This window comes from Afifella aestuarii (assembly GCF_004023665.1).
Taxonomy (GTDB): domain Bacteria; phylum Pseudomonadota; class Alphaproteobacteria; order Rhizobiales; family Afifellaceae; genus Afifella; species Afifella aestuarii.
Genome location: NZ_SAUF01000002.1, coordinates 1,071,578 through 1,185,178, shown reverse-complemented (window position 1 = coordinate 1,185,178; position 113,601 = coordinate 1,071,578). Strand labels below are relative to the sequence as shown.

General features: G+C 63.6%; 102 protein-coding genes, 1 tRNA gene and 1 pseudogene (2 of these 104 only partly in view). 45 read left to right on the top strand and 59 right to left on the bottom strand.

Annotated elements, in window-relative coordinates:
* Positions 1-1,108: the 5' portion of a Ppx/GppA phosphatase family protein gene (locus EO094_RS13985; protein ID WP_128293128.1), read on the bottom strand. 209 nt of this gene lie to the left of the window's left edge; 1,108 of the gene's 1,317 nt are visible here — the first part of the coding sequence; the start codon lies at positions 1,106-1,108; the stop codon falls past the left edge of the window.
* Between the two features lie 341 nt (positions 1,109-1,449).
* Between EO094_RS13985 and EO094_RS13980 the strand changes: the two genes are divergently transcribed.
* Positions 1,450-1,523 (top strand) — tRNA-Gln (locus EO094_RS13980).
* Positions 1,524-1,571: 48 nt separating this feature from the next.
* Here EO094_RS13980 and EO094_RS18760 read toward each other — a convergent pair.
* Positions 1,572-1,759, bottom strand: a pseudogene (locus EO094_RS18760) (hypothetical protein); the annotation flags it as partial.
* A 436-nt stretch (positions 1,760-2,195) separates the two neighbouring features.
* The gene (locus tag EO094_RS13975) at positions 2,196-3,080 is read right to left on the bottom strand and encodes a helix-turn-helix transcriptional regulator (protein ID WP_128293126.1); all 885 of its coding nucleotides are present in this window, start codon (positions 3,078-3,080) and stop codon (positions 2,196-2,198) included.
* 101 nt (positions 3,081-3,181) lie between these two features.
* Between EO094_RS13975 and EO094_RS13970 the strand changes: the two genes are divergently transcribed.
* The 6 genes from EO094_RS13970 (at position 3,182) to EO094_RS13945 (ending at position 9,060) form a co-directional block, all read left to right on the top strand.
* On the top strand, positions 3,182-4,606 hold the full coding sequence (locus tag EO094_RS13970) for an aminotransferase (RefSeq protein ID WP_128293124.1): 1,425 nt from the start codon (positions 3,182-3,184) through the stop codon (positions 4,604-4,606).
* Positions 4,599-5,699, top strand: a complete 1,101-nt coding sequence (locus EO094_RS13965; RefSeq protein ID WP_128293122.1) for an ABC transporter ATP-binding protein — start codon at positions 4,599-4,601, stop codon at positions 5,697-5,699. The genes EO094_RS13970 and EO094_RS13965 overlap by 8 nt, the downstream gene beginning before the upstream one ends.
* Positions 5,700-5,797: 98 nt before the next feature.
* Complete coding sequence (locus EO094_RS13960; protein WP_246008537.1) at positions 5,798-6,601, top strand: ABC transporter permease; 804 nt, start codon at positions 5,798-5,800, stop codon at positions 6,599-6,601.
* Positions 6,602-6,612: 11 nt separating this feature from the next.
* On the top strand, positions 6,613-7,416 hold the full coding sequence (locus EO094_RS13955; RefSeq protein ID WP_128293118.1) for an ABC transporter permease: 804 nt from the start codon (positions 6,613-6,615) through the stop codon (positions 7,414-7,416).
* 28 nt (positions 7,417-7,444) lie between these two features.
* Complete coding sequence (locus EO094_RS13950) at positions 7,445-8,482, top strand: extracellular solute-binding protein (protein WP_246008513.1); 1,038 nt, start codon at positions 7,445-7,447, stop codon at positions 8,480-8,482.
* 50 nt (positions 8,483-8,532) lie between these two features.
* The gene (locus EO094_RS13945; protein ID WP_205649913.1) at positions 8,533-9,060 is read left to right on the top strand and encodes a transposase; all 528 of its coding nucleotides are present in this window, start codon (positions 8,533-8,535) and stop codon (positions 9,058-9,060) included.
* 385 nt (positions 9,061-9,445) lie between these two features.
* On the opposite strand, the gene EO094_RS13940 is transcribed toward EO094_RS13945, so the two are convergent.
* Entirely contained in the window at positions 9,446-10,630 is a 1,185-nt protein-coding gene (locus tag EO094_RS13940; protein WP_164879667.1) for an adenylosuccinate synthetase, read from the bottom strand.
* A 14-nt stretch (positions 10,631-10,644) separates the two neighbouring features.
* Entirely contained in the window at positions 10,645-11,535 is an 891-nt protein-coding gene (locus tag EO094_RS13935) for a hypothetical protein (RefSeq protein WP_128293114.1), read from the bottom strand.
* Positions 11,536-11,638: 103 nt separating this feature from the next.
* On the opposite strand from EO094_RS13935, the gene EO094_RS13930 reads away from it, so the two are divergent.
* Positions 11,639-12,307 carry an NUDIX hydrolase gene (locus EO094_RS13930; RefSeq protein ID WP_128293112.1) on the top strand — a complete coding sequence of 223 codons (669 nt, stop codon included), beginning with the start codon at positions 11,639-11,641 and terminating at the stop codon, positions 12,305-12,307.
* Positions 12,308-12,461: 154 nt separating this feature from the next.
* Here EO094_RS13930 and EO094_RS13925 read toward each other — a convergent pair whose 3' ends face one another.
* The 12 genes from EO094_RS13925 to EO094_RS18880 all read right to left on the bottom strand — a co-directional run bounded on the left by EO094_RS13925 (position 12,462) and on the right by EO094_RS18880 (position 26,658).
* Positions 12,462-13,202 (bottom strand): hypothetical protein, encoded by a 741-nt coding sequence (locus EO094_RS13925; RefSeq protein WP_128293110.1) that lies wholly within the window; start codon positions 13,200-13,202, stop codon positions 12,462-12,464.
* Positions 13,199-14,284, bottom strand: coding sequence for an RDD family protein (locus tag EO094_RS13920; RefSeq protein WP_164879666.1), 1,086 nt, complete (start codon positions 14,282-14,284; stop codon positions 13,199-13,201). Before EO094_RS13920 ends, EO094_RS13925 begins: the two co-directional genes overlap by 4 nt.
* Positions 14,284-15,342 carry a stage II sporulation protein M gene (locus EO094_RS13915; protein WP_128293105.1) on the bottom strand — a complete coding sequence of 353 codons (1,059 nt, stop codon included), beginning with the start codon at positions 15,340-15,342 and terminating at the stop codon, positions 14,284-14,286. Before EO094_RS13915 ends, EO094_RS13920 begins: the two co-directional genes overlap by 1 nt.
* Positions 15,339-16,661, bottom strand: a complete 1,323-nt coding sequence (locus tag EO094_RS13910) for a DUF58 domain-containing protein (RefSeq protein WP_128293102.1) — start codon at positions 16,659-16,661, stop codon at positions 15,339-15,341. The genes EO094_RS13915 and EO094_RS13910 overlap by 4 nt, the downstream gene beginning before the upstream one ends.
* The gene (locus EO094_RS13905; RefSeq protein WP_128293099.1) at positions 16,661-17,617 is read right to left on the bottom strand and encodes an AAA family ATPase; all 957 of its coding nucleotides are present in this window, start codon (positions 17,615-17,617) and stop codon (positions 16,661-16,663) included. Before EO094_RS13905 ends, EO094_RS13910 begins: the two co-directional genes overlap by 1 nt.
* On the bottom strand, positions 17,595-18,977 hold the full coding sequence (locus EO094_RS13900; RefSeq protein WP_128293097.1) for a hypothetical protein: 1,383 nt from the start codon (positions 18,975-18,977) through the stop codon (positions 17,595-17,597). Before EO094_RS13900 ends, EO094_RS13905 begins: the two co-directional genes overlap by 23 nt.
* 2 nt (positions 18,978-18,979) lie before the next feature.
* On the bottom strand, positions 18,980-19,642 hold the full coding sequence (locus tag EO094_RS13895) for a DUF4129 domain-containing protein (RefSeq protein ID WP_128293094.1): 663 nt from the start codon (positions 19,640-19,642) through the stop codon (positions 18,980-18,982).
* Positions 19,643-20,012: 370 nt separating this feature from the next.
* Entirely contained in the window at positions 20,013-20,207 is a 195-nt protein-coding gene (locus tag EO094_RS13890; RefSeq protein ID WP_128293092.1) for a hypothetical protein, read from the bottom strand.
* A gap of 561 nt (positions 20,208-20,768) precedes the next feature.
* A complete protein-coding gene (locus EO094_RS13885; RefSeq protein WP_128293089.1) occupies positions 20,769-21,593 on the bottom strand; it encodes a hypothetical protein in 825 nt (274 codons plus the stop codon).
* 712 nt (positions 21,594-22,305) lie between these two features.
* The gene (locus tag EO094_RS13880; protein ID WP_128293086.1) at positions 22,306-25,407 is read right to left on the bottom strand and encodes an efflux RND transporter permease subunit; all 3,102 of its coding nucleotides are present in this window, start codon (positions 25,405-25,407) and stop codon (positions 22,306-22,308) included.
* Positions 25,404-26,501, bottom strand: coding sequence for an efflux RND transporter periplasmic adaptor subunit (locus EO094_RS13875; protein ID WP_128293083.1), 1,098 nt, complete (start codon positions 26,499-26,501; stop codon positions 25,404-25,406). The genes EO094_RS13880 and EO094_RS13875 overlap by 4 nt, the downstream gene beginning before the upstream one ends.
* Before the next feature lie 31 nt (positions 26,502-26,532).
* Positions 26,533-26,658 carry a hypothetical protein gene (locus tag EO094_RS18880; RefSeq protein WP_281275251.1) on the bottom strand — a complete coding sequence of 42 codons (126 nt, stop codon included), beginning with the start codon at positions 26,656-26,658 and terminating at the stop codon, positions 26,533-26,535.
* Between the two features lie 245 nt (positions 26,659-26,903).
* Here EO094_RS18880 and EO094_RS13870 point away from each other — a divergent pair, with 245 nt between their 5' ends.
* Positions 26,904-27,536: a TetR/AcrR family transcriptional regulator gene (locus EO094_RS13870; RefSeq protein ID WP_246008512.1), complete on the top strand. Its 633-nt coding sequence runs from the start codon at positions 26,904-26,906 to the stop codon at positions 27,534-27,536.
* A gap of 257 nt (positions 27,537-27,793) precedes the next feature.
* Here the strand turns inward: EO094_RS13870 and EO094_RS13865 are convergent, their stop codons facing one another.
* The 3 genes from EO094_RS13865 to EO094_RS13855 all read right to left on the bottom strand — a co-directional run bounded on the left by EO094_RS13865 (position 27,794) and on the right by EO094_RS13855 (position 32,697).
* On the bottom strand, positions 27,794-29,149 hold the full coding sequence (locus EO094_RS13865) for a virulence factor family protein (RefSeq protein WP_128293078.1): 1,356 nt from the start codon (positions 29,147-29,149) through the stop codon (positions 27,794-27,796).
* Entirely contained in the window at positions 29,146-31,698 is a 2,553-nt protein-coding gene (mprF, locus tag EO094_RS13860; RefSeq protein WP_246008511.1) for a bifunctional lysylphosphatidylglycerol flippase/synthetase MprF, read from the bottom strand. Before mprF ends, EO094_RS13865 begins: the two co-directional genes overlap by 4 nt.
* Before the next feature lie 282 nt (positions 31,699-31,980).
* Positions 31,981-32,697, bottom strand: a complete 717-nt coding sequence (locus tag EO094_RS13855) for a DUF1003 domain-containing protein (RefSeq protein ID WP_128293073.1) — start codon at positions 32,695-32,697, stop codon at positions 31,981-31,983.
* Positions 32,698-32,899: 202 nt separating this feature from the next.
* Between EO094_RS13855 and EO094_RS18875 the strand changes: the two genes are divergently transcribed.
* Positions 32,900-33,022 carry a hypothetical protein gene (locus EO094_RS18875; protein ID WP_281275250.1) on the top strand — a complete coding sequence of 41 codons (123 nt, stop codon included), beginning with the start codon at positions 32,900-32,902 and terminating at the stop codon, positions 33,020-33,022.
* A gap of 141 nt (positions 33,023-33,163) precedes the next feature.
* Here EO094_RS18875 and EO094_RS13850 read toward each other — a convergent pair whose 3' ends face one another.
* On the bottom strand, positions 33,164-34,492 hold the full coding sequence (locus EO094_RS13850) for an NAD(P)/FAD-dependent oxidoreductase (RefSeq protein ID WP_128293070.1): 1,329 nt from the start codon (positions 34,490-34,492) through the stop codon (positions 33,164-33,166).
* A 111-nt stretch (positions 34,493-34,603) separates the two neighbouring features.
* Positions 34,604-35,347: a histidine utilization transcriptional repressor HutC gene (gene hutC / locus EO094_RS13845; protein ID WP_128293068.1), complete on the bottom strand. Its 744-nt coding sequence runs from the start codon at positions 35,345-35,347 to the stop codon at positions 34,604-34,606.
* A 285-nt stretch (positions 35,348-35,632) separates the two neighbouring features.
* Here hutC and EO094_RS13840 point away from each other — a divergent pair, with 285 nt between their 5' ends.
* From EO094_RS13840 to EO094_RS13820, 5 genes are all read left to right on the top strand, one after another.
* The gene (locus EO094_RS13840; protein ID WP_128293065.1) at positions 35,633-36,475 is read left to right on the top strand and encodes a transporter substrate-binding domain-containing protein; all 843 of its coding nucleotides are present in this window, start codon (positions 35,633-35,635) and stop codon (positions 36,473-36,475) included.
* A 195-nt stretch (positions 36,476-36,670) separates the two neighbouring features.
* Positions 36,671-37,393 carry an ABC transporter permease gene (locus tag EO094_RS13835; RefSeq protein ID WP_128293063.1) on the top strand — a complete coding sequence of 241 codons (723 nt, stop codon included), beginning with the start codon at positions 36,671-36,673 and terminating at the stop codon, positions 37,391-37,393.
* A 4-nt stretch (positions 37,394-37,397) separates the two neighbouring features.
* Positions 37,398-38,138: an ABC transporter permease gene (locus EO094_RS13830; protein ID WP_128293061.1), complete on the top strand. Its 741-nt coding sequence runs from the start codon at positions 37,398-37,400 to the stop codon at positions 38,136-38,138.
* Entirely contained in the window at positions 38,131-38,910 is a 780-nt protein-coding gene (locus EO094_RS13825; RefSeq protein WP_128293059.1) for an ABC transporter ATP-binding protein, read from the top strand. Before EO094_RS13830 ends, EO094_RS13825 begins: the two co-directional genes overlap by 8 nt.
* 17 nt (positions 38,911-38,927) lie before the next feature.
* A complete protein-coding gene (locus EO094_RS13820; protein WP_128293056.1) occupies positions 38,928-40,415 on the top strand; it encodes an HAL/PAL/TAL family ammonia-lyase in 1,488 nt (495 codons plus the stop codon).
* Between the two features lie 3 nt (positions 40,416-40,418).
* Here EO094_RS13820 and EO094_RS13815 read toward each other — a convergent pair whose 3' ends face one another.
* On the bottom strand, positions 40,419-40,853 hold the full coding sequence (locus EO094_RS13815) for a Fur family transcriptional regulator (protein ID WP_128293054.1): 435 nt from the start codon (positions 40,851-40,853) through the stop codon (positions 40,419-40,421).
* A 232-nt stretch (positions 40,854-41,085) separates the two neighbouring features.
* Here EO094_RS13815 and EO094_RS13810 point away from each other — a divergent pair, with 232 nt between their 5' ends.
* The 4 genes from EO094_RS13810 to EO094_RS13795 are packed head-to-tail and all read left to right on the top strand — an operon-like array spanning position 41,086 to position 44,631.
* Positions 41,086-41,955: a metal ABC transporter substrate-binding protein gene (locus tag EO094_RS13810; RefSeq protein ID WP_281275260.1), complete on the top strand. Its 870-nt coding sequence runs from the start codon at positions 41,086-41,088 to the stop codon at positions 41,953-41,955.
* Positions 41,952-42,860 carry a manganese/iron ABC transporter ATP-binding protein gene (locus tag EO094_RS13805; protein ID WP_425455887.1) on the top strand — a complete coding sequence of 303 codons (909 nt, stop codon included), beginning with the start codon at positions 41,952-41,954 and terminating at the stop codon, positions 42,858-42,860. Before EO094_RS13810 ends, EO094_RS13805 begins: the two co-directional genes overlap by 4 nt.
* Positions 42,857-43,765, top strand: coding sequence for a metal ABC transporter permease (locus EO094_RS13800; protein ID WP_128293050.1), 909 nt, complete (start codon positions 42,857-42,859; stop codon positions 43,763-43,765). Before EO094_RS13805 ends, EO094_RS13800 begins: the two co-directional genes overlap by 4 nt.
* A complete protein-coding gene (locus tag EO094_RS13795; protein WP_128293048.1) occupies positions 43,762-44,631 on the top strand; it encodes a metal ABC transporter permease in 870 nt (289 codons plus the stop codon). The genes EO094_RS13800 and EO094_RS13795 overlap by 4 nt, the downstream gene beginning before the upstream one ends.
* Positions 44,632-44,707: 76 nt before the next feature.
* On the opposite strand, the gene ilvD is transcribed toward EO094_RS13795, so the two are convergent.
* On the bottom strand, positions 44,708-46,543 hold the full coding sequence (ilvD, locus tag EO094_RS13790; RefSeq protein ID WP_128293045.1) for a dihydroxy-acid dehydratase: 1,836 nt from the start codon (positions 46,541-46,543) through the stop codon (positions 44,708-44,710).
* 360 nt (positions 46,544-46,903) lie between these two features.
* Between ilvD and EO094_RS13785 the strand changes: the two genes are divergently transcribed.
* The 7 genes from EO094_RS13785 to EO094_RS13755 are packed head-to-tail and all read left to right on the top strand — an operon-like array spanning position 46,904 to position 54,016.
* Entirely contained in the window at positions 46,904-47,602 is a 699-nt protein-coding gene (locus tag EO094_RS13785) for a GntR family transcriptional regulator (protein WP_128293043.1), read from the top strand.
* Positions 47,599-48,627, top strand: coding sequence for an amino acid ABC transporter substrate-binding protein (locus EO094_RS13780; protein ID WP_211098111.1), 1,029 nt, complete (start codon positions 47,599-47,601; stop codon positions 48,625-48,627). Before EO094_RS13785 ends, EO094_RS13780 begins: the two co-directional genes overlap by 4 nt.
* Before the next feature lie 43 nt (positions 48,628-48,670).
* A complete protein-coding gene (locus tag EO094_RS13775) occupies positions 48,671-49,855 on the top strand; it encodes an amino acid ABC transporter permease (RefSeq protein WP_128293041.1) in 1,185 nt (394 codons plus the stop codon).
* A 1-nt stretch (position 49,856) separates the two neighbouring features.
* Complete coding sequence (locus EO094_RS13770) at positions 49,857-50,981, top strand: amino acid ABC transporter permease (RefSeq protein ID WP_128293039.1); 1,125 nt, start codon at positions 49,857-49,859, stop codon at positions 50,979-50,981.
* A 2-nt stretch (positions 50,982-50,983) separates the two neighbouring features.
* Positions 50,984-51,736, top strand: a complete 753-nt coding sequence (locus EO094_RS13765) for an amino acid ABC transporter ATP-binding protein (RefSeq protein WP_128293037.1) — start codon at positions 50,984-50,986, stop codon at positions 51,734-51,736.
* A gap of 7 nt (positions 51,737-51,743) precedes the next feature.
* Positions 51,744-52,961, top strand: coding sequence for an aminotransferase class V-fold PLP-dependent enzyme (locus EO094_RS13760; protein ID WP_128293035.1), 1,218 nt, complete (start codon positions 51,744-51,746; stop codon positions 52,959-52,961).
* On the top strand, positions 52,958-54,016 hold the full coding sequence (locus EO094_RS13755) for a threonine aldolase family protein (RefSeq protein WP_128293033.1): 1,059 nt from the start codon (positions 52,958-52,960) through the stop codon (positions 54,014-54,016). Before EO094_RS13760 ends, EO094_RS13755 begins: the two co-directional genes overlap by 4 nt.
* Positions 54,017-54,086: 70 nt before the next feature.
* On the opposite strand, the gene EO094_RS13750 is transcribed toward EO094_RS13755, so the two are convergent.
* The 6 genes from EO094_RS13750 to EO094_RS13725 form a co-directional block, all read right to left on the bottom strand.
* A complete protein-coding gene (locus EO094_RS13750; protein WP_128293031.1) occupies positions 54,087-54,683 on the bottom strand; it encodes a hypothetical protein in 597 nt (198 codons plus the stop codon).
* Between the two features lie 403 nt (positions 54,684-55,086).
* Positions 55,087-56,289, bottom strand: a complete 1,203-nt coding sequence (locus EO094_RS13745; RefSeq protein ID WP_128293029.1) for a pyridoxal phosphate-dependent aminotransferase — start codon at positions 56,287-56,289, stop codon at positions 55,087-55,089.
* A gap of 45 nt (positions 56,290-56,334) precedes the next feature.
* Positions 56,335-57,831 carry a tripartite tricarboxylate transporter permease gene (locus EO094_RS13740; RefSeq protein WP_128293027.1) on the bottom strand — a complete coding sequence of 499 codons (1,497 nt, stop codon included), beginning with the start codon at positions 57,829-57,831 and terminating at the stop codon, positions 56,335-56,337.
* Between the two features lie 26 nt (positions 57,832-57,857).
* Positions 57,858-58,319: a tripartite tricarboxylate transporter TctB family protein gene (locus EO094_RS13735; protein WP_128293025.1), complete on the bottom strand. Its 462-nt coding sequence runs from the start codon at positions 58,317-58,319 to the stop codon at positions 57,858-57,860.
* A gap of 22 nt (positions 58,320-58,341) precedes the next feature.
* Positions 58,342-59,298, bottom strand: coding sequence for a tripartite tricarboxylate transporter substrate binding protein (locus EO094_RS13730; protein ID WP_164879665.1), 957 nt, complete (start codon positions 59,296-59,298; stop codon positions 58,342-58,344).
* 26 nt (positions 59,299-59,324) lie between these two features.
* Positions 59,325-59,999, bottom strand: a complete 675-nt coding sequence (locus tag EO094_RS13725; RefSeq protein ID WP_164879664.1) for an RraA family protein — start codon at positions 59,997-59,999, stop codon at positions 59,325-59,327.
* A 142-nt stretch (positions 60,000-60,141) separates the two neighbouring features.
* Between EO094_RS13725 and EO094_RS13720 the strand changes: the two genes are divergently transcribed.
* Positions 60,142-61,038: a LysR substrate-binding domain-containing protein gene (locus EO094_RS13720; protein ID WP_128293020.1), complete on the top strand. Its 897-nt coding sequence runs from the start codon at positions 60,142-60,144 to the stop codon at positions 61,036-61,038.
* 12 nt (positions 61,039-61,050) lie between these two features.
* Here the strand turns inward: EO094_RS13720 and EO094_RS13715 are convergent, their stop codons facing one another.
* Positions 61,051-61,911 carry an urea carboxylase-associated family protein gene (locus EO094_RS13715; protein WP_128293018.1) on the bottom strand — a complete coding sequence of 287 codons (861 nt, stop codon included), beginning with the start codon at positions 61,909-61,911 and terminating at the stop codon, positions 61,051-61,053.
* A 116-nt stretch (positions 61,912-62,027) separates the two neighbouring features.
* On the opposite strand from EO094_RS13715, the gene EO094_RS13710 reads away from it, so the two are divergent.
* Together EO094_RS13710 and folP are read left to right on the top strand one after the other, a co-directional pair.
* Positions 62,028-63,116, top strand: a complete 1,089-nt coding sequence (locus EO094_RS13710) for a DUF2793 domain-containing protein (protein WP_164879663.1) — start codon at positions 62,028-62,030, stop codon at positions 63,114-63,116.
* Positions 63,117-63,346: 230 nt separating this feature from the next.
* On the top strand, positions 63,347-64,129 hold the full coding sequence (gene folP / locus EO094_RS13705) for a dihydropteroate synthase (protein WP_425455897.1): 783 nt from the start codon (positions 63,347-63,349) through the stop codon (positions 64,127-64,129).
* Positions 64,130-64,137: 8 nt separating this feature from the next.
* Here folP and EO094_RS13700 read toward each other — a convergent pair whose 3' ends face one another.
* Entirely contained in the window at positions 64,138-65,310 is a 1,173-nt protein-coding gene (locus tag EO094_RS13700; protein WP_128293012.1) for an aminotransferase, read from the bottom strand.
* A gap of 279 nt (positions 65,311-65,589) precedes the next feature.
* Here EO094_RS13700 and EO094_RS18495 point away from each other — a divergent pair, with 279 nt between their 5' ends.
* The 3 genes from EO094_RS18495 to EO094_RS13685 all read left to right on the top strand — a co-directional run bounded on the left by EO094_RS18495 (position 65,590) and on the right by EO094_RS13685 (position 68,947).
* Positions 65,590-65,970 (top strand): PRC-barrel domain-containing protein, encoded by a 381-nt coding sequence (locus tag EO094_RS18495; RefSeq protein ID WP_164879662.1) that lies wholly within the window; start codon positions 65,590-65,592, stop codon positions 65,968-65,970.
* Positions 65,971-66,151: 181 nt separating this feature from the next.
* The gene (locus EO094_RS13690; protein WP_128293008.1) at positions 66,152-67,696 is read left to right on the top strand and encodes a GH3 family acyl-acid amido synthetase; all 1,545 of its coding nucleotides are present in this window, start codon (positions 66,152-66,154) and stop codon (positions 67,694-67,696) included.
* Positions 67,697-67,846: 150 nt separating this feature from the next.
* On the top strand, positions 67,847-68,947 hold the full coding sequence (locus EO094_RS13685; RefSeq protein WP_128293006.1) for a zinc-binding metallopeptidase family protein: 1,101 nt from the start codon (positions 67,847-67,849) through the stop codon (positions 68,945-68,947).
* Between the two features lie 76 nt (positions 68,948-69,023).
* Here the strand turns inward: EO094_RS13685 and EO094_RS13680 are convergent, their stop codons facing one another.
* The 11 genes from EO094_RS13680 to EO094_RS13630 all read right to left on the bottom strand — a co-directional run bounded on the left by EO094_RS13680 (position 69,024) and on the right by EO094_RS13630 (position 81,959).
* Positions 69,024-71,270 carry an aldehyde dehydrogenase family protein gene (locus tag EO094_RS13680; protein ID WP_128293004.1) on the bottom strand — a complete coding sequence of 749 codons (2,247 nt, stop codon included), beginning with the start codon at positions 71,268-71,270 and terminating at the stop codon, positions 69,024-69,026.
* A gap of 10 nt (positions 71,271-71,280) precedes the next feature.
* Entirely contained in the window at positions 71,281-72,207 is a 927-nt protein-coding gene (gene deoC, locus EO094_RS13675) for a deoxyribose-phosphate aldolase (RefSeq protein ID WP_246008535.1), read from the bottom strand.
* A gap of 226 nt (positions 72,208-72,433) precedes the next feature.
* Positions 72,434-73,462, bottom strand: a complete 1,029-nt coding sequence (locus tag EO094_RS13670) for an energy transducer TonB family protein (protein ID WP_128292999.1) — start codon at positions 73,460-73,462, stop codon at positions 72,434-72,436.
* Positions 73,459-73,860, bottom strand: coding sequence for an ExbD/TolR family protein (locus EO094_RS13665; RefSeq protein ID WP_128292997.1), 402 nt, complete (start codon positions 73,858-73,860; stop codon positions 73,459-73,461). The genes EO094_RS13670 and EO094_RS13665 overlap by 4 nt, the downstream gene beginning before the upstream one ends.
* Before the next feature lie 11 nt (positions 73,861-73,871).
* Positions 73,872-74,231, bottom strand: a complete 360-nt coding sequence (locus tag EO094_RS13660) for an ExbD/TolR family protein (protein WP_164879661.1) — start codon at positions 74,229-74,231, stop codon at positions 73,872-73,874.
* A gap of 25 nt (positions 74,232-74,256) precedes the next feature.
* Entirely contained in the window at positions 74,257-75,285 is a 1,029-nt protein-coding gene (locus tag EO094_RS13655; protein ID WP_128292993.1) for a MotA/TolQ/ExbB proton channel family protein, read from the bottom strand.
* Between the two features lie 5 nt (positions 75,286-75,290).
* Entirely contained in the window at positions 75,291-75,779 is a 489-nt protein-coding gene (locus tag EO094_RS13650) for a hypothetical protein (RefSeq protein ID WP_128292991.1), read from the bottom strand.
* Between the two features lie 277 nt (positions 75,780-76,056).
* A complete protein-coding gene (locus EO094_RS13645; RefSeq protein WP_128292989.1) occupies positions 76,057-79,293 on the bottom strand; it encodes an efflux RND transporter permease subunit in 3,237 nt (1,078 codons plus the stop codon).
* The gene (locus EO094_RS13640) at positions 79,290-80,369 is read right to left on the bottom strand and encodes an efflux RND transporter periplasmic adaptor subunit (RefSeq protein ID WP_128292987.1); all 1,080 of its coding nucleotides are present in this window, start codon (positions 80,367-80,369) and stop codon (positions 79,290-79,292) included. The genes EO094_RS13645 and EO094_RS13640 overlap by 4 nt, the downstream gene beginning before the upstream one ends.
* Before the next feature lie 64 nt (positions 80,370-80,433).
* Positions 80,434-80,637 (bottom strand): YgaP family membrane protein, encoded by a 204-nt coding sequence (locus tag EO094_RS13635; RefSeq protein WP_128292985.1) that lies wholly within the window; start codon positions 80,635-80,637, stop codon positions 80,434-80,436.
* A 29-nt stretch (positions 80,638-80,666) separates the two neighbouring features.
* Positions 80,667-81,959 carry an NAD(P)/FAD-dependent oxidoreductase gene (locus tag EO094_RS13630; protein WP_128292983.1) on the bottom strand — a complete coding sequence of 431 codons (1,293 nt, stop codon included), beginning with the start codon at positions 81,957-81,959 and terminating at the stop codon, positions 80,667-80,669.
* A 174-nt stretch (positions 81,960-82,133) separates the two neighbouring features.
* Here EO094_RS13630 and EO094_RS13625 point away from each other — a divergent pair, with 174 nt between their 5' ends.
* Positions 82,134-82,454 carry an ArsR/SmtB family transcription factor gene (locus EO094_RS13625; protein ID WP_246008510.1) on the top strand — a complete coding sequence of 107 codons (321 nt, stop codon included), beginning with the start codon at positions 82,134-82,136 and terminating at the stop codon, positions 82,452-82,454.
* A 122-nt stretch (positions 82,455-82,576) separates the two neighbouring features.
* Entirely contained in the window at positions 82,577-83,722 is a 1,146-nt protein-coding gene (locus tag EO094_RS13620) for an MFS transporter (protein ID WP_128292980.1), read from the top strand.
* 20 nt (positions 83,723-83,742) lie between these two features.
* On the opposite strand, the gene EO094_RS13615 is transcribed toward EO094_RS13620, so the two are convergent.
* The 4 genes from EO094_RS13615 to EO094_RS13600 form a co-directional block, all read right to left on the bottom strand.
* Positions 83,743-84,414 carry an SDR family oxidoreductase gene (locus EO094_RS13615; RefSeq protein WP_128292977.1) on the bottom strand — a complete coding sequence of 224 codons (672 nt, stop codon included), beginning with the start codon at positions 84,412-84,414 and terminating at the stop codon, positions 83,743-83,745.
* A 106-nt stretch (positions 84,415-84,520) separates the two neighbouring features.
* Positions 84,521-85,126, bottom strand: a complete 606-nt coding sequence (locus tag EO094_RS13610) for a DUF2087 domain-containing protein (protein ID WP_128292975.1) — start codon at positions 85,124-85,126, stop codon at positions 84,521-84,523.
* Between the two features lie 242 nt (positions 85,127-85,368).
* A complete protein-coding gene (locus EO094_RS13605; RefSeq protein WP_128292973.1) occupies positions 85,369-86,373 on the bottom strand; it encodes a 2-hydroxyacid dehydrogenase in 1,005 nt (334 codons plus the stop codon).
* A 146-nt stretch (positions 86,374-86,519) separates the two neighbouring features.
* Entirely contained in the window at positions 86,520-86,834 is a 315-nt protein-coding gene (locus EO094_RS13600) for a polyhydroxyalkanoic acid system family protein (protein WP_092809856.1), read from the bottom strand.
* 127 nt (positions 86,835-86,961) lie between these two features.
* Here EO094_RS13600 and EO094_RS13595 point away from each other — a divergent pair, with 127 nt between their 5' ends.
* A complete protein-coding gene (locus EO094_RS13595; RefSeq protein ID WP_246008509.1) occupies positions 86,962-88,224 on the top strand; it encodes an NAD(P)/FAD-dependent oxidoreductase in 1,263 nt (420 codons plus the stop codon).
* A 7-nt stretch (positions 88,225-88,231) separates the two neighbouring features.
* On the opposite strand, the gene EO094_RS13590 is transcribed toward EO094_RS13595, so the two are convergent.
* The 3 genes from EO094_RS13590 to EO094_RS13580 form a co-directional block, all read right to left on the bottom strand.
* On the bottom strand, positions 88,232-89,266 hold the full coding sequence (locus EO094_RS13590) for an aldose epimerase family protein (RefSeq protein ID WP_128292968.1): 1,035 nt from the start codon (positions 89,264-89,266) through the stop codon (positions 88,232-88,234).
* Between the two features lie 197 nt (positions 89,267-89,463).
* Entirely contained in the window at positions 89,464-89,862 is a 399-nt protein-coding gene (locus EO094_RS13585; protein WP_128292965.1) for a response regulator, read from the bottom strand.
* A 275-nt stretch (positions 89,863-90,137) separates the two neighbouring features.
* Complete coding sequence (locus EO094_RS13580; RefSeq protein ID WP_128292963.1) at positions 90,138-91,166, bottom strand: TRAP transporter substrate-binding protein; 1,029 nt, start codon at positions 91,164-91,166, stop codon at positions 90,138-90,140.
* 528 nt (positions 91,167-91,694) lie between these two features.
* Here EO094_RS13580 and EO094_RS13575 point away from each other — a divergent pair.
* The 3 genes from EO094_RS13575 to EO094_RS13565 are packed head-to-tail and all read left to right on the top strand — an operon-like array spanning position 91,695 to position 96,917.
* The gene (locus EO094_RS13575) at positions 91,695-92,279 is read left to right on the top strand and encodes a PadR family transcriptional regulator (RefSeq protein ID WP_128292961.1); all 585 of its coding nucleotides are present in this window, start codon (positions 91,695-91,697) and stop codon (positions 92,277-92,279) included.
* A 4-nt stretch (positions 92,280-92,283) separates the two neighbouring features.
* A complete protein-coding gene (locus EO094_RS13570) occupies positions 92,284-93,423 on the top strand; it encodes an efflux RND transporter periplasmic adaptor subunit (RefSeq protein ID WP_128292959.1) in 1,140 nt (379 codons plus the stop codon).
* Entirely contained in the window at positions 93,420-96,917 is a 3,498-nt protein-coding gene (locus EO094_RS13565) for an efflux RND transporter permease subunit (RefSeq protein ID WP_128292956.1), read from the top strand. Before EO094_RS13570 ends, EO094_RS13565 begins: the two co-directional genes overlap by 4 nt.
* Positions 96,918-97,055: 138 nt before the next feature.
* Here the strand turns inward: EO094_RS13565 and pssA are convergent, their stop codons facing one another.
* The 4 genes from pssA to EO094_RS13545 form a co-directional block, all read right to left on the bottom strand.
* Positions 97,056-97,844, bottom strand: a complete 789-nt coding sequence (gene pssA, locus EO094_RS13560; RefSeq protein WP_246008508.1) for a CDP-diacylglycerol--serine O-phosphatidyltransferase — start codon at positions 97,842-97,844, stop codon at positions 97,056-97,058.
* Positions 97,845-97,924: 80 nt separating this feature from the next.
* Positions 97,925-98,650 (bottom strand): phosphatidylserine decarboxylase, encoded by a 726-nt coding sequence (locus EO094_RS13555; RefSeq protein WP_128292951.1) that lies wholly within the window; start codon positions 98,648-98,650, stop codon positions 97,925-97,927.
* A 93-nt stretch (positions 98,651-98,743) separates the two neighbouring features.
* Positions 98,744-100,657, bottom strand: a complete 1,914-nt coding sequence (locus EO094_RS13550; RefSeq protein WP_128292949.1) for an ABCB family ABC transporter ATP-binding protein/permease — start codon at positions 100,655-100,657, stop codon at positions 98,744-98,746.
* Positions 100,658-100,816: 159 nt separating this feature from the next.
* Positions 100,817-102,196: a LysM peptidoglycan-binding domain-containing protein gene (locus tag EO094_RS13545; RefSeq protein WP_128292947.1), complete on the bottom strand. Its 1,380-nt coding sequence runs from the start codon at positions 102,194-102,196 to the stop codon at positions 100,817-100,819.
* A 253-nt stretch (positions 102,197-102,449) separates the two neighbouring features.
* Here EO094_RS13545 and EO094_RS13540 point away from each other — a divergent pair, with 253 nt between their 5' ends.
* Positions 102,450-103,061 (top strand): LOG family protein, encoded by a 612-nt coding sequence (locus tag EO094_RS13540; protein WP_128292945.1) that lies wholly within the window; start codon positions 102,450-102,452, stop codon positions 103,059-103,061.
* A 137-nt stretch (positions 103,062-103,198) separates the two neighbouring features.
* A complete protein-coding gene (locus EO094_RS13535) occupies positions 103,199-103,711 on the top strand; it encodes a CreA family protein (protein WP_128292943.1) in 513 nt (170 codons plus the stop codon).
* Between the two features lie 68 nt (positions 103,712-103,779).
* On the opposite strand, the gene EO094_RS18490 is transcribed toward EO094_RS13535, so the two are convergent.
* Both EO094_RS18490 and EO094_RS13530 read right to left on the bottom strand, forming a co-directional pair.
* Entirely contained in the window at positions 103,780-103,917 is a 138-nt protein-coding gene (locus tag EO094_RS18490) for a hypothetical protein (RefSeq protein ID WP_164879660.1), read from the bottom strand.
* A gap of 71 nt (positions 103,918-103,988) precedes the next feature.
* On the bottom strand, positions 103,989-104,672 hold the full coding sequence (locus EO094_RS13530) for a ceramidase domain-containing protein (protein ID WP_128292942.1): 684 nt from the start codon (positions 104,670-104,672) through the stop codon (positions 103,989-103,991).
* 246 nt (positions 104,673-104,918) lie between these two features.
* Here EO094_RS13530 and cysS point away from each other — a divergent pair, with 246 nt between their 5' ends.
* The 4 genes from cysS to cimA are packed head-to-tail and all read left to right on the top strand — an operon-like array spanning position 104,919 to position 109,492.
* Positions 104,919-106,400, top strand: coding sequence for a cysteine--tRNA ligase (gene cysS, locus EO094_RS13525; protein ID WP_246008507.1), 1,482 nt, complete (start codon positions 104,919-104,921; stop codon positions 106,398-106,400).
* On the top strand, positions 106,397-107,365 hold the full coding sequence (gene pip / locus EO094_RS13520; protein WP_128292939.1) for a prolyl aminopeptidase: 969 nt from the start codon (positions 106,397-106,399) through the stop codon (positions 107,363-107,365). The genes cysS and pip overlap by 4 nt, the downstream gene beginning before the upstream one ends.
* Before the next feature lie 31 nt (positions 107,366-107,396).
* Entirely contained in the window at positions 107,397-107,885 is a 489-nt protein-coding gene (locus EO094_RS13515) for a GFA family protein (RefSeq protein ID WP_128292937.1), read from the top strand.
* Complete coding sequence (gene cimA, locus EO094_RS13510) at positions 107,882-109,492, top strand: citramalate synthase (RefSeq protein WP_128292935.1); 1,611 nt, start codon at positions 107,882-107,884, stop codon at positions 109,490-109,492. The genes EO094_RS13515 and cimA overlap by 4 nt, the downstream gene beginning before the upstream one ends.
* A 51-nt stretch (positions 109,493-109,543) precedes the next feature.
* Here cimA and EO094_RS13505 read toward each other — a convergent pair whose 3' ends face one another.
* Positions 109,544-109,897, bottom strand: coding sequence for a hypothetical protein (locus EO094_RS13505; protein WP_128292933.1), 354 nt, complete (start codon positions 109,895-109,897; stop codon positions 109,544-109,546).
* Positions 109,894-110,922 carry a fumarylacetoacetate hydrolase family protein gene (locus EO094_RS13500; protein WP_128292931.1) on the bottom strand — a complete coding sequence of 343 codons (1,029 nt, stop codon included), beginning with the start codon at positions 110,920-110,922 and terminating at the stop codon, positions 109,894-109,896. The genes EO094_RS13505 and EO094_RS13500 overlap by 4 nt, the downstream gene beginning before the upstream one ends.
* A gap of 282 nt (positions 110,923-111,204) precedes the next feature.
* Here EO094_RS13500 and EO094_RS13495 point away from each other — a divergent pair, with 282 nt between their 5' ends.
* Positions 111,205-112,452: a DUF2865 domain-containing protein gene (locus EO094_RS13495; RefSeq protein ID WP_128292928.1), complete on the top strand. Its 1,248-nt coding sequence runs from the start codon at positions 111,205-111,207 to the stop codon at positions 112,450-112,452.
* On the opposite strand, the gene EO094_RS13490 is transcribed toward EO094_RS13495, so the two are convergent.
* Positions 112,352-113,601: the 3' portion of a glutamate--tRNA ligase gene (locus EO094_RS13490; RefSeq protein WP_128292926.1), read on the bottom strand. Its footprint extends 142 nt past the window's final position; the window shows 1,250 of its 1,392 coding nt (coding positions 143-1,392); its start codon lies off the right edge, out of view — the gene reads right to left on this strand; it ends in the stop codon at positions 112,352-112,354. The two genes, EO094_RS13495 and EO094_RS13490, sit on opposite strands and share 101 nt — an antisense overlap.

Here is a 113,601-nt window from a genome sequence, read left to right as displayed (position 1 = left end):
GCAGGCGCTCGCACGACCATTCAGAGCGAATCGCCTCGAAGATGGCGCAGCCGGCCAGCACAAGATCCGCACGTTCACGGCCGATGCAGGGATTGGCGATGCGCGCCGCATAATCCATGGCGCGCAGCCGCGTCATCATCGCTTCGATGTCGGCCGCTTCCATCCACAGACCATCGACGGAGCGCCGGTCATAGCGCGGCAGATCGAGATAGACGCCGGCCAGCGTCGTCACCGTGCCGGATGTGCCGAGGAGGTGAAAGCTGCGCTCGCGCAAGGCGCTCTGCAGGGCGGACCGGGCGCGGAAGCGGAAAAACTCCTTGCGCACATCGTCCACCATCGCCTGGAAGACGGCAGGCGTCACATCGACCCCGCCATAGCGCTCGGCGAGCGTCACCACGCCAACGGGTAAAGACGCCCAGGCGCGCACGAGACCCCGGCGGCGCCCGCGCCGCCGGTCGAGCCAGACGATCTCGGAAGAGCCGCCACCGATATCGAAAAGGACGGCCCCCTCTGTCGCGGGATCCAAAAGCGGGGCACAGCCCGCGGCCGCGAGATGCGCTTCCGTGCGCCGGTCGATCATCTCGAGCCGGAGACCGACCTCGCTTTGCACCCTTTCCAGAAAATCACGGCCGTTCGTCGCCTGACGGCAGGCTTCGGTGGCGATGAGGCGGGTTCGTGCGATCGGCCGTGTCTCGAGCTTCTGCCGGCAGACCTTCAGCGCTTCCACGGCGCGCGATTGCGCCTCCTCGGAAAGACAGCCGTTCTGGCCGACCCCCTCCCCGAGCCGGACGATGCGCGAAAACGAATCGACGACGCGAAAATGCTCGCCCCGCGGCTCGGCAATCAAAAGTCGGCAATTGTTCGTCCCGAGATCGAGCGCGGCATAATAAGGCCCCCGCTCGAAACTGCCATGGCGACCGCGCCATCTCGTGCCCGATCGACGGGAGCCGCTCTTGTGTTCGGCACCTTCGCGCTCCATCCGCCGATGGGAGGGCTGCGCAGCGCCTGCAGCGTCAACCGCCGCCTCGCGCAAGGATGCTGCGCGCGCCAGCGGCTCCGTCGGACCGGGCCGGAATGCGGGTCGCACCGCATTCGTGCCCTTGGTCATATGCTCTCCTCGCGCGGTCTCCTGGTTGAGACCACGCTTTCGTTGAGGAGAGAGTAACAGCGTCGCCGGCAAAGGGAAACGGTCAAGGCCGCACAGCGTGCGGGGCGGCGAAAATCTTTGACCTTCGATGGCCTCTTCGCGGGCGCTTTTTCCGGTTCCCCGGATCTTGCGAACGGGTGGCACTCTCCACGTTTGGAGCCAGCCGAACGACGTTGGCCAGGGTTGGCGCGACATTCTGGGTGCCCTGAAGCCTGTGCATGGCTTGTCGCGCCCGCAGAAAATCGCTGCAATGGCCTTGCCAAGCGCGAAAGCGGAATTTAGGTAGACGCCGTTCGGCCCGTTGGGGAATAGTTTAACGGTAGAACAGCGGACTCTGACTCCGTCGGTCCTGGTTCGAATCCAGGTTCCCCAGCCAATCACCCCTCAGTGATCGATATTCTTGCGCACTTCGGAGCCGCAAAGCCGAGACGCGCACCCAGCAAGTATCCGAGCCGCCTTCTTCGCCCGCCGGTCCCAGGGGAACCAGGGTTTCACCCGGCCGTACGGATCCGCAGTGGATCTTCTCGCCCTCGGGCCCCGCGAGGATGCCCACCTGTGCCACTCGGTGCGCGGGCGCTTCGTCGCGCGGTGCGGCGTCAGCGGTATGCGTGCAGTCATCGGCACTGTCGCATCTCCTTCGACTTGCTTCAGGACAAGCTCATCAGGCCAATTATTCTCACGCGCCCCAGTGCGGCCCGCGGTCAAGACGGGCAAGTTGAGCGGCCGGTGATACGGCGAGCGTGGGGGCTAGAGAGGGGTCGGGAAACGGCGGCCCTAAGCGATGAAAGAGGACCGCCAGCCAAGTCGCCATGCCGATGCCGTTTCCTCGAAATGACGCAGCTCTAGCTGCCTCCGCACGGGCGCGAACACGGCCGCGCGGCGTTCGACCGTTACCTGGAAACGAAATCGGTCTGCATCGCCTGCACGCAGCCCGGCTTGCGACCCGGCCCCTCCCGCCGCTCGGACCTGATCGGACACCCCGGCGAAACGCCACACCTGAAACCATTGCGCTTTCTGCTCAGATGTTTCCGTCCGAGCGAAAGAAGCTCTACGGACTGCGATCATCATCGCCAACGCGGCGGCGATAGGCTTTCAACGGATCCTCGCCTTCCTCGGCTAGCCCGCTTTCAAGTGCCGAAAGGAACAAGGAAAACAGCTGGGCCTGAGAGCTGATGCCCAGCTTCTTGTGCACCCGCTTGCGATAGACTTTGACTGTCTCCGGGCTGATCCCAATGATCCGCGCCATCGACTTGCTGGAATGGCCGCGCAACATGAGGTGGACGATCTGGTGCTCGCGTTTACTCAGGCTATCGCGCCCAAAATGGCGGGCCGAGGCCTGGATGGTCGCCAGACCGGCTTGCGCGACGGCCGGGTTCGGCTCCAGCGACTTCCAATGCTGGCGACAGAGAGATCGGGTGCAGGTGAAAATCGAAGTGAGATAGCTGGCGTCCGCCTGGCAAGCCTCGCTGTCGGCGAAGCGCCGTCCCAACGACAGCACCAGGCAGACCCCACCGTCCAACCAGATGAAGACACCGCTTTCATCGGTCAGGCGGGTCCGCGAATAATAGTCGATATAATACTCGCTCTCGAAAAAATCGTCCGGCACCTGGTCCGCCAGCCGGTAGACCCCGTCTTCGACCCCATCGCAAAACATCAAATACCAGGGATCGAGCAGATAGGCGAAGCTGAAATAAGGCTCCAGAGTGCGCGCCGCATCCGACTTGGAGAGATCGCTGAAGAGCTGCCTGGGCGGCAAATCAGGAAAGAAGGCCGAAACCACGAGACTGTCATACGAACTGCGGGTTTCGAGAAGCTCCGCGAGGCGCTCGGCGAAACTGTCGTCGCCGATCTCTTCAATGCAGCGACCGATCAGATCATACAAAATACCGGTCCCCGGATCATCCGGCGGCACAGCAGTTATTCCCCGAGTCATCGACGGCTCTTCATCCGCTCTTAGTACCCCTTCCGGGGTACTTTCCTTCGGCGGCCCCCTTTCTGCCTACTATCATTAAAAGACAGAGGGGCCTGACGGGTATGACAAATTACGATCAAGCTGCGGTCTGGCAAATGGACCGCGACCATTTCATTCATCCGTATTCGGATTTTTCCCGCTTTCAATCAGAAGGGAGCCAGATCGTCACACAGGCGCGCGGCGTCCATGTGTTCGACAGTACAGGCAAGAGCTATCTCGACGGCATTGCCGGTCTGTGGTGCGTAAACATCGGTCACGGACGCAAGGAAATGGCCGATACCATCTCCAGACAGGTCTTGGAGATGCAGTATTATAACCCGTTCGGCCATTCGACCAACGTTCCTGCCTCCGTCCTTGCCGCCAAACTCGCCGAGCTCACGCCGGGAACGCTCGATCACGTATTCTTCTCGTCCGGCGGCTCTACCGCGAACGACGCGGCCGTTCGGATCGTGCACTTCTATTTCAACCAGCTCGGCAAGCCGAGAAAGAAGAAGATCATCTCGCGGATCGACGGCTACCACGGCGCGACCTATGTGGCGGCCAGCCTGACCGGGATCCACGCCACGAAATATGGCTTCGATGCCGTAGCCGAAGACCTGATCCACCACGTCTCCGCCGCCGACATGTATTGCGGATCGCGCGGAATGGGCGAGGCGGCGTATTGCGACTATCTGGTACGGGAGTTCGAGGATCGGATCCTGCAGCTGGGCCCGGACAACGTGGCCGCCTTCATCGCCGAACCGATCATGGGAGCCGGCGGCGTGCTGGTGGCGCCCGACGGCTATCACCGGCGGATCTACGAGATATGCAAGAAATACGACATGCTCTACATCGCCGACGAGGTGGTGACCGGTTTCGGCCGTCTCGGCGAGTGGTTCGCATCGGAAACGCTCTATGGATACGTGCCCGACATTCTTGTCGTAGCCAAGGGGATCACGTCCGGCTACGTGCCGCTCGGAGCCACCATCCTGTCGGCGCACGTGCACGACGTGATCAGTCGGCCGCAGTGCGAGAACGGCCTGTTTTCGATGGGCTTCACCTATTCGGGCCACCCGGTGGCCTGCGCTGCTGCGTTGACGGCGATCGGGATCACTGAAAACGAGAACATCTTGAGCCATGTGCGCGAGGTGGGGCCTTATCTTCAAAACAGGGCCGCCGAACTCACGAAGCACCAGATCGTCGGGGATGTGCGCGGCAGCCACCTCATGCTCGGCGTCGAACTCGTTGCCGACTGGGAGAGCAAAACCGGGTTCGCGCCGGCTCAACGCGCTGGAGAGATCGTGTTTCAGGCCTGTCGCGACGCTGGGCTGATCGTGCGTCCGATCGGCAATCGTGTGGTTCTGTCGCCACCGCTGACGGTCACGAAAGAGGACTGCGACGTCATCGTCGACACGCTGAGCCAAGCGATCGAGAAGGTGACGCCCGCCCTGCTCCGGGAGGGTGAAGCGACGTCCACCGGCCAGGGCGGGATGGTGCGGCATGGGTGATGCCGGATCGAGCGTGGTCGCCGCCGCGTTTCGTCACATCACGAAGCGGTTCGGTGCGTTCACGGCCCTCGAAGACATCTCACTTGATATCTACGAGAACGAGTTTTTCACGCTTCTCGGCCCTTCCGGGTGCGGTAAGACCACGCTTCTGCGCTTGCTGGCGGGTTTCGAGCCGCCGACCAGCGGTCATATCGAGATCTTCGGGGGCGAGGTCGCCCATCTGCCGCCCAATCGCCGCCCGGTGAACACGGTCTTCCAGCACTATGCGCTCTTTCCGCACATGAGCGTGCGCGACAACGTCGCCTTTGCGCTCAAGATGCTGGGGACCCCGCGCGAGGAGTGTCGGCGTGTCCGCGACGAGGCCCTGCGGCTGGTCCATATGGAAGCCTTTGCGGACCGGATGCCGGAGCAGCTTTCGGGGGGACAGAAGCAGCGTGTCGCGCTCGCGCGAGCCCTTGCCCCCCGGCCGAAGGTCCTTCTCCTGGACGAACCGCTCTCGGCCTTGGACCTGAAGCTTCGGCAGGCGATGCGCTGGGAACTGAAGACACTCCAGCGCGAAACCGGCATCACGTTCGTGTTCGTCACGCACGATCAGGAAGAAGCTCTCGCCATGAGCGACCGGATCGCCGTTCTGTCCGACGGTGCCGTTCAGCAGCTCGGAGCCCCCTCGGAAATTTACGAGTATCCGAGGAATCGGTTCGTGGCCGATTTTATCGGAGAATCGAACCTCATTGAGGCGCGGGTCGCGTACGTGACCGAGGACAACGCCGACCTCATCATAGAAGGGGGAGCGGGAATCCGCATCCGGTGCGACGAGCGGTTGGCCGCGGGTGATAAGGTCACGCTTTCGGTTCGCCCGGAACGCATACTCTTCAATGCCGAACGAACGGCGGACACCAATGGTACGCTCTCCGCCCGGGTTTCTGAGCAGGTCTATCTCGGCAACGCCGTCGAATTCAGGCTGCAGCTCGGGGCCTCGGAGATCGTGGCACGCGCGCCCCGAGGCGGCGTCCGGGGCCAGCTCTCTTTCGAGACCGGCCAGGAGGTCGTGATCGGGTTCGAGGCGGATGCCGTCCGGGTTCTGAGGAGTTGATGGCCATGCGAGACACGACGGTCATCCCCCACCGCAACCTGCTCCTGATAGGACCGGCCCTCACGGTCGTCACCATCTTCCTCGTGGCACCCTTGTGCATGATGCTGGTGTACTCGCTGCTCCAGCCTGACACCTATGGCGGCGTGATCTGGTCGTTTTCGACAGACGCTTACGTCCAGGTCCTGTTCGAGCGCGACATCTTCGACGACACACTGGTCCCAACCGCCGACTATCTCATGATCTTCGGCCGCTCGGTCGCTCTCGCGGGATCCGGGACCATCCTGAGCTTTCTCATCGGTTTTCCGACCGCCTATTTCATTGTCACCCGGCCTGCCAATCAGCGGATGGTCTGGCTGTTCCTGATCACCGTGCCGTATTGGGTGAACCTTTTGATCCGGACGGTAGCGCTGCTGTTCGTTCTGCGCGACGACGGGCCCGTGAATGCGAGCCTGATGGGGGTCGGTCTTATCGACAGCCCGTTGCCGCTTGCGTTCAGTGACTTCGCTATCGGGCTTGGACTGATCTACTCGTACATGCCCTTCATGATACTGCCAATTTACGCCTCGCTGGAGAGGTTTGATTTCCGCCTCCTCGAGGCTGCCTACGACCTCTATGCCGGCTACCGGCAGGCGCTGTTTCGTGTCGTGTTGCCCGCTATCAAGCCGGGCATCATCGCCGGGAGCCTTTTGGTGTTCATTCCCAGCGTCGGCTCGTTTCTGGCTCCCGATATTCTCGGCGGGGGAAAGAAGATGATGATCGGGAATCTGATCGCGATGCAGTTTCAGGGGTCCCGGAACTGGCCCTTTGGCGCGGCGCTCTCGATGATCCTGCTGACGATCACGCTCATTCTGCTTTTCGTCTTCGCCCGCCGCGCCGGCAAGAGCCTGAGCGAAGCACATTGAGGCAGCGGATCATGTCCCCAAAGGCGAAGCGCAACATCAAACAATTTCCCGGGTTTGGGATCGCCGCGATCGTTTGCGTGGTGTTCCTGTATGGCCCGATCATCTATCTCGCCGCCTATTCCTTCAATGACGGGCGCTCGATCAGTGTCTGGGCCGGCTTCTCACTGCGCTGGTACGGAAAGGTCTTTGGCAACGTTGATATTCAGACGGCGACTACGAATTCGCTGATGATCGCGATATCGGCTGCGGCGATCGCGACCGTGCTGGCAATCGGAGCCGCCCTCGCTACCACGCGCAAGACACGCTTGAAACGTGGCAACGAGGCGTTCGCGCTTCTGAGTCTGCCGCTGATGGTCCCCGAGATCGTCACAGCGGTGGCGTCGCTGATCTTCTTCATCGCGATCGGCTTGAAGCTCGGTCTAATGACCGTGCTGCTCGCCCACATCGTCTTCTGCATACCGTTCGCCTACCTCCCGATCCGCGCCCGCCTTGAGTCGATGGACGACACGCTCGATGCGGCCGCTGCTGATCTCTACGCCAATCCCAGGCAAGCCTTTCTTCACGTCACCCTTCCGTTGATGTTGCCGGGGGTCGTGTCGGGCTACCTGCTCGCCTTCATCGTCTCGCTCGACGATTTCATCATCACCAGCATGGTCGCCGGCCCCGGAGCGACAACCCTTCCGCTCCAAATCTACTCAATGCTGCGCCTCGGTCTGACGCCGGAAGTCAACGCGGTTTCGACGTTGTTGGTCCTCGCCTCAACCGTCCTCGTTCTGACGTCCGTCCTTATCGGGCGGAGGTCCAATAAGACCTGAATGAAACCCGATCCAGAAAGGAACCAGGATGACTCGCTTTCGAACCATGATCCTATCGACAGCGGCCGTCGCGATCGCGTCGTTTCCTGTAGGCGCGCAGGCGGCCGGTGATCTGTATATCTATACGTGGGGCGAATACACACCGCCCGCGCTGGTGGAGAAATTTGAGCAACAGTACGACGTCGATGTGCACATCGACACGTACGACTCCAATGAGACAATGCTGGCCAAGCTGAAAGCCGGTGCGGCGGGATACGACGTCATCGTTCCCGGCGACTACATGGTTGCCATTTTGATCAAGGAAGATCTTCTGGCGAAGGTCGAGCCGAACAAAATGTCGAATTTCGACAATATCGAAGAGCGGTGGCGCGACGTCTATTGGGATCCGGGCAGGCAATATACCGTCCCGTGGGCTTGGGGCACTACCTCGTTCGTTGTCGACACGGATGTCATCAAGGGCGACCCCAACACCCTCGCCCAACTCTTCGATCCGGAAGACGCCGCGAAAGGCTCGATTAACATGCTGCGTGATGTCAACGACGTCATCAATGCGAGCCTGCGCTATCTTAATCTGCCGCGCTGCAACGCCAATCCGGACGACATGAAGAAGGTCCTCGACCTTCTCATGAAACAGAAGCAGTGGGTGAAGAGCTACAATTCGGAAACCAAGGAGCTTCTGGTCTCCGGTGAAGCCCTCGTCTCTATGAGTTGGAACGGCTATGCGATGCGGGCCCGCGATGAAAAGCCATCGCTGGTCTATGCCTATCCGAAGGAAGGCTACACGGGCTGGATGGACAATCTGGCGGTCCCGAAGACGGCGCCGAATATGGAGAACGCCAAGCTCTTCATGAACTTCATGATGGAGCCGGAAAACGCGGCGATGGTGTCAAACTACGCCCGCTACTCCAACGGCATCAAGGGCAGCAAGGCGTTCATGGATAAAGATCTGGCCGATGCGCCCGAGATTTCGCCGCCTGAGAGCGCGCCGGATCCGGAATTCGTTCCGCCATGCGATCCGGAAGTCGTGCAGCTGTACGACAGGGTATGGACGAAGCTTCTGCGATGAGGGCGTAACGCGCTCCCCGCCAAACAGCGAAAGCTAGACTGAGCAGTTTGATGGTCACCCATCATCAGCTTGTGCCGGCCTTTTTAGCCCTCTCCCGGGCAGTCTCCAATCAAGAAGGCGGAGGACGGCAAGCCGAAGCAGGTCGACACCGCAGTGCCGGCTTTCGGCTACAAGAACCACGCCAGCATCGACCGGCATCGCGGCTTCATCCCGGCCGGTCGGTGACGAATGCTGTGGCCTATGACGGTGCGCAGCTCGAGCGGGTCATCCGACGCAACACCGGCTCCAGGGTCTGGGCCGACACCGCTCACCGCCCAAAGAAGAACGAGGCCTGGCTGTGGAAGCACGGCCACGTCTCCGACATCCACCAGAATACGCCGAAGGGGCGGCAGATGAGCGAGCGCATGGCGCAGGCCAACGGCCGGCGATCGAAGGTCCGCTCGGCGATCGAGCACGTCTTCGCGCGTGTGAAGGGGCCAATGGCGCTGTTCGTGAGGACCATCGGAATCGTCAGGGCGAAAGCGAAGATCGGGATGGCCAACCTTGCCTACAACCTGATGCGGTTGGTCTGGCACTAGGGGAGAACTGCGCCCGCATGACGCGGGAAGGCGCCGAGGAGGGCGTCGCCAATCATGAAAAATCGGCCGAAATAAAGCTGACGATCGCCGTCTGCCCCGTTGCCGCTCCTCCCGAGACGGGCGCTGCCGCCATCGGAGACCGAAGACAAGATTCTTCGAGGTGTCCAGTCGCAGTGATGTTCAACGGCTGAATCCTCGACGAACCGGACCGGGTCATAGGAAATGGCTTCGCAGAAAGGGGCTGACGGGGCGCAGATTGGAGCGGCAACAAATGACTTCGTCATTGTTCCGCGCATACCGCGCTCCGCAAGAGATCATCAGCGGTTTGGCCGGGCAGTTGCGAGATAACCCGAATATTTGCTGCGGCTGCTGCAAATGCCGCGTTTCAGAAAGACGAAGTCCGAATTGCGTCGCGGTGCCATTCGTTTCGGGGCGAGGAAAAGCACACGGTTAGGGGAAGACCGGTCGCACGCCCCATGGCGCCGAGAAACGCAGCTTCTGTGCCTTCTCTCGGCTCTCCCTCGCTTAGCCAGACAAATCGCTTTTTCGCCTGATCCAGACAGGTCATCGCCAAAGACGCACGACACGGGACTGTGCTCCGGGCCAGGTCCAAGGCGATGCGATCAGCGAGTTTTGCGGGATCGATAAGCCCGTGGCGCATGGTCTCCTGCCAAGGATTTGGCTGGTTGGTCGGATCCTCCAGCGCATACCACTGTTTGATAGGCCTTTCGTCTTCCATTGGCCCGCGCCCGTGACGTGTGAGATAGCAGCGAGAGGCGAATATGGCATCAAGGCTCTCGATACCAGCTTCCGCCGCAATGGCACTGATATTGGCAAGTCCGGTTTTAGATCGGGTGACGAAGGGAAAGCCGGATGCGTTCTGATCGAGGAGCAGCCCTTGAGCAGCTTCAAAGATCACAGTGTCTTCCTCGCCGATCTGCGGATCGTCCCGCCGTCCCACGCGGCGCGCGAACTCGGTGCATTGTGCGACAAAGCAGTCCAGCAGATCCCGAGAGCTGGCGAAGGCAAGAGGGCCGAAGCCGGGGCGAAGGTCCATCTCTTCCAGCCGCTTCGGCAGCCATTCCTCCCGGATTGCGATCAGCCGATCCTTCAACCCTGGTCGATAAAGATCCGCGACCGTCAGGGCGTATGGGCCCGTCTCGCAGCGGCCGACAGTCTCGCCGAAACCGAGGCCGCAGCTGCCATGCCGGGCACCGTCACGCGCCAACTCAGCGGCTTGGTTGACCATCATGTCGAACGGAGTGGTGACGAAGCCCCGCGGATCGGCGGAGATCGCGGGCAAGTCTAGATGGCGGCTGAGAGCCGTCACTTCCTCGGCGAACAGGATCGGATGGGACACCATGTAGCGCGAGAGATGCGTGCGGGCGCCCCTGAAGGTGCCCGATCCGACATGATGGAAGACATGGCGTCTCCCTTTCGGTGTTTCGACTGTGTGTCCGGCTTGCGCACCGCCATTGCTCCGCACGACGAGCGCTTTTGGCCCCGAGGAAGCGGCCAGCCAGTCGACTGTCCGCCCCTTGCCTTCATCGCCATAGCTCGCGCCGATCACTGCCCAAGCGCGAGTCATCGCTGGCCTCCGGCCCATCCACCCCAGGGACGGCGACGAAGGGGAGCAGGAAGGAGCCCTGAGAGGCCGGCTTTATGGGTCGGCGCACGGATGCTCGCCGCCTCGATAGTCGATACGATCGTTTGCGCAAGCTGGGCAGGGTTCCTCAGATGGATGACCCGCTCGGGCAGAATGGCCTCCCACGAGCTGCGAACCTCCCGAATGTGGTTCGCGGCATATGAGCCATCGACGATGATGTGGAATACTTCGTAGCTCTCGCTCGCGAGCCTGACCGCCTCCCGGCCTGTCACACCTTGGCGCGCCTCCGCGCCGAACACGCGCGAAAGCTGCTCGCGGGTGGCCCCGTCATGCACCGGTTCGTCGCCGACCGTGAACAGGAAGCCCCGCTTGCCGCGCCTTTCCATAGCGTCATGCGCCGTTTTGAGCCCGGCGAAGATGTGGGCGAGGCAGTAGCTCTCGCCTCCATTGCCGCCGCCACCGCCCTCAAGCCACAACTGCCGGAGTTGCTCGACGATACGCAAATCCGCTTCAAACTGGGTAACCTGTAGCGGAGCCCGGTCACATTGCGCATCGCCGATGGCCATTGCCATCACATGCGGGTCGCTGACTGGCTTGCGGCCGATGAGTGAAGTGAAGGCCTCGTTCAGCCCCTTCACCACCAGCTCCTCGGCCAGAATGCCCATCGATCCGGTGACGTCGACACCGATGATGATGGGCGTCGCCTCTGGATTCTCGGCACTGTCGCGGGACTCCCTCACCTTGATCTGTGCCGGATCGTAAGCGTCCTTCATGCGCTTTGCCTCGAAAAGCTCCGAGCGGCTGCGACCGCTGACCGAACGAGCGGCGTAGACCGCCCAGTCCCGATCGCTCCAGTTTCCGTGCCCCATGGCCGGTTCCTTCCTTGGTTCTGAGAGGCTCCTGTGCTGCCTGCCAGCACCGCCTGATTAAATGCATTTTGCATATTACCTAATAAGATGCAAGATGCCGTTTATGGAAACCAAGTTTGAAGCGCCTATCCTGACGGTGGACGTCGTGCCCCTCACGGTCCATGAAGAGCGGCTCTGCGTGCTGAGGGCCAGGCGCGAGAAGGAGCCTTTCGCGGAATCCGATGCATTGATCGGCGGCTATGTGCATGTGGATGAGGACGACCATCTCGGCGCAACGACCCGGCGGGTCTTGATGCAGAAAGCGGGGCTGAACGAGCTGTACGTCGAGCAGCTATCCACCTTTTCCGGGTCCGGCCGCGATCCGCGCGGATGGTCGGTGAGCGTTGCCTATTTCTCGCTCTCGCCGATCGAAGCGCTTCGCCCCGCGCTCTCGCGCGAAGGGCTCACGCTGACGCCTGTCGAAGAGGCAGGTGGCATGCCGTTCGACCACGATCTCATCTTGTCGGCTGCTTTAAAGCGCCTGCGCGGCAAGGGCGCCTATTCCGACCTGCCAGCGCGTTTCCTGCCGCGGGAGTTTACGCTGTCGGAACTGCACGACATCTACCAGATCGCGCTCGGCCAGAGGCTCAATATCGATGCCTTTCGGCGCAAGGTCTTCGAACGAGACTTCATCGAGGAGACGGGCGGGAAACGGCGAATGCCTGGCGCCAACCGTCCCTCGGCGGTTTACCGCTTGAAGAAGGGAACTTCGGTCTTCGATCGTCGGATCTGACCGCCACAGCGTGTGCTCCCGCGGACGTTGCTGCGAGCGATGGGACGAGAAGGAAATATGCGCTTAATAGCGCTCGCGGGCGCTGCAACGCCCGCGCAGTTATCAATGACGTTGTCAACGGAGACCTATCGCCTCATCACCTCTCGCCGCCGCCTTACGCAAAGACTTCGGCGAGGTCGGTGAAGCCGACGCCTTCCTTGATCTCGCGCAGCCGCGCGTAAGTCATTGCCACTGCAATGGACACGATCGAGGTGGTGATGCCGCTGACGAGCCCCTGGGCGACGACCAGGAACACTCCGCCGAAGAGGCCGACGAAAATTGCCATGACAAAGGCAATCACATACGCGATGAGGTAGACGACCACGAGCAACAGCACGATGGGCCAGCGATAGTCCTTGGTCAAACTGGCTGAACGACCGACCGCTCCGAAGCCGGCACCTTCGATCATGATGGCGGGCACGAAGACGGCAGTAACGCCGAGCACCCATACGCCGGGGACGATCAGCAAGACGAGGCCGATGGCAATCAGAATGTAGACGAAGATCGCCATGACGATCAGCGGCAGAAGGCGCTTGAGGGCACTCATCACATAGGTGCCGAGACGGATCGGCCGTCCGCTCTTGGCGTCGTAGGCCGCCAGCACCAGCATGCCGGTCATCACTTGATAGATGATCAAAGGCGGAACTGCACCTAAGAGGATGACGCCGAAGTTCTCCTCGGCCCCCGGCCCCGCGCTCGCCATCAGGAAAAAGAACGGCACCTGGCCCAGAACGCCGACGACACCGCCGATGACGGCGAAAACGACGAAGCGCTTTCCAAATATGGAGAAGGTTTCCCCTAGGCGCGCGCCGACGCCGAAGCTTGGCTTGTCGGTGGGAGTGTCGGTTATCGTCATGTCAGCCCCTTGGTTGATGAATGTTGTACCTGGTTCGTGGGTTCGTTGGTGCGTCCCGGTCCTTCAGCGCCATTCGACGCCGCAGGCGATGCCGTGGAACGGATCGGCCCCGGGGCTGGCGCGAGGACGGCGGACGCGGTCGGTTCGCCGTGATGGAACTTGTTAGCGCGCGCTTCCCCGAAGAGCTTCTTCTTTTCGAGATACCCCCGCTGGGCGACGTAGAAGCTGCGTAGGAACGCTTCCTCATCCTTCGGCTCCACGCTTTCATCATAGCCGATCTTGGCACGGATCCGCTGGCCGACGGCAGTGAGCCCATTGAGCCGCTCCTTGCCGGGAGATGGCGCTGCGGTCGCTCTCGCCTGAGGCCTGAGCAGCTTTTCCAGCACCTGCAGCTCATACGCGCCGTAAACGTCGAGTTGGGCGCTCGTAAAGACGAAACGTTCCAGGGTTGCCTGATCGGCCTTGGTGGCCACGTCTTCGAGCAGCACCGGACGCGGATCGACGATGACCGCGGTGCCGGCGGCAAGATCGCCGAGCCGCTGGTTGGCGCGGTTGACGATCGGCACTGCGAAGACCGCCGCAAGCCAGGTGAACATCAAAATCACCAACCAGCTCGGCATAGTCTGGAACGTGAGAAGAAAGCTGATCGGCAGGAAGACCTCCACCTCCTTCGTCAGGTTGCGCATGACGACCTGATGGGTGGAAAGCCCGGCTCCATCCCGCGAGACCACCCGAATGCCGACCAGTCGTTTGCCCGGTGTGCGGCCGTTCATGAACAGCTCGCACAGCATGTAGAAGGGCGCGCCCAACAACAGCACGATCAATCCGCCGATGGCACTTTCGCCTGCCATTCCCGGCCGCGAGAGGACCGAAATGACGAGAAAGAGCACGATCGTGGCGAGGGTGGTGATAATGAAGTCGATGAGCTGGGCGCCGCAACGCGCCGCGATGGTGGCGACCGCAAGGTTGAGCGGCGCGCCTTCGGGCGGGATCAACGAGAGAACCTTGCCCTGTTTCACCTCGCCGGCGCGGACCATGCGTTCGCGAGCCTTCCTTTCGCGCCGGTTCTTCGGCCAACCCATCAGCTGGCCTCCCCGATCCGGTCCGCTGGCACCATTTGATCGATCGCGCCGACCGGACCGCGCTTGCGACCACAGAGGCTGAACCAGGCGAGCCAGCAGACGCCCAGCCCCCATCCGATGACGATACGCGCCCAGAGGCTGGTGACGAGAGTGCGGCCGAAGGATTCCAGCACGCCGGCGACGACCAGCATCAAGGCGGCAACCAGGGCGAGCTTGGCAGCGTCCCTGCCCGCTTTGCGCAGGGCCGCTGCACGGCTGCGCTGTCCGGGAAACAGCACGGCAAGCCCCAGCGATAATCCTCCCCCCGTGGCGATCGCGACGGCGGAAAGCTCAGTGACGCCGTGAATAGACAACCAGCCGACAAAATCGAGCGCGAGCCCCTTTTGAGCATGGATCGCCGTGAAAGCCCCAAGGACAGCACCGTTGTAGAGAGCAAGGAGAAGGCTTGGCACACAGACGACGACGCCGAGCGCGAAGGAAAAAAGGGCGACCTGGGTATTGTGCGAGAAGAGGTAGCTGGCGAAGGCGCCGAGCCCACCTAGCTCCGCACCCTCCTTGTCGTAAAGAAGCCTCTTAAGCGCCTCGGCGCTGGCTCTTGGTCCGCGTCCGCCGGCAAGACTCTCCGGCACGAAAGCGTAGAACCAGGTGGGGTCGCTCATCGCGAGCAGATATGCAGCGACGGCGCCGATGGTCATGACGACATAGGCAATGAGAATAACCATCGCCGAGCGACGGACGGCCTGGGGCGCGCTGCGGGTGAAGAAGCGCGTAAACAGCCCGCGGAGCGTTTCGCGCGGCGCGTAGATCAGCAAATAGGCACGGGCGCAGAGGCTTTCGAGATAATCGACCACGCTGGCATCGAGAGAAATTTCCCGGGCGACGGAAAGGGACGCGATCGCCTGGCGATAGAGCGGCACGAGATCGCGCGCATCATCGAAATCAAGCTTCGATAGTCCACGCTTCTCGGCAGCAGCCACAATCGCAGCAAGGCGTTGCCACCCGGCTTCGCGCTCAGCCCTGAACCTGCTGGAGCGGATAACGTCGGCGCTTGTCGTCATATCAGCTCCCGCTCCCTGATTCTCAGGTAGGTGGAGATGAGCCGCGCGCTCACCTCACCCGGCCGCGCATCGATGACGAAGACGCCGAGCCGGGATAGGCGATCTAAAACGGCGCGGCGCTCGCGTTCCAATCCGGCGGCGGCCACCACGCTCGCCACGGCGCCCAGATCGCTCGCGGCGTGACGTGTCATGTCCGACAGGAGCGGGTCGCGAAGGGAAACGAAGACGACGACGTGATGCCGGTTCAGCACCGCCACGTTCTCGACCAGGAGTTCGGCGGTCGTCGTGTCGACGAAGTCGGAGAACACGATTACCAGGCTGCGCCGGTTCAACTTCTGGCCGAGATGGGTCATAGCCAGGGTATGATTGGTTTCCACCGAGCGATATTCGAGCTCTGCAACCCGGGTTCTGAGATGGGAGAAGGCTTTCATGCCGCCGCCGGGTGGAACATAGATGCGGGGGCGCGCGTCGAAGGCGTAGAGCCCGACGAGGTCACCACCCTTCACAGCAGCCCAGGCGAGCGCCATGGCGGAGTCGATCATGTGATCGATCTTGGCAAGCCCGGCGATCTCCTCGCGCATGAGATGGCCGTTATCCATGGCAAGCACGATGTTGTGGTTGCGTTCGGCCCGCATCTCACGGGCAACAAGATTGCGGTGACGAGCTGACCGCTTGTAGTCGATGGCACGACTGTCCATGCCTGATACGAAGTCGCGCAGCTGATGAAACTCCGAACCTTCCCCGCGATTGAGGGCCGCGCGAGCGCCGAAGGTTTCGGTCGCGATCTGCAAGTCGATGTCTCCGGAAGTCACGCGCCTGAGATTGGGTGTGACGACGAGCCGGGTAGCGACAGGATAGAAAGCGATATGGTCGAGAAGCTTCAGCCTACCCAGGCGTAACACCGCAACCTCGCCGGGCCGGTAGTCACCGCGCCGCACGCCCCTGACCGTGATCGTGGCGCTGGCGTCTTGCGAAGCATCCGAGACACCAAATTCCGCCGGGCCCTCGATGCCAGACGGCCAAGCGAGGCGAAAGCGCACCGGACCGCCCGCTGCAGGAACGCGGCTCACCCTCTCCCGTGCTACCAGAGCGAAACGCAGTTTCGTCGTCTCGCCGACGAAAAACTCTCGGGTCTCCGGCGCCTCGACGGTAAAGCGTTTGGCGCCGGGCGTCGTCGTCGCGTCGATAACGAGCGCAGCCATCAGGGCGCCCCAGGCGACGATGATGGTCGCCGGCGGCACCTGCGCGAATGCGAGGATCGCGAGGGACGCGGCAACCAGCAGCCCGGCGACAATCAGGAGACGGCGCGAAGGACGCATCAGCGCGGCGCGGGGATTTGCTCGAGCACCGAAGACAGCACCGCGGCCGGACTGCGGCCCTCAATCTCGGCGGTGGGCGAAAGCACGATCCTGTGACGCATCGTCGAAACAAAGAGCAGCTTGACGTCGTCGGGGATAGCGTAGTCCCGACCGTCGAGGGCCGCCTTGGCGCGCACCGCGCCGCAAAGGGCATCGGCGGCGCGGGTTGAGACACCGTGGGCGATCTCGGCCTCGCTGCGCGTGGCGCGGGCCAGCGCCAGGACGTAGCGCAGGATCTCGTCGTCTAGCCGGATCTCATCGATCAACTTCTGACCGGCGCGGATCTCCTCAAGCCCCGCCACGGGCATGATCGCCGCCTTGCGCGCGTCATGCTCAAGCGCCTGGCCGGCATGGCGCTTGAGGATCGACAATTCAGCCGCCTCGTCGGGAAAATCAATCACCAGCTTAAACAGGAAACGGTCGAGTTGAGCCTCGGGCAACGGATAGGTGCCTTGCTGCTCCAGTGGATTTTGGGTAGCGACAGTGAAGAAGACATCACCAACCGGATAGTCGACGCCGTCGATGGTGACATTGCGTTCGTTCATCACCTGTAGCAGTGCGGCCTGAGTCTTGGGGGGTGCGCGGTTGATCTCGTCAGTCAGCAGGATGTCGGTGAAGATCGGCCCCTTGACCAAGTTGAAGCGGCTGGCGTTGAAGTCGAAGATGTTGGAGCCAATGACATCGCCGGGCATAAGATCCGGAGTGAACTGGATGCGGTTGAAGTCAAGGTGAAGCGCAGCCGCCAGACTCTGGGCCAGAAGCGTCTTCGCCGTTCCCGGCGGTCCTTCCAAAAGGCAATGTCCTCTGGCGAAAAGCGAGACGAGAAGCAGCTCGACGACCTCGTCCTGCCCTTGAACCGCCTTTCCGATCTCGGTGGCCACCCTGTCGCGCAGGCTACGCAGTTCGTCCAAATTCATGCTGTGTCTCCTGAATAATGGCGTCGAAGGCGGCGAGCGCCTCGAACCGGGCACGCTGTTCCGCCTGCTGGTCGGTGACCGCCCCGTAGGCCGTTGCGAGCCGCTCGCCAAGTTCGGCCGAGCGGTTGCGGATCAGTGGAAGCAATGCCTCGAAATTGCGCTCGCCGGGGCGTGACTCATTGGTGCTCGCCGCGGTGGAGCGCTCGGGGCGGCGCCGATGGCTGCCGAGAAGCTCCGAGGCGAGCGCCTCCAGCCGGTCTTTGACATAGGTTTCGATGAGCGCCGCCTCGGCTCCTGACAGCATGAGGATGCGCCGTGAGGCGGCGATGGTGCGCTGCTTGGAAGCCGAGCGGGCTTCGTCAAGATGATCTTCGACCGGGCGCCCGAAGCGCCGACTGCCCCGCCAAAGGGCGAGGCCGGAGGCAAGCACGACGCCGACCCAGAACAGCGAGAACGGATAACGGAAAAAACGCTCAAGGTCGGCGATCGTGCGCTCGTGGGTGTCCTTGCCGGCAATCTCTTCGTCGCCCGGCTGCGTTTCATCAGCCTCATTGTCGATATAGACAGGGAGCTCACCCGCGAGCTGCCGCACGACGGCCAGCGCGATCGCAGCGTTTTCGCCGTTCCCAAGGCCGTGATTGTCGAGAAGATCGGGATCGGAGAGAACGTAGAGAACCGTGCCGTCGCCGAAGATCCCCTCGCCACAATCCCCGAGAAGCGTACCAACATCCTTGATGGTGAGGAGCGGCACGCAGAGCTCGTCGAGATCTGGCCCGAGCACCTGCGGTGCGTAGAGAGCGACCTCATTGTTAGAAACATCCCCGAAAGCTGAGGCCTCCATGCCCTGCGACTTGAAGTTCACCGCTTGTGGCCGCGTGACTGCCTTCCCATAAAAGGCGATACGGTCTGCTGGAATGAGGAGATCGGGGTGGGCTCTCCCGCGAGAGACGATACCACTGCGCCATTTCGGCAGGACGGCCAAAACCGGCCCGTCATAGAGCTTGCCCTCGAAAGCCCGAAGAGACATGGGACGTGGCGCCAGGCTGCCGCGGACATCCTCAAGGCCATCGGTCTGCGCGGTCGCCTCGTCTTGAAGGTCGTTGTCATAGATCGGTACGATGCGAAACGCTTGGCGCGGCCCGTCTTCGGTCTGATCAAGATAAGGCAGAGTTTCTACGCCATTCGCCTGCAGCCATACGTCTAGCCCGTCAAAGCCAATGGCGCTTTTTCCGAGAGTGAAGCCGCTGGTAAAATAGATGATCGCACCGGCGGCGATCATCACGGCCAGTAAGATCGCCGTCGTCGCCACGTTGCCGCTTGCGTGCGTCGCACCGCTGTCAGCCTGGCTTTGTGTCCTCATGCTCACCCGCCGGCCCGCCTGAGGAAGGGGGTCGCAAGTTCGAGACAGGCTTCGTAATCGCTCCGAGAGAGGTCGCGGCCACCGAACAGCACCAACTCGGCGCGCTGGGCAAGGGTTTCGAGCGTCTGGCGATGCTCAAAGCTGCCAGGAAGAAGGCGAACCAGTTCTCGGGTTGTCAAACTGCGCTTCATGACGATGGCGTTCTCTTCGGCAGCGAGAACAAGGAAGCGCTGAAGAATCAACCGCAAACCGACGCGAGGGTCGCCCTCCGCCTTGAGCCTTTCGAGAAGGTCGCGATCGATTTCCGGATCTGCCGCGGCAGCTGGCGTGGGCGGGGCAAGCCTGCGGTCGCTCGGGCCCGCCAAATCTCTGAGGTGACCGCGATTGCGCCAAATGAAAAACACGGCAGCAGCAAGGATGAGAAACAAAATAGCGAACGCCATGCCCCTGACGGCGGGAATGCTCTGCACATCGCCGGTCGCCTCGCCGCGAGACTCCGCAGTTGACGTCTCGGCGTCCAGCGCGGATTCAAACGGCATGTAGACAACGCTCGTCTGGAGCCCGTTGCCCGCAACAGCCTCGACGTAGGTGGTGCCGGATTCGCCCTTTGGCGGCGTGAGACGTGCGACGGTTGCCGCGTCCCCGGTTCCCGTTCCGGTGTCCAATCGCTCTTGCGGGCTCTGAGCATTCGCAATGCCGCCTGCGGCTAGAAAAAAAGAGAGGCAGAGCCCTGCAACCGATCTACGGCGCCAACTCGGCAAGCCGGCTATCGTGCCGGCCGACCAAGGGCGAAACGAAAGACACCATTCTTCGGGGAGAGACAAAATCTAAGCCTTGCGGACAAAAATAGATCGAAAGCTTTATAGGATTGAAGCTTCGTTATGCCACCCCTAGGCGACACGCCGCAATCTGCGCTCACGCCCCACACCCAGCGTCGTTTGCGTCCGAAATTCGCAGACACGGTTTCATCCGCTGACGGGGGAAACTCTATGAGCGCACAGGTGACGCCGGGCTGACCTGCATCGATGCGGGATTTCACGCCCAGCCCCGCGCAAGCGGTGATTGCGCTATCGCCTGGCCAGGCTCTTCGGCGGAGGAATCGAAGACGGAGCGCGCATCGCTCGCTGGGACGGAAGGTGCCTCGAAGATCGAGGAGCCGCGCCTACTACGCTGCGACAAGGCCGGCGATTCGGCATCAACCGCCTGCGTAACGAGCTGACACACGTTCACGGCCTTCGCGTGGCATCCACGACATCAAAGCACTCAGTCAGTAGCAGCGAAACAATTTCGGATAAACGAAGCGGGAAAACAACCAGACAACAGCAACGGTGCAAAACCACCCAAACCTATACACGCCGAAATACAACGTCGCCCAACCGATCACCGTTACAGCGATAAAAACGATTATCAACATATACATTTCAATTGTTATTTTTAAGGGCTTAAATTTCATTTTCAGTTCTTTGACACGTTTCGATGCACACAGACAATGCCCGCCGCACGCCCAGCCAATACCGCACATACAGAAAGCACCAATACTGTCGCCGCTCTGATCATTGAATGTCTTGTAAATTCACGCGCTTCCGTCATCAGCCGTTCCCCTTCGAAGAGAGCGGAAAACCTTTCGGGCAATCACCGGCAGAAATGATCCTTTTTGTCAGCACACAGCACAAAGCCGGCAGCTGGGCAGAGACAGTCACGGAGCAACAGCGCGGCAGGTTTCCGCATCAGTGCTTCTCTGCTTATTCAGCTCACGGCTTCAGGGCACTGACCGAAGGAACGGCGTTGCGCTCAGTCCTCTGGTTCAACACGGATATCCCAGCTTTCGGGCCACACGCCGAGCCGACCGTGCATCACCTCAGCGAGGCGCTTGACTGAGAAAGCCGGATCGCACGGCGTCCGCTCGACGCTGTAGGTGATTGCACTACCCTCGGCCTCGACCTCGAAACTCAGGCCATCCCGCTCCGAGGCAACCGAGGCGGCCGCGGTCTGGCCCGGATTGTACCCATTCCACATGTTGACGTCGTGCGAGGCATCCATGAACCGCTGCGCGAAATCGAGCTCATTCCGAGGCAGATCTTCTGCGTAAGTCAGCACGAAATTGAAAAAATAATATCCTGACCAGTCATATTCCTGGTCCGCCGCCCAATCTTGCGGCCAACTGCTCTCAAGATAGTCGTCATCCGGCGGAAATTCCGCGAGACGCGCCGTCATGAATGCGCCCGCCTCCACATTGGCAGTTTCGAGAGCGGTCAGAAGCTTGTTGACCGACATCGCTTCCGGGTTGTCGACGAAGAAGACGACTTCATCAATGGTCGTGGATCGCTGTGACTCGTAGTCCTGCCCGAAATCGAGAAGATTGAGAACGATGGCACGATCGGCATCGGCGATCGCAGCGGCCTCTCTTACGACGATGTCGATGGCATTCCCTGCCGCCTCCACATATGTCGCGATCGTCTCGACACGGCTGATCACGTCATTCAGATAACGCGACGTGATTTTCTTCGGAAAATCGCCGATGAGTTCGCGCGGTGTGAACCTGGCATTCAAAACCACACGGCAGAGCGTATCGCCGGTTTTCGCGGCGAACGATATGGGAAAGTTATAGGTTCTCATGGATGACACTTTTCTGAGCCGTATTTAACCTAGAGGGCCGTTGGCGATTTCGCGCCGTCGCATTCAGGTGCCGTCGCATTCAGGTGCCGTCCCGCCACACGCCCCCTCGCGCCAACCCCATACTTTCGCTCGATCGCATCGGCTAAATCGCCGGTTTCTCTCGCTCTCTTCCGCGACACGCGACACGCGACACGCGACAGCTGAATTTTCTTCTTACCCGGTTCCGGTTTCAATAATTTTTGACAAGCCTGGCTGCGAACCAAGCGTAAAATCGCACACATTTCCCGAAAGACCGGATCCCGCCGCATTGTCTGCGCGACACCATTCCCGCAGTCATTGTTACAGGCATTACACGCCCGAACCATGCTCCCCACCCCCCCAGTTAACATATATAGAACACTACAAATTATACATCAATTCTATACATATTCATACTTCATTTGATATTTCGATAAGGTTTTCTTTTCGAAACGGCAGAAGTCCCTCCTCGAAAAACCGCAATGTCGGCCATGTAAATCCTGCTGACTTACTGACAAAAACGGGACAAACGGTGCTGTTCGCGGGTCTGGACCTGCCGGTGGTCGACAGAAAAGCATGCCGCGACCTGCGAGGAACAACGCACGCTGGCACGCTGTCGCACCACCGCTCTCATTGCTTATCTCTCCGGACATACGCTCAGAGCGGCCAATGCTCGCGCCGTTGGCGCGATGGTTTATCGACCCGCGGCGGCGACGACGGCTTCATGAGATAGGGGCGCGGCATTGGTAAAGCGCCGGCGCAGCCACGAGGAGAGATCGTCGACGAAGGAGTAGATCACCGGAATGACGATCAGGCTGAGGGCGGTCGAGACGAGAAGTCCGCCGATGACGACGAGCCCCATCGGCCGGCGAAAGCTCGGATCGCCCCCCGACAGACCCAGCACGACGGGGCACATGCCGCCGATCATCGCGATCGTCGTCATGACCACCGGGCGCGCCCGCTTGTGACAGGCGTCGAGCAGGGCTTCGCCCCTCTGCCAGCCTTTCTGCTGGGCGGCCGCTGCGTATTCGACGATCAGGATCGAGTTCTTGGTGACGATCCCGATCAGCATCAAAAGGCCGATCGCCGTCGCCATCGAGAAGCTGGTGCCAGTCAGGACCAGCGGCAGGAGCGCACCGCCAAGCGATAGCGGCATCGCCATCAGGATCGTGAACGGCTGCAGGAAATCGTGGAAGAGCAGCGCGAGCACAGAATAGATGCACACCAGGCCGATCACCAGCGCGACCAGGAAGCCGGCGAACATGGAATCCATGCGCTCAACCTCGCCTTCATCGATCATCTTGACGCCCGCCGGCAGGGACTGGATGGCCGGCAGCGCCTGAACCTCCTCCATCACGGCACCGATGCTCCTGCCGTTCAGCTCGACGCTGACCGTGACGTTTCGCTCGCGGTCGATGCGCGAGATGCTGGTCGGACCCGTACCGAGCCTGACGTCGGCGACGGACCCGAGCGTCACGCTTCCGCCATTGCCGTCGACGCGCAACTGACGAATGTCCTCGAGATTGCTGCCCGGACCGGTGTCGAGTTTCAGCCGGATGGGAAGCTGGCGTTCCGGCAGATTGAGCTTGGGCTGAGAGAAAGCGTAGTCGCCATAGGTGGCGATGCGCACCACGTCGGCGACGGCCTCGGGCGTGACACCAACGGCGCTGGCATAGGCGCTGTCGGGAACGATCTGCACCTCCGGCGCCTCAAGGGCGGCGGTCGAGGTGACTGCGCCCAGTCCGTGCAGACCGCGCATCTGGTCCTCGAGAGCCTTTGCCGCCTGGAGCAGCGTCGCGTCGTCATTGCTGGCGAGAACGACGTCGAGGGTGCTGCCGTCGCCGCCGGCCCCCACTTGAACCCGCGCGCCCGGCACACGGTCCAACGCGGCGCGGATGTCGTTCTCGATCTGCGTCTGAGACCGATCGCGCTCGTCGAGCGGCGTCAGATCGACGGTCAGCAGGGCCCCGGTCACGTCCGCGGTGATGGCAAGATCGGGGCCGCCGCTGTTGCTGCCGGAGGCGCCCACCACGGCAAAGACAGACCGAACCTGTCCGACCTTGGCGATGGCGGCGGCCGCCTGTCGCACGACCGCATCCGTCTCCTCCAGGCTGCTGCCCGGCTGGACGTTGAGGGTCACCGTCGTCTGGGCGATGTCGGCCGGCGGCACGAAGGCCGTCTCCAGGAGCGGAACCAGCGACAGCGACCCGGCGATGAAAAGGATGACCGCCAGGATTGTCAGCTTGCGCCAGGCGAGGCACGAGCGGGCCAGACGCATGTAAGAGCGCATCAGCCAGCCATCCGCGTGCGCACTCGTCGTGCCAGGGGACTTAAGAAGGGACGCGGCCATCATCGGCGTGAGAAGCCGGGCCACCAGGAGCGAGGCGAGGACCGCCGCCGCCGCCGTGATGCCGAACTGCCGGAAGACGAGACCAGGGATGTCGCCCATGAACGCCGTCGGCAGGAAGACGGCGACGAGGGTCAGGGTCGTGGCGATGACGGCCACGCCGATCTCCTGCGTCGCCTCAATGGTCGCAGCGCGCGGCGTGCCGCCATGGGAGATGTGACGTTCGATGTTCTCGACCTCGACGATGGCGTCATCCACCAGGATCCCCACAACCAGCGACAGGGCAAGCAGCGAGACGACGTTCAGCGTGAAGCCGAACCATTCCATGATCATGAAGGTCGGGATCATGGCCAGCGGCAGCGCGGCGGCCGAGACAACGGTCGCGCGCCAGCTCCTCAAGAACAGCCACACGATGACGATGGCGATCAGGATGCCCTCGGCGAGCATATGCATCGAGGCCTCGTAGTCATCGCTCGTCGCTTTGACCGTGTTGGACGCCTCGACGATCGAAACTTCCGGGTGGGTGGCCGCGAAGTCGGCGATCACCGATCGGATCCCATTGGCGACGGCGACATCCGAATAGCCGTTCGATCTCTTGATCTGGACCCCGATGACGCGCTCGCCGTTGAGATAGGCGAGCGAGGTCCGATCGGCGTGCGCATCCGAGATCGTCGCGATCTGGTCGAGCCGGACCGAGGCTCCGCTGGCGGCGGGCACGGAAACCGAGGACAGACGGTCGATCGTGTCGGCGGCGCCGAGAACCCGGATCGACTGGCGCGAGGACGTGGTCTGGACACGGCCGCCGGACTGGTCGAGCTGGACCGAGCGCAGAAGGCCCGCGACGTCCGTCACTGACAGGCCGAGAGCGGCGAGTTTGCCAGGATCGACCTCGACGACGATCTCGCGATCGATGCCGCCGACGCGCGCGACATCGCCGACCCCCTCGACCGACCGCAGCGCCTTGGTCATATCGTTGTCGACGAACCAGGATAGCTCGGCCTCGTCCAGTTTTCCGGATGTCACGGCATAGGTGATCAGCACCGAGTTCTGGATCGACAGCTTGGTGACGCTGGGCGCGCTCATTTCCGATGGCAGATCCGCACGCACGCTGTCGACGGCATTGCGGACCTCGTTGAGGGCTTCGTTGGGGTCCTTGGCGATCTCGAACTCGGCCGTGATGCCGACGGAGCCATCATTGACCGTCGTCGTGATGTGATTGAGACGGCTCAGAGATGCGACGCTATCCTCGATTTTGCGCGCCACCTCCGTTTCGAGCTGCGCGGGTGCGGCGCCTTCGAGATTGGCGGAGATCTGGATGAGGGGCAGGTCGAGATCGGGGAAGGACTGAACGCCCAGCTTTGAGAAGGAGAACAGTCCGCCGATCAAAAGCAGGACGAAGAGAAGGACGACGGGAACGGGGTTGCGGACAGCCCAGGCGGAGATGTTCATTTCCGCGTCTCGTTCTCGGCAACGACCGTGACGGGAGCACCGTCGAACAGGAAGCCGCCGCCGTTCTCGACCAGTCGCGCGTGCTCATCGAGCCCCGAAACCACTTCGACGCGGCCATCGCGGCGGCGGCCGATCGTCACCTGGCGTCGCTCGACGATGTTCCCGGTGAGGCGATAGACGTAGCTGGCCCCGCCCTCCATGGTCACCGCCGTCGACGGTACGGTCGTCACCGCCTGACTGTCGATGTCGATCGAGCCGCTGGCAAATGCGCCGGGGGCAAGATCGCAGCCCGTCGGCAAGTCGACGTAGATCATCACGCGTCCGGTGGCGCGGTCTGCCGTCGGAGCCATGGTTCTCACCGACCCCGGACACAGCGCGTGTCTCTGATCGAAGATCTGCGCCTGCTGGCCCTTCACGATGTGCCTCAGATCCTTGGCTGCGACCTCGGCCTGCCATTCGGTCCGGTTCTGGCGAATGACGCGGAAGAGTTCGGTACCGGCCGTCGGCACGGCGCCGAGCGTGGCGGATTTTTGCGAGACGACGCCATCGTCGATCGCGCGAATAGTCGTCTGCCGGAGTTTGAGCCTTGTACCGTCCAGGATCGCCTTCTGGGCTTTCAGATTAGCCGAGGCCACCTTTTCGGCGCTCAGCGCATCTTCAACGTCCTTCTGCGACATCGTTCCCTTGGCATTCTCCGAGAGGCGCCGCGCGCGGTCGGCATCGGTCGTCGCCTTTTCGACGTTCGCCTCGGCGCTTGCGACGACGGCAACCTGGCGGCGCAGGTCGGCTTCCACGGCGTCGTGCGACAGACGTGCGAGGACTTGGCCCTTCTTCACCACATCGCCGACGTCGACGAGAATTTGCTCGATCCGGAGCTCGCCGATTTCGGTGGAGATCGACGCCTCATCCCAGGCAGCAATCCAGCCGCTGGCGGCGATGGTGGAGGTCCAGCGCTCCTGCCGCGGTTCGATCGCCTGGACGGCCAGGACCGGCTTCGAAACCGCCGGACCGTCCTCGGCGGCGACGTTGGGGGGAGCGAACGGCACTCCCGCCAGGCAGAGCGTCGCAAGGAACAGAGATCGTCTTTGGCTCATCGGAGCCTCCTTCCGCGGATCATCCGCAGGATTAGCGCTGCTCGGCAGGGGCCGCTGTCGGCATCAGCCGGACGAGGCTGAGGCAGACGAAGACGACGGCTGCGACGAGGGCGAGATTGACGAGCATCGCGCGACCCTGACCGGCGAGGGAGGCCACGCGGCGCGACCTGGTTGGAACCCTCTAAGGACCTTTCACGTCCCCACTCGACAATTCTGATACGGTGTTTAGTTGCTATACGCTGTATATCAGCGATTTGGTGTAGTCAATGCGGTCTCGATGCGCGACAACGAGATGCCATGAGTAACCAGAAAGAATCAGGCGCCCCGGATCCATTTTTGGTTTGGGAGAGGCCGGAACCCAAGAAGCGGCCGGCACCGGCCCCGCTCAGCCGGGATCGTATCGTGCGCGCGGCGATCACACTGGCGGATGCGGAAGGCCTTGCTGCCGTCTCGCTGCGCAAGGTTGCAGCGCTGCTCCGTTCCAGTCCGATGCGGCTTTATGGGTATATCGACACCAAAGAGGAGCTGCTCGACCTGATGGTGGACGCCGCCTACGGTGAGATGATCGCGGAAGGTCCGTTCCAGGGAGGCTGGCAGGATTGCCTACGAACGATGGCGCAGCGCACGCGCGAAGCCGTCCATCGGCACGCCTGGCTGACCGAGCTTCTGAGCGGACGTCCGCTCCAGGGCCCGAATGCCATGACCTATAGCGAGGCGGCACTCGCCGCGCTCAGTGACCAGCCTGGGTTCGAGGACATTGCCGTCACGCTCCAGACGCTGAAGACCGTCACTGCCTATGTCGTGGGCGCCCTGCAGGACGAGGCCAGCGAACACCATGCCGTCCAGGTGAGCGGCATGACAAAGGAAGAATGGCAGCTTGCCACCTATCCTTATCTTGAGCGCATGCTGGCCACCGGCCGCTTTCCGAACATCGCCCGGATCGTGAAGGAGGTCGAGCACCCCTCCCCCGCGGAGGAGTTTGAGCGCGGGCTCCAGATCATTCTCGATGGCGTCGCCGCGCGGATGAACTCCTGAGGCACGCGGGATCATTCTGGCCTTGCGTGACCTGGCTTCCGGGTTTCTGCGCTATGTTGGGGATGGTCGCGATCGACGAAATATCCGCCACGACGTGACGAGCGCGCCAAAGCCGCCAATCCGTTTTCGGCCATTCTGTGCCTAGGATAGGAGAACGTCGCCTCATCCGCACCGGAGATTGTTTGCCTCAGAGAGGCAGAGCGTGAGGAGAAAACGGCATCTTCCAGGCCCTCGGCGTGGGATCTGGGGCGTGTCGGCTACTTGCCCTTGAGCCGCGACTTCAGTCCAGAAAGAATTGTCGCGGCGAGCGCATCGTAGTCGCCGTCGAAATGGTGTCCGCCCGTCGTCTCGATGATTTCGATGTGTGAATCCGCAAGTGCCGGGCAGACGGTGGCGCGGCTGTCATCGGCGCCATAGACACATTGAAGCTTTGCGGGGTCGATCCGCTCGATCTGAGGCAAAGTCGGATGCGCGGAGGCGGAGGCCACGCCGAGCCATCCCGAAACCGAGATTTCGAAATCTGCGGACGGCGCGGCGCCGAGAAGCGATATCTGCGCGACCTTGGCCTGGTGCGACGCATCGAGAGCGTTGTAGACCTCCGGCATCATATCGGCCCCGAAGGAATAGCCGACGAGCGCGACGTGGCCGACACCCCATTTCGCGGTGTAGACATCGATCAGGCCCGCAAGGTCATGCGCGACCTCCTCGGGCGTTTTCTCCGACCAGAAATAGCGCAAGGAATCGACCCCGACCGTTGGCAACCCTTTCGTCTGGAAGATGCCGGCTATCGTTTTGTCGAGATCCCGCCAGCCACCATCGCCGGAATAGACGATGGCCATCGCATCGACGGTGGGGGCGGCCGGAAGCTCGACGATCGGCATGTCTAGATCACCCTCCTGCGGCTGCGACGCGCGGTCGAGAAGCTCGTCCAGTTTCTCTCCGAACGCAGCCTCCGCCCCCTCTCCATCGGTGACCGAAACCGCGAAATGCGCAGAGATGAGGTTCGCGATATGGGCTCTCGCCTCCTGCGTTGCGGATGAGGAGAAATAGACATCGACCGGATCGGGCAGAGGCCCCGGAGACAGGCCATAGACGGTCTCGCCGGCCACGGTCTCGCGCGGCGCGCCGGAGCAGAGCGGCTTCTTCAAGGAGATTCCGGGCGTCGGATCGAGCGCGAGCGTATGACCCACCGTCGCCTCAGGCGTCTGGGCCGCGATCGCGACCGCCAGGCCGCCGCCGGCGCCCTCTCCGGCGATGATCGGCGCGTGATAGTCCGATGTGCCTGCCTGTCTCTGCAGCGTGTGGCTCAAGTCTTCGATATCGGAAACGAGATAGGCGCAGTCGTCGTCTTCGGCCTCGAGAGCCGCGAGATAACGCGGCAGATCAACGCCGACGACGATCGCGCGATGATCGGCGAGCGAGAGAGCCCTCGCATCGTCGGCCTCGCTCCAGCCGTCGCGATCGGAGATGAGGAAGACGATCCCGCTCACGGGCGCTCCGCGATTGAGGATCCGGGCGATTGCCGGCTGCCCGGAATCGAGGATGGCAGCCGACGCGTCAAAACTCGCCGACCCGCAGAGCACGGCCAGAACCGCGCAAAACAGATGCTTCATTTGGAAACCACCCCGCGCAAACCGCCGCCGATGAGAACCGTGACGTCGGTCAGGGCAATCAGAGGATTGATGCCGCCGGACACGGCCATGTATCTCGGCTCCCAGTGCGGGTCGAACTTGTCCTTGAAGCCGTGCAGCCCCTTGAAATGATAGAACCGCTCGCCGTGCTCGAAGACCGCCCGTCCGACCCGGTTCCAGAGCGTCGCAGCGCTTCCCGAACGAAACCCGGAGAGCGGTGCCATGCCGAGATCGAACCATTCATATCCCTCTTCCTTGAAGAGAAGGATGAGCTTCAAGAACAGGAAATCCATCGTCCCGTTGGGCGCATCCGGTGCGACGCGCATGAGATCGATCGATGCCTCAAACCGCACCTGCGTGGTGAGAAGCGTCGCAAACGCGATGATCCGCCCCTGATGCCTGAGGCATGCCACCGGTTGCGCGGCGACATAGGCCTCATCGAAAGCCCCGAGCGAAAACGCCTTTTCACGGACGTTGTGATACGACAGCCAGACGTCTGAAACCGCCTTGAGTTCGCCGAGGATTTCCGGAACGCGCTCAGACGGATAGACCTCGAACTCAAAGCCCGCACGCTCCCCCTTGCGCAACGCATTGCGAAAGTTCGAGCGTCGCCCTCCTTGAAGATCGAAATCGGCAAGCTTCACCTTTGCACTCTCGCCGAGCTTGAAAGCTGCAAGACCCGCATCCGCGTAAAGGCTCAGATCGCGCGGACCGACTTCATAGAACACGGCACGGCCGCCATGCTGCCGCGCGGTCTCGACGAACTTCCAGACGAGGCCAGGCCAGGACGCTCTCGCACCGATGGGGTCGAAAAGCGCGACCCACGAGCGTCCCTGGCGCGCGAACATGATGAAGGCGTCTCCGCCTTCGGAAAACATCAGGCTCTTGTCGCCCATGCGCACCAGATTGGCATCCGGGCGATCCTGTTGCACGGCGATCGCAACGGCGTGTTCCAGCTGCTCGGCGGTCGCCTTTTCGCGAATGCCGGGCCATGGCCTGACGAGAGACCATACGGCAAGTGTCGCGAGTGCGAGCACGATGCCGACGAGCGCGCGAAGGCTGCGCGGCGCATCGGCCGTCACTTCGAACTGCCACCAGAGCTCGTGCGTGTAGGCCACTTCCTTGTAGGCGAACATCATCACGGCGAAGGAGGAAACGAGGATCGTTGCCACGGCCACCAGCCAGCGCAGACTGAAGGTCTCATGCATCAGCGAGGACGGACGCGAAAACTCGGCTCGGGCCGTGAGGAGAGCGACGAGGAGCAGAGACAGAACGACGGTCTCGCCAACGGCAAGAGCCTTCAGCGGTGCGAATGCCAAAGCGAGAAGAGTTGCGACGACGCTTACCCACCAGGCACCGTCGAGCCGGAAAACCAGCCCCCGAGCGGTGATCAGCAAGAGCGTGCCGAGAATGCTCGAGAGGAAATGCGCGCCTTCGATGATGGGGAGCGGAACGAAGGCGTTCAGAAGGCCGAGACGTTGCGGAGCGGCAGGCGTCAGGCCGGACAGGACGAGCATGCCACCCGACAGAAAGCTGAGAGCGCCGAGAACGGGTGGGATGAGTTGGGCAGCGCCCGCCAAAGTCGCGCCCGCGACGGCCCGCCGCGCCTCCAGGCCGATGATCGTAAGAGCCGCAGCGGCAAGAGGCAGCGCGTAATAGATCAGGCGGTAGAGAACCAGGGCGGCGAGCACCCGGTCGACGGGCAAGGTGGCCGAGAGAGCGGCGATCATCACCGTCTCGAAGACGCCGATGCCGGCCGGCACGTGGCTGAGCACGCCGAGCGCGACGGCGATGGCATAGACCGGGACGAAGCCTGCAAAGCCGATCGAATCTTGCGGAAGCAGCACCCACAGAACGGCGGCGGATGCGCTGATATCGAGGAGCGTGATGGCGAGCTGGCGCAGGATCAAGCCGGCCCGGGGCAGCACCACGCGCAGCGAGCGAAACTGCAATGTCCGCGCTCGCCGCAGGGAAACGATGACGGGCGAGAATGCGAGAAGCAGCAATCCGCCTCCCGCAAGATGAAGGAGTGAAACCGGCACCCGGAGAGCCGCAGCAACGGGGTCGCCCGCGAAGATGAGGCCGAGACCGGCCGTTGCCACGAGACCAAGACCGAAGCCCGCCGTGATGAACGCCACGACGCGCGCGATCTCCTCCGGCTTCAGGCCGAGCGGGGTGTAGAAGCGGTAGCGCACCGCACCGCCGGAGAGCGGCCCGAAACCCGCCGTATTGCCGACGGCATAGGCGCAGAAGGACGCAAGGGCCACGCGTGGATAAGGCAGACGTCTGCCGGCATAATCCAGCCCAGAGACATCGTAAAAGCTCAATGCCAGAAAACTCAGCGCCGTCAGCGCGCCCGCCGCAGCGAGCCGCCACCAGGACACCTCAGACAGAGCCTCAACGACTGCAGAATACGTAACATCCTGGGCGAGACGGCTGACGGCGAGAGCCATGAAGGCGAGCAGCACCACAAGCAGGATGGGTGCCAGAAAGCGACGCCAGCGCCGACGCGGTTCTCTCTGTCCTTCCAAGCCATTCGGGTCAGAACTGTCCCCACCGTCAGGCGCCACAACCCGGCGAGATCCCGCAGCCTCCATCCCCATCAGCCTCCGACCCCACAGGACGTGCCAGCGGGACGTTGCCCGCGATCCAAGATGGTGGCTCTCGCTATATCTCTCATTTGCCTCTGCTGCGTCTACTGGAACCGGAGGGAGGACTCATATTCGGAAGAAACGCCCGCCTTGCCGATCCGCGCGGCATGGCGGCCGCAGCTTCGCGCAAAGGAAAGGCAAGGGGAAAGCCAGCCTCGGACATCACGAGGTGATGCGATCGATGATCTTCTCCTGCAGGCGTTCAAGCCTCTCCAGCCGCGAAGATTGTTGCGAGAGCTGGTGATCGATCTTCTCATGGAGCTGTCGCACCTCCAGCTCGGCTTTCAAGTTGACCTGATAATCGTTCTGCGCCCGCATCCGGTCGCGCGCCTCCTGGCGGCGCTGGCTCATCATGATGATCGGCGCCTGGATCGCGGCCAGTGTCGACAGCACCAGATTGAGAAGAATGAACGGATAGGCATCGAACGGCTTGAAAAGCCATCCGGTGACATTGAGCATCATCCAGAGGCCGCAGACGAGCGAAAACGAGAGGATGAAAGTCCAAGAGCCGCCGAAGGCCGCCACACGGTCAGCCATCCGGTCACCGAAGGTCGCCCTCTCGTCGAAGGTGATATCCGGCGCGGCGGTGACGATGTCGCCGGTTTTGAGACTGTCGAGAACCTCCTGCTCCAAGGGGCCGAGGTCGCCATTGGCGTCGCTCAGGAGCTCCCTCAGGGAACGCCTTCGATAGGTCTCGAGGTCCTCGGGGCAGATCCAGGACCCCTCCGACCATTGCGGATGGTCCCTTCCGATCAGGGCCGAGATGGCCGGACGCACCGCAGCCCACGGAACCGCCCTCTCCTGCCGCAAGCTCTTGCCGCAGACGACGCATGTGGGGCTTTTCGCGCCGCTTTGAGGAGGGGCATCTGCGCGTTCCATCGGGCTTCACACGACGAGATCCGGGGGGCCGGAATTTAACTCCCCCGCCGCGGGCTGACCAGCGCTGATAGGTCGTCGACAAGCACGTCTATCCGCTTCCAACAAGGCCTTGAGTTTGTGCCCGCATGCTGAAAACCACGCTCACAGGACGGCTGTGCGCATCCAGAAGGCGAGACGTCAATCCGCGTTTGCCGACGGCATGATGAGGGTCGGTGCTGACGGCTCGATGTACGGTGAACGCTATCCGGCAGGTGGCGGCAACACCGCCGAGATCCTTGCCTTCGGACGCATCGCCGGCCGCAACGCCGCGGGCGAAGACGTCTGAACCCTCCAAAACTCAGAATACGGCGGCCTTCGATGAAGGCCGCCGCATCATCGGACCAGACAGGCTGCATGCAGTCCTAAGGGCGCTGCATGAGAAGATCCCAGGGCGGAGGCCCGGCCGTCACGGGCCTACGCAGGCCAGCTACAGATTGGTCATCGGCCGCGGGCGGCTGCCATCGCTGAAGCGCGACAGGCGGAAGGCATAGGGATCGGCGATCGGCTTTTCGCCGGTCACGAGATCGGCGACGAGATGCCCCGCCCCCGGACCGATGCCGAAACCGTGGCCCGAAAATCCCGTGGCGACGATGAGACCCGAGCAGCTTTCGACCGGTGAGATCACCGGCACGACGTCCGGCGTCGTATCGATGAAGCCTGCCCAGGTCTGCACGAGGCGCGCATCGTTGAAGACGGGGAAACGCCGTTTCGCTTCCTCAAAACACTTGCGCACATAGCCAAAATCCGGCTTCGGATCGAGGACGCGGCAAGCCTCATAAGGCGACGGCTGATCGTAAGGCACCGGCTTGCGCTCGCGCCATTCGCTGAAGAAGCGCTCGTCGAGACGCAGGCCGACATGGCGCCAGTCCATCGTGAGAACCGGCAGGAAATCGAAGAAGAAGCGGAAACTGTCGGGCGTCAGCGGCGCCGCATTGGAAAGCCCGTTCGCCAGTGTATAGCCGCCATCAGCGCGCTTCCTGAGGCCCAGAACATCGTCCCAGATGGAGACCTCCGGGCCGCCCTCGACCGGCGAGGTGCGGGCGACGCTCGCGCGCACCTTGAGCTGCGGCAGGACGATATCGAGATCGCTCAGGATGCGCCGGCTCCAGGCCCCGCCCGCGACGACGACGTTCTTAGTCGCAATGCGGCCGCGCTCCGTGACGACGCCGGCGACCTCACCTCCCGCCGTCTCGATCCCGCGCGCGGCGCAATCGGTGAAGATGCGGGCGCCGCGGGCCCGGGCGCCGAGCGCAATTGCGGGCGCCGCCTTCTGGGGCTCCGCACGCCCGTCACCCGGACACAGAAGGATGGCCTTCGGCAGATCGCGATCGCCCGGCAGGTGTTTCTCCATCTCGCTGCCGGAAAGAAGGTCCGTCGCGATGCCGGAAGCGGCCGCCTTTTCAGCCCAGACGCGATAGGCCTCCACGTCCTTATCGTTGCGGGCGCCATAGAGGATGCCGCATTGGGTGAAGCCGGTGTCGCCGCCGATGCGCTGATCGAGCCCCTGCCACAGGCCGAGCGCCTCCCGGATCAGATCGAATTCGCGCGGATCGCGATAGAGCTGGCGCACCCAGCCCCAGTTGCGGCTCGATTGTTCGCCGGCGATGTGGCCTTTTTCAACCAGCACCACATCCATGCCGCGCTCGGCCATGAACAGGGCCGAACTGACACCGATGATGCCGCCGCCGATGACGACGGCATCGGCCTTTTCAGGAAATTTCTGATCGGAGACGACCAGATCGACCTGCGGTCCCATGAAACACTCCTCTAGCGAGATGATGCCCTGAGGCGCCGCGTTGCTCCCGCTGTGCGGGCGGAAGCCCGATCAGGTGGGCGGAGGACGGCGTTCTTTGGGCAGACGGAAACTTCAAACGGCATTGGCCTGGTGGCGGCTCTTGATCTTGTAGCGGCCACCTGGGACGACGAGCCGGACTGAGGTGACGATCTTGTCGCCAGAAAAGGTCCGGCGGCGGATGGAAAGACAGGGGTCGGTGCGGCCGATCGCGAGAAGCCGCGCTTCCCAGGCCGCCGGCAGGACGGCCTCGACGGTATGCTCCGCCTCCGTCCAGGCAATGACAGCGTTCAGATAGTCGTTGGGCGTGCGGGCGGTGAAATCCTGCATGAGATAGTCCGGCGCCAGCCTCGGATTGACCAGCCGGTCTTCGAGCTGGACCGGGATTCCATCCTCGCGATGGACGACCAGGCTGTGAAACACCGAGATGCCAGGCTCGACTGCGAGATCCTCGGCAATCTCCCGGCTCGCCTCCAGCGTCTCGAGCAGAACGACCTGGGCGGCATAGCTGTGGCCGCGTTCGGCAATCTCGTCGGCGATGTTGCGCACGGCGAAGACGGAGGTCTGGCCCTTGCCCTCCGAGACGAAGGTGCCAAGCCCCTTCACCCGCGTCAGCACCCCCTCGCCCGCGAGCTCGCGCAACGCCCGGTTCACGGTCATGCGGCTCAGGCCAAGCTTGGCCGAGAGCTCGTTTTCCGACGGCACGCGGTGACGCGGCGGCCAGTCGCCCGCGGCGATCCGCTCGACAATCATGCGCTTTACCGCGGCATAACGGGGCGTCTCAGCGCCAGCACCGGTCTTGCCGGCATCGATGCCCATTTCTTAGGCCCTTTTCGCGTGTGCACAATTTGATGTCGGATTTCGGCTTGCGAGCGTTGCGATTTTGGATACAGTCACTTGTATGTACAAGCTAGAGCGCTGCCGGCCGCGATGGCAAACGAAAAGCACGGCAAGGACGAATAGGCCGGTTTCCCGGCCATTTCCGTCCCTCGCCCGGCCCGCGAAGACGCCATCTTCGCGGCTTCGAGCCACGGCCCATGCAGCTCTCCAGGGTGTGCGTCAGCAAAGGGAGGGGCGGCTACGCTCCGCACAGAGGAGAACGGGATGAGTTTCAAGACAATTGCGCTGGCCGGTGCACTTGCAGCGGTCATTCTGGCGCCTGCCGCCGCTTCGGCGAAGGACTGGAAGAAGGTCACCGTGGCGCTCGAGGGCGGCTATGCGCCGTGGAACCTCACCGATGCGAGCGGCCAGATCGTCGGCTTCGAGCCCGACCTCCTCAAGGTGCTGTGCGAGCATGCGGACCTTGAATGCACGATGATCTCGCAGGATTGGGACGGCATGATCACCGCCCTCAATGCCGGCAAGTTCGACGTCATCATGGACGCTTTGTCGATCACGCCGGAACGTCAGAAGGTCATCGACTTCACCGTGCCCTACGCGGCGACGCCGGCCGTCTTCGCAGCACCGAAGGACAGCGAACTCGCCGACCTTCCTGGGACCGGCACGGTCATCAAGCTGGAAGACGTGCACGACCAGGCCGACGCAATCGCGCCCCTGCGCGAAGCGATGAAGGGCAAGACGATCGGCATCCAGAGCTCCACCGTCTACGCCAATTTCGTCTATGAGAATTTCGGCGACGTGGCGACGATCAAGGAATACAAGACCGCGGCCGAGCGCGACCTCGACCTGTCGGTCGGCCGCATCGATGCCGGCTTTGAGGACGCCACCTATCTGCTCGGCACTTTCGAGGCTTCCGAGAACAACAATCTCGCCTTCACCGGTCCGGAGATCGGCGGCCAGATCTGGGGCGAAGGCGAAGGCCTCGGTCTGCGCAAGTCGGATACCGATCTCAAGGCGAAGTTCGACGAAGCCATCAAGGCGGCGGTCGCCGACGGCACGGTCAAGACGCTCAGCGAAAAGTGGCTGAAGGTCGACGTCACGCCCTAATCCAATCGGCGCCGGCCCCGCGCGCCTGAGGGTGAGGATGCGGCAAAAGCCTCCTCACTCGGGCACGCTCTCCCTGGCCGGCATGCGGTTCGCGGCAGGCGGACGGCCACAAGCTCGCCCGCCCGCCATCCCACCCGACGGCACCTCGCGCCGACCGGCGATGCGCACCGCCGCAGCAGCAACAAGAGAGACGCGATGTCCTGGATCGACCTGATCGGATTCGGACCCAACGGCCGCGGCGGCCTGCTTTTATGGGCGACTTTGATGACGTTGTCGGTGACGGCCGCCTCGCTCGTCATCGGCGCCGTATTCGGGGCGGCCGTGGCGGCCGCCAAGCTCTCATCATCACGGCCCGCACGCATCATCGGCGACGCCTATACGACGATCCTTCGCGGCGCGCCCGAACTCCTTGTCATCTATCTCGTCTATTTCGGCGGCTCGCAGGCGGTGAGCGCCATCGGCCGTCTCTTCCAATATGAGGGCTTCCTCGGCCTGCCCTCGTTCCTCGCCGGTGCGCTCGCAGTCGGCATGATCTCCGGCGCCTATCAGGCGGAGGTCTATCGCGGGGCCTTTCACGCCATCGCAAAGGGCGAGATCGAGGCCGCGCGCTCCATCGGCATGGGCCGGGCGCTGCGCTTTCGCCGTATCATCGTCCCGCAGATCCTGCGCTTCTCACTGCCGGGCCTCGGCAATGTCTGGCAGCTGAGCCTCAAGGATTCGGCGCTGATTTCCGTCACGGGCCTTGCCGAACTGATGCGCACCTCGCAGCTCGCCGCGGGCTCCACGCGCCAGTATTTCCTCTTCTTCATCGTCGGCGGCATCCTCTATCTGGTGCTCACCACGATCTCCGGCCAGCTTTTCGCCGCCGCCGAGCGACGCGTCGCCGTCAGCTTCTCGCACGGCCTCGGGCGGAGCTGAGCCGATGGATTTCGAGTTCCTCGCCTCCACCTTCGTGACGCTGGTCAAGGCGGTGCCGACGACTTTGGAGCTCTTCGGCGCCTCCGTCGTCCTCGGGGCCTTGCTTGCAATCGTCCTCGTCGTCATGCGCACGGTCGGAGGTCCGATCCTGTCGGCCTTCTCCCGCGTCTATGTCTTCATCTTCCGCGGCTCGCCGCTGCTCATCCAGATGTTCCTCATCTATTATGGGCTCGGCCAGTTCGCGGTCATTCGCGACAGTTTTGCATGGCCGGTGCTGCGCGAGCCTTATTGGTGCGCGGTTCTGGCGCTTGCCTTCTGCACGGCCGGCTATCAGGCGGAAATCATCCGGGGCGGGCTGCAGGCGGTGCCGCCGCGTGAGATCGAGGCTGCGCGTTCGGTCGGCATGTCGGGTTTCCTGCTCGTGCGCCGGATCATCGCCCCGATCACCTTGCGCGCCATGCTCCCCGCCTATTCGACGGAAATCATCCTGATGGTGAAGTCGACGGCTCTCGCCTCGCTCGTCACCGTCTGGGAAGTCACCGGCACGGCGCAGCGGCTCATTTCGCAGACCTATCGCACCATGGAAGTCTTCCTGGTCGCGACGCTCATCTATCTCGTCATCAATTTCATCATCGTCCGCCTGATCGCCCTTTTGGAGCACCGGTTGTCGCCGCATCTCCGCGAGCGGCCGCGCATCTCCGGCGAAGGCCGCACGGTGACATCGCTGGAGACCTCCCATGACTGAAGCCCCGGTCCCGGCCATCTCGGTCAAGAACATCCACAAATCCTTCGCCAACCTCGAAGTCTTGAAAGGCATCTCGCTCGAAGCGCAGGACGGCGACGTCATTTCAATTCTCGGCGCCTCGGGGTCGGGCAAGAGCACTTTTCTCAGATGCATCAACCTTCTCGAGACACCGGATGAAGGTGAGATCACGGTCGCCGGCGAGACGATCAACATGCGTCGCGACCGCCAGGGCCGGCTGATGCCGAAGGATCGGCGCCAGGTCGACCGAATTCGCGCCGAGCTCGCCATGGTGTTTCAGAGCTTCAATCTCTGGTCCCACATGACGGTTTTGCAGAACCTGATCGAGGGTCCGGTGCATGTGCAGAAGCGGCCGAAAGCGGAGGCGATCGCGGAGGCGGAAGCGCTGCTTGAAAAAGTCGGCCTCGCGGAACGCCGCGATTACTATCCCGCGCATCTTTCCGGCGGCCAGCAGCAGCGCGCCGCGATCGCCCGTGCACTCGCCATGCGACCCAAGGCGCTTCTCTTCGACGAGCCGACCTCAGCGCTCGATCCGGAGCTCGTGGGCGAAGTCCTGAAGGTGATGCGCAGCCTCGCCGATGAAGGCCGCACCATGCTCGTCGTCACCCACGAAATGTCGTTCGCGCGCAACGTGTCCGACAAGGTGATCTTCCTGCATCAGGGCCAGGTGGAGGCCGAAGGACGGCCGGAAGAGATCTTCACCGAATCCTCCTCGGAACGCTTCAATCAGTTCATCACCGGCTTCAGAGGTTGAAGCCCCGGAGAGCCAGAATGCCCCGCGTGTCGCTCGATCGCTCCCTCACCTGGCAGGAGGTTGCCGAGGTCGCAGAGGGGGCACCTCTCGATCTCACACAAGCCGCGCTCTCGCGCATCGATGATGCCGCCGCCATCGTGCAGGCGATCGTCGAGCGCGGCATCCGCGCCTATGGCGTCAACACGGGCGTCGGCGCACTCTGCGATGTCGTGGTGGAGCGGCCGCTGCAACAACAGCTCTCGCACAACATTCTGATGAGCCACGCAACCGGCGTCGGTGCGCCGCTTCCGGTCGTCGAGACGCGCGCCATCATGGCTGCGGCGATCAACAATTACGCACACGGCCATTCCGGCGTCCGCCGCGAGATCCCGCAAGCTCTTGCGGCCCTCTTGAATGCCGGGCTCACACCCCTCGTGCCAGCGCGCGGTTCCGTCGGCTATTTGAGCCATATGGCGCATATCGCGCTCGTGCTCGTCGGAACCGGCTCGGTGCGGGACGGCGACCGCACCGTCTCCGCGGCCGAGGCACTGGCCAAGGCGGGCCTTGAACCGCTCCAACTTCAGGCGAAGGAGGGGCTGTCGCTCGTCAACGGCACGCCCTGCGCCACGGGTCTGGCCTGTCTCGCGCTCGCGCGTGCGAACCGCCTTCTCTCCTGGGCGGATGCGATCGCCGTCATGACGATGGAAAATCTTGGCACCAACCCGGCCGCTTTCGCGCCCGAGGCGCTGACGCTGCGCCACTCCGACGGCCTGCAAGAGGTCGGAGCCCGACTGCGGGCGTACCTTGAGGGAAGCGACATCGTCGCCGCCACCATCGGCAAACGCACGCAGGATGCCCTGTCACTGCGCGCCGTGCCGCATGTGCATGGGGCTGCCTGCGACCTTTTCGAGGACGCAGCCGCCGTCATCGACCGCGAGCTCGCCTCCGTCACCGACAATCCGCTCGTCACCGGCACCCCCGAGGCACCGCAAGTGCATTCGCAGGCCCATGCCGTCGGCGCGGGACTAGGGCTTGCCCTCGACGGCCTGGCAACGGCCATCGCCGAAGTGGCGGCGATGTCGGAGCGGCGTCTCGATCGGCTTCTCAATCCGATTGTGAGCGGGCTTCCGGCCTTTCTCGCGGCAGAAGGCGGCGCAGCATCCGGCTTCATGATCGCGCAATATGCGGCCGTCTCGCTCGTCAACGAAAACCGCCGCCTCGCCGCGCCGGCAAGTCTCGACGGCGGCATCACTTCGGCGTTGCAGGAAGATCACCTTTCGCATCCGACGCCGGCCGCACTGAAAGCGCTTGCGATCGTAGAGAACGCCACCCGCCTCCTTGCGATCGAATGGCTTGCTGCCGGCCAGGCCTACGCCTTTCAGACCGAGGCACGTGCGCCCGCGACCGATCGGCTTTTCGCCCAACTGCGTGGCTTGATTGCCTTCTATGCCGACGACCGACCGCTCTCGCAGGATATGGAGACGGCATTCCAGTTTCTCTCGTCGGAACAACCCGCTACGCGCTAAGCCTCAGCCGCGGCGCCGGCCAATCTTGCGCACATAAAGCTCCAGCCGGTGCGAGACGATCTCGTAACCGAGCGAGCGGGCGATCTCTTCCTGCAGGGCCTCGATCTTATCGGATCGGAACTCCACCACCTCGCCCGTGTCCGTATCGATCAGGTGGTCGTGATGGGTGCCGCCAGCCGGCTCGAACCGCGATGGCCCGCCCTCGAAGACATGACGCTGAATGGCACCGCGATCTTCCAGGATTTTCATTGTCCGGTAGACGGTCGAGAGCGAGACACTCGCATCGATCTCTGAGGCGCGCCGGAAGATTTCCATCGCGTCCGGGTGCTTTTCGCCCTCTTCCAGGATCTTCAGGATCGTCTTGCGCGCACGCGTGATCCGGATTCCCGCATCGCGCAGCTCTTTCTCGTAATCGCGGCGGTTCTTGGCTTCACCCATTGTCCCCCTCTAGCGCCTGATCGGACGGCTGCAAAGGCCGCATAGACCGCAAAACGCCCGCTTCCCCGCGTCTTTCACCCTGAAGCACGCAGAGGCGAAAGTCTTACATTTCTGCAAATGGTTTGCACTTGCATTCGCAACTATGCCCTGTCATTTGAAAGAGGCACCGGCGGAAAAGCCGCGTTGACCGATGGAGAACGCTTTGACGACGAAGCTTCGTTTGCTTGCTGCGCTGACAGCGCTGCCTTTCTTTTGGGTCGGCAGCCAAAACGTGGCGGCAGCGGAAAAGCTGAAGGCCGTCACCACCTTCACGATCATCGCCGACATGGCGCAGAACGTCGCTGGCGATGCAGCGGAGGTTCAATCGATCACCAAGCCCGGTGCGGAGATCCACAATTATCAGCCGACGCCGCGCGATCTTCTGCGCGGGCGCGATGCCGACCTCGTTCTGCGCAACGGACTCAATCTAGAACTCTGGTTTGAACGCTTCCTCGCCAATCTCGGCGATGTGACCAACGTCGTCGTCTCCGATGGCGTGGAGCCGATGAGCATTTCGCAGGGGCCCTATAACGGCAAGCCAAACCCGCATGCCTGGATGTCGCCGACGAGCGCCCTCGTCTATGTCGACAATATCCGCGACGCCTTCGTGGCCGCAGATCCGGACAATGCCGCGACCTACGAAGCGAATGCCGCGGCCTACAAAGAGAAGATCCAGGCGGTGATCGCGCCCATCCAGGCAGAGCTTGAAAAAATCCCGGACGACAAACGGTGGCTCGTCACCAGCGAGGGCGCGTTCAGCTATCTCGCGCGCGATTTCAATCTCAAAGAGCTCTATCTGTGGCCGATCAACGCCGATCAGCAGGGCACGCCGCAGCAGGTGCGCGCCGTCATCGACGCCATCAATGAGCACGACATCGCCTGCATCTTCAGCGAAAGCACCGTCTCCGCCAAGCCGGCCGAGCAGGTCGCGCGCGAGACCGGCGCCACCTATGGCGGCGTGCTCTATGTCGATTCCTTGAGCGACGAGAACGGGCCGGTGCCGACGTATCTCGACCTTCTGCGCGTCACCTCCGACACGATCGCAAAGTGCCTCGTGCCATGATGATGTCGTCCGACCCGCTCACCCCGCGCCCAGATCCCGCGCCCGCACCGGACGGTCCTTCGGGCATCGCTGTCCGCCATGCCACCGTCACCTATCGCAACGGCCACACCGCCTTGCGCGATGCGAGCTTCGAGATCCCGACCGGGACGATCACCGCCCTCGTCGGCGTCAATGGCAGCGGAAAATCCACCCTCTTCAAGGCGATCATGGGCTTCGTGCCGGTCGCCGGCGGCTCGATTTCCGTGCTTGGCGGCAGCGTCGAGGCGGCGCTGAAAAAGAACCTCGTCGCCTATGTGCCGCAGAGCGAAGAGGTGGACTGGAATTTTCCCGTTCTCGTCGAAGACGTCGTCATGATGGGTCGCTACGGACGCATGAATTTTCTGCGCCGGCCGAAGCGCGCCGATCACGACGCGGTTGCGTCCGCGCTTGCGCGCGTCGGCATGAGCGATTTCCGCAAGCGCCAGATCGGCGAACTTTCAGGCGGCCAGCGCAAACGGGTTTTTCTCGCCCGCGCGCTCGCCCAGGATGGGCGCGTCATCCTCCTCGACGAGCCGTTTACCGGCGTCGACGTGAAAACCGAGGATGCAATTATAGCGCTCTTGCGCGATCTGCGCGCGGAGGGACGGGTGATGCTCGTCTCCACCCATGATCTCGGTTCGGTGCCGGAATTCTGCGATCGGGCCGTCCTCGTCAAAGGCACAGTGCTCGCCTCCGGGCCGACGGACGAGATCTTCACGCGCGCCAATCTGGAACGCACCTTCGGCGGCGTCCTGCGCCATTTCGATCTCGCCGCCACCGATCAGGGCCGGCCTATCGGCATGATCTCCGACGACGAAAAACCCTTCCTCGTCTATGGCGAGCGCGACGAGGCCTCGCCGCCGAAGAAGGATGCGGAGCGGCCATGAGCCAGCTTCTGGAACCCTTCGCCTATCAGTACATGGTCAACGCCATGTGGGTGAGCGCTCTCGTCGGCGCCACCTGCGCCTTCCTCTCCGCCTATCTCATGTTGAAGGGCTGGTCGCTCATCGGCGACGCGCTCTCCCATTCCATCGTTCCGGGCGTCGCCGGCGCCTATATGCTCGGCCTGCCCTTCTCCTTCGGCGCCTTTCTCTCCGGCGGGCTCGCGGCCGGCGCCATGCTCTTCCTCAACCACCGCACCAAGCTGCGCGAAGACGCCATCATCGGCCTCATCTTCACGTCCTTCTTCGGGCTCGGCCTCTTCATGGTGTCGCTGTCGCCGGCTTCCGTCGACATCCAGACGATCGTGCTCGGCAACATTCTGGCGATCACCCCCGCCGACACGACGCAACTCGTCATCATCGCCGCCGTCTCGCTCACCATCCTCATCGCCAAGTGGAAAGATCTGATGGTGGTGTTCTTCGACGAGAACCATGCCCGCTCGATCGGCATCAATCCGGTGCTGATGCGGCTCCTCTTCTTCACGCTGCTGAGCGCCTCCACCGTCGCCGCGCTGCAGACGGTCGGCGCCTTTCTTGTCATCGCCATGGTGGTGACGCCGGGCGCCACGGCCTATCTTCTGACCGACCGCTTCCCCCGCCTCATCGCTCTCAGCGTCGCCATCGGGGCCACGACGAGCTTCGTCGGCGCCTATGCGAGCTATTTTCTGAACGGCGCCACCGGCGGCATCATCATCGTTCTGCAGACGCTGATCTTCCTTATCGCCTTCGTCGTGGCGCCCAAGCACGGGCTTCTCGCTGCAAAGCGCCGCGCCCGCGAGGCGCTCCGGGAAGATGCCGAGACGCGCGAGCCGCACACAATGGTCGAACTGCAGCCGGGAGACCCGGCATGAACGCGCTCGATTTCGCCCTTCTGCCCTTCGCCCTGCCCTTCATGCGCGAGGCGATGCTGATTGCGGTCCTCGTCGCCGTTCCCTCAGCGCTGTTGTCGTGTTTTCTGGTGCTCAAGGGCTGGTCGCTGATGGGGGACGCCATCTCGCATGCCATCTTTCCGGGGGTCGTGCTCGCCTATCTCGCCGGTATGCCGCTCGTCGTCGGCGCCTTCGCCGCCGGCATGACCTGCGCCATCGCCACCGGCTATCTCAGCCAGAATTCCCGCATCAAGCAGGACACGATCATGGGCATCGTGTTTTCCGGCATGTTCGGCTTCGGCCTCGTCCTCTACACCAAGATCCAGAGCGAGGTGCATCTCGACCATATTCTGTTCGGCAACATTTTGGGCGTACTGCCCTTCGATCTGTGGCAGAGCGCGGCGATCGCTCTCCTCACCGTCGCCATCATCGCCGCCAAATGGCGCGACCTTCTCCTGCACGCCTTCGATCCGCAGCATGCCCGCGCCATCGGGCTCCCCGTCGGGCTCATGCATTACGGGCTTCTCGCCATCCTCTCCTTGACGATCGTCGGCGCGCTCAAGGCAACAGGCATCATTCTGACGATCGCGCTTTTGATCGCGCCGGGCGCCATAGCCTTCCTCGTCACGCGCCGCTTCGGGCCGATGATGCTGGTGGCTGTGTCCCTGTCAGTCGCCTGCGCGTTTCTCGGCGTCTATGCGAGCTTCTTCATCGACAGCGCGCCGGCGCCGACGATCGTTCTCCTGCTCGCCGCCTGTTTCGTCGTGGTTTTTCTGGCGACGACCCTGTCCGGCCGGTCGCGCGACGAAGCGTCGAGAGCCACGATCAAGCCGGAGAAACTTGGCTGAGCTCTGCCGAGCGCAATAAATTCCGGCGACTTTCGCGCCTCACAGGAGACGCAAAAGCCGCCGGAAATTTCTCAGATCATTCGGGAATGCGCCGCACGGCGCCCTTGTCGGCACTCGTCGTCAACGCTGCATAGGCCTTGAGCGCCGTCGTCACCTGGCGCTTGCGCGGCTTTGCCGGCTTCCAGCCCGCCTTGTCCTGCTCGGCGCGCCGGCTTGCGAGCTCCGCATCGTCCACCATCAGATTGATGGTGCGGTTCGGAATGTCGATCTCGATGATGTCGCCATCGCGCACGAGGCCGATCGCGCCGCCCTCGGCCGCTTCCGGCGAGGCATGGCCGATCGACAGGCCTGAGGTGCCGCCGGAGAAACGCCCGTCGGTAACGAGCGCGCAGGCTTTGCCGAGGCCTTTCGACTTCAGATAGCTCGTCGGATAGAGCATCTCCTGCATGCCAGGCCCGCCGCGCGGTCCCTCGTAGCGGATCACCACGACATCGCCGGCGGCAACCTTGTTCGACAGAATCGCATGCACGCTCTCGTCCTGGCTTTCGAAGACCCGCGCCGGGCCCGAGAACTTCAGGATCGATTCGTCGACACCAGCCGTCTTCACGATGCAGCCGTTGAGCGCGATGTTGCCCTTCAGAACGGCAAGGCCGCCATCCTTTGAAAAGGGATGCTCGGCATCGCGGATGACGCCCGCCTCGCGATCGAGGTCGAGCTCCTTCCAGCGATTGTCCTGACTGAAGGCTTCCTGGCTCGGCACGCCGCCGGGCGCGGCACGGTAGAATTCCGTGACTGTCTCGGAGGCTGCACGCCGCACGTCCCAGCGTTCGATCGCATCGCCGAGCGTCTCCGCATGAACAGTCGCCACGTCGCGGTTGATCAGCCCCGCCCGGTCAAGCTCGCTCAGGATCGCCATGATGCCGCCAGCGCGGTGGACGTCTTCGACATGCACGTCGTTCTTGGCGGGCGCCACCTTGCACAGGACCGGGACATGCCGCGACAGGCGGTCGATGTCGTCCATGGTGAAGTCGACCTCGCCTTCCTGGGCGGCCGCCAGGATGTGCAGGACTGTGTTGGTGGAACCGCCCATGGCGATGTCGAGCGCCATGGCGTTCTCGAACGACGCCTTGGTGGCAATGTTGCGCGGCAGGACGCTCTCGTCGTCCTGCTCGTAGCAGCGCTGCGCGAGGTCGACGATCAGATGCCCCGCCTCGACGAAGAGCCGGCGGCGATCTGCATGGGTCGCAAGCGTCGTGCCGTTGCCAGGCAGCGACAGGCCAAGGGCTTCCGTCAGGCAGTTCATGGAATTCGCCGTGAACATACCCGAGCACGACCCGCAGGTCGGGCAGGCGGAGCGCTCGATGACCTGCACGTCCTCTTCGCTGACGCGGTCGTCGGCCGCCGCCACCATCGCATCGATCAGATCGAGCGATTGTGACTTGCCGTCGAGCACCACCTTGCCGGCTTCCATCGGGCCGCCGGAGACGAAGACGGTCGGGATGTTGAGGCGCATCGACGCCATCAGCATGCCGGGGGTGATCTTGTCGCAATTGGAGATGCACACCATCGCATCGGCGCAATGCGCATTGACCATATATTCCACGGCATCGGCAATGAGCTCGCGCGACGGCAGCGAATAGAGCATGCCGTCATGGCCCATGGCGATGCCATCATCGACGGCGATGGTGTTGAATTCCTTGGCAACGCCCCCCGCCGCCTCGATCTCGCGGGCCACGAGCTGGCCGAGATCTTTGAGGTGCACATGGCCCGGTACGAACTGCGTGAAGGAATTCACGACGGCAATAATCGGCTTGCCGAAATCGTTGTCCTTCATGCCGGTGGCGCGCCAGAGGCCGCGCGCGCCGGCCATGTTTCTTCCATGGGTGGTTGTGCGTGAGCGATAAGAGGGCATTGGTTTTTGGTATTCCTTCTGGCCTTGTGAGGCCGGTGGCACGACAACATTGGGCAAGGCCGATCGGCCCGTCGCGCCACGGCACGGATCCGCGAAAGGCGGACCGGTCCAGCTAATAAGCGTCCCCGCCCGGCTCGGCAACGCCCTGAGCACAAAAGGATAAACTCGGGGCAGCTTAGAGGATTGCGGCCCCGCCCGGTCGCTCGTGCCGCATCCGCATGAACAGGCAACCCTGCCCGTCATCTTCGTGCACCTCGCCGCGCAGCGAATTCCACAAGCTCGCACGCATTCAGGCCAGAATTGCGCCGCGCCGAATTTTTAGGCTTGAAACTGGTATACCAGTCAGCCAGTCTGAAGCTCATGGCAGTTTCCTTCGAGTTCGAGCGTGACCGCGCCTATAGCCGCCTCGTCGATTTGATCTTCGGGGGCAGCTTCGAGGCGGATCACCCTTTGTCGGAGCGCAAGCTCGCCCAGCAGCTCGGGATCGGCCGTATGCCGGTGCGTGACGCGTTGCGCCAGCTCGAGCAGGAAGGCGTCGTGGAGGTGAAGCCGGCGCGCGGAACCTTCATCCGCAAACTGTCGGCGGCCGATATCAGCGACATCTACGAACTGCGCGAGGCGCTCGAATGTCTCGCCACACGCCGGGCGGCCGAGCGCGGGCCGAGCCTCGCTTTGACCGCATGCGGAGAAAAGATGCGCATCATGGCGCGCGATCCCTCCGCCTTCACCTCGCGCGAGATCGACGACGTCGGCACCGACTTCCACGACGCGCTCATCCAGTCTTCCGCCAGCGCCCCTCTTGCCGAGATGGTGCGCCTGATGCGCATGCGATTCCGCCTGGCATTCCACCTGCCGCGGTACTTCGCACACGCTCTCGTCCAGGAAATCCTGGTCGAGCACATCACGATCTTCGAAGCGATCGTGAACCGTCAGCCCGAGGAAGCCGCCGAACTGATGCGCAGACATCTGAAGCGTGGCCTCGAGATCCGCCTGGAGCTCGATCGGGCACCCGGAACAGACACAACCAAAGACAAGACAAGAGGCACAGAGAACATATGATGAAGCACCTATTTGCCGGCGGGCTTCTCGTCGGCGCCATCTCCGCCGCCGGGCTTCAGACCCCGGCCATCGCCGGCACCCTCGACGACGTGAAGGCCAACGGCGTCGTCACTTGCGCCGTCAACGGCAGCCGGCCGGGCTTTTCCTCGGTCGACAGCCAGGGCGCCTGGCAGGGCCTCGACGTCGACACCTGCCGCGCCATCGCCGCCGCCACCCTCGGCGACGCGAGCAAGGTCAAGCTCCTCAAGACCAACAACCAGACGCGTCTCACCGCCCTGCAGACCGGCGAAGTCGACGTCACCGTCGCGAACACCACCTGGACGCGCGGCCGTGATACCGATCTCGGCCTCGATTTCGTCTCGCCGACTTTCTATGACGGCCAGGGCCTGATGGTGCCGAAGGAGCTCGGCGTCACCAGCGTTGCCGAACTCGACGGAGCGAGCGTGTGCGTGCGCCCTGGCTCCACCTCCGAGCGCGTCGTCTCCGACATCCAGAAGAAGTACGGCATCTCCCTGCAGCTCGTGGTGATCGAGGATCAGAAGGAGATCAACACGGCCTTCTTCGGCGGACGCTGCGACGTTGCCGTACAGTCCTCCTCCGGCCTCTCCTCAACGCGTGCTGCCGTCGCCCCCAATCCGGACGATTACGTCATCCTGCCCGAGCTCTTCGGCAAGGACCCGATGGGACCGGTCGTGCGGCAGGACGATCCGCAATGGCGAGACATCGTACAGTGGACCGTCTTCACGCTCTTCCAGGCCGAAGAGAGTGGCGTCACCTCCGAAAACGTCGATGAGATGAAGGAAAGCAGCGACGACGCGGCCGTGCGCAGGCTGCTGGGCGTCGACAAGGCCGGCGGCGACGGGCTCGGCCTTGAGCCGGACTGGGCCTACAACGTCATCAAGCAGGTCGGCAATTACGGCGAAGTCTTTGACCGCAACGTCGGCGAGGGCTCTCCCTTGAAGCTCGATCGCGGCCTCAACGCCCTCTACACCGACGGCGGCCTCATCTACTCGCCGCCCCTGTGAGATCGCTTGTGAGATCGCTTGTGAGATCGATGCGACCGAGGTCATGACCCACATTCCCTCGACAACTGGAGAGAGCGCGGTGCCTTTCTGGCGCCAGCCGCGCTCTCGTGCCATCGCCTGGCAGGCGCTGCTTCTCGCGGCGCTTGCCGCCCTTGGCATCTGGCTCGTGCTCAACGCGCGCCAGGCGCTGATCGACCGTGGCATGACCTCTGGTCTCGGCTTTCTCTTCGACGAGACGCAGTTCGCCCTCGGCGAAGCCTTCTTCAGCTTCACTTCCGGTGACACCTATCTGAAGGCCTTCGCCGTCGGCCTCGGCAACACCGTGTTGCTGTCGGCCGTCAGCATCCTCACAGCCAGCATCATCGGTGCAATCGTCGGCTTCGCCCGGCTTTCGCCCAACGCGCTCGCAAGCAGCCTTGCGCGCGCCTATGTCTACGCCTTCCGCAACACGCCGCAGCTCGTCCAGATCGTCTTCTGGTACACCTTCTTTACGTTATTCCCCGCGGCGCGCCTGTCCTGGTCCTTCTTCGACTTCGTCTTTGCCTCCAACCGGGGGCTCACCATCCCGGCGCCGGAGAACATGACGGCATTCACCGCGGTCGCGGCCGCCTTCCTCGCCGGCTGCGCTCTCGCCTGGCGGGTGGCGCATCTCGCCGACCGTCGCCGCCGGCGCACCGGGCAAAAATGGAAGTCCGCAAAGCCGGTCCTTCTCGCCACCATCTTCGTGCCGGCGCTCCTCGTCTGGCTCGCGTTCGGAATGCCGCTCGCCTGGTCGATCCCGGAACTGAAGGGCTTCAATTTCGCCGGTGGCATAACGCTGTCGCCGGAATTCCTCGCCATCTATTTCGGCCTCTCCTTCTATATCGCGGCGTTCATCGCCGAGATCGTCCGCGGCGGCCTTCTCAGCGTCGATTCCGGGCAGATCGAGGCGGCCAACGCCATCGGCCTCACCCGCATCGACCTTTATCGCCGCGTGGTGGCGCCCCAGGCGCTGCGCGTCATCATCCCGCCCCTCGCGGCGCAATATGTGAGCCTCTTGAAGAACTCCTCGCTCGGCGTCGCCGTCGGCTACCCGGATCTCTTCTCCGTCTCCAACACCATGCTCACCTATTCCGGCCGCACCATCGAGGTCCTGTGCATCATGGCCGCCGTCTATCTCGCCTTGTCGCTGGCGATCGGCGCGGTTGCGAACTTCGTCAACGGCTTCGTGCAGATCCCGGAGCGCTGAGATGACGGAAGCACCAGCCTCCTACGCAAAGATCGGCGGCGCGCCGGCGCGTCTGCCGCCCTTGGGCAGCACGGGTTTTCTCGCCCGCCTGCACAAGCGCTATTTCGCATCGCCCTTGATGAGCGTCGTGACGGTCCTGCTTGCCGCGATCACCGTCTGGGCGCTTGCAGGCCTCTTCCGCTGGGCCATCTGGGACGCCGTCTGGTATGCGCCGGAGGGCGCCGCCTGCCGCGATGCGGCCGGGGCCTGCTGGGCGGTGATTGCCGAAAAATACCGTGTCATGCTCTTCGGCGCCTTCCCGTACGCGGAGCAATGGCGGGGCGGCGTCATCATCGCCCTTTGGCTCGTATGGGGCGTCTTGACGGCGACCAACCTCTTCGCCGTGTCGCTGCGCCTTCTCGGCTGGCTCATCGTCTTCATAGCCACGATCGCGCTCCTGCAGGGCGGCATCTTCGGCATGCCGCATGTCGGAACGGATCTCTGGGGCGGGCTTCCCCTTACCTTCCTAATCTTCGGCGGCACCGTCGCCGGTGGACTGCCGCTTGCCATCCTGCTCGCACTCGGACGCCGCTCGCAGCTGCCCGCGATCCGCTTCCTGTCGGTCGCCACCATCGAATGCGTGCGCGGCATTCCGCTTCTCGTCGTCCTGTTCTTCGCCGCGCTCATCCTGCCGCTTTTTCTGCCCGATCAGCTCAATGTCGATAAGCTGGTGCGGGCTGAGATTGGCATGATCATCTTCTTCGCGGCCTATGCCGCAGAGGTGGTGCGCGGCGGCCTGCAGGCGCTCCCGGACGGACAGGAGGAAGCCGCCAAGGCGCTCGGGCTCAGCTACTCTCAGCGCATGCGCAAGATCGTGCTGCCGCAGGCGCTCGCGATCTCCATTCCGGCACTCTTCAACGACATCATCCGCGCCTTCAAGAACACGACCTTCTTCTCCATCCTCGGCCTCTTCGACGTGCTCGGCGCAACCAAGGCCGCCCTGCAAGATCCGAACTGGGTGCGCTACGGGCTCGAAGGCTATCTCTTCGTCTTCCTGCTCTACTTCCTCATCTGCTCCGGCATGTCGCTTTACGGCCGGTCCCTGGAACAGGCCAACGCCCGGCGAGGCCGCAAGGTGGAGCGCTAACGATGACGGCTCAAAAAAACCTGGTCGTCACCATGCAGGCGGTCAACAAATGGTTCGGCAAGCACCACGTACTGCGCGACGTCTCGATTGGGCTCGCGAGTGGCGAGCGCATCGTCCTGTGCGGACCGTCGGGCTCCGGCAAATCGACGCTGATCCGCTGCATCAACGGGCTTGAGAGTTTTCAGGAAGGCACGCTCACCGTTTGCGGCTCGACGCTCGACGGCACACCGGAACGGCTCGCAGAGGTGCGCCGGCACACCGGCATGGTGTTCCAGAACTTCAATCTCTTTCCCCACCTCTCCATCATGGACAATCTCACGCTCGGCGCGATCTATGCGCGCGGCGAGCCGGAAGATGCAGCGACGGAGCGAGCCAAGGGGCTGCTTGAGCGCGTCCAGCTGACCTCGCAGACATGGAAATATCCCGGCCAGCTTTCCGGCGGCCAGCGTCAGCGCGTGGCGATCGCCCGTGCTCTCATGCTGGAGCCGGAAGTGATGCTCTTCGACGAGCCGACATCAGCACTCGACCCTGAAATGGTGCACGAGGTCCTCGACGTCATGGAGGAGCTCGCCCAATCCGGCCAGTCGATGATCGTCGTCACGCACGAGATGGGTTTTGCCCGTCGCGTCTCCGATCTCGTCGTCTTCATGGATCAAGGCGAAATCGTCGAAGCTGCCCCGCCAGAGACCTTTTTCTCCGCCCCCGCCACCGACCGCGCTCGCGGCTTCCTCGGCCAGATATCCCACGCGACCTAGGACCTCAATGAACGATCCGAAAGCCGAAGCCGGCCTCGTCGGCGAGCACCCCTCGCCCCTTCTTCTTGCCGACGGCACGCCGAACTGGCGGAAAATCCGCGGGCTCTTCCCGGCGACCGAGAAGATTGCCTACCTCGATATCGCTCGCAAAGCGCTGCTGCCGGCCTTGGCCGAAGAGGCTGCGTATGAATGGTTCGCCGACATCGCCTCCTCCGAGGCAGGCCGCCATTCCTTTTCCATGGACGGTGTGGAGGCGACGCGTCGCCAGGTTGCTGCGACTTTCGGGGCAGCCCCCGAGACGGTCGCGCTCGTCAAAAACACCTCCGAAGCGATCAATATCGTGGCGCAGGGCTTCGACTGGCGCGACGGCGACAATCTCGTCATCTCCGAGGCCGAACACGAGAACAACACCTTTCCCTGGCGCCCGCTCGCCCATCGCGGCATCGAGGTGCGCATCGTCCCCGCCGACCCCTCCGGCATGGTCACGACGGAAGCCCTCACGGCCGCCGTCGATGCACGCACCCGCATCCTTTCAGTCGCGTGGGTGGCCTACGGTCTAGGCCAGCGCGCCGACCTCGACGCCTTGTCGGCATTCTGCCGGGCGCAGGACATCCTCTTCGTCGTCGATGCGATCCAGGGGCTCGGCGTCCTCGATCGACGGCTCGACGATTTCGGTGCGGATGTCGTCGCCGCCGGCGGGCACAAGGCACAAATGAGCGTCACCGGTGCCGGGCTCATGTATGTGGCGCCGCGGGCACTCAACCGTTTCCTGCCCCCCTTTGCAGCAAAATACTCTTTCGACACACTCGACCGCACGGTTGCCGATCCCGTCTATGCGCCGGATGCGCACCGTTTCGAATATGGCAATCCGAACTTTCTCGGGCTCGCCATTCAGCGTCGCTCGGCGGAATTCATCGCCGCCATCGGCCTCCATGCGATCGAAGAACGGGTGCACGCGCTCACCGACCTCATCATCGAGGGGGCCGACCGCATCGGCGTCGAAGTGCGCACGCCCCGGCCCTGGAATGAACGCGCCGGGATCGTCAGCCTCGATCTTGGCGGCGTTTCAGCCGAACGGATAGAGGCGGAGCTTGCCGAGGATGGCATCCGCGTTGCCGCGAAAGACGGGCATCTGCGCGCCGCCGCGCATTTCTACAACAACGAGGAGGACGTCGCGCGCCTGTTCGACCGCCTCCAGCACCATTTGAGCCAAGCCAGACAATGACTTCTGCGACATCCTCGATCGCCATCGACCTCGTCTCCGACACATCCACCCGCCCGAGCCGCGACATGCTTGCCCGGATGATGGCGGCTGAAACGGGAGACGAGCAGCGCGGCGAGGACCCGACGGTCCTTCAGCTTTGCGAACGGATCGCCGACCTTCTCGGCATGGAAGACGCGCTCTTTCTGCCGTCTGGAACGATGTGCAACCAGATCGCCTTCCTCGTCCACTGCCGGCCGGGTGACGAGATCATCGCGGCTGAAAGCGCCCATGTCTTCGGCTCGGAAGGGGCCGGCGCTTCTGCGCTTGCTGGCGCGCAATTCCACACCATCGCCACGCCGAACGGCATCTTCGATGCGGCCGCCGTGGCGGCGCATATTCGCGCGCCGCGGATGCGCCGTCCGCGCAGCCGGGTGGTGGCAGTCGAGCAGACGACAAACCGGGGCGGCGGTGCGGTCTGGCCCGTCGACGAGCTTGCCGCCATCGTCGCGCTCGCCCGCGAGCATTCGCTTGCCGTCCATATGGACGGCGCGCGCCTCTTCAACGCCGTCGTCGCCGCCAACACGCCTGCGAAGGCTTTCACCGCCGGCTTCGACAGCGCCTGGATCGATCTGTCCAAAGGCCTCGGTTGTCCGGTGGGCGGCGTCCTCGCCGGATCAAAGGACTTCATCGCGGAAGCCTGGCATTGGAAGCACCGGCTCGGCGGTGCCATGCGCCAGTCCGGAATCCTCGCCGCGGCCGGGCTCTACGCCCTCGACCACAATGTCGATCGCCTCGCCGAAGACCATGCCAATGCAAGGCTCTTCGCCGACACCGTGCGCGGCCTCGACGGCGTGACCCTCTCACCGGAAAACGTCGTCACCAATATCCTGTTTCTGGAGCTCGGTGAGCGGCTCGACGCCGGCACGATCGGCGCAAAACTGCAGGAGAAAGGCATGCGCATCGGCGTCGAAGGCCCGCACCGCATGCGTGTCGTCACGCATCTCGACGTGACACGCGACGGCGTGAAGCGGGCCGCAGAGGCTTTCGTCGAGATCGTTCAAGGCATGGCTGCCTGAACCGCGTGCGGAGGCAGCTCGTTCAAAAACCCGCTCGCGCTGCTGTTGCAGTAGGAGGCGCGGGCGGTTCCTAGAACGGGCTTTTCGGGCAGTAATTCTCCTGGAAATGCGCGAAAGCCTGCCGGATCTCGTCTTCGCTTGCCGCGACATAACCGAAGCGGTTGCCGTCAAAATGCTCGCAAGCATGCCCCTTCTGCGGCTCGCAGCGCTCAACATCCGCGCCCACGACATCGATTGAAATCATACCCGGCGGCGTCGGGTTCTCATCATGGCGCACCTCAAGATCGTGCGCGCCGGAAAAATCATACTTCATCGTCACGACGGTGTCGTTGCCACGGATCTTGAGGTCGTAGCGGCAGGCCGTGACCTGCTTGAGCTCGTAATCAAGCGACATCGTATAGGTCTTGTCGGCGCCAAAAGAGCGTGAGTATTCGAAGCGCCAAACGCCTTCCTTGGCCGTCGGCGTGACGGTACGCACGGCCTCATCCTCATCGACGACACGCTTCGTCTCGCCGCCCGGCCGCACCCCGGCCAGCAGGAACTCCACCGTCGCCTCCGCCGACTGGGCCCGCGCAGTGCCGCTGAGGCCCGCAATTGCCAGCATGGCGCAAGCCAGATAGGCGCAGCGCCGGCGAAGCGGGTTCAATCGAAGATTTTGCGCAGGCATGACGCCTCCATCGTTGAGCGAAAGCGGGAGCCGATCCGTCTTGCTGCGGATGCGGTTGCAAAGGTACGGACCAGGCGGCGCTTGCCACATGTGTTTGTCCCCTGAGGGATAACACGGCCGCTCATCGTATTCAGTCGGTCTTAGCGTCGCCCTTCCAACCGGGAGAGTTCGTCTCTGAGACGTTCCGGTTTGGGCAGTTCGTCAGCAACAATGGGGCGTGGAGGAAACGAAAGCGGGCAGCCAGCCTCTCGACGAGAAGGCCGGCGTCGGCGCGGGCCATGTCGGGACAGGGCGTCTGTGGGGGCAACACCGCTCGTCTCGACGAACCAACCCGCGCCAACCTCTTCGAGAACACCGGAGAGGATGAAAAGAGGCCCCTCCGACATCTTCTCAGGACCTTGCTTCAGGAGCGAAGCGCTGCGCAGGTGCGGGCAATACGGCTCGCTGCTTCCATCAGCCTGTCGTCATCAACGGCAAAGCTCAGCCGCACATAACCAGGCGCCCCAAAGGCCGAGCCCGGAACCATCGCTACCTCACCCTCTTCCAGGATGACGCGAGTGAAGTCGGCATCGGTCTCGATTTTTGTGCCAGCCGCAGAGGTCATGCCGAGGAATTTCTGGCACCCGGCGAGAATATAAAACGCACCGTCGGGCGCCTCGCAGGTGAGGCCGGCTTCGACCAGTTTCGGCAGAACGAGGTCGCGGCGCCGGCGATAGACGGTGCGGTGGCTCTCGAGATGATCTTGCGGGCCTTCGAGCGCCGCGAGCGCTCCAGCCTGGCTGATCGAAGAGGCGCAGGAGGTGCTTTGCGACTGCAGCTTGCGCACTTCGCGCATCACCTCGGCCGGGCCCCCGCCATAGCCGAGCCGCCAGCCGGTCATGCAATAGGCCTTGGAGACGCCGTTGACGGCAACCGTGCGCTCCAAAAGCCGCGGCTCCACGGCCGCAATCGAACGGAACGACGTCTCGCCAAAAACGATGTGCTCGTAAATGTCGTCGCTCAAAACGCCGACCTGGGGATGGTCCAGAAGCACATCGGCGAGCGCTCGCAGATCGGCCTCGCCATAGACCGCGCCGGTCGGGTTGCAGGGCGAGTTGAGAACGAGCCAGCGGGTCTTTTCGGTGATCGCGGCTTTTAGCGTTTCGGCGGACAGCTTGAAGCCGTCTTCCGCCCGACATTCGACGACGACGGGCGTGCCTTCTGCGATCCGGACCATGTCGGGATAGGAGACCCAATGCGGCGCCGGGATGATGACCTCGTCGCCGGCATCGAGCGTCGCCAGAAGCACGTTGAAGATCACCTGCTTGGCGCCGGTCCCGACAACGATCTGATTGGCCGCGAAATCGAGCCCGTTCTCGTCCTTGAACTTGCGGATGACGGCGGCCTTCAGCTCAGGCGTGCCATCGACATTCGTGTAACGCGTTTTGCCGGAGGCCATCGCCGCGCTCGCCGCGCGGACGATATGCTCGGGCGTATCGAAATCCGGCTCGCCCACCGAAAGATTGATGATGTCGCGGCCAGCCGCCTTAAGCTCACGCGCACGGGCGGAGGCGGCGCTGCTCGCCGAAGGCAGAACGGCTGCCATACGAGAAGAAATCTTGTTCATGGATTCTCTCTGGATGCTTGGAAAAGAAAGGCGACGGGGAGAGCGCTAGCTTGCGTCTTGCTCGCGCTTTCTCTGCTGTCGGCGTGCGAAAATCGGATAGGCGAGCGTCAAGACGATCAGCGCCATGATCGCGTAGGAGAGTGGGCTCGTGAAAAAGATCATCCAGTCGCCGCCGGAGATCTGCAGCGAACGACGAAGGTTGGTCTCCAGGATCGGACCGAGCACGAGCGCGATGACGAGCGGCGCGCCAGGAATACGCCAGCGCTCCATGAAATAGCCGAGGACGCCGAAGCCGAGCACCAGCCAGACATCGAAGAGACTGTTGCGCAGCGCATAGGAGCCGATGACGCTGAAGACGATGATCGTCGGTCCGAGCACGGCGCTCGGCACCTTGACGACGCGTGCCACCCAGGGCGCCGCGAACAAGCCCAAGGCCGCGAAGGCGAGGTTCGCCAGGAAGAGCGACAAGATCAGCGTGTAGACGATCTCTGCGTGATCGGTGAAAAGCCGCGGCCCCGGCACGAGACCATGGATGGTCAGCCCGCCGATGAAGACCGCGGTGACGGCGTTGCCCGGAATGCCGAGGGTCAGCGCCGGCACGAGCGAGCCGCCAGTCACGGCGTTGTTGGCTGCCTCGGGTGCCGCGACGCCCTCGATTTCACCCTTGCCGAAGGCTTCCGGCGTCTTGGAGCGCCGGCGCGCCTCGTCGTAGCTGATGAAGGCGGCGACGCTGGTGCCGGCTCCCGGGAGAATGCCGATCGCGGAGCCGATGAGGGAGGATTTGAAGAGCGTGCGTCCGCAGCGCCGGATGACCGACCAGGCGGGCAAAGTCCGGCCCTTCGTCTTGATCATATTGCCGGCGCCGATATCGGCCTCGCCCGTGCATAGCGAGATCGCCTGCGAGACGGAGAAGATGCCAATGAGGGCCGGAAGCAGCGGCACGCCTTCGAAGAGTTCGTCCTGGCCGAAGGTGAGCCGCGGATATCCGGTGAAAAGATCGAAGCCGACCGTCGCCAGCAACAGCCCCAAAGCGGCGCTGATGAAGGCTTTCGTGGGATTGCCACCCGAGACGCCGAGGATCGAGATCATCCCGAAGATCGTCAGATAGACGTATTCCTGCGGCCCGAAGAGGAGCGCCAGACGCGACAGTGGCGGCGCCACGAAAAGAAGGACGCAGACGGAGAACACGCCGCCGACGAGGGAGGCAACCAGCGCCATACCGATCGCCTGTGCCCCCTCCCCGCGCTGGGCCATCGGATAACCGTCGAAGGTCGTGGCAATGGAGGCGTCGGTGCCGGGCGTGCGCAACAAAATGGCGGTAATCGAACCGCCAAAGACCGAGCTCGTATAGATCGCTCCAAGGAGCACGAGCGCGTTCGCCGGGTCCATGCCGAAGGTGATGGGAATGCAGAGCGCGACGCCCATCGTGGAAGACAGGCCCGGCAACGCGCCTACGAACAGCCCGACCACGGTGCCGATCGCCAGGACCAGCAGGGTCGACGGGTCGAAAATATTGGCGGCTGCCGCGAGGATCGCTTCCATACGCTCAGTTCCGTCAGGATCAGGGATTAAAGATAAGCGGCGAGCGGACCAACCGGCGTCGGAACCGCGAGAAGCAGCGAGAAAATGACGAAGATCAGCCCGGTCATGGCAACGGCCACGGCAAGTCCCGCCGGTCGGCTCAACTCCGAGCGAAGCGCGAAGAAGACGGCGAGATAGAGAAAGGTCGCCGGATAGAAGCCGATCCACGGCATCGCGACGGCGAACACTCCCGTCAGGACCACGACTTCCACGAGCGGCAACCAGACGCGTTTCGGCGCTTCGTCGGGTTCAGAGCCTTCCTCGGTAACCTCGCCCGTCACCTTGCGCGGACGCAGGCTCGAGACGAAGAGAACGGCACCGCCCAGAAAGAGCGCAGCGCTCATCAACAGAGGGAAGAGCGCCGCGCCCCGCTTGAGGCCGTAGACGTCCCAGGCGGCGAAGGCTGCGATCGCCATGACGGCGATCGCTATCCATGTATCGCGTTTCATTGCGCCTGAAATCGCCAGGAGCTTACTGCCACGGGCTTTCGGCCCAGAGCTTCTTATAGCCCTCGTCCTGCTCCTGCATGAAGGCGCGATAATCGTCACCCACCAGGACGTCGAGAGGCATGTTGAGCTTCTTCAGGTCAGCCTGAAAATCAGGATCTTCGGTCACCTTGACCATCGCATCCCGCAGCTTGGTGAGCGCATCCTCGTCCATGCCCTTCGGTGCGCCGAGGCCGCGTGAAGAAGAGGCGACGATGTTGTAGCCGAGTTCCTTGCCGGTCGGGGTATCCGGCAGATCCGCATTGCGCTTGGAATCCCACACGACGAGCGGCTTCAGCTGACCGTCCTCGACGAGTTCCACCTGCTCGGAGACGTTGCCTTCGATGGCATCGATATGGCCGCCCATAAGCGCGGCTTTGGCTTCGGCATCGCCGTTGAAGGCAACCAGATTGAATTCGACGTCGGCTTCACTTTCCAGCTGCAGAACCGCCAGATGATCGCCGCCACCAACGCCTTCGTGGCTGACGGTGAGCGTCTTTTCCTTCGCCGCCGCAAGGAAATCCTCGAGGGAGGCGTAATCTGAGGTGCCGGCCACCGCGAGCACACCCGGATCGGTCACGATATTGGCGACGTAATCGAAGGTGTCGATGTTGAAGGTCACATCAGGACGCACGATCGGGCTCGTCAGAATGCCGGAATTGATCCAGCCGATCGTGTAGCCGTCGGGCTTGGCGCTGGCGATTGCGGCAAAGCCGATCTGGCCGCCGGCGCCCGGCCGGTTCACGACCACCATCGGCTGGCCGAGATACTTCTCGCCATACTCGGCGATGAGACGTGCGAGAACGTCGGTGCTGCCGCCCGCGCCGTAAGGCACGATCATCTCGACCGGCTTCTCCGGATATTCCGCATAGGACGGAGAGGCGAAAATGGCGAGCGAGGAGGCCGCGAGGGCCAAGGCCGCCAGACTGGACTTGAGGTGCATAAGAGTTCCTTTCCTCTTGAATATGCTCATGGACGACCGCTTTTGCGGATCTTTTTGCGCCGGAGGAGATCTTCGATCACTTCCAGCGGGGCTTGGGAGGCGAGCGCAGCTTCCTGATCTCGCTCGAGCTGTTCGATATCCTCGATCTCGACCAGAACAACGTCGATGAAATCCTGCGGAATGACGACGACACCATCGGCATCGGCGACGAGATAATCACCGGGGCAGACGCGCGCGCCGGCGCATTCCACCGGAACGTCGACATCGACGAGAACGATGGCCGGGGGGCGGGCCGAGATACCGCGCGTGAAGACCGGGAAATCCATTTCGCGGATGAGGGTCGCGTCACGCGCCAGAGAATCGGAAACGATGCCGCCGAGCCCCTGGAAGAAGGCTGCATGAGCCACGTTCTCACCCAGGATCCAGGTGTTGGCACAACCTGTATCGAGCACGAGAATACGCCCCTCAGGCGTGCTGCGGATGGCGGAATAGATGTTGGTCTTGGCTTTGGTCGCGCCGGTCTTCGGAGCGTATTTGACGGTGCGGGCCCGCCCGACCAGTCGGTTCGCCTCGCCGAGCGGGAGGACGCCGTCCATCCAGCCGCTCAGGCCGAGACGAACGAGGGCGTCGGTGACCGCGCCCGACTCGACATTGCGCAGGCGCTCCAGGATTTCCACTTCGGTCCAGCTGCTTTCCGTCATTTTCCGGTTATCGCCTCTCACATCGTCATGGGAGCGTCTTTGCTCCTCATTATTAGCGTAATTCCATCCTGAAATAGTGTTCGGGCTGCTTGCAAATATCGTCTTCCCATGCTCCGATAACCTGTAGTTATTGGATGCATTCATGAACTTTCGGCAGATCGAGGTCTTCCGTGCGGTGATCGAGGCCGGTTCGATGACCGGCGCTGCGGCGGCGCTCAACATCTCACAACCGGGCGTCACGAAGACGATCGCGGCCCTGGAAGCCTCCTGCGGCTATCCCCTCTTCACCCGCAGCGCCGGGCGCATCACGCCGACACCGGAAGCCCGCCAGCTGCATCAGACCACCGAGCGCGTCTTTGTCGGCATCGACGAGATCAAGCGCGCCTCGTCGAATATCCGCGATCGGGTGGCGGGCCATCTGGCGATCGCCTCGTTTCCGGCGCTTGCCTCCCGCTATCTGCCGCGCGTTCTGTCGAGCTTTCTGCATGATCGCGGGGGCGTGAAACTCTCGCTGCAGGGAACCGCGTCGCGCCAGGTGATTCTCGCCGCGGCGGCGCAGCAAATCGATGTCGGCATCTCGATCCTGCAATCCGACGATGCCGCGATCGAAACGGAACATCTCCATCGCCTTGAACGGGTCTGCGTGATGCCGGCCGGTCATCGTCTCGCTTCTGCGGAGCGCATCCGTCTTTACGATCTGCGAAACGAGCCGTTCATCTCGCTCGACGCTTTCGATCCGGAGCGCCTCGCCATCGAAAAGATGTTTTCAGATCTCGGCGTCGGGCGTCACGATCAGATCGAAACGCGCCATTCCGACAGCGCCTGCGCCTTCGTCGCCAACGGGCTCGGCACGACCATCGTCGATCCGTTCACGCCGCTCGCCTTCGGCGATGCGGTCGTCGCACGGCCTCTCACGCCGCCGGTCTATCTCAATGTCTGGACGCTATGGCCGAGGCACCGCATCCGCTCGAAGCTCGCCATCGAATTCGTGCAGACGCTGCGCCGCTCGCTGCAGACGCATGCACCCGGGAGCTTATGAGGCGGCAGCGCCTCACATGCCGTGACGTCGGCTGTAGGCGTTCGGCTCGGCTGGCCGCCACCCATGCGGCTCATTCGCGGGTTCGTAGACTTCGACAAGAAGCGGATGGCAGGTCGCGGCATCGCTCGAATGCTCGCTCGAACAATCGCCGCCCGGACAGGCGGAAAGCGCGCCCAGCAGATCGATCTCGGCGAAAAACTCCAGATAATCGCCAGGCCGCACCGGCGTCGCCTTCATGAAATACTGCCCGGTGTCGCGCGCAAAGCCCGTGCACATGAAGACGTTGAGGACGTCGTGCACATGCCGCTCCGCCTCGTCCAGATCGATCCCCGCCGCTTGCGCGAGCGCACGGGTAAGATTGGAATGGCAGCAGAAATGATAGTCGCCGCCGGACAAAAGCCGGTTCGTATAAGGATCACAGCGCGTGCCGATGACATCATGGACGGACCCGCCGAAGCGGTCGAAGCCGTACCAGTCGAGCGTATCATCGGTGATCGTCGCCATCGGCCGCAGAAACGGCAGGCATGACCACAGCCGATCTCCGGTCGACAGATGCGTGCCGTGGAGTGCGCGCGTCTTGCCGGAATAGAAGCGCTCGGCGAGGTCTCCCTCATGCCAGAGGTTGAGATCGCCGACCTGCGGGCCTTCCACCGAAACGATGCGGAAGAAATGCCCGGCCAGCACGGTGAATGTGCGGGCATCGCGCGGCGGCACCAGCGTTTCTGAGATTTTTGTCCAGCCGTCCCGCGCGGCGCGATAGGCCTTGAGATCGACCGGAGGCAACGTCGCCGTCGGATAGCAGACGACGGGTTCGACATCCCGGCGCGCGACGGCATCAGCCGGCGCGTCATGCTCTGGCTCGTTCGGCTTCATTGCATCCTCATCCTCAGAGGGTTCACGCGCTCCGAGTTTGTCGACTTATCCCCGGCGCATCCACCGCGATTAGCTTGGACGTCCTTCGGTTTCAGGCCAACCCAGGGATGGCGACGATGGACACAGAAAATCTCTCCCTTCCGACGATCCTTTCCGCACAGGCGCAGAAGCATGTCACGCACAACGAAGCGCTCCGGATACTCGATACGCTGGTGCAGCTCGCCATCACGCGCCGCGACCTCACCGCCCCGCCAGCCGAACCGGTTCCCGGAACCCGCTTTATCGTTGCCGCGCCGGGAGCCGGATCGGCAGGTGGCGACTGGTCCGGCCACGACAACGACATCGCCGCGTTCCAGGATGGCGCGTGGACATTCTACACGCCGAAGCCCGGCTTCCTCGCGCTGTCGATCGACGAGATGCTGCCGCTCGTCTTCGACGGCGTTGCGTGGGTGGCGCTCACTGCCGAACCGCCGGAGACCCTGCCCTGTCTCGGCATCAATACCGGTTCGGAGACGAGCAACCGCCTCGCCGTCAAATCCGATGCCGTTCTCTTCAGCCACGACGATGTGACCCCGGGCAGCGGCGACATGCGCGTTGCCCTCAACAAAGCGGCTGCAGGGGGCGATGCCGGCTTCACCTTCCAGAGCGATTATTCGGCCCGGGCCCTCTTCGGTCTTTTGGGCTCAGACGATTTCACCCTGAAAGTCTCACCTGACGGGTCGACCTATCACACCGGCCTCGTCCTCGATCGCGAAAGCGGCGCCGTCACCATGCCGGCGAATGCCCGTTTCAGCGCGTACCTGAACTACGGCCAGAATTATGCGGCGGGCGCCTGGCGGGACATGCTCTTCAACAATTTCCGCCACAACGATCAGCTCGCCGCCATCATCGCGAGCAACGTCCTGACCTTCACGGCTGCGAGCGACGGGATTTATCTCTTCGGGCTCGCAGGCACGTTCGAGGCCGGTGCGGGCACGCCCTCGAAGCTGCAAGTCGGGCTCTCCGTCAACGGCACGTCACCGGCCGCCGACACGATCGGCACGACGGGTGATGCCGCCCTCGTCTCCGGCGAGACCCAGGTGCAGGTGAGCGCCCTCCTTAAGCTTGCCGTCGGCGATACGGTCAGCCCGAAGATTTTTCCGACCGGCACAGCCGGACGTATCCTCGCCAATGAGAATTTCTTCTGGGGGACGCGGCTTCCCTGAACCACCACGCGGCAGGGAGAGCCTCCCTCGCGGAAGCTCGCTGGCGCGGGAAATCGCCAAGACCCGCGGCACGATGTCTTGCCTGCACGCCGGCTGAGTGTACCATCACACAAATGATACACTCTGCCTCGTCCGCGCGCGCCCAGCCCTTCACCGATGGTGTCGGGGACGGCTTTGCGAGCCTCCTCAGATCCTGGCGCGAGGCGGGGGATGCGCGGGTGCCGATCGTCATGGGCATCGTCAACGTGACGCCCGATTCCTTCTCCGACGGCGGGCAGTTCTTTCGCACCGAAGCCGCGATCGAGCACGGGCTCCGACTTCACGACCAAGGCGCGGCGATTCTCGACGTCGGCGGGGAATCGACCCGCGCCAATGCCGAGCCGGTCGCGGCCGACGAAGAGATCCGACGCATCCTCCCCGTCATCGAGGCCCTGACCGCAAACAGCATTCTCGTTTCCGTCGACACCATGAAGGCCGAAGTCGCCAGAGCCGCAGTCTCGGCCGGCGCGCAAATCCTCAACGATGTGCGCGGCCTTCTCGGCGATCCGGAGATGGCCGAGGTCGCCGCACGCACCGGCGCCGGCGTCATTGCCATGCACAATCAGGGAGTGTTCGGATCGGCCAAGCCGATGGAGATCGATCCGGTCGCGGGCTGTATCGCCTTCTTCCGGCGTGCCCTGGACGTGGCTCACGAGGCAGGCGTCGCCGAAGACCGGCTCGTTCTCGATCCGGGATTCGGCTTCGGCAAATCGCCAGAGCAGAACTTTCAGCTTCTCGCCCGCTTCGGCGAACTGGAAACGCTCGGCCTGCCGCTCCTTGCCGGCACGTCGCGCAAATCCTTTATCGCCAAAGTCGCGGGTGCCGAGGAGACCGACCGTCTCGCCGGAACGCTTGCCACAAATGTCGTGGCGGCGCTCGCGGGTGCTGCGATCGTGCGCGTCCACGATGTGGCGGAGCATGTGGCGGCGATGCGCATCGCCGCCGCCATTCGCGGTGCCAACACCAACAGCTAGGAAATGACCTAGCCGACGGCGGCCAGCCTTTCCCGCTTCTCCCGCCAGGCGACGATCCGTTCGACGGCCGCGCGCAAAGTTTCCTCGCGCTTGGCGAAGCAGAAACGGATATGCGAGCGCATATCGCCCTTGCCGTAGAAGGCGGAGAGCGGCACCGCCGTCACGCCCGCCTCGAAGGTCATCGCCCGACAGAAGGCGACATCGTCGGGCTCCGCCTCGCCGGTCGCCGCAATGGCAAAATAGGTCGCCTCAACATTCTCGACCTCGAAACCGGCAGCGCGCAAACCACCGACCAGAAGATCGCGGCGCCCCTGAAGATCGGCACGCAGCCCGTCGAAATAGGCGTCCGGCAGATTGAGCCCGAAGGCAACGGCCGCTTGCAGCGCCGGCGGCGTCGTAAACGTTATGAATTGATGCGCCCGCATGATCGGCTTCAACAGCACCTCGCAGGCGGTGATGTAGCCGACCTTCCAGCCGGTCACCGAAAACGTCTTGCCGGCGGAGCCGATGCGCACCACGCGGTCACGCACCTCCGGCAGGGCAAAGAGCGTGCGGTGCTGCCGGCCGTCGAAGACGAGATGCTCGTAGACCTCGTCGCAGATCGCCACGAGATCGTGTTTCAGCATGAGATCGGCGAGGAAGCGCAACTCCTCCTCACCCAGGATCCGCCCGATCGGGTTCCACGGCGTGTTGAGAATGAAGGCCCGTGTCTTCGGCGTGATCGCGGCTTCGAGGCGCTCAAACGGCAGCCGCCAATCCGGCGGGGTGATGCGCACCGGCACCGGCACGGCGCCGGCCCGGCGGATGATCGGCTGATAGCTGTCATAGGCGGGCTCGAAGACGATCACCTCGTCGCCCGGCTCCAGAAGCCCGAAAAAAGCGTCGGCCAGCGCCTCCGTGGCGCCGGAGGTGACGAGAACCTCCTTTTCCCAGTCGACGTCGAGGCCGAGAAAACGCCTGGCATTTTCCGCCACCGCCTGACGCAGAGCCGGCAGACCGGCCATCGGTGGATATTGGTGCGGACCTGAGCGCAGGGCGGCGATTGCAGCCTCGATCACCTCCTCCGGCTCAAGCCCTTCCGGGAATCCCTGACCGAGATTGATCGCGCCGGCCTCGGCCGCCATGCGCGACATGGTTTCGAAGATGGTGGTGTCGAGCGCACCGAAGATGGAATTTGCCATTGATTGTCCGCCTGGCTGCAAAGGAGAAGACGACGGGATCCCCGCCGGCAGCGCATCGCTCCTTCTAATTGCCTGAGGCTGATCAAGAAAGAGCGCCCGCGCCGCACTTTTGGCGCGAGGGGATGCGGGCCGCTCGATCAGAGGCTGAGCCGTTCCATAACCGGGATGCGCCCCTCAGCCGCAGAGATCCGCGCTCCTGGCATTGAACAAAAGCGCGTCCCGACCGTTCGTCCCAGTATCATTCGAAGGGCAAAGCCCGACACCCGTGGAGAACCATTCATGAGAATCAAACTCGCCGCCATGTCCTCAGCCGCCTTCTTGCTGGCGACGGGCATCGCTTTCGCGCAAGGCGCCTGGGTCGAGGTCGACGACGAAGATATGGCCGTCAACATCCCGGTCGATCCCCCGACCTACACGGTCGGCGATCTCGACGACATGGAGATCGTGGGCCAGGACGGTGAGGAGATCGGCGACGTGGATGAGATTCTCGCCTCCGGCGACGGATCCTCCATGGCGGTCGTCACCGATGTCGGCGGCTTCCTCGGGATAGGCCAGCGCAATGTCGTCATCCCGCTGACCGACGCCCGCATCCACAACGACAAGATCATCATCAACATGACGAAGGACCAGATCGAGTCACTCGACGAATGGTCCAAATAAGCCTGCAATAGGCCATGATCTGGCTCCGTGGCGGCGATGGGTCCGCCGCGGAGCTGCAGGCCGGCTGCTCCCAATCGACGCGTGAGCGGCCGAGAAAGCGGGCATATGTCTCGGCGAAGGCAACGCCCAGGCAAATTTCGGGTACACTCTGGCTGCGGCCGGCTGTAAGCAGCGCGCAGCAATGCTCGACGCCACTCCCCTTTTGCGCATCTACGCGCGCCACCGTCTTTCCCAGCTTTCGCGGCAACACCCGCACGAGGTCCAGAGCCGGCAATTGCTCGCGCTCACGCGTCATGCCCGCGAGACGCGTTTCGGTCAGGCCCACGGCTTTGACGAGATCCGGTCGGTTGAGGATTTTCAAGCCCGTGTGCCGCTCCGCCGCTATGAGGATTTCTGGGCCGAATACTGGCAGGCCGCCTTCCCCGTTCTCAAAGGCCTGACCTGGCCCGACCAGATCGCAAACCTCGCCGTGACGTCCGGAACGTCGGCGGGGCGCGTCAAATATATCCCGATCAGCCACCAGATGGCGCGCTCCAACAACCGCGCCGCCGTCGATCTTCTCGTCCATCACGTCGCCCACCGGCCGCAGAGCCGCGTCATGGCCGGCAAAAATTTCGTGCTTGGCGGCACGACGGCCCTCGAAGACCATGGCAGTGGTGTCGTGAGCGGCGATCTCTCCGGCATCGCCCGCCTCGAAGTACCGCCGCTTCTGGCAAGCTTCGTCTTTCCCGATCCGGACTTGGCGCGCGAAACCGACTGGGCGCACAAGGCCGAGGCGATGGCGCGCGCTTCGCTGTCGGAGCCGATCCGCAGCATCGCCAGCATCCCGAGCTGGATGCTTCTCTTCTTTGAGGAGCTCGCCAAGATCACCGGCAAGAGGCGGCTTGTCGACATCTATCCGGGCCTTGAGCTCGTCAGCCATGGCGGCGTGGATTTTGGCCCTTACCGGGAAGCCTTTGCCGAATGGATGGAGGGCAGCCATGCGGAGCTGCGCGAGGTCTATCCGGCAAGCGAAGGTTTTATCGCACTTGCCGATGAAGCCCCGGAAGACGGTCTGCGCCTCTTCCTCGACAACGGTCTCTTCTTCGAGTTCGTGCCAGTGGAGGAGCTTGGGCGACCCGATCCCACACGGTACTGGATCGGGAACGCCGAGATCGGGCGCAATTATGCGCTCGTTCTTTCCAACAATGCGGGGCTTTGGGCCTATATCCTCGGCGATACGGTTCGCCTCGTCTCGCTCGATCCGCCGCGCATCAAAGTCACGGGACGCATTTCGGAATACCTGTCGGCCTTCGGCGAGCATCTGACGCCCGAAGAAATCGCCAAGGCCCTCCTCGGCGCCGCGGCCAATGCCGGATTGCAGATCAGCGAATACTCCGTCGGTCCGGTTTTCCCCTCGCGCGGCAATGCCTCGCGCGGCCGCCACGTCTACGTGATCGAATTCCGCGGCCGCCAGCCGTCCGAGACCGAGCTTGAGAGCTTCGCAGCCGAGTTCGATTACACGCTCATTTTGAACAACGACGATTACGATTCACACCGCCAGGGCGGGTTCGGCATGGACGCGCCGGAGGTGATCGCGGTCGCCCCCGGCACCTTCGCGGAATGGATGCGCCGCCGCGGCAGGTTCGGCGGTCAGAACAAGGTGCCGCGCATCATCAACGACCCGGAAATCCTGACGAGCCTCGTCGGCCTCGCCCGCGAGAGCAAGGTCGCCCACCGGCGCTGAGCGCTCGGAGATCCGCCGGAGGGGAACCACTACGGCGCTCGTCCATTCATGGCGAGCCGGGCATTCATTGCGAACCAGCCTCCAAAGCGAGCCGGGCGTCGATTGCGATCCGGCGGAGCTCGCACGCGCCCGCAATCCAGGTCCCTGACGATGAAGCTCTTCTCCTGCCCCGTCTGTTCGCAGATCCTCTTCTTCGAAAACACCATCTGCGAGCGCTGCCGTTCCGCCCTCGGCTACGAACCTCGTTCCAACGCCATGCTGGCACTCGATGACCGCGGCGGGCATTTCGAGGCGATCGGTGACGGCGCGCCAAAGGGGCGCTGGACTTACTGCGCCAACGCCGCTTTCGACGTCTGCAACTGGCTCATCCCTGCCGACAGCGGCGAGACATTCTGCGCCGCCTGCCGCCACAATCTCACCGTCCCTGATCTTTCGGCGCCGGAAAATCGCGCACTGTGGCGGCGCATGGAGGCCGCCAAGCACCGCATGATCTATACGGCGATGCGCCTTCGCCTGCCGCTCCTGACGCGCGGCGAGCATGCCGAAGGCCTCGGCTTCGCCTTCCTCGCCGATGCGCCGCAGGCCGGTGCTCCGGTGATGACCGGCCACGACAACGGCGAGATTACCATCGCACTCGCCGAGGCCGACGATGCCGAACGCGAACGCCGCCGCATCGCCATGGGCGAGCCCTATCGCACGCTTCTCGGCCATTTCCGCCATGAGGTCGGGCACTGGTACTGGGATCGGCTGGTGCGCGACGGCCAGGCGCTCGAGGCCTGTCGCGCGATCTTCGGCGATGACCGTGCCGACTACGGCGACGCGCTCAAGACGCATTACGCGAGCGGGCCGCATCCGGGGTGGCAGGACGAGTTCGTCTCCGCCTATGCGGGTGCCCATCCCTGGGAGGATTTCGCCGAGACCTGGGCGCATTATTTCCATCTGGTCGACACGGTCGAGACCGCCCACAATTGGGGGATATCGACGGCGCCCTCAGTCGACGCCGACGGGCATTTGACGGTGAAAGTCGATCTCGATGTCTTCGCCGATGATGTCGGCATCGGCGCGATCATGGAGGCCGGCCATGCCGTTACCGCAGCCCTCAACGCCTTCAATCGGGCGATGGGCCTGCAGGATCTCTACCCGTTCGTGCTGTCGCCCACGGTCATCGGCAAGCTCGGCTTCATCCACGATCTCGTGCATGGGCGGGCTGGAGAGGCCGCCCGACAAACCTCATGGTTATCAGAAGGTTAACGAGAGATTTGCAGATCTTGAGCCAAGATCGTGAGGCGCGCCCCGCTTTCTTAAGAAACTGATTCAAGAGCCGACGCTAGGCCCCGTAAGGCATCCAGATATTTTTCACCTGTGTCGCATGGACGAGATAGTCGCGTCCCTGGCCCTCCCCGGCATCGCGCCAGTCGATCCGGCGGCCATCGACAGACCAGATCACCTTGAGATTGCCCGCGGCCTCGCGCTCGAAATCGGCAAGTCCGTCGGGGCCTGCAAAGTGCCAGCATGCGGCGACATCATCATGCCCGCCAAGTGTTGCCGAAATATCAAGAGGATCGCCCGTGACGATGTTGACGACGCCTGCCGGCACGCCGCACGCCGCAAGCGCTTGTGAAAAATCCAGCGCTGCGAGCGGTGCCGCCTCCGAGGGAACGACGACGACGCGATTGCCCATCGCGATCGCCGGCGCCACCAGCGAGACGAGCCCCAAGACCGGCGCCTGCGGCGGGCACAAAATACCCATCACGCCCAGCGGCTCTTGGATAGCGATTGTCAGATGACGCGCCCGCGTGGAATGCACGGCGCCGTCAAATCTATCGGCCCACGCCGCGTAATAGGCGATGCGCGCGGCCGAAAACGCCACTTCTTCGGCCGCGGCCTCGGCGCTTCCGCCGTTCGCGGCGCCCGGCCGCGCCGCAAGTTCGCTCGCACGCGCTTCCAGTGTTTCGGCAAGGCGATAGAGCCGCTGCCCCCGCTGATGGCCGCTCATCGCCGCCCAGCCAGCGGCTTTGGCCGCGGCATCGACAGCGCCGTTGATATCCTTGGTTTTGGAAACGGCGGACAGATCGGTCTTGGGCAAATCGGCGGGGATGCTCCCCCTCGGCCATGCCGGTTTCAAATAGCCCGAAAACCCTTCGCGACCGCCATCACGACCGAAGCCGCTTTCCTTGACGCCACCGACACCGACGGCCGCATCGAAAAAGTTCGTTCCATTCACCCAGACGACGGACGTCTGAAGCTTCGTCGCCATCTCGAGAGCCAGGCCGGCATTCTCGGAGAAGACCGCCGCGGCGCGGCCATAGCGGGAATGGTTGGCGAGCTTCAGCGCCTCATCCGGCGTGCGGAAGGTGGTGGAGCGGATGATCGGGCCTGCGATCTCCGCCTCCGCCACGCCCATGGCCGGTGCCACATCGCTCAAGAGCGTCGGCGGGAAAAAGCGGCCTTCTCCCGGGATGTTGGCGTCCGCCTGCCAGACCTCCGCCCCCTCGGCGCCAGCCATCGCCACCAGCCCGGTGAGACGGGTGAGATCGGCATCGTCGGCGAGCGGTCCGCAATCGGTCGAGATCTCCAGCGGATCACCGATTTGCAGCTTCGCCATGCGCCGCTTCAGCTTTGTGTGAAGCCGCTCGGCCACGCCTTCCTGGACGAGAAGCCGCATACCGGCACAGCAGCTGTGCCCCTCGCTCAGAAAACTCCCGTCGACGAGGCTTTCCACGGCCGCATCGAGATCGGCATCCGCGAAAACGAGGAAGGGTGTCGTCGTACCAAGGTCCAGGGCGAGCTCCTTGCCGGTGCCGGCCAGCGCCTTGCGGATCTCGCGGCCGCGCGCCACCGGCCCGGTAAAACCGATCCGCGCGATATTCTCGTGGGCAACCAATGCCGCGCCCGCCGCCTCACCCGTGACGATGTTGACGACACCACTCGGAAGTCCGGCCTCTGCCACGACCTCGGCGAGGGCGAGCGCGGAGAGCGGCGCACGCTCAGGCGGGACAACGACGAGGCTGTTTCCGGCGGCGAGTGCCGACGCGATTTTTCCCGCAAGCACCGAGAGCCCGCCCGCGCGGGCGCTGATCTCGCCACAGACCCCGAGCGGGCAATAGCCAGCAAACTCGCTTTCGACGAGCTCCCCCCATCCCGCAGCATGCTCGAAATGCTGGATCGCGAGCGGCAGATCGATATCGCGGCTGTCGCGGAGCGGCCGTCCCGTCTCGAGCGAGATGAGCACTGCGAAGAAGGCCGCCCGCTTCTCAAGTCGCCTCGCCAGCGCATAAAGATGGCGGGCGCGCCGATGACCGGGCAGCGCCGACCAGGCCTCGAAGGCGGTTTTGGCCGCGCCGACCGCAGCTGCAATCTCCGCCGCCCCTCCGGCTGCCACCTGCGCCAGCACCTCGCCTGTTGCGGGATTGCGCACGGTCAGGCGCTCGCTGTCCGCGGCTGCGTGAAAGCCGCCATCGATCAACGGCCCAAACGCGCCTTCGTGGCGAGCGAGCCAGTCACGCACGGCCGCGTCGCTCTCGCGCGCCGGGCCGTAATCCATCGTCTCCAGGATCTCGGTCACCGCTGCCATCCTCGTCTCCTCATCCCACCGCATGGCGCGTCGCAGAGGAAGGGCGCCCGGTGACGAATTGTTCGATCTGCCGCTCGATGTCTCCCAGAAGCGAGCTCGCGCCGATGCGGAAGAGATCGCGTTCGAGCCACTCCCGCCCGAGCTCTTCCTTCATCAGGATCTGCCAGGCGAGCGCGTCCTTCGCCGTCTTCAGCCCGCCCGCAGGCTTGAAGCCGATTTTCACCCCCGTGCGCTCCAGGTAATCGCGGATCGCCCGCACCATGACGAGCGAAACCGGCAGGGTGGCGTTCACGTCCTCCTTGCCGGTCGAGGTTTTGATGAAATCGGCACCGGCCATCATCGCCACCATGGAGGCGCTGTAGACATTCTGAAACGTCTTCAGATCGCCGGTCGCCAGAATCGCCTTCATATGGGCGGCGCCACAGGCCTCGCGCATCGCCGCCACCTCGTCGTAGAGCGCCTGCCAATCCTGCGCGAAGACATGGGCGCGGGTGATCACGATATCGATCTCGCTCGCGCCTTCCGAGACGGCGTAGCGGATTTCCTCAAGCCTGAGCGGCAGCGGCATCAGCCCGGACGGAAAGCCTGTGGCGACGGACGCGACAGGAATGCCGGAGCCCTCCAACGCCTTCACAGCCGGGCCGACCATGGTCGGATAAACACAGACGGCAGCGACGGTCGGCATGTCGGCAAGCCCGAGCGCGTCGACGAGATCGCTCCGCAACGGCCGCCGCGCCTTGGCGCAGAGACGGCGCACACGCGCCGGCGTGTCGTCACCCGCCAACGTGGTGAGATCGATCGCCATCAGCGCCTTCAAAAGCCAGGCCGCCCGCCATTCCTTTTTCAGCCCCCGACGCCCCGCCAGCGTACCGGCTCGCCGCTCCACGGCCGAGGCATTGATGCGCATCTCCTCGAACCAGTCGTTCTTGAGCGGCATGCCCGGATTGTGGGCATGATCCCGCGTCGGCGCGATCCCTTCGGAGCCGCCCGCTGCGGGCACGCGCCCGATGGCGAAAGGGGCGCCGAACGGAAAGACGCGCTCTTCAGACATTTCTCGCTCCCGGTTGCGCGGATACAGCCGCGTTAGGCGCCCACATAAGGCGGGTCGGGCCTGCGCCGAGCCCCTATCGGCTCTCGCCAGCCTTGATCATTCTCGGACGACCTTAGCGGCGCGTATAGCTGACGGGAACGGTAAAGGTCATGGAGCTCCGCCCGAACTCGGGCGGGATGCGCGGAAAGGGTGAGGCCCGATTGACCATGGCAACGGCCGCCTGGTCGAGCGCGGCGTCGCCGGAGGAGCCCGTGAGGCGCACACCGCCGGCCGCACCCGAGGCGGAGATCGTGAAGCGCACGGTCACCGTGCCGTTGCTGCGTCCGCCGGAAGGATAGCGCTTGTAGCGCGCCAGATGGGCGTAGATGCGGCTGTTGTAGGTCGCCACCGCGCGTCGGCTCGGCCCCTGCGCCTGACTGCCGCCGCCACCGGCACGCGCTCCGGCACTCGGGGCCGGACGACGGCTAACGGCATCCCGGCGTGCAGCCTCTTGCGCCTCCGCACGGCGGCGCGCTGCCGCCTCGGCGCGCTCGCGTTCACGCCGTTCTGCGGCCTCGCGCTCGGCCTGCTTTTCGGCGCGATAGGCTTCCAGCACCTCCTGCGGCACGCTGTCGGGCCGCGCCTGCGGCATCGCCACCTCGGGTTCCGGCGATAGCGCAGTCATCTCCGTCACCTCGTCCACCGGCTGCAGCACCTCTTCGACCGGCTCCATGTCCTTCGCCGGGAGCGCTTCCGCGACCTCGTCAGGCTCACTCGGCACAACCTGTTCTGGAGGCACCCGCTCCGCCTCCTCCGGCGCGGGCGGCTCGGCCGGTTCCTCGTCTTGAGGCTCCGGCACCTCTTCGGGGGCAACCTCCTCCAGCGTCTCCGGCGCAACGGCTTCGACGACCTCCGTCTCCTCCACCGGATCGAGCGGCTCACCCGTGTCGGCAACGTCGCTCGGGCTTTCCGCGTCGTTGGCGCTCACGTCGCTCATCATCTGGAAGAAGTCCGCCTCGGCGATGCCGGCAACCGCTTCGGGCTGGCCGGCCCCGCCGTCGAGAGCGGAATCCGGCATGGCCGTGAACGTGACCAGAACCGCCGCATGCAATGCGACGGCGGCAACAGCAGCGACGATCCAGGCCACCCGGTCCTTCGTCACCGGGCGCTCCCTCGCACGGTCATCAGTTCGACCTTCGCGAGTCCCGCCGCGGTCAGATCATCGAAGACAGGCTTCAGCCTCTCCATGGTCACGCTGCGGTCGAGCACCAGCGGGATCTTGCCGGCACCGGGCTCGGCAGCTGCAAGGCGCTGGCGCAGGGCCTCGCCCGTCAGCTGCTCGCCATCGAAATAGGTGATGCCCTCCGCATCGACATAGACGGCATTGGCCGGGATCGACGGCGTCGGCTCGGCACCCGCCCTCACATAATCCACCGGCGCGGAGGGTGCCGGCATCAGCGTCCCGGCGAGCAGGAAGAAGATCAGAAGCAGGAAGACGACATTGATGAGCGGGACGAGGTCATCGCCCGGTGCGGATTTGCGTGGTTGGGTGAGCCGCATCGCCGCCCCGCTCAATGCACCAGAAGGACCGGGCCGATCGCCGCCCGCCGCGCCGCATCGACGGCCGAAACGATGTCCTGCGCGACGGCACCGGTAGAGGCACGCACGATCACCCGAGCTTCGTCGTCGCCGCCCTTCTCTTTCAGCCGCTCGCCGAGAGCCGCAAGCTCCACCGGTGCTCCATCGACGGCGTAAAAGCCGTCTTCGCGGACCGAGATCAGGACATTGCGCATCGGCACCGCCTGGCGCGACGTGGCGCCGGTTTCGCGCGCCAGGGTGACATCGACCGAGCCGAAGCGGGCGAAGGTCGAGGCCAGCATGAAGAACAGGAGCAGCAGAAAGACGACGTCGATCAGAGGCGTCATGCTCATGGCACGGTGGCGGGGCGACCTGGCGCTAATGCGCATGAGCAGGCTCCGTCAGATGCGCCGAGAGCGCCTCTTCCTCGCCCGCCCGTTCGCCCAGATGCAGACGCGCCTCTGCCGTCGTCAGAACGGAGGTGGCGAGGTTCTCGATCGCCTGCCGTTCCCGATCGATGCGGCCCTCGAACCAATGGAGGGAAAGGTTGCACGGAATGGCGACGGCAAGGCCAACCGCCGTCGTCAGAAGCGCCACCCAGATGCCGCCGGCGAGCATTGCCGGATCGACATTGGAACCCGCCCCCTGCAGCGTCTGAAAGGCCTCGATCATGCCGAGAATGGTGCCGAAGAGACCGAGAAGCGGCGCCACCTGCGCGATTGCCTCGAGCCCGCGCAAATGCCGGCGCAGACGGTAGAGCTCCTCGTTCGCCACCCGCTCCACCTCTTCGCGCAGGACGGAGGGCGCAACCCGCTTCATCGACAGCGCCATCGCCGTTGCGACCACCGTCGCCGTCGGCCCGTTGAGGTTCCGCACTTTGGCGAGGGCCTCGCGCCGCTCGCCCTGCCGCCAGTCGCGCACGGCACCCGCAACGCGGCCGCGCCGGCCGCCGGCCAAGGGCAGAATATCGAAGAGCTTGCGGATGATGATGGCGAGAGCCACGATCGACAGGACGATCAGGATGGCCACCACCGGACCGCCGAGATCGAGGAAGCCGAGCGCGCGGTCGAGGTCGAAACCGAGAATATGATGGCCGCCGGCGCCCGTCATATCCGCCGGCAGAGCACCATCGGGTGCTCCCATCGGCGGCGCCGCTGTCCCAGGATCTGCACTGAACCCATCGGGGCTCGCGCCATCCGGGATTCCAGACGGCGCGGCCGCATCCGGCGCCGGCATATCCGGAGAGGCCGCTTCGGTGCCGGCCCCGCCGCCGTCGCCCCCCTGAGCGGCCGGAGGCATCGCGTCGGGCGTTGCGCCGGACGGTGCCATTGCATCGGGCGACACGGTCTCGTCCGGATTCGCCTGAGCAAGGCGCATCGGGGTTTCGAAATCTGCGGGGTTCGTCATCGCATTCACTGTGTTGCCTCCGCCGTGCCTGTGGCGGTCTTGTCTTGATCGGTAACCGTCAGGATCAATGCGGCACCCGTGCGGCTCGACGGTGCAAGTTTCCTAAGACAGGTGGCCGGTTCCAGACCCTCGCCCTTGCAGCCGACCACGTCGTTGATCAGCACCGAGCCGACACCGCTGCATTGCGTGTCAGCGAGATCATATTGCGAAACGCGGATCTTGCCGGGGATGAGCGGTTGCGATTTCAGGACGAGAAAGCGCATGGCGCCCCCATCCGGATCGAACAGCACGGTTTCGAGTTCGAGCTGGTCGATCGTCACGTCGAGGCGATTGGTGAAGACGAGCGACAGGCGGCAGGTCGTCTCCATCTGCTGCAGCCGGTTGAGCTCCACTCCGATCTCGCCGTCGGCGGCGGAAGCCGAACCGGCGAGCCCGAAAGAGATGAGAGCCGCACCGAGCGCAACCCGCATTCCCGACCATGTGGTTTTCGACACCGGCAATTCTCCAAGAACGTCTCGCGGGCCGATCGAGGCTCGGCCCCGACCGCTAAACCTCAGGCGCTACATAAGTTGACTATAAAGGTCAACAATTTGAGGCAGGACCTTTCGCCCGGCAGGGATCGCTCATCCAAAGATGCTCGCAAACAGGCAGTCGCGTGCTTCGCAACGCCCAGTCCCATTCGCCCGCGCGCCCAAAGCCGAATCCCTGCCGAGACTTAAAAGACGCGGCTCAGGATTCGATTCATGGGCTTCACACGCCGATTCAGATCCTTCAAGCGTCCTGTGAAGCAATCTCCCGTCTCGGCCGACGCTTGTGGCCTTTGAGTGCCACATAGATCGCCGGAATGACGAGGACGGTGAGCGCCGTCGAGGAGGCGAGACCGAACAGAAGCGAGATCGCCAGCCCCTGGAAGATCGGATCGGCGAGGATCACGGCAGCCCCGATCATGGCGGCGAGCGCCGTCAGAAGGATCGGCTTGAAACGGATCGCGCCCGCCTCCAGAAGCACGTCGAGGAGCGGCCTGTCGGGATCTGCCGTCTGGGCATGGCGGATGAAGTCCGCGAGCAGAATCGAGTTTCTGACGATGATGCCGGCGAGCGCGATGAAGCCAATCATCGAGGTCGCCGTGAACGGCGCATGAAAGAGCCAGTGGCCGAGCATGATGCCGATGAAGGTCAAAGGGATCGGCGTCAGGATGACGAGCGGCAGCTTGAAGGACCCGAACTGCGCCACGACCAGAATGTAGATGCCCAGAATGGCGACGCCGAAGGCCGCGCCCATGTCACGGAAGGTCACCCAGGTCACCTCCCATTCGCCGTCCCATAGAAGTGTCGGATGGCCTTCGTCCTGCGGCTGGCCATGCAATTTGACCGTCGGCTTCGGCAGGTCGCCCCAATCGGTCTCGTCGATTTTCTTGTCGACGGCGAGCATGCCGTAGATCGGCGCTTCATATTCGCCGGCGAGCTCCGCCTGCACCATCACCGTCGCGCGGCCGTTGTGGCGAAAGATCGGATAAGAGGCCTGCTCCTCGGTGACGTTGACCACATCGCCGAGTTCCACGATCGAGCGGTTGCCGGGCAGCGCATCGGCAGCTACCGGCGTCGACAGGGCACGCTCGTCGAGCACCTTGTCCCCCTTCGACAGGCGCATGACGATCGGGATCGGATGCCGGCCGCCGCCGCGATGCGAATAGCCGAGCGTGGAACCCGAATAGAGCGCGCTGATAGTGTCGTACACGTCGCCCTGCTCCACCCGGTAATATTCCAGATTGTCCTGATCGATGGCGATGCGGCTGCGCTCGGCCGGATTGCCGAAACTGTCGTCGACATCAACGATGAAGGGCACGTCCTCGAAAATCTGACGGACTTTTCGCGCCACCGCACGACGGGTCTCGCCGTCCGGCCCGTAGATCTCAGCCAGAAGCGTGGAGAGGACCGGAGGACCCGGCGGGGGTTCGACCACTTTGAGTGCGGTGCCTTGCGGCAGATCGAGACCGACAAGGGCCTCGCGCATGGCAAGCGCAATGTCGTGGCTCGAGCGGTCGCGCTCGTCCTTGCCGAGGAGATTGACCTCCACGTCGCCCTGCTCGGAATTGGCGCGGATATAATAGTGGCGCACCAGTCCGTTGAAATTGAAGGGGGCCGCCGTTCCCGCATAGGTCTGGAAGGAGACCACCTCCGGAATATCGGCAAGCCTCGCGACGATCTTCTGCAGCGCCCGATCGGTCGCCTCGACGGAGGACCCTTCCGGCAGATCGACGACGACCTGAAGCTCGGTCTTGTTGTCGAACGGCAGGAGCTTCACCGTCACATGCTTCGTATAGAAGAGCGACAGCGAGGCGAGCGTGGCGATGCCGACGACGATCAGGAAGACCCAGGCGCCCGCGCGCGTCACCAGGATGGGCCGCGCCACGGCGATATAGAAGCGGCCGAGAAGACCGATCTGGTGGCCGGCATGAGCGCTCGCCGCCCCCTCGTCGCGGCGCCCGAGCTTCATCATCAGCCACGGCGTCAGCGTCACCGCAACGAAGAACGAGAAGAGCATGGCACCCGACGCATTCGCCGGGATCGGGCTCATATAGGGGCCCATCATGCCCGACACGAAGAGCATCGGCAGAAGGGCTGCCACCACCGTCAAGGTCGCCACGATCGTCGGATTTCCGACCTCCGCCACCGCTTCGATCGCGGCCTGACGTTTCGACCGGCCGTCGCGCATCGCCCAGTGGCGGGCGATGTTCTCGATGACGACGATCGCGTCGTCGACCAGGATGCCGATGGAGAAAATCAGCGCAAAGAGACTGACGCGGTTGAGCGTGTAACCCATCAGGCGAGAGGCGAAGAGCGTCAGAAGGATTGTTGTCGGAATGACGACGGCAACGACCATCGCCTCGCGCCAGCCGATCGCGATCGCCACCAGAACGACGATCGAAATCGTCGCCAGGCCCAGATGGAAGAGAAGCTCGTTCGCCTTCTCGTTCGCCGTCTCCCCGTAATTGCGGGTGATGGTCATGGCGATGTCTTCGGGAAAGATCTCGCCCTTCACCTGATGCAGGCGATGGACGATCTCATCGGCGATGACGACGGCATTGGTGCCGTGGCGCTTGGCGATTGCGAGCGACACGGCCGGCACCCGGGTCAGGCCGGCATCGGTCTTGGCGATATTGGCGACACGCGTCTCGTTCGGATCGGTCGCGAGCGTGATGTCGGCGACATCGCGCACATAGACGGGGCGCCCGTCGCGCGCCGTCAAAAGCAGATTGCCGATCTCCGGCAATGTCTGCAGCGTCTGGCCCCCGACGAGAACCCGCTGTCCGCCATCTGCACGCACGGTTCCGGCTTCGAACGAACGGTTGGCGCCCTTGAGCTTGCCGGCAAGCTGTTCCAGCGTAATGCCGTAGAGCGACAGCTTTTCCGGGTCCGGTTCGATGCGGATCTCTTCCGGCTGCTCGCCGACGATATAGGTGAGGCCGATATCGGGGAGCTTGGCGATCTCCACCTGCAATTCGCGCGCGATCCGCGTCAGATCGTTTTCAGACCAGCGTCCGGCCGCATCCGGCTCGGGCGACAGCGTGACGACGACGATCGCCACATCGTCGATGCCGCGGCCGACGATCAGAGGCTCGGGGATCCCGGTCGGGATCTCATCCATATTGGCCCGGATTTTTTCGTGAACGCGCAGGATGGCCGCATCCGAAGACGTGCCGACTTCAAAACGCGCCGTCACCATGGCAGCGTCGTCGCCGGTCTGCGAATAGACGTGTTCGACACCGTCGATGCTTTTGACGATCGTCTCCAACGGTTCCGTCACGAGCTTGACGGCATCTTCCGCCTTCAGCCCATCGGCCCGCACATGGATGTCGACCATCGGCACAGAAATCTGCGGTTCTTCTTCGCGCGGCAGGGTGACGAGGGCCACAAGGCCGAGCGCGAAGGACGCGAGCAGCAGAAGCGGTGTGAGCGGCGATGAAATGAAGGATTTCGTCAGGCCGCCGGCAAGGCCGAGCTTCATGGCAGGATCACCCGGTCGCCCGCATCGAGGCCGCTCAGGATTTCGACCGTTTCGGCGTTCGTGTCTGAGGCACTCGTATCGGCGGTCTCATCTTTCGCCTGCGGCCCGAAAGTCCGGCCGAGAACCACGGCGACTTCGACGGGCCCCTCTTGCGTCTGAAGCGTGACGTAATCGATCCCGTGGCGGGTCGTCACCGCCTGGCGCGGCACGGCGAGAACCTCCCGCGTCGCCACCGGAATCCAGACGAGCGTGCGCTCGCCGACGAAATAGTCGCCGAGGCCTTCGACCTCCACATCGGCCTTCACCTTGCCGTCCTCGATCTCCGGATAGACCTTGACGAGGCGGCCAGTGCGCGGCTCGACCTCACGCGCAATGCCGTCGGCGCTCAACACCCGGTCGCCGACCTTCACCATGTCGCCCTCGACGATCTCCGCCGCATGGCGTTCCGGCAGCGACAATCTCAAAAAATAACCGCCGCCGGCGACGGTGGCGATCTGATCGCCGGCCATGACGACGGAGCCCGGCGTCACCGGCACGTCGAGCACGCGCCCCGAGGCGGGAGCCAGCACTTCGCCCTCGCGGGCATTCTGTTCGATCACGGCGCGTTCGGCTTCGGCGGCCGCAAGCTGATTGGTATAGACCTGGACCTGGGTCGAAGCCTCATCGAGACGCGATTGCGAAACGGCGCCGGTGGTGCGCAGCTGTTGGGCGCGCTCCAGATCCGTATTGGCGTTGGCGAGCTGCGAGCGCAGGACTTCGATCTTCGCGTCGGCCGCCCGTTTCTGGATCGGGATCTTGTCGTCGATGATGACGGCAATCACCTCACCCTTGTCGACCTCGCTTCCCTCATCGACGGAGATCTTCTCGATCGTTCCGCCGATGCGTGCGCGCGCCGCGACGACATCGCGGCTTTTGACCTGGCCGAACACGGCCTTGGTCTCCGGCACGACCCGGGGCGTCACGGTCATCTCGGAAGAGGCCGCGGGCAAGGCCGCGAGAGGCATGGCGACCAGAGCGAGGACGATCGCGGCAAAGACTTTCGCAGCGGCAGAACTCTGCCGGGCAACTTTCAGCATGACGGTCTCAAAGAGGGAGGGTTAAAGCCGCCGGCTTGAGCCGGCGGCTCGACTGAATGGAGGCTTATGAGAAAGCGACGCCCGGCTGCATGCCCATCTTCTTGAAGATGAAGGCCGCCGGGCAGAAGCCCGTAAAGGATGCCTGCAGCAGGTTGAGACCCACGAACGCCGTCAGAAGGTACCAGTACGGCGAAGTCGCATAACCCAGAAGCAGCGACAAAAGGATCACGCAGCCAGCAAAGGCAAGAACGGCACGGTCGACTGTCATTTCACTTTCTCCTTCGTTGGGCCGCCGATCTATTCAGCGGCCTCCATGTGGATTTCCTTGAGCTTCTTGATGCCGAGAGCATCGAGCACGACGTTTTCGAGGAAACTCGCGCTCTGCCCCTGGCGGATCTTGCGCAGGAAGTAGCGCTCGAAGCCGATCTTCGCGGCATGCACCCACCGCCCCTGCGAAGACCAATTGACGTTGCGCGGCGGGATCTGGGGTTGAGCGATGAAGGCGATGCCGTCATCGCCGAAATCGGCGAGACAGACGGCATTCCAGGAGGCGACGGCATGCGGCTCCTGGCCTTTCAGGAGGGCGGAAATGTTCTCCGCCGTCGCCGTCACCATGGATTCGATCATGAAGCCGGTCTTGGGGACGCCCACCGGCAACGCCGTCTTGCTGACCGGCGGGATCGCCACGCACACACCGATCGCAAAGACATTCGGATAGGCCTCGTTGCGCTGGTGGCGATCGATGGTGACGAAACCGCGCGGATTGGTCAGCCCTTCGATGCCATTGACGGCCGGCACGCCGCGGAAGGCGGGCAGCATCATCGAAAAATTGAACGGCAGCTCGTGCTCGGCCTTCAGCGTGCCGTCGTCGTGGAGCTCCTCCACGAACATCGTGCCGCCTTCCGCCTTCACCGTGCGCGCATTGGTGATCCACTTGATGTGGTGCTCGCGCAGCGCGCTCTCCAGGAGCCCCTTGGTGTCGCCGACGCCGTCGAGGCCGAGATGGCCGATATAGGGCTCGGGCGTGACGAAGGTCATCGGCACCTGGTCGCGCTTCCTGGCGCGCCTGAGCGCCGTATCGAGCACGAAGGCGAATTCGTAGGCCGGGCCGAAACAGGAGGCGCCCTGGACGGCGCCGACGACGACCGGCCCCGGCTTCTTCACCAGTTCGTCGAAGGCCGCCTTCGCCTGCACGGCATGTTCGATCTGGCAGATCGACTGGGTGCCCGCTTCCGGCCCCATCCCCTCGATCTCGTCGAAGGCGAGGTCGGGCCCGGTCGCGATGATCAGATAATCGTAGTCGAGAAACGTCCCGTCATTGAGCTCCAGGCGGTTCTCGTCGGGATGGACGCGGCGCGCGCCTTCCGGGCGGAAGCCGATGCCCTTGCGCGCCAGGACCGGACCCACCTCCACCGTGATTTCCGACGGCTGGCGCCAGCCCACGGCCACCCACGGATTGGACGGCACGAAGGAATAGGTGCCGCCAAGATGCACGACGGTCAGTTCGTCGTCCCGGCCGAGCTTTGCCTTCATCTCATAGGCCATCACTGTGCCGCCGAGCCCGGCCCCCATCACCACAATCTTCGCCATTGAAACCCTCCCTCTCCGGCCTTGCGGCCTGTGCTGCCTCGCAGGCGGCCGGCGATGCCCGCCGATCGCCGCAGACCGCATCGCGGCCCGTCGCGAGGTGAGACGGCTCCCGATTTTTCGGTGTCATCCGCCCCATCTGTCTTGCGTTTAACATTCAAACATTCTAATTTCAAGATGATGAATGTAAGCGAGATGATCCCGGCGTCGGAGCGTGCGGCCGACCTCATGCGCAGCCTTTCGCATCCGCAAAGGCTGCTCGTTCTGTGTGCGCTGGGGCGGGACGAAAAGTCCGTCAGCCAGCTCCGCAAGGAGCTCGGCGGTGTCGACCAAGTGCCTATGTCACAACATCTTATGCGGCTGAGGGCGGATGGCCTGGTGCTCTCCAGGCGGGAGGGCACGACCGTCTATTACCGTATCGCGCGCCCGGAAGTTCTGCTCGTCATCGAGACCTTGCACGGCGCCTATTGCGCACCGCCGGTCGTCGCCGAGGATTAGGGTCTCCCGGCTTCACCGATTTGTGTTGGGGATGTGAGCTTCGAAGGTCCGATTGACCGCCCGGCGGGGGAAAGTTAGGACGGCCACGGTCCTCCCCGCCACTCCCTGCGGCAGCATTCCCGATGACCATGGCAATCCCCTCCGGCGACACGCCCGGCACCCGCCTTGCGACCCGCCTCGCCTTCTTCAATGCCGGTTTCGGCACCGCCTGCTGGGCCCCGCTCGTGCCCTATGTGAAGACGCGCCTCGGGGTCGACGAGGCCGGCCTCGGCCTCCTGCTTCTGTGTCTCGGCGTCGGCTCCGTGATGATGATGCCGGCGGCCGGCGCCCTGTCGGGACGGATCGGCGCGCGCACCATCATTCTCGGCGGCTCGCTCGGGCTTGCCGTCACCCTGCCCCTTCTCGCCATCGCACCGACGAGCGCGGCGATCGCCATCGTACTCTTCGCCTTCGGCGCCTCGATCGGGGCGATCGATGTCGGCGCCAATGTCCATGCCGTCGAAGTGCAGGAGGCGGCGGGCATCCCGCTCATGTCGAACTTCCACGGGCTCTACAGCGCCGGCGGCCTGATCGGTGCAGCCGGCATGACCGGCGCCCTGTCGATCGGCCTTGCCCCCTCCGTTGCGGCGCTCGTCGCGGCTGTCGTGCTCGCGCTAGCCACCATCCTCGCTTCGCCGCGGCTTCTGCGCACGCGCGCCGGCGAGCAGACGCCCTTGTTCGTGCGCCCGCGCGGCATCGTGCTTTTGATCGGCGTCCTCGCCTTCGTCATGTTTCTGACGGAAGGCGCGATGCTCGATTGGGGCGCCGTCTTCCTCACCGAAAACAAGGATGTCGCGCCCTCGCAGGCGGGGATCGGCTATGCCCTCTTCGCCGGAGCGATGACCATCGGCCGCTTCTCCGGCGATCGCTTCACCCGCCGCTTCGGGGCGCGCGTCATGCTGCTTGCGGGCGGCCTGCTCGCCGCCCTCGGCCTTCTCAAGATTGTCCTGATGCCGGCGCCCTTGTCCCTGATCGGCTTTCTCTTCGTCGGCCTCGGCGCCGCCAATATCGTGCCGCTTCTCTTCACCCAGGCCGGCCGCCAGAAGGTGATGCCGGCGGGGCTCGCCATCGCCGCCATGTCGATGTTCGGCTATGCGGGCGTGCTTCTCGGCCCCGCCCTCGTCGGCTTCATCGGCAAGGCATTCGGGCTCTCCGTCGCCTTCGGAATGCTGGCCGCAATGGTCACGGTGGTGGCCGCCTGCTCGCGACGGGCCACGCAACCGGTTTAAATAAAGCGCTTGGAGCGGCCCTATCGCACGGGGGTCACAAGGATCTCGCCGACATTGACGTGTTCGGGCTGCGAGACCGCATACATCACCGCCCCCACGACATCCTCCGCCTTCAAGGCATCAGGCTTCCGCTCGTCGAAGAACGGCGTGTCGACCATGCCGGGCTCGATCAGGGTCACGCGCGCGCCGGTGCCTTCCAGCTCCTCGCGCAGATTCTGGCCGTAGCCGGTCACCGCCCATTTGGTGGCGCCGTAAACCGATCCGCGCATGGTCATGCGCCCGGCGCGTGAGCTCGTGATGAGGATGTGGCCGCGGTTCTTCTTGATCTCCGCCAGCGTCACCTTGGCGGTGAGCACGACGCCCAGAACGTTGGTCAAAATCATCTCGCGGAAATTGTCCGGGTCGCCGCCCTCCGTCCCGGAGCCCTTGGAGCCGACGCCGGCATTGGCGAAGACGACGTCGATGCGCCCAAAAGCCTCAAGCGTCTTGGCGACCATCGCCTGCTGGTCTTCCAGGCTCGTCACGTCGCAGGAAATCGCGATCGCCCGCTCCTTGCCGAGCTCGGCGACAAGGCCTTCGAGCTTGTCTTTGGAGCGTGCGGCAAGCGCCACGTTGTAGCCGGCCTCAACGGCCGCGCGCGCCGTCGCCGCGCCGATGCCGGTCGAGGCGCCGGTGATGAGAAAGGTTTTCATGAATTGCTCCCGGAGTATTTGACGTCAGGAAGGGGGCGCGCTCCAAGGAGCGCTTCACCCCAACCTAAGGCGGCAATCGCCCGGGGCGATAGCCGGCCCCTCAGCTTTACCGGGCCGATCTCGCCGGTTCGGGCCGCACGCCGAGCCGCCGGATCAAGGCGAGCGCCTCCGAGGGAGGCTCAAGCTCCACCCGGCGATATTCGCTGCCGCTGCGCGTGCGCCAGACAAGGCCGAGATCGACAAGCGCCCGGCGCAAGAGCACAGGGTCACCAAAACTGTGTCGCACCACCAGAAACGCGTTCACCTCCACTTCCGAGAAGGTTTCGCCGGCCGGAAGGAGCGACCAGATGAGCCACAAGCAGAGCTCGCGGTCGCTTTTGCGTTTCGGCCAGCGCACGAGCACGGCATTCTGGTCGAACAGGCGAAAAACCCGCTTCAACCGCGGCTCGTCGGCGGGCGGATTGTCGGCCGCTCGATCCCCTTGAAGATGATCTGCTAGCGGATCGCCGGGCGCAGCCTGCTCGGCCGGCACTTCCTGGCCGAGCATGTTCGCCCGCAACTGTTGAAAGTTGCGGTGCCCGGCCGAGCGGGCAAGCATATTGAGCAACTCGAGATGGCTCGGTGGAGCCTCATGATCGGCAAGCTGTCGGCGGAGCGACTTCGCAAAAGTCGACATATCGCGTGTGGCGAGCGGAATGGGAGTCCTGGACATGACCAACCCTCAAGCGTGCCGTTCCAGAATGGAGGTCGAGGGTCACCGGCTTGCGACGCGGCACGAGGCTTGGTGTCGAGCTTTATTATCCGGCAGGTTTAGCTTCCCTCGCGGGACGGTGACGCCTGGGTGAACTGCGGACCCTCCCCGCTCTATGCTCCAGGCACCCGCGCTTTGCAAGAGGCCCCGCGCTTTGCAAGAGGCGCTGCCCCTGGATTGGCATCTCGGGTTGTCACCGGCCCTCACCCGATCGCTTCGACGGACACCTCGTATTCGGGCCGGCCTTGCTTCTCGAAACCCGTCAGGTTGGCAATCGTCGTCTCGGCGATGGCGCTCAACGCCTCTTCGGTGAAGAACGCCTGGTGGCCGGTGATGAGGACATTCGGGAAGGTGAGAAGCCTGGCGAAGACATCGTCCTGCAACATGTAGTTTGAGAGATCCTCGAAAAACAGATCCGCCTCTTCTTCATAGACATCGAGGCCGAGCGAGCCGATCTGCCCGCTTTTGAGACCCTCGATCAGGGCCGGCGCATCGACGAGGGCACCGCGGCTCGTGTTGATCAGCATGCAGCCCGGCTTCAAGGACGCGATGCGATCTGCGTCGACGAGATGGCGCGTGCCGGGCGTCAATGGACAGTGCAGCGTGATGACGTCGCTTTCGGCAAAGAGTTCGTCGAGCGAGACATAACGCGCACCATCGGCGAGGCAGTCGGGGTTCTCGCGCAAATCATAGGTGAGGACGTTCATGCCGAAGCCGCGGAGGATCTTCACGACCACGGCGCCGATGGCACCCGTGCCGACGACACCCGCCGTCTTGCCCTTCAGGTCAAAGCCGAGCAGGCCTTCGAGCGAGAAGTTGCCCTCGCGCACGCGGTTATGGGCGCGGCAGAGCTTGCGGTTGAGCGCCAGGATGAGCCCGATCGTATATTCGGCGACTGCATGTGGTGAATAGGCTGGCACGCGCGCCACCGACATGCCGAGCCGGTGGGCGGCGGCAAGGTCGACATTGTTGAAACCCGCACAACGCAGGGCGATGAAGCGAACGCCCTCCTCCTTCACCGCAGCCAGCGTCTCCGCATCGGCGCTGTCGTTGACGAAAATGCAGACGGCATCGGCGCCGCGTGCCAGCGGCGCCGTCTCGCGTGTCAGATGCGGTTCAAAGAAGTGGAATTCGTGGCCGGAGCCCTCGCCGGCTTTCTCGATGAAACTGCGATCATAGTTCTTCGTGCTGAAGACGGCGACTTTCATGGGCCCTTCACCTCCTGCGAGTGCGTCCTGTCGGTGTCAGGCTGCAATTGGGAAGGATCGGGAGGAATTCCAACCGATGGCTGGTCTGCACAAATGGGGAGCCGAGCAGATCTGCGGCGGCCACCGAGCAACCGGCTGCAAGCGCCCTATTTCTTTTCCAGAAGCAGCGTGCCCGTCTTCTTCAGCCGGCCCTGCACCTTGTCGGCGATCGCCGCCAGGAACCAGGGCAGATCGACCTCGATGCGCACCACCTCTTCGAAGACATCGACGCGGCCGGAAATCTTCTGACCCATCGTCGCCGCATCGAAATAGAGCCTCTCGCCCTCCCAGCGCTCCTCGAACTGCAAGACGCGGCCGATCCCCATATCGTCGCGCACGCGATCGAAGCCCTTTTCCAAGCGACGTTTGGCCTCTTCGCGGCCGAGCTTATGCGGAATATTGACGGTGACGGGCGTGGACATCTTCTCTCCTCGAAGGAATTTCGCCTGGATGTGGTGGCTCGTGGACAGGAAGGCAACTTGGCCAGCGAGCAACCGCCGAAATCGTCACAGCCCGCCCTCTTGGACGGGCCGGGAAGAGGATGCGTGGATGCGGGACGGAAGCATGCACTCTGAGAAGAAGACCGCCATCGTCGTCGGCGCGGGCGTTGTGGGCGTCGCCGCCGCCATCTGGCTGCAACGCCGCGGCCTCGACGTCCTCCTTATCGACCGCGAAGGCCCCGCGGCCGGCGCCTCCTTCGGCAATGCGGGTCTCCTCGCCTCGTCGGCCGTCGTGCCCGTCACGGAGCCGGGCCTCCCCCTCAAAATGCCGGGCATGATTTTGAGCCCGGACAAGCCCGTCTTCCTGCGCTGGCCGCATCTGCCGAAGGCCATGCCCTTCTTCCTCCGCACGCTTCGGATGTGCACGCAGCAGAAGACCGAAGAGATTGCAGCAGCCCTGGCCGGGATCATTTCCGACAGCCTGGAGCAGCATCAGGCGCTCGCCGAGGGAACCGGCGCGGAGGATTTCGTCGTGCCGTGCGAATACCTCTACGCCTATAAGAGCCGCAGTGATTTCGAAGCCTCCGCCTTCGGCTTCGAGCTCCGCCGCAAGCATGGTTTCACCTGGCGTGAGCTCGACAACGCCGAACTCCACGGCCGCGAAACGCTGCTCGCGCCTGACATCACCTTCGGCGTCACCTTTCCGAACCACGGCTATATCCGCGATCCCGGCCGTTACGTGGAGGCGCTCGCCGCCCATTTTGTGGCCTCCGGCGGGCGCATCGTCACGGCGGACGTCACAGACATCGTGCGCGAAAACGATCGCGTCACGGGCGTGCGCGCCGGTGGCGACATGTTTGCCTGCGATGCTTGCGTGCTCGCGGCCGGTATCTGGTCCGGTCCGCTTGCGAGATCGCTCGGCATGCGCGTGCCGATGGAGAGCGAGCGCGGCTACCACATCGAGATCGAAGCGCCAGACGAGACGCTCAAAGGCCCGGTGATGATCACCGCCGGCCAGTTCGTCGCGACACCGATGACGGGGCGCATCCGGCTTGCGGGCGTTGTCGAATTCGGCGGGCTCGAGGCACCGCCGAACGAGAAGATTTTCGATTTCATCCGCCGGGTCGGAAAGGCGGCTTTGCCGCATCTCCCCTGGCGCGAGAGCGGGCAGTGGATGGGCCACCGCCCGGCACCGGTCGATTCCATTCCCTTGATCGGCGAGTTTCCGGCCGCGCGCGGCGTCTATGCCGCCTTCGGCCACCACCATCTCGGCCTGACTGGCTCCGCCAAGACAGGACGCCTCGTCGCCGACCTCATCGCCGGCCACGCACCCAATATCGACCTCACGCCTTACCGGCCCGACCGGCCCTGAGGCGCGCTCACTCGGCGACGGGGTCGTGGCGGAAGTGGAATTCCGTGACCTGGCGATAGGTCTCTCCCGGCCGCAAAACGGCGCTCGGAAAGCCCTCGTGGTTCGGCGCGTCCGGCCAAAGCTGCGGCTCAAGACAAAGCCCGGCATGCGCGCCATACGGACGACCTTCGAGGCCCTTCACCGGCAGATCGAGCTTGTATCCGTCATAGAGCTGGATGCCCGGCTCTGTCGTCCACACCTGCATCTCCAGTTCGCCATTGTCGTTCCAGACGCTGGCGGCATGGCGCGGATCCTCGTGGCGGTGCTCGGCCAGGCAGAAATTGGCATCATAAACCGTCTTCTCCGAACCGCGCCGCTCGGCGATCTTCGCCCGCTTTCTGAAATCGTACGGCGTCCCCTCGACACCACGCACCTCGCCCGTCGGGATCTCGTTTTCGTTCGCCGGCAGATAGGATTGAGCCGGGATCATCAGAGAATGATCCAGAATGTCATCTGCGCCGGAGAGGTTGAAATAGGAATGGTGCAGAAGGTTCAGAAGCGTCGGCTCGTCAGTGCGACCGAGATAGGTGATGCGCAGCGTCGCCGGCGGCAGAAGCTCAAAACGGCAGGTCACTTCAACCGTCCCCGGATAGCCGGATTCCCCGGCGCGCGAGACGAGCCCCAGAATGACGCTCGTCTCGTCATGGCTCATGATGCGCCAGGGACGACGTCCAAAACTCGCCTTCCCGCCATGCAGGTGATTAGGCGGATCATTGACGTCGAGCTCGATCTCGCGCCCGTCGAGGGTGAAACGCCCGCCAGCGATGCGGTTGCCGACGCGTCCGGCCGTCGCGCCCAGAAACGCGTCCGTGTTGAGGTAGCCGTCGAGGTCGCAGAAGCCGAGCACCAAAGGATGCGGCATGTGCAGCAATCTGAGATCGCGCAGGATCGCGCCATAGGTGATGATGTCGGCCGACAATTCGCCCGCGGCGATCGTCACAGCCTCGATGGTCTGCCCCTCTGGCGTCGTCCCGAAAACCCGTCTCGTCCCGGCGGCTTCCATGGCGCGTCTTCTTTCTGCTGGCGTTTCTCCCACGCCGGCTATGACAGTCCGAAAGCATCGGTTCAAGGTGCCGGGAGGAAGCATCCCTTGCCACACCCAATCACGGCCTAAAGGCTCTGAGAACGACGGCGCCGCCTAGCGGGGATCGGTTGCATCCGGTTGCCGCCTGCAGAAACGAGGCTGCGGCGTCCGTCCGCTCAGGCCGACATGGCGGACCGGCGTGTCGTCGACGTCAGATGCTCGACGATCGTCAAAAGATCGTTCTCGCCAAACGGCTTGGACAGATGATCGACCTCGCCGAAATCGCTGCGCACATCGTCCAATTCGTCACCGGAGCAGATGCAATAGGGGATGCGGCGGGCGCTCAGCCGCGCGGCGACCGAGGTGCTCAGCCTGTGCTCCACATTCGCGTCGAGAATGGCGACATCGATCGTTTCGGTGTCGGCGAGGCGCATGGCGTCGTCGAGCGAGGCGGCGGGACCGACGACTTCGTGGCCCGCATCTTCCAACAAGAGTTTCATCGTGCCGGCGATCATCGCCTCATCGTCAAGCACGAGAACGCGCAGTTTGCGCGTGCCTGCCTCCATGCCCAGCATCCTGGGCCTCCCTTATCGATTATCCGGCCGTCCTCCTGCGAGACAACCGGTGCTTGAGGCGCATGGTACCCGAACAAAGACCGCTGCGACAATATTTTCGCGGCGACAGGAAAACGCAGTAAACGCCGCATTCACCGGCTAGCAGTTTATTATCACACCAAAGTGAAGCCTTCTGAAAGGCTGGAAAATGCAAAGGCAGAACACGCTGCACTGCAGCAGAATTTGCTAAAAGTTGCTGCCCAGAGCTCGATCGAGAATCGTTTAACGAGCACTCGTCATTGTTTGCTGGCGTATTTTTCGACGAGCGCTTTCGCATCTTCCACGAGCGCCTTGCCGTCAAAACCTCTCTGCGTCATGTCCGCGATCCAGGACGTCTCCACCTCCTTCGCCTTGGTCTTCCACCGCTCGGTCTCGGCCTCGTCGAGGACGACGATGTCATTGCCGGCCTCTTCCGCCGCCTTGCGACCCGGAATGTCAGCTTCGTCCATGACGCGCCCGGCCCAGGCGGCCGCCTCGCGGCCGGAATTGTCGTCGATCACCTTTTTCAGATCGTCCGGCAGAGCCTCATAGGCCGCCTTGTTCATGAGGAAGACGCAGGTCGCGGTATAGAGCCCTCGGTCACCCGCAAAGGTCGTATGGCTGTCGACGAGCTCGGCGATCTTGAGGGGTCCCGTCACCTCCCAGGGGAGCGCCGCGCCGTCCAAGACGCCACGAGAAAGCGCCTCCGGCACCACCGGAACCGGCATGCCCACCGGAACGGAACCCAGTGTTTCCAAAAGCTCGGTGACCATGCGCGTCGACCCGCGCAGTTTCAGCCCCTGCATCTCCTCCAGCTTGTGGACGCCCTTGCCCTTCAGATGCAGGAGGCCGGGGCTGTGCACGTGCACGGTGATGACCTTGAAGTCCTTGTACTCGTCCTGGAGGTGCTTCTCATAGAAATCGTAAAAGGCGCGGGAGGTCGTCTCACCATCGACAGGAAGGAACGGGAGCTCGAAGGCTTCCGTCTTCGGAAAGCGGCCGGGCGTGTAGCCCGAGAGCGTCCAGATGATGTCGACGACACCGTCGCGCGCCTGGTCGATCAAGGCGGGAGGTTTGCCGCCGAGCTGCATCGACGGATAAAGCTCGAAGGCGATCCTGCCGTCCGACTCCTTCGTCACCTTGTCCGCCCACGGCTTGATGAAGTCGGCCGGGATCGCCGCCTGCGCCGGCAGGAATTGGTGGATCTTGAGGGTGACCTCCTGCGCCGCGGCGGATGCCGAAAACCCGAGCGCCACAGCAAGCCCCAAACACACAGCGCGAAGCATGTCGTCCTCCCGTTTTCTTCTTTCCTGCCGGCGACGCCGGACGGGGCCGAAAGGATCGCATCGCGCCCTGAATGGCAACCGGATTTGGCGCCTTGGGAGCGGGCAACGCCGAAAAACTGAATCAAAACGCTGCTCGGCAGTTCGGGAGGGATAAAGCCCGACACAACTCCTTGTTGAAATTCTGGCCGTTTTTTGGCATAAGGGAATCGATCTTTGGTTGGTAGCGTCGATCTATTCGATCCCTCCTCCCGTCGATCTGTTCCGAGCCCCTTGCCGCCAGATCCCCCCTGGCGGCATTTTTTTGGCGGATGCCCGGCTGCAGCCGGAAAGCAGGTTGGCGACAATCCAGCCGCCCCAAACCATCGCTCAGACATCCGATGCTCTTTTCGCAAAAGGCAACGCCTGGTGGAGTGCCACCTCCACCAGCGCTGTCGGTTTGCCGATCTCAGCCCCCAGAATCGCGCTTGTATCAGCCGCCCGTTCGATTATATCGCGCCCGAGCATGTATCGAACGAGAATAGGTCACACGTGAACGTCAGAACTTTGTGCCTGGCAATTCTCTTCGCCGGGGAAGCCACAGGCTACGAAATCAAGAAGCTCTCCACCGAGGGCGAATACGCCTATTTCGTCGATGCGAGCTTCGGCTCGATCTACCCCGCTCTCGACCGGCTGGAGCGCGAAGGCTTCGTCACCTGCCGCAAAGAGGACGAGCCGGGGAAACCGTCACGAAAGGTCTATGCCATTACGGATGCAGGGCGGGCCCACTTCGTCGACAGCCTCTTCGACCTTCCTGCGCCCGACGTCTTTCGTTCGGAGTTTCTCCTCGTCGTCATGCACGCCGATATTCTCCCAAAGCCTGTCATGCGCCGCGCGATCGACAATCGCATCGAGCAGATCGAGGCCGACATCGCGAAATTGCGGCAGATCGCTCAAGGCAATCACAGCGGCGGCCCGCAATGGGCGATCGATTACGGCCTCGACTGCATGGAACACGCCCTCGCCTATCTGCACGCCCATCGCGATCAGCTTGAAAACTGTTCCGATCTTGGCGCTGCATCCGATCCCTCGCAGCCCGGCAGCTCGCGGCATGCCGCGCGCATCGCGGCGGAGTAGATAAATGCGCATCCGCTTCTCCTACGTCCTCGCCACCGCGCTCGCCGTCGGCATCTCGGCCTACATGCTGAGCGGCACGATCATCATCGGCGGCGAACCCAAAGATCCGCCCGACAGCATCGCTGAGAGGGAAAAGGCGGGCGCATCCGAGCTCGTCAAAGTCCAGGTGGAACGGCACGTCGCCCAGGAGCGCACGACGCGTCTTGAGATTCGCGGGCGCACATCCGCCGATCATCTCGTCGAGGTGAAGGCGCAGACGAGCGGCATCGTCGAAGAGCGGCCCATCGAAAAGGGCAAGAGCGTCATGCCGGGCGACCTTCTCTGCGTCATCGAGCGAGGGGCCAGACGCGCCCAGCTCGCTCAGGCACGCGCGCAACTGGAACAGGCGAAGGTCGATCTCGAAGCGCAGCAGGCTCTGGCCGGCAAAGGCTATACGGCGAAGAACCAGATTCCGGCCCTCAAGGCCTCCGTCGATGCCGCCCAGGCGCGCGTCGAAGAGGCCGAACTGGAGCTGCAACGAACCGAAGTGCGCGCCCCGATCGGCGGAGTGGTGCAGGACCCGATCGCCAATGTCGGCGATGTCGTGGCCCTCGGCGGCACCTGCGCCACCATCATAGATGCCGACCCGATGAAGGTCATCGGCCAGGTCGCCGAGCAGGAGATCGGCCATCTGAAGGTGGGGCAAAAGGCCGACATCACGCTCATCTCCGGTGAGACCCGCGAGGGCAAGGTCAGTTACATCGCGCCGTCAGCCGACGAGGAAACGCGCACCTTCCGCATCGAGATGACGATGCCCAATGCCGATCGCTCCGTGCGCGATGGGCTGACAGCGCGCGCCTCGATCCCGCTCGGCGAAGGCCGGGCACAGCTCCTGTCGCCGTCTTATCTCACCTTGAACGATGCTGGCGAAGTCGGCGTCCGCACCGTCGACGCCGACAATGTCGTGCATTTTCTGCCGGTGGAAATCATCGCGCCGGCGGATGAAGGCGTATGGGTGAGCGGCCTTCCCGACGAGGTCGACATCATCACGGTCGGCCAGGAATACGTTGTCGGCGGGCAGAAGGTGGAGGCGATGGGGCCGAAGAGTGCCGCCATGAAGCCCTCGACATCCGGCACGGCGAGCGCGGCGGAGGCCATTCGATGATCTCTCTTCTCGAGAGCATTCTGAGGCGGCCGCGCACGGTCATCACATTGATGCTCGTGTCGCTTCTTGCCGGCATCGCCGCCTATCAGGCGGTGCCGAAGGATGCCAATCCCGACATCGACATTCCGGTCTTCTACGTGTCCGTCGTGCAGCAGGGCGTCTCGCCGGAAGATGCCGAGCGACTTCTGGTGCGCCCGCTCGAAAAGCAATTGCGCGGCCTCGACGGCCTCAAGGAGCTGACGGCCATTGCCTCCGAAGGCCATGCCGCCGTCGTGCTGGAATTCAACGTCGATTTCGATAAGGACAGGGCGCTCGCCGATATCCGCGCCAAGGTCGATCAGGCGCAGGCGGACCTGCCCTCCGAGGCCGAAGAGCCTTTCATCGTCGAGACCAATTTCGCGCTCGTTCCCACGATTACGGTGGCGATCTCCGGCAACGTGCCGGAGCGAACCCTCGTCAAGCTCGCGGAAAAGCTGCAAGACGAGATCGAGAGCATCCCGACGGTTCTGCGCGCCGACATCAACGGCAACCGCGAGGAAGTGCTCGAAGTCGTCATCGATATGGCGAAGCTGCAATCCTACGACATCACCCAGGAAGAGCTTCTCAACGCGCTCAGCGCCAACAACCAGCTGATCCCCGCGGGCTTCCTCGATACGGGCCGCGGACGCTTCTCCGTCAAAGTGCCCGGACTGATCGAAACAGCGGCCGACGTCTATTCGCTGCCGATCAAGCAGAAGGACGAAGGCGTCGTCACGCTGGGCGACGTCGCCACGATCAAGCGCACCTTCAAGGACGCCACCAATTTCACCCGTGTCGACGGCGAGCCGGCTATCGCCATCAACGTCGTCAAACGTCTCGGCACCAACGTCATCGAGAACAACGACAGCGTCCGAGAGGTCGTCGCCGCAGCAACCAAAGACTGGCCCAAGAGCGTCCAGATCCACTATCTGCTCGACCAGTCGAGCTTCATCTACGAGGTGCTGGGCTCGCTGCAATCGTCCATCATGACGGCGATCCTTCTCGTCATGATCGTGGTGCTGGCGACTCTCGGCCTGCGCTCCGCGCTCCTCGTCGGCCTCGCCATCCCGACCTCCTTCATGATCGGTTTTCTGATCGTCGGCCTGGTTGGCATGACGGTGAACATGATGGTGATGTTCGGCCTCGTCCTCACCGTCGGCATGCTCGTCGACGGAGCGATCATCATCGTCGAATACGCCGACCGGAAGATCGAAGAGGGCATGGACAAGCAGGAGGCCTATATCCGGGCCGCCAAGCTCATGTTCTGGCCGATCGTCTCGTCGACCGCGACAACGCTCGCAGCCTTCCTGCCGATGCTTCTGTGGCCCGGCGTCTCCGGCGAATTCATGAGCTATCTGCCGATCATGGTGATCATCGTGCTGTCCGCCTCGCTGGTGACGGCGATGATCTTCATGCCGGCGACCGGCGGCTTCGTGGCAGGCGTCGCCGATTGGATGGCGCCACGCGCCGCGGGCCTGCTCGCCGCCACTGCGGGCCTTGCCGCCGCCGTCATCACCCTTCTCCTCGTATCAGAACCGCTCGCAGCCGCTCTCTCCGGCATGCCACAGATGGCCGTGACGGCGCTCGGTCTTCTGTTCGCGCTCGTCCTCGGAGGTTTCGTCTTCTGGGCTTCGCGCGGCCTTGCCCGCCGCATCGTGCGTTTTCGCCGCTCGCATTCCCATCCGAGCACTGCCGCCCATCTGTCTGCCGAAGCCGATCTCGATCCGGAGAAAGTCCCGGGTTTCACGGGCGCCTATGTGCGCTTCCTGCACGGGCTCACGGGCTCGCTCGTCGGAAATGTCGCCGTCATCCTCGTCATGGCCGGGCTGATCGTTTCGATCTTCGTCGGCTTTGCGCGCCACAACCAGGGCGTGGAGTTCTTTGTCGACGAGGAGCCGGACGTCACGACCGTTCTCGTCTCCGGGCGCGGCAATCTTTCCGCCAATGAGGCGCTCGCGCTCGTCTCGCAGGTCGAGGCCGTTGTGCTCGATCTGCCGGGCGTGGAAAGCGTTGTCACCAACGCCTATCCGAATGGTGGTGGCGGCGGAGAGAGCCTCGACGGGGTGAGTGACAAGCCGGAGGATCTCATCGGGGAGCTCAATCTTGAACTTCTCGATTTCTCAGAGCGCCGCCCCTGGCAGGAAATGGAGGCGGAGCTGCGCCGGCGCACCGCGTCGATTCCGGGCATCAAGGTCGAACCGCGGCGCATTGAAGGCGGGCCGCCGACCGGCAAAGACATCAAACTGGAAGTCACCGCCCGCAGCTACGATCAGGTGCTTGCCGCCACCAGACAGGTCCGCGCCGAGTTCGATCAGTTTCCGGGTCTCCTCGACGTGGAAGACGACACGCCTCTTCCCGGCATCGAATGGGAATTGACGATCGACCGTGAAGAGGCCGGCCGTTTCAACGCCGGCATCGCCTCCGTCGGATCGATGATCCAGCTCGTCACCAACGGCGTTCTCATCGGCAAGTACCGCCCCGACGACGCCGACGACGAGCTCGATATCCGCGTACGCCTGCCGGAGGATCAGCGCTCACTCGACCGCCTCGACCAGCTGCGCCTCAGAACGACGAACGGCCAGGTGCCGATCGCCAATTTCGTTACCCGGGAAGCAAAGCCAAAAGTCTCCTCCATCACCCGCAAGGACGGGCTTTACGCCATGAGCGTGAAGGCTGCGGTCGACAAGACGGACGGCGCCACGGTCGACGGCAAGGTCGGAGAGATTCAGGCCTGGCTCGACAAGCAATCCTGGCCGGACGGGGTGCATTTCCGCTTCCGCGGCGCCGACGAAGATCAGGCGGAAGCCGAGGCTTTTCTCGGCAAGGCGTTTGCCGCTTCGCTGTTTCTGATGGCGCTCATCCTGATCACCCAGTTCAATTCGTTCTGGCAGACGGGCATCACGCTCCTGACCATCATCCTCGCAGCAGCGGGCGCCCTTATCGGCATGGTCATCACCGGGCAGAAGCTCTCCGTCATCATGACGGGCACGGGCATCATGGCGCTCGCCGGCATCGTGGTGAACAACGCCATCGTCCTGATCGACACCTACAACCGCATGCGCTCCGAAGGGGTCGAGCCGCAGGAGGCCATCCTGAAGACGGCAGCACAGCGCCTGAGGCCTATCCTGCTCACCACCATCACCACCATCGCCGGCCTCATCCCGATGGCGACGCAGGTGAATTTCGACTTCTTCAACCGCATCGTCGCGGTCGGCTCGATCACCTCGGTGTGGTGGGTGCAATTGTCGACGGCCGTCATCTCCGGCCTCGCCTTCTCCACCGTGCTCACCTTGATCCTGGTGCCGGTGCTGCTTGCGCTGCCGATCAATCTCGCGCGCTTGTTCAAGAAGGATCAGGCGGAGGAGACGGGATCACCCGCCGCGCAGGAAGAGCTCCCCCTCGCCCCGGCGCGGCCAAGGCGCAAGCGCAAGCCGGGAGACACGGGCAGCTATTCTCTCCCCGATGCGGCAGAGTGAGAAATGAACAACGGATAGAGACGGCAGGGATTTTGCGAGGAACCCAGGCGACGGTCCGCAAAGACACTGAAGAGGCGGGCTGCGAACAGACCACCTTCGCAGGAGATCGCTCGCCGTCGACCTCACGGGCGACTTCTTTTAGTCTTTCGGGCTTTGTCCCTCGCCCGCTGCCGGCCGTTCAGCGCCCCCTGCAGATCCATTCTGGCCCTGATGGCCGCTGAAGGCGCGGCGGCGCTGTTCGAAGCGCTTCCAGGCAAAGGGCAGATGCGCGAGATAGAGGATCGCGCCGATCGCCAGAACCGACCAAGTGTAGCTCACCAGGAGGGCGATCACGAAGACGCTCACGACAAGAACCGGGAGGACGGATTCGCGCGGGATCGCCGTGCCGATCTTTTTGCCGGACAGCGTCGGCAGGCGGCTCACCATCAAAAGCCCGATCGCCACCGTGTAGGTGGCCACGAGAATGGCCGCGCCTTCCGGCACCGGCAGCCCAATCTTCCACAAGGTGAGAGGCAGGAGCACCGTGACGGCGCCGGCGGGAGCCGGAACGCCCACAAAAAATTCGGAATGCCAGGCGGGCGGCTGCTCTCCAACGAGCGCGGCATTGAAGCGCGCCAGCCGCAGCGCCCCGCAAATGGCGAAGATGAGCGCGGCGATCCAACCGAGAGAGCCGAGCTCGTCCATCCGCCAGGAATAGAGAATGATGGCCGGGGCGACGCCGAAATTGACGAAATCGGCGAGCGAATCGAGCTGCGAGCCGAAATCGGATTGCGAGCGCAAAAGCCGCGCCACGCGGCCGTCCACCCCGTCGAGAACGGCGGCAAGGATGATGGCGCCGATAGCCAGCTCAAAGCGGCCCTCGACGCCCATCCTGATCGCCGTCAACCCCGCGCAAAGCGCGAGGAGCGTGACAATGCTGGGCAACATGACCCGGAACGGGACCGGGCGCGCCCTCAACCGGCGCCTTCGCCTTCTACGACGGGCGGGGTCGACCGGCAGAAATAACCTCATACCGCCGGCGGCGTCGTTGTGCCGACACCCGGTTCGACCGGGGCGCGGGCAATCGCTGTGCCGAGGCGCGCAATCACCGTTTCACCGGCGATGGCCCGCTGACCCGGCTTGCAGACGACCTCTGCACCGGCCGGCAGGTACACATCGAGCCGCGAGCCGAAGCGGATCATGCCGATGCGGTCACCCGCCTTGAGCACCACACCTTCGTTCGTCCAGCAAACGATACGGCGGGCGATGAGGCCCGCGATCTGCACCACACCAACGTCCTGGCCGCCGGCATCGACGAGAAGCGAGTTGCGCTCGTTCTCTTCGCTCGACTTATTGAGGTCGGCGTTGACGAATTTGCCGGGCTTGTAGGCGATGCGGTTGACCTTGCCGGAAACCGGCGTGCGGTTCACATGGCAATCGAAGATCGACAGGAACACCGATACGCGCGTCATCGGAACCGTGCCCATTTCGAGCTCGGCTGGCGGGACGGCCTGCGTGACCGGCTCGATACGACCATCGGCCGGGGACAGGACGAGGCCCTCGCCGTCGGGCGGCACGCGCTCGGGATCGCGGAAGAAAATCACCAGCCAGATCGTCAGGCCGAGAAGGGCCCAGAACAGGAAGCTCGAGATCAGGCCTGCAACGATCGCGATGACAAGCGCGCTGCCAATAAACGGATAGCCCGCCGAATTCACGGCCGGGATCGACTTCTTGATAGTCCGCCAAATTTCCATGGCCACCCCCTTACGTCTTTCGGGCCGGATGGTTAAGCCCGCATTGCAAGCTGTCCATGCGGTCGTGTGTAGCGGTGGCCGATTGTCCACACTTCACAGATTATCTGCCTCCGGATCGGTGCGCAGGCTGGGAAGATAGTCCTCCTCCGAGACGCCGCTCTCGCGCAGGCGCTCTGCCGCCTCGTCGGCTTCGCGCTGGCGCGCCCACATATCGGCATAAACGCCGCCGCGCTCCATGAGTTCGATATGTGTGCCGCGCTCCACCACTTCGCCCGCCTTCAGCACCAGGATCTGATCGGCCGAGACCACGGTCGACAGGCGGTGCGCGATGACCAAAGTCGTGCGGTTCTGAGAGACGCGGTCGAGCGCCGTCTGGATATCCTGCTCGGTTGCCGTATCGAGCGCCGAGGTCGCCTCGTCGAGAATGAGGATCGGCGGTCCTTTCAGGATGGTGCGGGCGATCGCCACACGCTGTTTTTCACCGCCCGAAAGCTTCAGCCCGCGCTCGCCGACAGGCGTGTCGTATCCTTCGGGCAGGCTCTCGATGAAGCCCGCAATCTGCGCCATGCGCGCGGCGTCCTTCACCTCGTCGCGGCTAGCGTCGTAACGCCCGTAGCGGATGTTGTAGCCGATCGTGTCGTTGAACAGCACCGTATCCTGCGGGACCATGCCGATCGCGGCGCGCACACTGTCCTGCTCGACGTCGCGCAGATCCTGCCCGTCGATCGTGATGCGGCCGCCGGTGACATCGTAGAAACGGAAGAGAAGCCGCGAGATCGTCGATTTGCCGGCGCCTGAGGGCCCGACGATCGCAAGCGTGCCGCCCGCTGGCACTTCGAAACTGACATTCTTCAGGATCGGGCGTTCCGGGTCGTAGGCGAAAGACACGTGTTCGAAGGCGATCGCGCCCTCCTCCACACGAAGAGCCGGCGCATCTTTCTTGTCACGGATCTCCGGATCGACATCGAGAAGCTGGAACATCGCTTCGATGTCGACGAGACCCTGCTTGATCTCGCGGTAGACGAAACCGATGAAATTGAGAGGCACGGAAAGCTGCATCAACAACGCGTTGATCATGACGAAATCGCCGACCGTCTGCGTGCCCGCCATGACGGCGCGCGCCGACAGGATCATGGAAACCGCCATGCCGATCGAAAAGATCACCGTTTGACCGAAATTGAGCCAGGCGAGCGACGTCCAGGTCTTGGTCGCAGCCATTTCATAGCGGCTCATGGCACCGTCGAAACGCTCCGTCTCCATGGCTTCGTTGCCGAAATATTTGACGGTCTCGAAGTTGAGAAGCGAATCTATCGCCTTGGAATTGGCGTCCGTGTCGGAATCGTTCATCTCGCGGCGAATAGAGATGCGCCAGTCGCTCGCACGCACCGTGAAGAGCACATAGGCCCACAGGGTCACGGCGATGATTGCCACATAGACCCAGGAGAAATTGTACCAGATCACCGCGGCCGTCAGCGCGAACTCGATCACCGTCGGAACGGAGTTCAGGATCGTGAAGCGCACGATCGTCTCGATGCCCTTGGTGCCGCGCTCGATCACCCGTGACAGGCCGCCGGTGCGACGCGCCAGATGGAAGCGCAGCGAGAGCTGATGCAGATGCCGGAAGGTCTTCCAGGCGAGCTGACGGACGGCATGCTGGCCGACACGCGCAAACAAGGCATCGCGCATCTGATTGAAGGCGACCGTCAGGATACGTCCGAAATTGTAGGCGACGACGAGCATCACCGGCGCCACCAGAAAGGCCGGCAGATAGGCGGGCCCGCCGCCTTCGCCGGCCAGCGCATCCGTCACCCATTTGAAGGCGTAGGGCACGAGGACGGTGATGACCTTGGCCGCGAGCAGCGCCAGCACGGCCCACAGCACCCGCTTCTTCAGATCGGGGCGGTCGGCCGGCCACATATAGGGCCAGAGATTGCGCAGGGTGTGAAAGGTATGGCCGCGCGCAGCCGAAATGCGCGGCTGGCCGGCAGGCGTATTGGCGTCGGACATCGTGTGATCGGGTTGGGCCACCACCGATTGGCGGGCGGCGTTCGTTCTGAGGACGGCTCATATAGGCCGGAAGATCGCGAGGTCCAACAAGTGCCCCCGCGTTTGCGAGCGATTGCACGGCGGGGACGAACGGCGCGCCAACCTCGTCCTCACCAAAGACTAGCCCGCGCCGTCTGCCTCTCCGTCCCAGCTCTTATCGCGCGTCGGGAGAGTGAAAACCTGGCCAGGATAGATGAGGTCGGGATTGCGGATTTGATCCTGGTTCGCCGCATAGATCGTCGTATAGCGAATGCCCTGCCCGTAATTCCGGCGCGACAGCGTCCACAGATTGTCGCCTCGGCGGATAATGATGGAGCGCGGCGCGGCAAGTTCGCCGTCCACGGCAACCGATCCGCCGCTCGCGGTTCCGGCCACCGGAACCAAAGCACCATCTTCGAGTGTCCGGGTGAACTCCACTTCGGAGCGCGCCGTCACATCGGCGCCGGACGAGGCCAGCTGATCGGCGCGCACGGCGACCTCGCCTTCGGCCAGTTCTTTCTTCGACTGCACAACCCAGCGGCCGCCTTCATTGACCTGCGTCTCAGCGAGCGGCGCATTGTCGACATAGACACGCACCGTGGTGCCGGGCTCGCCGGCCCCGGCCACATACATCGTGCCGGAATCGGTTTCGACTGCCTCGACCGCAAGCTCCTGCTGGCCGGTGGCGGCAGCCTCGCCGCCCTCTTGCGCGATAGGCCTCGCCTCGGCGGGTGCGCCCTGCTCGTCGCGCCCGTGGTCTTTTGGGGCGCCCGCATCTCCTGTTTCGGATGACCCGCGCGCCACAGGATTGTCGGTCCCGTCCAAAGAGACGGACGCGATTTGCTCGTCTCCATCGGGCGCTTCGCCACCAGCCGTCTGGCGGGGCGCTACAAGCACCTCGCTCGCCCGGCCAGGCGCCTCGGCGACGACCAGAACATCGCCCTCCGGCGTCTCGGGCACCACGATCGCAACGCGCTCTTCCGCCTCTTCGGTGGATCCGCCCTCTTCCTGTGTCACGCGGAGGCTGAGATCGTGGCTGCCGGGTGCGAGCGGCCGTTCTGGAACGGCAACGAAGGAGCCTGCGGCGTTGGCTTTCGCAGAGGCGACGACCTTGCCGTTGGAAAGAATTTCGACACGTGCATTCGGATGCGCTCGGCCGGCGATCACCGCCTCACCCGTCGGCTCGACACGCACCACATCGAAGCCGATGCCGTCTTCCGTCTCGGAGGCTTTGCCCGAGAGGGTTCCGGTCAAACCGAGCGGCGAAGCCGCTGAGGAAGTTGAGGGAGACGTGGCCTCCCCTTCGCCGGTCGATGCGACGGCGCTTTCCTTGTCCGCCTTGTCGCCCGGAGGATTTTGGAGCTCTGCACCTTCGTTGGTGTCCTGCCGGGCCACGTCTGTCGTCTGCCCCGCCTCGCGTGGGAGCGAGCCTTCAAGCGATTGATGCACGAACAAGGCCCCAGCGCCGAGCGCGATGAGGCCTGCGAGCACGGCAGCAAGGACAATATGCGGTGACGGCATGGCGACGTTCCCGGCTTCGCACAAAAACACAGCCGCCCCCGCGGCGCACTTTGGCGAAGCTTATCCTTACGGAGGAAAGCTATGGTCAACAAGACGTTGCCGGCCCTTCTACGAGAAGAAGCCAATCACATACCTGTCTGACGCGTAATCACGTGCATCCTTAAATCCAGTTGCCAAGCTAATGGCCTTGCCGGAAACGCAAACCGCGCGCGATGCGCTTGACGGTTTCCTCCGGCGGTGCAAAGCGGGACATATGAGCAAACTTGAAAATGTCTGCGTTTATTGCGGCTCGGCGCCCGGCCGCGAACCTTCCCATGCGGAGGCCGCACGCACCTTCGGACGCATCCTGGCGGAAGAGAACATCCGCCTCGTCTACGGGGGCGGCTCGGTCGGGCTAATGGGTACGCTTGCCCGCTCGGTCCTCGATTGCGGAGGCGCCGTCACCGGCATCATTCCGCAGTTCTTGGAGGAACGTGAACAGCTTTTTGCCGACGTCACCGAACTCATCCTCACAACGGACATGCACGAGCGCAAGCGCACCATGTTCGAGCGCGCCGACGCCTTCGTGGCACTGCCGGGCGGGATCGGGACGCTCGAAGAGGTCGTCGAAATGATGACCTGGGCGCAGCTCGGCCAGCATCACAAGCCCGTCCTCGTGGCCAATCTCGGCGGCTTCTGGCAGCCGCTCATCAACCTTCTCGACCATATGCGCGGTGAAGGCTTCATCCGGGAAACCTCCGACATCCGCTTCCTGGAGGCAGAGAGCGTCGAGGACATTCTACCAAGCCTGCGCACGGCGCTTGCCGGCGAGGCGGAAAACGGCGACCGGCAGGCCGCTCATGCAGAGACCGTGCGCCGGATGTGACTGCGCCAAGGGCTTATGCGCCTCGGGCTCCGAGCGTGTCCCTTCGTCGCTCAGAACGGGAGGTGGCGCAGGGAAAACCGCCTCGCAAATACGAAGTGCCGCTCCTATGTAATCGCGGCCACTTTTCGGAGGTTTTGATGCGCGCCTTTTTCGTCTTCCTGTTCGCCCTCACTCTGACGGCCCCGACATTCAGTGCCGCCAACGCTGAGGAGCCGGATCTCATTTTCCGGAAGTCGACCGTCTTCAAGCTTTTGACGCCCGATCATACGCTTGCGACCTACGGCATCGACGACCCCGTCGTGGAAGGCGTGGCCTGCCATTACACCGTGCCCGAAAAGGGCGGCATCGGCGGCCTCTTCAATGTCGTGGAAGAGCTCTCCGACGTGTCACTCGCCTGCCGGCAGGTCGGACCGATCACGTTCAAAGAGAAATTCGAGCAGGGCGATGAAGTGTTTCGCCAGCGCCGCTCGCTGATCTTCAAGAAGATGCGCATCGTCCGCGGCTGCGACGCCAAGCGCAATGTGCTCGTCTATCTCGTCTATTCCGACAAGATCGTCGAAGGCTCGCCGAAGAACTCCACCTCCACCGTGCCGATCATGCCCTGGGGCAATTCCCCGGCACCAAAATGCGGCGACTGGCTGGAAGATTGAGGCTCCCTCAAACCTGCTCCCCAATATCTTATGAAATCCGGCGCTGCGCGGACATCTCGATTGCGCGCTCAGCGCTGCAGCGAGCTGATCAGAACGATGCCGACGGCACCGCCGAAACGGTCGGGCTTCGAAGGCATATCCTGTGCCGTCACCACGGATGCCGAGATCAGGCCGAAACAGGCGAGTGAGAAAAGAATGCGCGTCATCGTTGCCTCCAGCGTTGAAGCCAGAGGTACCAGGGCGGCTTTGAACCCGGCCTGATCCGGCCGTTCAGCCACTATTCAGATCGATGAAGCGTTTCTGACCGCACCCGCTCTTTTCGCGGTCCCGCGCGGATCGCCGCCGCCACCAGGATGGCGAGCGTCACTGCATTGAAGACGTGCCAGAAATAATGCGTGCCGATCGGCAGCGTCGTGCAGATCGGCTCATCGGTCATGCGCAGGCACAGCGACAGGGCGAAGATGCCGGCCGCGGCGAGGATCAGGCGCGCCGCCGGGTGCCCCTCACGCCAGAGGAGGCCGCCGACGCCGAGCATGGCCAGAAGCGCCGGCGCATAGCCGGCTGAGCCACCGAACAAGGGCCGCAGAAGCGGCTCGACCGCGAAAGAGAACGCGACAAAGGCGAGAAGCGCCACGATCGTCCGCAGCCAGGAGAGCCCGAAAAAGCGGCGGAGAGCGAGACCGAAATAAACATAGATGAAGATCGAGATCGGAACGACATCGGCCATCACCGACCAGCGATTGGCGAAGGTGTGGAAGAGAAAAGAGCCGATGCCGATGGTCGCAACGAGCGCGATCAGGAAGAGCGCGGCACGATCCTCACCGCCGGCGCGCTGCCAGCGGCGATAGGCCCAGAACGCCGCGATCAGAAAGGCGATGTTGGAGATCGCATTGAGCGGCTCCGCCCAAAAGCTCGGATCGGTGCGCTCACAATAGATGTCGATCGGCTCGGTCCAGTTCATGGCGCGAAGCTAGTCGGTTCGCGCCGGACGCGAAACGGGTTTGGCATCACCTTAAGCCTTCCACACCTCCACTCTTGACCAAAACGCACGCCTCCGCGATAAGCGCAGCTATGAACGGCGACCGCGCGCTCTTCAGCGCCATCTGCATCTGCGGGATTATTATCGACTAGCGACAATCGCTGGTCAGGCCGTTCTCGTCTGAAAATTCCGCCACGAGTAACGCCCGGCCAGCCGGACGGGATACTCATGGCTGAACACGACATGGCTGACGGCGACAAGCTCAACCAAGACAGCGCCTTCCGCGGCCTCAAGCTGCACAATACGCTGACGCGCAGGAAAGAGGATTTCTATCCTCTCGATCCCGACAATGTGCGCCTCTATGTCTGCGGACCGACGGTCTACGACTTCGCCCATATCGGCAATGCACGGCCGCTTCTCGTCTTCGACGTCTTGTTCCGGCTCCTGCGCCATCTCTATGGCGCCGACCACGTCACCTATGTGCGCAATATCACCGATGTCGACGACAAGATCATCGCGCGCGCTGCGGCCGAATACGACGAGCTTCCCTTGAACGAAGCGATCCGCAAGGTGACGGAAGTCACCGAGCGCCAGTATCACGAAGACGCGGCCGCTCTTGGCGCCCTGCCGCCGACGCACGAGCCGCGGGCGACGGAAAACATCGAAGAAATGAAGACGATGATCGACGAGCTCATCGCCAAAGGCCACGCTTATGTGGCCGAGGATCATGTCCTCTTCGACGTCTCCTCGATGCCCGATTACGGCGCCTTGTCGAACCGGCGTCTCGACGAGATGCGGGCCGGTGCCCGCGTCGAGGTGGAAGCCTATAAGCGCGACCCGATGGATTTCGTTCTGTGGAAGCCGTCGGACGAAGGCGAACCCGCCTGGCCCTCCCCCGGCGGTGTCGAGCGGCCCGGGCGCCCCGGCTGGCACATCGAGTGCTCGGCCATGTCGGCGCGCTATCTCGGCACGACCTTCGACATCCATGGCGGCGGGCTCGACCTCATCTTCCCGCATCATGAGAACGAGATCGCGCAATCGCGCTGCGCCCATGGCAGCTCGGCTATGGCACGCTACTGGATGCACAACGGCTATCTGCAGGTGGAAGGCGAGAAGATGTCGAAATCGCTCGGCAACTTCATCACCATCCGCGACGCCGTCAGCGAATGGCCGGGCGAAGCGATCCGGCTCGCGATGCTGACGACGCATTACCGCGCGCCGCTCGACTTCACCCACGACAAGCTCTCCGCGGCAAAGCGCACGCTCGACCGCTGGTACGGGTATCTGGGCGACATCGAGGCCTATTCCGGCGGCGCCAATGCGCTCCTCGATGGCGAGGGCTCCGTCGGCGCCGCTCTCAAAGACGACCTCAACACGCCGGAGGCGATCGCTCTCCTCCACCGCATCGGCGAGGGTGTCGCCGACGATCACGAGGGCGAGGAGAAGGCGCGCTTCAAGGCAGCGCTCAATCTTCTCGGACTCGGTCAGCTCAGCGAAACCGAATGGAAGAGCTGGCGGCCGAAGGCGATGGCGCTCGGCGAAGACGAGATCGAAGAGCGGATTGCCGCACGCGCGGCCGCGAGAGCCGCCAAGAACTGGGCGAAAGCCGACGAAATCCGCGACGAACTCGCTGCCAAAGGCATCCAGCTCAAGGATCAGCGCGATCCTGCAAGCGGCGAACTCGTGACCAGTTGGGAGATCAAGCGATGAACGATCCGCGCGGGCTCAGAACACTCTATCCGCCGATCACGCCTTACGCGTCGGGCACGCTCGATGTCGGCGACGGGCATTCCGTCTACTGGGAAATCTCCGGCAATCCCGAGGGCAAGCCGGCCGTGTTTTTGCATGGCGGGCCAGGCGGAGGCTGCTCGCCGGCGCATCGGCGCCTTTTCGATCCGGAGCGTTACCGCGTTCTCCTCTTCGATCAGCGCGGCTGCGGCCGCTCGCGTCCCCATGCCGAGCTTGAAGCCAACACGACCTGGCATCTCGTGGAGGATATCGAGCGCTTGCGCGCCGTGATGGGCGTGGAAGAGTGGCTTGTCTTCGGCGGCTCCTGGGGGTCGACGCTCGCGCTCGCCTATGCGGAGACGCATCCCGAACGGGTCACCGAACTCGTGCTGCGCGGCATCTTCACCATGCGCAAAAGCGAAATCGACTGGTACTACCAGAAGGGCGCATCGCTGATCTTTCCCGATCGCTGGGAGAAATTCGTTGCGCCCATTCCGGAAGACGAGCGTGACGACTTCGTCGCCGCCTATCGCCGCCGGCTGACGCATGAAGATCGTGCCGTGCGGGTCGAAGCCGCGCGGGCCTGGAGTGTTTGGGAAGGCTCCACGGTCACGCTCCTGCCGGACGAAGCCGGCATTTCGCGCCACGACCAGGCCGATTACGCCCTCGCCTTTTCGCGCATCGAGAACCATTATTTCAGTCATCTCGGCTGGTTCGAGGAAGGCCAGCTGATCCGGGATGCGCACAAGCTCAAGGATATTCCGGGCGTCATCGTGCAGGGCCGCTACGACATGGCCTGCCCCGTGCAGACTGCCTGGGAGCTGCATCGCGCCTGGCCGGAAGCGGATTTGAAAATCGTCGAAGGAGCCGGCCACGCTTTTTCCGAGCCTGGCATCCTTCACCATCTCGTCGAAGCGAACGATCGCTTTGCAGGAAAGCTCAGGTGATGAGCAACTTCGCCATAAGGGAGGCAGAGAGATGCCCGGAGACACGATGAGCGGCGGCTGCCAGTGCGGCAAGGTGCGTTTTCGCGTGACGGGACCGCTCGGGGCCGGCTCAATCTGCCATTGCCGCATGTGCCAGAAGGCCTTCGGCGCCTTCTATGCGCCGCTCGTGGCCGTGAAGCCCGACACGCTTGAATGGACGCGCGGGACGCCGGCCTATTTTCAAAGCTCCAATCATGTGCGGCGCGGCTTCTGCAAGGATTGCGGGACGCCCCTCACCTACGAGGCCCCGGATGGCATCGCGCTCGCCATCGGCGCTTTCGACGAGCCGGCGAAAATTCCGCCCAAAGTGCAGTTCGGCGTCGAGGCGAAGCTTCCCTTCGTCGATCATCTTGCCGGCCTTCCCGGCCATAGCACCGAAAACGATCCCGAAGCCCCGGCCTTTCTCGCCGACATCGTTTCCTATCAACACCCCGATCACGACACGACCAGCTGGCCCCCAAAAGGAGGCGCGCACCAATGACCAGAGAACGGCTCTACCTCTTCGACACGACACTCCGGGACGGCCAGCAGACGCCGGGCATTGATTTTTCCCTTGAGGAAAAGGCGGCCGTCGCGGCCATGCTCGATCGGCTCGGCGTCGATTATGTCGAGGGCGGCTACCCGGGCGCCAATCCGGCCGATACGGAGTTCTTCCAGCGCCGGCGCACGCATCGTGCGGTCTTCACCGCCTTCGGCATGACCAAGCGCGCCGGCCGGTCGGTCGACAACGATCCCGGCATGCAGGCTCTCTTACAGGCGGATTCCGCAGCCATCTGCTTCGTCGCCAAGAGCTGGGACTATCATGTGCGTGTCGCGCTCGGCGCCACCAATGAGGAAAACCTCCAAGGCATCCGCGAGAGCATCGCCGCGGCGAAAGCCGCCGGACGCGAGGCAATGCTCGATTGCGAGCATTTCTTCGACGGCTTTAAGGCGAACCGCGACTACGCGCTCGCCTGCGCCAAGACGGCGCTCGAGGCCGGGGCACGCTGGATCGTGCTGTGCGACACCAATGGCGGCACACTGCCTGACGAAATCTCGGAGATCGTCCGGGACGTGACCTCGGTGGTGCCTGGCGACCGCCTTGGCATCCATGCGCACAACGACACCGGCAACGCGGTGGCGAATTCTCTGGCGGCCGTCGATGCGGGCGTGCGGCAGATCCAGGGCACCTTGAACGGTGTCGGCGAGCGCTGCGGCAATGCGAGCCTCACCACGCTGATCCCGACCCTGATGCTGAAGCCCGCCTATCACGAGCGCTTTGAGATCGGGGTGACGCGCGAGGGGCTCGCAACGTTGACCGACGTATCGCACGCCTTCGATGAAATCCTGAACCGCACGCCCGACCGACAGGCGCCTTATGTCGGCGCGTCGGCCTTCGCCACCAAGGCGGGCATCCATGCCTCCGCGATCGTCAAGGAGCCGGAGACCTACGAACATGTGAAGCCTGAAGAGATCGGCAATCGGCGCCGCATGCTGGTCTCCGATCAGGCAGGCCGCTCGAACCTTCTTGCCGAACTCGCCCGGTTCGGCCTCGAGGTCGATCGCAAAGATCCGCGCCTCGACGGTCTCCTCGCCGACATCAAGGCGCGCGAGGCGGCGGGCTACGCCTATGAGGCGGCCGATGCCTCGCTGGAGCTTCTCGCCCGCCGGCGTCTCGGCCATGTGCCGGCCTTCTTCGAAGTGGAAGGTTTTCGCGTCGATGTGGAACGCCGCTACAACGCCGTGGGTGATCTCGTCACCGTGTCGGAAGCCGTCGTCAAGGTGAAGGTCAACGGCGAGCGGCGCATGTCGGTGGAAGAAGGCAACGGCCCCGTCAACGCGCTCGACCGGGCACTTCGCAAGGATCTTGGAGATCTTTCCTCGGCAATCGAGGATCTCGAACTCGTCGACTTCAAGGTGCGTATCCTCAATGGCGGCACGGAGGCCGTGACCCGGGTTCTCATCGAAAGCCGAGACGGGGAAGGCAATCGCTGGTTCACCGTCGGCGTCTCGCCCAACATCATCGACGCGTCTTTCGAAGCGCTCCTCGACGCCGTGGTCTTCAAGCTCGTGAAGACGATGCCGGAAATGCAGGCGGCTGCGGAATAACGAGCGCCGGCGCGGCGCGCATGCCGCCGCGCCACGCATTCTCCCCTATGATCAAGGCGTTGCTGGAGCCGGACCCGGCAGCACCAGATGCAACATCATGGTGATGGGCGAGGCCGCTCCCATGACGATCGCCGTCGCTAGGCACAACAGGATCCAGACCAGGATCAGCCAGTGCTGCTTGAGCTTCATCCGGCGCGCCGACAGCCAGATGGTGAAATTGCCGATCACGCCGACGAGCGTGACGAGATAGGCGAAGAAAAGCTGCAGCCCCGGCCCGGCGAAATCGCCATAAAGGCCCGCGAGGATCGCAAGCGCCGGTACGATCAGAAGGTTGAGGATCAGAAAGCCGCGCCACAACTGGGCGGCATTCGCAAACAACGGCGGTCGCTCGCCTGTTTCACTCATATCCGCTTCACCTCCTGTTCGATTGTCCCGAAGCACGACTGGCCGTGCGCATCCACCATCTCGATATGGACCACATCTCCGCCCGTCAGAAACCGCGTATCGGGATGGCCATAATCGACGGTCTCCATCATGCGCATCTCAGCGATGCAGGCATAGCCGTTGCCGCCCCAGGAAATCGGCCGGCCTGGTCCTCGCGCGGGATCGCCGTTCGACACCGCGCCCGCACTGATCAAGGAGCCGGCCGGAAGGCGCCGCGTGCAGGCTGCGTGGGCGATGATCTGTCCATAGTCGAAAGCCATATCGAGAGCCGGATTGAGGTCGCCGAACCGGCGCGTGTTGATGGTGACGAGAAGCCTGCCGGCCAGCTTGCCCCCCTGCCATTGGCGGCCAAATTCATCGGGGGTGACAGCGATCGGCGCAAAGCTTGCTGCCGGCTTCGATTTGAAGAAGCCAAAGCCTTTGGCAATCTCGCTGGGCACGAGATGGCGCAGGGTGATGCAATTGACGAGGGCGATCAGCTTGATATGGCGGAGAGCTTCCGAGGCGCTCACCCCCATCGGCACATCGTCGGTGATGACGGCAAGGCTCGCCTCGAAATCGAGGCCGAAGCCGCCGTCGAGTTCCAGCGCCTCTTCCGGCAGCATAATCGGTTCGCGCGGCGCCAGAAAACGGCTGGACGACCCCTCCGAGATCAAGGGATCGACCCAGAAGCTTGCCGGCATGTCCTGCCCGCGGCTCCCATGCATGAGCTCAAGGTGGCGCGTATAGACGGAGGCCTCGGCCCATTGATAGGCGCGCGGCAGCGGCGCAAGGCAGTTCGCCTCCACTAGAGGCCGGCCCTCGATCTGGCCGATATCGAGCCTGACGGCGAGCGCCCGCAATTGCGGCTCAGCCTCCTGCCAGCGATCGAAAGCTTCCTGCATCGTCCCGGCGATACCACCAGCAGGCGTGTAGCGGCGGTTGTCGGCGGAGACCACGACAAGGCTTCCATCCCGGCTGCCGTCGTTGAGCGTGGCGAGCCTCATCGCGCGCTATCCCCCGTCTCTGCGCCAAGTCGGATACCGAGGTCATCGCCGCGCAAGGTCAATGCTCGCGCCGCAACCGTTTCGCCCACATGGTAGTCCTCACCCCGCGATCTCACTCGGCATGCCGACCACCCGTTCTCGCCGTCTTTTCCTTCCGGAGTCGGCGCGAACAGGCCTTTCCCGCATCTTATCCAGGCCATTCACGCGCAGTTCAGGTGACGTCTGCTAAGTTTGGCCAATCTTTGAGAATTATAAAGTCCCCAGGTAGGTCGGAGACAGGCATTGCGAAAAGCAGCCAGTTTGATCACGGCGTCTTTTGCCGCCGCGGTTCTCATCGCCGCGACGCAACCTGCCGCTGCGCTCACCTGCGAGGGCCTCGAAGCGGAGCTTGCGCGGCTGGAAAGCCAGGCGGCGACACCCGATCCGCGCGCGCAGGAATACCGAGAGGCCTGGCAGGAGCAAGCGGCCGTTCTGCAACAGGCCGAAGATCGGGCGGCGGCAGCCGGCTGCCTCGGGGGCGGATTTCCCTTCGCGCAGGGCCCGGCATCACGCCAATGCGCCGACATGATCGGGCAGATGCAACGGATGCGTGCCAATCTCGACAGGCTCGAGGCGCTTTCCATGCGCTATGACCGGCCGCAGGATCTGCGCAGGGCCGACCGCGTGCGCGAGCTTCTCGTCCGGCGCGGTTGCGGCATTGAACCCTTCATGGCGCGGGAGCCTGTCTATCCAGAGCCCGCGCCTGGAATCCCCGAGCCGACCTTCGCCCCGTCTTTCGGGGGCAGCTACCGTACATTGTGTGTGCGCCGCTGCGACGGCTACTATTTCCCGATCAGCTTCGCCACGACGGCCGAGCGTTTCGCGCAGGACGAGGCCGCCTGCCAGTCCATGTGTCCGGGCGGCGATGCGGAGCTCTATTATCAGCCAAGCGGCGACGACAATCCGGCCAATATGATGTCCTTGTCGGGCGAGCCTTACGCGGCCCTGCCCAATGCGTTCGAGTATCGCAAGGAAGTGAGTGCCGCCTGTTCGTGCCGGAACGGCGACAGCAATTTCTCCATCATCGCGACGCCACGCCCCGACGCGCAGCCTGGCGCGCAACCGCAGATGTCGCGGCCCGAGAGCCTGCCGCAGGCACGTCCGGAGGCCCCCGATATCGCGACCTTGCGCGGCCCGTCCAATCCCAACGCGGAAGAGCCATCCGAGGACGGCCGCGACACGCCCACAATGGCAACGGAAGATACCGCGCCCGCAGGACCGGATACGGCGGCGCAGACGCCATCCGAAAACGAGGAAAGTGTAGGCAGCACCGCCTCGGAGCCGGGAAACGGCGACACGAATGAGACGGCTGCAAAGACCACTTCCACACCGGACGAAGACCTCTCCAGCTCAGGCTCCGGCAAGGCCGCAACCGGCAAGAGCGACGAGGCTACGGGGTCTCAGTCCCGGAGCAAGGTGCGCATAGTCGGGCCAGTGTATTGGGGCGGCCCAAAAAAGGAAGGAGTTCTCGTAGCTCCGGTCCAGAAGTAGCGCCCGTCAGCGCGCGGCGAAGCGGCAGGAAAAGGCCCTTGCCGCGCCGGCCAGTTTTCTCTTTCACGGCCTGCGTCCAGGTTCCCCAGGTGGTCTCGTCGAAGGGTTCCTCGGGCAGCAGTTCGGCCGCTTGCCGCAGGAAATCGGCATCCTCCGGCTCGATCGCCGGCTCGATGGGATCGCGCACGACCCGCCACCAGAAGGCGGCGTCGGCGAGCTTCTCAATATTGCCCTGGACGGCATGCCAGAAGGTTTCGCCGCCCTTGACGCCCGCCTCCTCCAGCCGTTCCGAGACAACCTCATAGGGCAGATGCGCAAGGATGCGTGAGTTGAGGTTCTTCAATTCGCCGACGGAGAAGCGCGCCGGCGCGCGGTTCACCTTCGTCGGATCGAAAAGCGCCACGAGCTCGGCAAGGTCGTTCACCGGCTGCACCGACTGGCCTGTGCCGATGAGGCTCGCATAGGCGGCAAGCGCCACCGGTTCGATGCCATCGCGACGGAGCGCCGCCAGAGACAAAGATTCGTAGCGCTTGGAAAAGCCCTCACCCGCCTCCGTCTGCAACAGATTGTGGTGACCGAAAGCCGGCGGCGTCGCCTGAAGCGCCTCGAAAAGCGCAAGCTGCACGCCGGTGTTGGTCACATGGTCGTCGCCGCGCAGGACATGGGTGACGCCCATATCGCGATCATCGACCACGGAAGGCAGCGTATAGAGAAACGTGCCGTCGCCGCGCACGAGTACGGGATCCGACAGAGACGCAAGATCGACGGATTGCGGGCCACGGAAGACGTCTTCCCAGCTCCGCTCGGTGCGCACGGTCGCGAACGGGTCGTCGGAGAAATTCGGCAAAAGAAACCGCCAATGCGGCTGTCTACCCTCCGCCTCGAATGCGGCCCGCTCTTCGTCGGTCAGCTTCAGCGCCCGGCGGTCGTAGACCGGCGGCAGGCCGCGGCCGAGCCGGCGCTTCCTTTGCCGCTCCAGCTCTTCCGGCGTCTCATAACAGGGATAAAGCAGTCCGGCGGCCTTCAGCGCCTCGGCCGCCTCTTCATACGATGCCAGCCTGAGTGACTGACGCTCGATGCGGTCCGGCGAAATCCCGAGCCAGGCGAGATCCTCCTCGATCGCATCGGCGAATTCGCGCGTCGAGCGCG

Bases quoted from the DNA above. Each gene is read 5' to 3' on its own strand.
- EO094_RS13960 (WP_246008537.1), top strand. From the start codon at position 5,798: ATGATGCTGGTGTACTCGCTGCTCCAGCCTGACACCTATGGCGGCGTG.
- EO094_RS13815 (WP_128293054.1), bottom strand. From the start codon at position 40,853: ATGGGTGAAGCCAAGAACCGCCGCGATTACGAGAAAGAGCTGCGCGAT.
- EO094_RS13975 (WP_128293126.1), bottom strand. From the start codon at position 3,080: ATGACTCGGGGAATAACTGCTGTGCCGCCGGATGATCCGGGGACCGGT.
- EO094_RS13800 (WP_128293050.1), top strand. From the start codon at position 42,857: ATGAGCCAGCTTCTGGAACCCTTCGCCTATCAGTACATGGTCAACGCC.
- EO094_RS13635 (WP_128292985.1), bottom strand. From the start codon at position 80,637: ATGACAGTCGACCGTGCCGTTCTTGCCTTTGCTGGCTGCGTGATCCTT.
- EO094_RS13550 (WP_128292949.1), bottom strand. From the start codon at position 100,657: ATGTCCGACGCCAATACGCCTGCCGGCCAGCCGCGCATTTCGGCTGCG.
- EO094_RS13840 (WP_128293065.1), top strand. From the start codon at position 35,633: ATGAGTTTCAAGACAATTGCGCTGGCCGGTGCACTTGCAGCGGTCATT.
- EO094_RS13835 (WP_128293063.1), top strand. From the start codon at position 36,671: ATGTCCTGGATCGACCTGATCGGATTCGGACCCAACGGCCGCGGCGGC.
- EO094_RS13685 (WP_128293006.1), top strand. From the start codon at position 67,847: ATGAAGCTCTTCTCCTGCCCCGTCTGTTCGCAGATCCTCTTCTTCGAA.
- EO094_RS13555 (WP_128292951.1), bottom strand. From the start codon at position 98,650: ATGGAAATTTGGCGGACTATCAAGAAGTCGATCCCGGCCGTGAATTCG.
- EO094_RS13540 (WP_128292945.1), top strand. From the start codon at position 102,450: ATGAGCAAACTTGAAAATGTCTGCGTTTATTGCGGCTCGGCGCCCGGC.
- EO094_RS13640 (WP_128292987.1), bottom strand. From the start codon at position 80,369: ATGCTGAAAGTTGCCCGGCAGAGTTCTGCCGCTGCGAAAGTCTTTGCC.
- ilvD (WP_128293045.1), bottom strand. From the start codon at position 46,543: ATGCCCTCTTATCGCTCACGCACAACCACCCATGGAAGAAACATGGCC.
- EO094_RS13720 (WP_128293020.1), top strand. From the start codon at position 60,142: ATGAACTTTCGGCAGATCGAGGTCTTCCGTGCGGTGATCGAGGCCGGT.
- EO094_RS13505 (WP_128292933.1), bottom strand. From the start codon at position 109,897: ATGAGTGAAACAGGCGAGCGACCGCCGTTGTTTGCGAATGCCGCCCAG.
- EO094_RS18875 (WP_281275250.1), top strand. From the start codon at position 32,900: ATGAGGGTCGGTGCTGACGGCTCGATGTACGGTGAACGCTATCCGGCA.
- EO094_RS13630 (WP_128292983.1), bottom strand. From the start codon at position 81,959: ATGGCGAAGATTGTGGTGATGGGGGCCGGGCTCGGCGGCACAGTGATG.
- EO094_RS13515 (WP_128292937.1), top strand. From the start codon at position 107,397: ATGCCCGGAGACACGATGAGCGGCGGCTGCCAGTGCGGCAAGGTGCGT.
- EO094_RS13920 (WP_164879666.1), bottom strand. From the start codon at position 14,284: ATGGGTTGGCCGAAGAACCGGCGCGAAAGGAAGGCTCGCGAACGCATG.
- pssA (WP_246008508.1), bottom strand. From the start codon at position 97,844: ATGTTGCCCAGCATTGTCACGCTCCTCGCGCTTTGCGCGGGGTTGACG.
- EO094_RS13610 (WP_128292975.1), bottom strand. From the start codon at position 85,126: ATGTCCAGGACTCCCATTCCGCTCGCCACACGCGATATGTCGACTTTT.
- pip (WP_128292939.1), top strand. From the start codon at position 106,397: ATGAACGATCCGCGCGGGCTCAGAACACTCTATCCGCCGATCACGCCT.
- EO094_RS13600 (WP_092809856.1), bottom strand. From the start codon at position 86,834: ATGTCCACGCCCGTCACCGTCAATATTCCGCATAAGCTCGGCCGCGAA.
- EO094_RS18495 (WP_164879662.1), top strand. From the start codon at position 65,590: ATGAGAATCAAACTCGCCGCCATGTCCTCAGCCGCCTTCTTGCTGGCG.
- EO094_RS13900 (WP_128293097.1), bottom strand. From the start codon at position 18,977: ATGAGGACACAAAGCCAGGCTGACAGCGGTGCGACGCACGCAAGCGGC.
- EO094_RS13925 (WP_128293110.1), bottom strand. From the start codon at position 13,202: ATGACGATAACCGACACTCCCACCGACAAGCCAAGCTTCGGCGTCGGC.
- EO094_RS13655 (WP_128292993.1), bottom strand. From the start codon at position 75,285: ATGACGAACCCCGCAGATTTCGAAACCCCGATGCGCCTTGCTCAGGCG.
- EO094_RS13680 (WP_128293004.1), bottom strand. From the start codon at position 71,270: ATGGCAGCGGTGACCGAGATCCTGGAGACGATGGATTACGGCCCGGCG.
- EO094_RS13605 (WP_128292973.1), bottom strand. From the start codon at position 86,373: ATGAAAGTCGCCGTCTTCAGCACGAAGAACTATGATCGCAGTTTCATC.
- EO094_RS13755 (WP_128293033.1), top strand. From the start codon at position 52,958: ATGACTTCTGCGACATCCTCGATCGCCATCGACCTCGTCTCCGACACA.
- EO094_RS13545 (WP_128292947.1), bottom strand. From the start codon at position 102,196: ATGCCGTCACCGCATATTGTCCTTGCTGCCGTGCTCGCAGGCCTCATC.
- EO094_RS13885 (WP_128293089.1), bottom strand. From the start codon at position 21,593: ATGAGAACCTATAACTTTCCCATATCGTTCGCCGCGAAAACCGGCGAT.
- EO094_RS13760 (WP_128293035.1), top strand. From the start codon at position 51,744: ATGAACGATCCGAAAGCCGAAGCCGGCCTCGTCGGCGAGCACCCCTCG.
- EO094_RS13615 (WP_128292977.1), bottom strand. From the start codon at position 84,414: ATGAAAACCTTTCTCATCACCGGCGCCTCGACCGGCATCGGCGCGGCG.
- hutC (WP_128293068.1), bottom strand. From the start codon at position 35,347: ATGGGCATCGATGCCGGCAAGACCGGTGCTGGCGCTGAGACGCCCCGT.
- EO094_RS13935 (WP_128293114.1), bottom strand. From the start codon at position 11,535: ATGGGGCACGGAAACTGGAGCGATCGGGACTGGGCGGTCTACGCCGCT.
- EO094_RS13750 (WP_128293031.1), bottom strand. From the start codon at position 54,683: ATGCCTGCGCAAAATCTTCGATTGAACCCGCTTCGCCGGCGCTGCGCC.
- folP (WP_425455897.1), top strand. From the start codon at position 63,347: ATGGGCATCGTCAACGTGACGCCCGATTCCTTCTCCGACGGCGGGCAG.
- EO094_RS13690 (WP_128293008.1), top strand. From the start codon at position 66,152: ATGCTCGACGCCACTCCCCTTTTGCGCATCTACGCGCGCCACCGTCTT.
- EO094_RS13830 (WP_128293061.1), top strand. From the start codon at position 37,398: ATGGATTTCGAGTTCCTCGCCTCCACCTTCGTGACGCTGGTCAAGGCG.
- EO094_RS13915 (WP_128293105.1), bottom strand. From the start codon at position 15,342: ATGACGACAAGCGCCGACGTTATCCGCTCCAGCAGGTTCAGGGCTGAG.
- EO094_RS13930 (WP_128293112.1), top strand. From the start codon at position 11,639: ATGGAAACCAAGTTTGAAGCGCCTATCCTGACGGTGGACGTCGTGCCC.
- deoC (WP_246008535.1), bottom strand. From the start codon at position 72,207: ATGCCGCTCAAGAACGACTGGTTCGAGGAGATGCGCATCAATGCCTCG.
- EO094_RS13570 (WP_128292959.1), top strand. From the start codon at position 92,284: ATGCGCATCCGCTTCTCCTACGTCCTCGCCACCGCGCTCGCCGTCGGC.
- EO094_RS13805 (WP_425455887.1), top strand. From the start codon at position 41,952: ATGATGATGTCGTCCGACCCGCTCACCCCGCGCCCAGATCCCGCGCCC.
- EO094_RS13905 (WP_128293099.1), bottom strand. From the start codon at position 17,617: ATGAATTTGGACGAACTGCGTAGCCTGCGCGACAGGGTGGCCACCGAG.
- EO094_RS13665 (WP_128292997.1), bottom strand. From the start codon at position 73,860: ATGCGGCTCACCCAACCACGCAAATCCGCACCGGGCGATGACCTCGTC.
- EO094_RS18490 (WP_164879660.1), bottom strand. From the start codon at position 103,917: ATGACGCGCATTCTTTTCTCACTCGCCTGTTTCGGCCTGATCTCGGCA.
- EO094_RS13910 (WP_128293102.1), bottom strand. From the start codon at position 16,661: ATGCGTCCTTCGCGCCGTCTCCTGATTGTCGCCGGGCTGCTGGTTGCC.
- EO094_RS13950 (WP_246008513.1), top strand. From the start codon at position 7,445: ATGACTCGCTTTCGAACCATGATCCTATCGACAGCGGCCGTCGCGATC.
- EO094_RS13880 (WP_128293086.1), bottom strand. From the start codon at position 25,407: ATGAACATCTCCGCCTGGGCTGTCCGCAACCCCGTTCCCGTCGTCCTT.
- EO094_RS13785 (WP_128293043.1), top strand. From the start codon at position 46,904: ATGGCAGTTTCCTTCGAGTTCGAGCGTGACCGCGCCTATAGCCGCCTC.
- EO094_RS13775 (WP_128293041.1), top strand. From the start codon at position 48,671: ATGACCCACATTCCCTCGACAACTGGAGAGAGCGCGGTGCCTTTCTGG.
- EO094_RS13855 (WP_128293073.1), bottom strand. From the start codon at position 32,697: ATGGAACGCGCAGATGCCCCTCCTCAAAGCGGCGCGAAAAGCCCCACA.
- EO094_RS13825 (WP_128293059.1), top strand. From the start codon at position 38,131: ATGACTGAAGCCCCGGTCCCGGCCATCTCGGTCAAGAACATCCACAAA.
- EO094_RS13730 (WP_164879665.1), bottom strand. From the start codon at position 59,298: ATGCACCTCAAGTCCAGTCTGGCGGCCTTGGCCCTCGCGGCCTCCTCG.
- EO094_RS13865 (WP_128293078.1), bottom strand. From the start codon at position 29,149: ATGAAGCATCTGTTTTGCGCGGTTCTGGCCGTGCTCTGCGGGTCGGCG.
- EO094_RS13850 (WP_128293070.1), bottom strand. From the start codon at position 34,492: ATGGGACCGCAGGTCGATCTGGTCGTCTCCGATCAGAAATTTCCTGAA.
- cysS (WP_246008507.1), top strand. From the start codon at position 104,919: ATGGCTGAACACGACATGGCTGACGGCGACAAGCTCAACCAAGACAGC.
- EO094_RS13715 (WP_128293018.1), bottom strand. From the start codon at position 61,911: ATGAAGCCGAACGAGCCAGAGCATGACGCGCCGGCTGATGCCGTCGCG.
- EO094_RS13530 (WP_128292942.1), bottom strand. From the start codon at position 104,672: ATGAACTGGACCGAGCCGATCGACATCTATTGTGAGCGCACCGATCCG.
- EO094_RS13710 (WP_164879663.1), top strand. From the start codon at position 62,028: ATGGACACAGAAAATCTCTCCCTTCCGACGATCCTTTCCGCACAGGCG.
- EO094_RS13745 (WP_128293029.1), bottom strand. From the start codon at position 56,289: ATGAACAAGATTTCTTCTCGTATGGCAGCCGTTCTGCCTTCGGCGAGC.
- EO094_RS13945 (WP_205649913.1), top strand. From the start codon at position 8,533: ATGGTCACCCATCATCAGCTTGTGCCGGCCTTTTTAGCCCTCTCCCGG.
- EO094_RS13660 (WP_164879661.1), bottom strand. From the start codon at position 74,231: ATGAGCATGACGCCTCTGATCGACGTCGTCTTTCTGCTGCTCCTGTTC.
- EO094_RS13645 (WP_128292989.1), bottom strand. From the start codon at position 79,293: ATGAAGCTCGGCCTTGCCGGCGGCCTGACGAAATCCTTCATTTCATCG.
- EO094_RS13535 (WP_128292943.1), top strand. From the start codon at position 103,199: ATGCGCGCCTTTTTCGTCTTCCTGTTCGCCCTCACTCTGACGGCCCCG.
- EO094_RS13820 (WP_128293056.1), top strand. From the start codon at position 38,928: ATGCCCCGCGTGTCGCTCGATCGCTCCCTCACCTGGCAGGAGGTTGCC.
- EO094_RS13875 (WP_128293083.1), bottom strand. From the start codon at position 26,501: ATGAGCCAAAGACGATCTCTGTTCCTTGCGACGCTCTGCCTGGCGGGA.
- EO094_RS13725 (WP_164879664.1), bottom strand. From the start codon at position 59,999: ATGACGGAAAGCAGCTGGACCGAAGTGGAAATCCTGGAGCGCCTGCGC.
- EO094_RS13735 (WP_128293025.1), bottom strand. From the start codon at position 58,319: ATGAAACGCGATACATGGATAGCGATCGCCGTCATGGCGATCGCAGCC.
- EO094_RS13625 (WP_246008510.1), top strand. From the start codon at position 82,134: ATGATGAATGTAAGCGAGATGATCCCGGCGTCGGAGCGTGCGGCCGAC.
- EO094_RS13500 (WP_128292931.1), bottom strand. From the start codon at position 110,922: ATGAGGCTCGCCACGCTCAACGACGGCAGCCGGGATGGAAGCCTTGTC.
- EO094_RS13565 (WP_128292956.1), top strand. From the start codon at position 93,420: ATGATCTCTCTTCTCGAGAGCATTCTGAGGCGGCCGCGCACGGTCATC.
- EO094_RS13765 (WP_128293037.1), top strand. From the start codon at position 50,984: ATGACGGCTCAAAAAAACCTGGTCGTCACCATGCAGGCGGTCAACAAA.
- EO094_RS13770 (WP_128293039.1), top strand. From the start codon at position 49,857: ATGACGGAAGCACCAGCCTCCTACGCAAAGATCGGCGGCGCGCCGGCG.
- EO094_RS13595 (WP_246008509.1), top strand. From the start codon at position 86,962: ATGCGGGACGGAAGCATGCACTCTGAGAAGAAGACCGCCATCGTCGTC.
- EO094_RS13970 (WP_128293124.1), top strand. From the start codon at position 3,182: ATGACAAATTACGATCAAGCTGCGGTCTGGCAAATGGACCGCGACCAT.
- EO094_RS13740 (WP_128293027.1), bottom strand. From the start codon at position 57,831: ATGGAAGCGATCCTCGCGGCAGCCGCCAATATTTTCGACCCGTCGACC.
- EO094_RS13795 (WP_128293048.1), top strand. From the start codon at position 43,762: ATGAACGCGCTCGATTTCGCCCTTCTGCCCTTCGCCCTGCCCTTCATG.
- EO094_RS13590 (WP_128292968.1), bottom strand. From the start codon at position 89,266: ATGGAAGCCGCCGGGACGAGACGGGTTTTCGGGACGACGCCAGAGGGG.
- EO094_RS13955 (WP_128293118.1), top strand. From the start codon at position 6,613: ATGTCCCCAAAGGCGAAGCGCAACATCAAACAATTTCCCGGGTTTGGG.
- cimA (WP_128292935.1), top strand. From the start codon at position 107,882: ATGACCAGAGAACGGCTCTACCTCTTCGACACGACACTCCGGGACGGC.
- EO094_RS13965 (WP_128293122.1), top strand. From the start codon at position 4,599: ATGGGTGATGCCGGATCGAGCGTGGTCGCCGCCGCGTTTCGTCACATC.
- EO094_RS13700 (WP_128293012.1), bottom strand. From the start codon at position 65,310: ATGGCAAATTCCATCTTCGGTGCGCTCGACACCACCATCTTCGAAACC.
- EO094_RS13780 (WP_211098111.1), top strand. From the start codon at position 47,599: ATGATGAAGCACCTATTTGCCGGCGGGCTTCTCGTCGGCGCCATCTCC.
- EO094_RS13585 (WP_128292965.1), bottom strand. From the start codon at position 89,862: ATGCTGGGCATGGAGGCAGGCACGCGCAAACTGCGCGTTCTCGTGCTT.
- EO094_RS13620 (WP_128292980.1), top strand. From the start codon at position 82,577: ATGACCATGGCAATCCCCTCCGGCGACACGCCCGGCACCCGCCTTGCG.
- EO094_RS13580 (WP_128292963.1), bottom strand. From the start codon at position 91,166: ATGCTTCGCGCTGTGTGTTTGGGGCTTGCTGTGGCGCTCGGGTTTTCG.